This window comes from Arthrobacter antibioticus (assembly GCF_030063205.1).
In the GTDB taxonomy this organism is placed as follows: Bacteria; Actinomycetota; Actinomycetes; order Actinomycetales; family Micrococcaceae; genus Specibacter.
Genome location: NZ_JASISQ010000001.1, coordinates 57,672 through 173,014, shown reverse-complemented (window position 1 = coordinate 173,014; position 115,343 = coordinate 57,672). Strand labels below are relative to the sequence as shown.

General features: G+C 56.5%; 96 protein-coding genes and 2 pseudogenes (2 of these 98 cut by a window edge). 41 read left to right on the top strand and 57 right to left on the bottom strand.

Annotated elements, in window-relative coordinates; genetic code table 11:
* On the top strand, window positions 1–187 hold the final stretch of the coding sequence (locus QMG40_RS00760; protein ID WP_283526898.1) for an acyl-CoA dehydrogenase family protein. 1,889 nt of this gene lie to the left of the window's left edge; only the last 187 of its 2,076 coding nucleotides appear in the window; the start codon falls outside the window, past its left edge; the stop codon is at window positions 185–187.
* 108 nt (window positions 188–295) lie between these two features.
* Here QMG40_RS00760 and QMG40_RS00755 read toward each other — a convergent pair whose 3' ends face one another.
* Together QMG40_RS00755 and QMG40_RS00750 are read right to left on the bottom strand one after the other, a co-directional pair.
* Complete coding sequence (locus tag QMG40_RS00755) at window positions 296–817, bottom strand: hypothetical protein (RefSeq protein ID WP_283526897.1); 522 nt, start codon at window positions 815–817, stop codon at window positions 296–298.
* A 395-nt stretch (window positions 818–1,212) separates the two neighbouring features.
* Entirely contained in the window at window positions 1,213–1,692 is a 480-nt protein-coding gene (locus QMG40_RS00750) for a DUF6318 family protein (protein WP_283526895.1), read from the bottom strand.
* Window positions 1,693–2,230: 538 nt separating this feature from the next.
* Here QMG40_RS00750 and QMG40_RS00745 point away from each other — a divergent pair.
* Window positions 2,231–4,315, top strand: a complete 2,085-nt coding sequence (locus tag QMG40_RS00745) for an HNH endonuclease signature motif containing protein (protein ID WP_283526893.1) — start codon at window positions 2,231–2,233, stop codon at window positions 4,313–4,315.
* Window positions 4,316–4,371: 56 nt separating this feature from the next.
* On the opposite strand, the gene glgA is transcribed toward QMG40_RS00745, so the two are convergent.
* A complete protein-coding gene (gene glgA / locus QMG40_RS00740) occupies window positions 4,372–5,574 on the bottom strand; it encodes a glycogen synthase (RefSeq protein WP_283526891.1) in 1,203 nt (400 codons plus the stop codon).
* Between the two features lie 105 nt (window positions 5,575–5,679).
* Here glgA and glgC point away from each other — a divergent pair, with 105 nt between their 5' ends.
* The 4 genes from glgC to pepN are packed head-to-tail and all read left to right on the top strand — an operon-like array spanning window position 5,680 to window position 12,351.
* Complete coding sequence (glgC, locus tag QMG40_RS00735) at window positions 5,680–7,110, top strand: glucose-1-phosphate adenylyltransferase (protein ID WP_349361578.1); 1,431 nt, start codon at window positions 5,680–5,682, stop codon at window positions 7,108–7,110.
* On the top strand, window positions 7,107–8,546 hold the full coding sequence (locus QMG40_RS00730; protein WP_283526889.1) for an SDR family oxidoreductase: 1,440 nt from the start codon (window positions 7,107–7,109) through the stop codon (window positions 8,544–8,546). The genes glgC and QMG40_RS00730 overlap by 4 nt, the downstream gene beginning before the upstream one ends.
* Window positions 8,540–9,607: a YeiH family protein gene (locus QMG40_RS00725; RefSeq protein ID WP_283526887.1), complete on the top strand. Its 1,068-nt coding sequence runs from the start codon at window positions 8,540–8,542 to the stop codon at window positions 9,605–9,607. The genes QMG40_RS00730 and QMG40_RS00725 overlap by 7 nt, the downstream gene beginning before the upstream one ends.
* A 26-nt stretch (window positions 9,608–9,633) precedes the next feature.
* Window positions 9,634–12,351 (top strand): aminopeptidase N, encoded by a 2,718-nt coding sequence (gene pepN / locus QMG40_RS00720; RefSeq protein ID WP_283526885.1) that lies wholly within the window; start codon window positions 9,634–9,636, stop codon window positions 12,349–12,351.
* Here pepN and QMG40_RS00715 read toward each other — a convergent pair.
* The 7 genes from QMG40_RS00715 to QMG40_RS00685 form a co-directional block, all read right to left on the bottom strand.
* Window positions 12,348–13,430 (bottom strand): tellurite resistance/C4-dicarboxylate transporter family protein, encoded by a 1,083-nt coding sequence (locus QMG40_RS00715; protein ID WP_283526883.1) that lies wholly within the window; start codon window positions 13,428–13,430, stop codon window positions 12,348–12,350. The two genes, pepN and QMG40_RS00715, sit on opposite strands and share 4 nt — an antisense overlap.
* Window positions 13,427–14,488, bottom strand: a complete 1,062-nt coding sequence (locus QMG40_RS00710; protein WP_283526881.1) for a lipoate--protein ligase family protein — start codon at window positions 14,486–14,488, stop codon at window positions 13,427–13,429. Before QMG40_RS00710 ends, QMG40_RS00715 begins: the two co-directional genes overlap by 4 nt.
* A 187-nt stretch (window positions 14,489–14,675) precedes the next feature.
* A complete protein-coding gene (locus tag QMG40_RS00705) occupies window positions 14,676–14,930 on the bottom strand; it encodes a type B 50S ribosomal protein L31 (protein WP_283526879.1) in 255 nt (84 codons plus the stop codon).
* A gap of 135 nt (window positions 14,931–15,065) precedes the next feature.
* The gene (locus QMG40_RS00700) at window positions 15,066–15,524 is read right to left on the bottom strand and encodes a peroxiredoxin (protein ID WP_283526877.1); all 459 of its coding nucleotides are present in this window, start codon (window positions 15,522–15,524) and stop codon (window positions 15,066–15,068) included.
* Window positions 15,521–16,333, bottom strand: a complete 813-nt coding sequence (locus tag QMG40_RS00695; RefSeq protein ID WP_283526875.1) for a TrmH family RNA methyltransferase — start codon at window positions 16,331–16,333, stop codon at window positions 15,521–15,523. The genes QMG40_RS00700 and QMG40_RS00695 overlap by 4 nt, the downstream gene beginning before the upstream one ends.
* Window positions 16,330–17,109 carry a sulfite exporter TauE/SafE family protein gene (locus tag QMG40_RS00690; RefSeq protein WP_283526873.1) on the bottom strand — a complete coding sequence of 260 codons (780 nt, stop codon included), beginning with the start codon at window positions 17,107–17,109 and terminating at the stop codon, window positions 16,330–16,332. The genes QMG40_RS00695 and QMG40_RS00690 overlap by 4 nt, the downstream gene beginning before the upstream one ends.
* A gap of 113 nt (window positions 17,110–17,222) precedes the next feature.
* The gene (locus QMG40_RS00685) at window positions 17,223–18,008 is read right to left on the bottom strand and encodes an ABC transporter ATP-binding protein (protein ID WP_283526871.1); all 786 of its coding nucleotides are present in this window, start codon (window positions 18,006–18,008) and stop codon (window positions 17,223–17,225) included.
* 127 nt (window positions 18,009–18,135) lie between these two features.
* Here QMG40_RS00685 and serB point away from each other — a divergent pair, with 127 nt between their 5' ends.
* Window positions 18,136–19,065: a phosphoserine phosphatase SerB gene (gene serB, locus QMG40_RS00680; protein WP_283526869.1), complete on the top strand. Its 930-nt coding sequence runs from the start codon at window positions 18,136–18,138 to the stop codon at window positions 19,063–19,065.
* Window positions 19,066–19,268: 203 nt separating this feature from the next.
* Here serB and QMG40_RS00675 read toward each other — a convergent pair whose 3' ends face one another.
* Both QMG40_RS00675 and QMG40_RS00670 read right to left on the bottom strand, forming a co-directional pair.
* Window positions 19,269–20,009 carry an SDR family oxidoreductase gene (locus QMG40_RS00675; RefSeq protein ID WP_283526867.1) on the bottom strand — a complete coding sequence of 247 codons (741 nt, stop codon included), beginning with the start codon at window positions 20,007–20,009 and terminating at the stop codon, window positions 19,269–19,271.
* Window positions 20,010–20,219: 210 nt separating this feature from the next.
* Complete coding sequence (locus tag QMG40_RS00670; RefSeq protein WP_283526865.1) at window positions 20,220–20,954, bottom strand: beta-ketoacyl-ACP reductase; 735 nt, start codon at window positions 20,952–20,954, stop codon at window positions 20,220–20,222.
* Between the two features lie 220 nt (window positions 20,955–21,174).
* Here QMG40_RS00670 and QMG40_RS00665 point away from each other — a divergent pair, with 220 nt between their 5' ends.
* The 4 genes from QMG40_RS00665 to QMG40_RS00650 all read left to right on the top strand — a co-directional run bounded on the left by QMG40_RS00665 (window position 21,175) and on the right by QMG40_RS00650 (window position 23,375).
* Entirely contained in the window at window positions 21,175–21,651 is a 477-nt protein-coding gene (locus QMG40_RS00665; RefSeq protein WP_283526862.1) for a DUF3099 domain-containing protein, read from the top strand.
* Window positions 21,648–21,902 carry a hypothetical protein gene (locus QMG40_RS00660; protein WP_283526860.1) on the top strand — a complete coding sequence of 85 codons (255 nt, stop codon included), beginning with the start codon at window positions 21,648–21,650 and terminating at the stop codon, window positions 21,900–21,902. Before QMG40_RS00665 ends, QMG40_RS00660 begins: the two co-directional genes overlap by 4 nt.
* Before the next feature lie 3 nt (window positions 21,903–21,905).
* Window positions 21,906–22,799 (top strand): SURF1 family cytochrome oxidase biogenesis protein, encoded by an 894-nt coding sequence (locus tag QMG40_RS00655; protein WP_283526858.1) that lies wholly within the window; start codon window positions 21,906–21,908, stop codon window positions 22,797–22,799.
* A 63-nt stretch (window positions 22,800–22,862) separates the two neighbouring features.
* Window positions 22,863–23,375 (top strand): YbaK/EbsC family protein, encoded by a 513-nt coding sequence (locus tag QMG40_RS00650; protein WP_283526855.1) that lies wholly within the window; start codon window positions 22,863–22,865, stop codon window positions 23,373–23,375.
* A 37-nt stretch (window positions 23,376–23,412) separates the two neighbouring features.
* Here QMG40_RS00650 and QMG40_RS00645 read toward each other — a convergent pair whose 3' ends face one another.
* Complete coding sequence (locus QMG40_RS00645) at window positions 23,413–25,011, bottom strand: ABC-F family ATP-binding cassette domain-containing protein (RefSeq protein WP_283526853.1); 1,599 nt, start codon at window positions 25,009–25,011, stop codon at window positions 23,413–23,415.
* Between the two features lie 150 nt (window positions 25,012–25,161).
* Here QMG40_RS00645 and QMG40_RS00640 point away from each other — a divergent pair, with 150 nt between their 5' ends.
* The 3 genes from QMG40_RS00640 to QMG40_RS00630 are packed head-to-tail and all read left to right on the top strand — an operon-like array spanning window position 25,162 to window position 27,172.
* Window positions 25,162–25,812: a biotin transporter BioY gene (locus QMG40_RS00640; protein ID WP_283526850.1), complete on the top strand. Its 651-nt coding sequence runs from the start codon at window positions 25,162–25,164 to the stop codon at window positions 25,810–25,812.
* Window positions 25,809–26,528 (top strand): energy-coupling factor ABC transporter ATP-binding protein, encoded by a 720-nt coding sequence (locus tag QMG40_RS00635; protein ID WP_459252937.1) that lies wholly within the window; start codon window positions 25,809–25,811, stop codon window positions 26,526–26,528. The genes QMG40_RS00640 and QMG40_RS00635 overlap by 4 nt, the downstream gene beginning before the upstream one ends.
* Window positions 26,528–27,172: an energy-coupling factor transporter transmembrane component T family protein gene (locus QMG40_RS00630; protein WP_283526848.1), complete on the top strand. Its 645-nt coding sequence runs from the start codon at window positions 26,528–26,530 to the stop codon at window positions 27,170–27,172. The genes QMG40_RS00635 and QMG40_RS00630 overlap by 1 nt, the downstream gene beginning before the upstream one ends.
* A 154-nt stretch (window positions 27,173–27,326) precedes the next feature.
* Here the strand turns inward: QMG40_RS00630 and QMG40_RS00625 are convergent, their stop codons facing one another.
* Window positions 27,327–28,565, bottom strand: coding sequence for a thiolase family protein (locus tag QMG40_RS00625; RefSeq protein WP_283526846.1), 1,239 nt, complete (start codon window positions 28,563–28,565; stop codon window positions 27,327–27,329).
* Window positions 28,546–30,255, bottom strand: a complete 1,710-nt coding sequence (locus QMG40_RS00620) for a class I adenylate-forming enzyme family protein (protein ID WP_283526844.1) — start codon at window positions 30,253–30,255, stop codon at window positions 28,546–28,548. Before QMG40_RS00620 ends, QMG40_RS00625 begins: the two co-directional genes overlap by 20 nt.
* A 136-nt stretch (window positions 30,256–30,391) precedes the next feature.
* Between QMG40_RS00620 and ypfJ the strand changes: the two genes are divergently transcribed.
* Complete coding sequence (gene ypfJ / locus QMG40_RS00615; protein ID WP_283526842.1) at window positions 30,392–31,342, top strand: KPN_02809 family neutral zinc metallopeptidase; 951 nt, start codon at window positions 30,392–30,394, stop codon at window positions 31,340–31,342.
* A gap of 92 nt (window positions 31,343–31,434) precedes the next feature.
* Here ypfJ and QMG40_RS00610 read toward each other — a convergent pair whose 3' ends face one another.
* From QMG40_RS00610 to QMG40_RS00585, 6 genes are read right to left on the bottom strand one after another with little or no spacing between them, the layout of a single operon-like run.
* Window positions 31,435–31,785 (bottom strand): metal-sulfur cluster assembly factor, encoded by a 351-nt coding sequence (locus QMG40_RS00610; RefSeq protein WP_283526840.1) that lies wholly within the window; start codon window positions 31,783–31,785, stop codon window positions 31,435–31,437.
* Between the two features lie 35 nt (window positions 31,786–31,820).
* Window positions 31,821–32,588 carry a Fe-S cluster assembly ATPase SufC gene (gene sufC / locus QMG40_RS00605; RefSeq protein ID WP_283526838.1) on the bottom strand — a complete coding sequence of 256 codons (768 nt, stop codon included), beginning with the start codon at window positions 32,586–32,588 and terminating at the stop codon, window positions 31,821–31,823.
* A gap of 41 nt (window positions 32,589–32,629) precedes the next feature.
* Window positions 32,630–32,986: a non-heme iron oxygenase ferredoxin subunit gene (locus tag QMG40_RS00600; RefSeq protein ID WP_283526836.1), complete on the bottom strand. Its 357-nt coding sequence runs from the start codon at window positions 32,984–32,986 to the stop codon at window positions 32,630–32,632.
* Entirely contained in the window at window positions 32,983–34,299 is a 1,317-nt protein-coding gene (sufD, locus tag QMG40_RS00595) for a Fe-S cluster assembly protein SufD (protein ID WP_283526834.1), read from the bottom strand. Before sufD ends, QMG40_RS00600 begins: the two co-directional genes overlap by 4 nt.
* A complete protein-coding gene (gene sufB, locus QMG40_RS00590; RefSeq protein ID WP_283526832.1) occupies window positions 34,300–35,775 on the bottom strand; it encodes a Fe-S cluster assembly protein SufB in 1,476 nt (491 codons plus the stop codon).
* Complete coding sequence (locus QMG40_RS00585; protein WP_283526830.1) at window positions 35,775–36,668, bottom strand: helix-turn-helix transcriptional regulator; 894 nt, start codon at window positions 36,666–36,668, stop codon at window positions 35,775–35,777. The genes sufB and QMG40_RS00585 overlap by 1 nt, the downstream gene beginning before the upstream one ends.
* A gap of 146 nt (window positions 36,669–36,814) precedes the next feature.
* Between QMG40_RS00585 and QMG40_RS00580 the strand changes: the two are divergent.
* The 3 genes and pseudogenes from QMG40_RS00580 to QMG40_RS00570 all read left to right on the top strand — a co-directional run.
* Window positions 36,815–37,753: pseudogene (locus QMG40_RS00580) on the top strand (ABC transporter ATP-binding protein); the annotation flags it as partial.
* Window positions 37,754–37,920: 167 nt separating this feature from the next.
* The gene (locus tag QMG40_RS00575; protein WP_283526828.1) at window positions 37,921–38,691 is read left to right on the top strand and encodes an ABC transporter permease; all 771 of its coding nucleotides are present in this window, start codon (window positions 37,921–37,923) and stop codon (window positions 38,689–38,691) included.
* A gap of 14 nt (window positions 38,692–38,705) precedes the next feature.
* Window positions 38,706–39,677, top strand: coding sequence for a COX15/CtaA family protein (locus QMG40_RS00570; RefSeq protein ID WP_283526826.1), 972 nt, complete (start codon window positions 38,706–38,708; stop codon window positions 39,675–39,677).
* A 398-nt stretch (window positions 39,678–40,075) separates the two neighbouring features.
* Here the strand turns inward: QMG40_RS00570 and QMG40_RS00565 are convergent, their stop codons facing one another.
* Entirely contained in the window at window positions 40,076–41,035 is a 960-nt protein-coding gene (locus QMG40_RS00565; RefSeq protein ID WP_283526824.1) for a heme o synthase, read from the bottom strand.
* Window positions 41,036–41,457: 422 nt separating this feature from the next.
* Between QMG40_RS00565 and tkt the strand changes: the two genes are divergently transcribed.
* The 6 genes from tkt to pgl all read left to right on the top strand — a co-directional run bounded on the left by tkt (window position 41,458) and on the right by pgl (window position 49,890).
* Complete coding sequence (gene tkt, locus QMG40_RS00560) at window positions 41,458–43,575, top strand: transketolase (RefSeq protein WP_459252950.1); 2,118 nt, start codon at window positions 41,458–41,460, stop codon at window positions 43,573–43,575.
* A 249-nt stretch (window positions 43,576–43,824) separates the two neighbouring features.
* Window positions 43,825–44,946, top strand: a complete 1,122-nt coding sequence (gene tal, locus QMG40_RS00555) for a transaldolase (protein ID WP_283526819.1) — start codon at window positions 43,825–43,827, stop codon at window positions 44,944–44,946.
* A gap of 4 nt (window positions 44,947–44,950) precedes the next feature.
* Window positions 44,951–46,588 (top strand): glucose-6-phosphate isomerase, encoded by a 1,638-nt coding sequence (locus tag QMG40_RS00550; RefSeq protein WP_283526817.1) that lies wholly within the window; start codon window positions 44,951–44,953, stop codon window positions 46,586–46,588.
* Between the two features lie 16 nt (window positions 46,589–46,604).
* Window positions 46,605–48,149, top strand: a complete 1,545-nt coding sequence (gene zwf, locus QMG40_RS00545; RefSeq protein WP_283526814.1) for a glucose-6-phosphate dehydrogenase — start codon at window positions 46,605–46,607, stop codon at window positions 48,147–48,149.
* Window positions 48,146–49,087 (top strand): glucose-6-phosphate dehydrogenase assembly protein OpcA, encoded by a 942-nt coding sequence (locus tag QMG40_RS00540; RefSeq protein WP_283526812.1) that lies wholly within the window; start codon window positions 48,146–48,148, stop codon window positions 49,085–49,087. The genes zwf and QMG40_RS00540 overlap by 4 nt, the downstream gene beginning before the upstream one ends.
* Complete coding sequence (gene pgl, locus QMG40_RS00535) at window positions 49,084–49,890, top strand: 6-phosphogluconolactonase (RefSeq protein WP_283526810.1); 807 nt, start codon at window positions 49,084–49,086, stop codon at window positions 49,888–49,890. The genes QMG40_RS00540 and pgl overlap by 4 nt, the downstream gene beginning before the upstream one ends.
* A gap of 93 nt (window positions 49,891–49,983) precedes the next feature.
* Here the strand turns inward: pgl and secG are convergent, their stop codons facing one another.
* From secG to QMG40_RS00455, 16 genes are all read right to left on the bottom strand, one after another.
* Complete coding sequence (gene secG, locus QMG40_RS00530) at window positions 49,984–50,283, bottom strand: preprotein translocase subunit SecG (RefSeq protein ID WP_459252936.1); 300 nt, start codon at window positions 50,281–50,283, stop codon at window positions 49,984–49,986.
* A 94-nt stretch (window positions 50,284–50,377) separates the two neighbouring features.
* Window positions 50,378–51,193: a triose-phosphate isomerase gene (tpiA, locus tag QMG40_RS00525; protein WP_283526808.1), complete on the bottom strand. Its 816-nt coding sequence runs from the start codon at window positions 51,191–51,193 to the stop codon at window positions 50,378–50,380.
* A gap of 134 nt (window positions 51,194–51,327) precedes the next feature.
* On the bottom strand, window positions 51,328–52,566 hold the full coding sequence (locus tag QMG40_RS00520; protein ID WP_283526806.1) for a phosphoglycerate kinase: 1,239 nt from the start codon (window positions 52,564–52,566) through the stop codon (window positions 51,328–51,330).
* 10 nt (window positions 52,567–52,576) lie between these two features.
* Window positions 52,577–53,584 (bottom strand): type I glyceraldehyde-3-phosphate dehydrogenase, encoded by a 1,008-nt coding sequence (gene gap / locus QMG40_RS00515; protein WP_283526803.1) that lies wholly within the window; start codon window positions 53,582–53,584, stop codon window positions 52,577–52,579.
* Window positions 53,585–53,827: 243 nt separating this feature from the next.
* Entirely contained in the window at window positions 53,828–54,451 is a 624-nt protein-coding gene (locus tag QMG40_RS00510; protein ID WP_283526801.1) for a superoxide dismutase, read from the bottom strand.
* Window positions 54,452–54,559: 108 nt separating this feature from the next.
* A complete protein-coding gene (whiA, locus tag QMG40_RS00505; protein ID WP_283526799.1) occupies window positions 54,560–55,540 on the bottom strand; it encodes a DNA-binding protein WhiA in 981 nt (326 codons plus the stop codon).
* A 25-nt stretch (window positions 55,541–55,565) separates the two neighbouring features.
* Window positions 55,566–56,561 (bottom strand): gluconeogenesis factor YvcK family protein, encoded by a 996-nt coding sequence (locus QMG40_RS00500; RefSeq protein ID WP_459252935.1) that lies wholly within the window; start codon window positions 56,559–56,561, stop codon window positions 55,566–55,568.
* A 2-nt stretch (window positions 56,562–56,563) separates the two neighbouring features.
* On the bottom strand, window positions 56,564–57,487 hold the full coding sequence (gene rapZ / locus QMG40_RS00495) for an RNase adapter RapZ (RefSeq protein ID WP_283526797.1): 924 nt from the start codon (window positions 57,485–57,487) through the stop codon (window positions 56,564–56,566).
* Window positions 57,488–57,719: 232 nt separating this feature from the next.
* Window positions 57,720–59,780: an excinuclease ABC subunit UvrC gene (gene uvrC / locus QMG40_RS00490; RefSeq protein ID WP_283526795.1), complete on the bottom strand. Its 2,061-nt coding sequence runs from the start codon at window positions 59,778–59,780 to the stop codon at window positions 57,720–57,722.
* A gap of 64 nt (window positions 59,781–59,844) precedes the next feature.
* Window positions 59,845–60,513, bottom strand: a complete 669-nt coding sequence (locus QMG40_RS00485; protein ID WP_283526793.1) for a lysophospholipid acyltransferase family protein — start codon at window positions 60,511–60,513, stop codon at window positions 59,845–59,847.
* Complete coding sequence (locus tag QMG40_RS00480; RefSeq protein WP_283526791.1) at window positions 60,500–61,240, bottom strand: HAD hydrolase-like protein; 741 nt, start codon at window positions 61,238–61,240, stop codon at window positions 60,500–60,502. Before QMG40_RS00480 ends, QMG40_RS00485 begins: the two co-directional genes overlap by 14 nt.
* Window positions 61,241–61,395: 155 nt before the next feature.
* Complete coding sequence (uvrA, locus tag QMG40_RS00475; RefSeq protein WP_283526789.1) at window positions 61,396–64,284, bottom strand: excinuclease ABC subunit UvrA; 2,889 nt, start codon at window positions 64,282–64,284, stop codon at window positions 61,396–61,398.
* Between the two features lie 184 nt (window positions 64,285–64,468).
* Window positions 64,469–64,852, bottom strand: coding sequence for a GntR family transcriptional regulator (locus tag QMG40_RS00470; RefSeq protein WP_283526786.1), 384 nt, complete (start codon window positions 64,850–64,852; stop codon window positions 64,469–64,471).
* Complete coding sequence (locus QMG40_RS00465) at window positions 64,849–66,783, bottom strand: ABC transporter ATP-binding protein (RefSeq protein ID WP_283526784.1); 1,935 nt, start codon at window positions 66,781–66,783, stop codon at window positions 64,849–64,851. Before QMG40_RS00465 ends, QMG40_RS00470 begins: the two co-directional genes overlap by 4 nt.
* Window positions 66,780–68,588: an ABC transporter ATP-binding protein gene (locus QMG40_RS00460; RefSeq protein ID WP_283526782.1), complete on the bottom strand. Its 1,809-nt coding sequence runs from the start codon at window positions 68,586–68,588 to the stop codon at window positions 66,780–66,782. The genes QMG40_RS00465 and QMG40_RS00460 overlap by 4 nt, the downstream gene beginning before the upstream one ends.
* 228 nt (window positions 68,589–68,816) lie before the next feature.
* Complete coding sequence (locus QMG40_RS00455; RefSeq protein WP_283526780.1) at window positions 68,817–69,515, bottom strand: PIG-L deacetylase family protein; 699 nt, start codon at window positions 69,513–69,515, stop codon at window positions 68,817–68,819.
* Between the two features lie 357 nt (window positions 69,516–69,872).
* Between QMG40_RS00455 and QMG40_RS00450 the strand changes: the two genes are divergently transcribed.
* From QMG40_RS00450 to QMG40_RS00440, 3 genes are read left to right on the top strand one after another with little or no spacing between them, the layout of a single operon-like run.
* The gene (locus QMG40_RS00450) at window positions 69,873–72,410 is read left to right on the top strand and encodes a DEAD/DEAH box helicase (RefSeq protein ID WP_283526778.1); all 2,538 of its coding nucleotides are present in this window, start codon (window positions 69,873–69,875) and stop codon (window positions 72,408–72,410) included.
* Between the two features lie 21 nt (window positions 72,411–72,431).
* A complete protein-coding gene (locus QMG40_RS00445; protein WP_283526776.1) occupies window positions 72,432–72,938 on the top strand; it encodes a GNAT family N-acetyltransferase in 507 nt (168 codons plus the stop codon).
* A complete protein-coding gene (locus QMG40_RS00440) occupies window positions 72,935–74,236 on the top strand; it encodes an alpha/beta fold hydrolase (RefSeq protein ID WP_283526774.1) in 1,302 nt (433 codons plus the stop codon). The genes QMG40_RS00445 and QMG40_RS00440 overlap by 4 nt, the downstream gene beginning before the upstream one ends.
* 22 nt (window positions 74,237–74,258) lie before the next feature.
* Here the strand turns inward: QMG40_RS00440 and uvrB are convergent, their stop codons facing one another.
* Entirely contained in the window at window positions 74,259–76,340 is a 2,082-nt protein-coding gene (gene uvrB / locus QMG40_RS00435; RefSeq protein WP_283526772.1) for an excinuclease ABC subunit UvrB, read from the bottom strand.
* 147 nt (window positions 76,341–76,487) lie between these two features.
* Here uvrB and QMG40_RS00430 point away from each other — a divergent pair, with 147 nt between their 5' ends.
* The gene (locus QMG40_RS00430) at window positions 76,488–76,919 is read left to right on the top strand and encodes a DUF4190 domain-containing protein (protein WP_283526770.1); all 432 of its coding nucleotides are present in this window, start codon (window positions 76,488–76,490) and stop codon (window positions 76,917–76,919) included.
* A 102-nt stretch (window positions 76,920–77,021) separates the two neighbouring features.
* Here QMG40_RS00430 and coaE read toward each other — a convergent pair whose 3' ends face one another.
* A complete protein-coding gene (gene coaE, locus QMG40_RS00425; RefSeq protein ID WP_283526768.1) occupies window positions 77,022–78,224 on the bottom strand; it encodes a dephospho-CoA kinase in 1,203 nt (400 codons plus the stop codon).
* A 22-nt stretch (window positions 78,225–78,246) separates the two neighbouring features.
* Between coaE and QMG40_RS00420 the strand changes: the two genes are divergently transcribed.
* Window positions 78,247–78,981 carry an IMPACT family protein gene (locus tag QMG40_RS00420; protein ID WP_459252934.1) on the top strand — a complete coding sequence of 245 codons (735 nt, stop codon included), beginning with the start codon at window positions 78,247–78,249 and terminating at the stop codon, window positions 78,979–78,981.
* Window positions 78,982–79,143: 162 nt separating this feature from the next.
* On the opposite strand, the gene rpsA is transcribed toward QMG40_RS00420, so the two are convergent.
* The 3 genes from rpsA to polA form a co-directional block, all read right to left on the bottom strand.
* The gene (gene rpsA / locus QMG40_RS00415) at window positions 79,144–80,625 is read right to left on the bottom strand and encodes a 30S ribosomal protein S1 (RefSeq protein WP_283526763.1); all 1,482 of its coding nucleotides are present in this window, start codon (window positions 80,623–80,625) and stop codon (window positions 79,144–79,146) included.
* 334 nt (window positions 80,626–80,959) lie between these two features.
* The gene (locus QMG40_RS00410) at window positions 80,960–82,423 is read right to left on the bottom strand and encodes a GNAT family N-acetyltransferase (protein ID WP_283526761.1); all 1,464 of its coding nucleotides are present in this window, start codon (window positions 82,421–82,423) and stop codon (window positions 80,960–80,962) included.
* A 50-nt stretch (window positions 82,424–82,473) separates the two neighbouring features.
* On the bottom strand, window positions 82,474–85,233 hold the full coding sequence (polA, locus tag QMG40_RS00405) for a DNA polymerase I (protein ID WP_459252949.1): 2,760 nt from the start codon (window positions 85,231–85,233) through the stop codon (window positions 82,474–82,476).
* A 1-nt stretch (window position 85,234) separates the two neighbouring features.
* Here polA and QMG40_RS00400 point away from each other — a divergent pair, with 1 nt between their 5' ends.
* Entirely contained in the window at window positions 85,235–85,702 is a 468-nt protein-coding gene (locus QMG40_RS00400; RefSeq protein WP_283526759.1) for a hotdog fold thioesterase, read from the top strand.
* 91 nt (window positions 85,703–85,793) lie between these two features.
* On the opposite strand, the gene QMG40_RS00395 is transcribed toward QMG40_RS00400, so the two are convergent.
* The 4 genes and pseudogenes from QMG40_RS00395 to QMG40_RS00380 all read right to left on the bottom strand — a co-directional run bounded on the left by QMG40_RS00395 (window position 85,794) and on the right by QMG40_RS00380 (window position 91,070).
* On the bottom strand, window positions 85,794–86,048 hold the full coding sequence (locus QMG40_RS00395; protein WP_283526757.1) for a hypothetical protein: 255 nt from the start codon (window positions 86,046–86,048) through the stop codon (window positions 85,794–85,796).
* A 347-nt stretch (window positions 86,049–86,395) separates the two neighbouring features.
* Window positions 86,396–87,571, bottom strand: a pseudogene (locus QMG40_RS00390) (inorganic phosphate transporter); the annotation flags it as partial.
* Between the two features lie 422 nt (window positions 87,572–87,993).
* Window positions 87,994–89,229 carry a pyridoxal phosphate-dependent aminotransferase gene (locus tag QMG40_RS00385; protein WP_283526753.1) on the bottom strand — a complete coding sequence of 412 codons (1,236 nt, stop codon included), beginning with the start codon at window positions 89,227–89,229 and terminating at the stop codon, window positions 87,994–87,996.
* Between the two features lie 50 nt (window positions 89,230–89,279).
* Window positions 89,280–91,070 (bottom strand): long-chain-fatty-acid--CoA ligase, encoded by a 1,791-nt coding sequence (locus tag QMG40_RS00380; RefSeq protein WP_283526751.1) that lies wholly within the window; start codon window positions 91,068–91,070, stop codon window positions 89,280–89,282.
* A 226-nt stretch (window positions 91,071–91,296) separates the two neighbouring features.
* Between QMG40_RS00380 and QMG40_RS00375 the strand changes: the two genes are divergently transcribed.
* From QMG40_RS00375 to QMG40_RS00360, 4 genes are all read left to right on the top strand, one after another.
* A complete protein-coding gene (locus QMG40_RS00375; protein WP_283526749.1) occupies window positions 91,297–91,566 on the top strand; it encodes a GlsB/YeaQ/YmgE family stress response membrane protein in 270 nt (89 codons plus the stop codon).
* Between the two features lie 48 nt (window positions 91,567–91,614).
* On the top strand, window positions 91,615–92,805 hold the full coding sequence (locus QMG40_RS00370; protein WP_283526747.1) for a YihY/virulence factor BrkB family protein: 1,191 nt from the start codon (window positions 91,615–91,617) through the stop codon (window positions 92,803–92,805).
* 210 nt (window positions 92,806–93,015) lie between these two features.
* Window positions 93,016–93,651, top strand: coding sequence for a uracil-DNA glycosylase family protein (locus QMG40_RS00365; RefSeq protein ID WP_283526745.1), 636 nt, complete (start codon window positions 93,016–93,018; stop codon window positions 93,649–93,651).
* Between the two features lie 307 nt (window positions 93,652–93,958).
* Complete coding sequence (locus QMG40_RS00360) at window positions 93,959–94,789, top strand: FKBP-type peptidyl-prolyl cis-trans isomerase (protein ID WP_283526743.1); 831 nt, start codon at window positions 93,959–93,961, stop codon at window positions 94,787–94,789.
* Here the strand turns inward: QMG40_RS00360 and QMG40_RS00355 are convergent.
* From QMG40_RS00355 to QMG40_RS00345, 3 genes are read right to left on the bottom strand one after another with little or no spacing between them, the layout of a single operon-like run.
* A complete protein-coding gene (locus tag QMG40_RS00355; RefSeq protein ID WP_283526741.1) occupies window positions 94,779–95,699 on the bottom strand; it encodes a sugar phosphate isomerase/epimerase family protein in 921 nt (306 codons plus the stop codon). The genes QMG40_RS00360 and QMG40_RS00355 overlap by 11 nt on opposite strands.
* On the bottom strand, window positions 95,696–96,955 hold the full coding sequence (locus tag QMG40_RS00350) for a dihydrodipicolinate synthase family protein (RefSeq protein WP_283526739.1): 1,260 nt from the start codon (window positions 96,953–96,955) through the stop codon (window positions 95,696–95,698). Before QMG40_RS00350 ends, QMG40_RS00355 begins: the two co-directional genes overlap by 4 nt.
* A 2-nt stretch (window positions 96,956–96,957) precedes the next feature.
* Complete coding sequence (locus tag QMG40_RS00345; protein ID WP_283528538.1) at window positions 96,958–98,091, bottom strand: Gfo/Idh/MocA family protein; 1,134 nt, start codon at window positions 98,089–98,091, stop codon at window positions 96,958–96,960.
* 226 nt (window positions 98,092–98,317) lie between these two features.
* Between QMG40_RS00345 and QMG40_RS00340 the strand changes: the two genes are divergently transcribed.
* A complete protein-coding gene (locus QMG40_RS00340) occupies window positions 98,318–99,454 on the top strand; it encodes a LacI family DNA-binding transcriptional regulator (protein WP_283526737.1) in 1,137 nt (378 codons plus the stop codon).
* A gap of 76 nt (window positions 99,455–99,530) precedes the next feature.
* On the top strand, window positions 99,531–99,953 hold the full coding sequence (locus QMG40_RS00335; RefSeq protein ID WP_283526735.1) for a pyridoxamine 5'-phosphate oxidase family protein: 423 nt from the start codon (window positions 99,531–99,533) through the stop codon (window positions 99,951–99,953).
* A gap of 62 nt (window positions 99,954–100,015) precedes the next feature.
* On the opposite strand, the gene QMG40_RS00330 is transcribed toward QMG40_RS00335, so the two are convergent.
* Window positions 100,016–102,238 (bottom strand): HNH endonuclease signature motif containing protein, encoded by a 2,223-nt coding sequence (locus tag QMG40_RS00330; protein WP_283526733.1) that lies wholly within the window; start codon window positions 102,236–102,238, stop codon window positions 100,016–100,018.
* Between the two features lie 331 nt (window positions 102,239–102,569).
* On the opposite strand from QMG40_RS00330, the gene cyoE reads away from it, so the two are divergent.
* Both cyoE and QMG40_RS00320 read left to right on the top strand, forming a co-directional pair.
* Window positions 102,570–103,598: a heme o synthase gene (cyoE, locus tag QMG40_RS00325; RefSeq protein ID WP_283526731.1), complete on the top strand. Its 1,029-nt coding sequence runs from the start codon at window positions 102,570–102,572 to the stop codon at window positions 103,596–103,598.
* Between the two features lie 188 nt (window positions 103,599–103,786).
* Entirely contained in the window at window positions 103,787–104,473 is a 687-nt protein-coding gene (locus QMG40_RS00320) for a hypothetical protein (protein WP_283526729.1), read from the top strand.
* A 67-nt stretch (window positions 104,474–104,540) separates the two neighbouring features.
* Here the strand turns inward: QMG40_RS00320 and QMG40_RS00315 are convergent, their stop codons facing one another.
* Entirely contained in the window at window positions 104,541–104,969 is a 429-nt protein-coding gene (locus tag QMG40_RS00315; protein WP_283526724.1) for a universal stress protein, read from the bottom strand.
* Window positions 104,970–105,075: 106 nt separating this feature from the next.
* On the bottom strand, window positions 105,076–107,484 hold the full coding sequence (locus QMG40_RS00310) for a transglycosylase domain-containing protein (RefSeq protein WP_283526722.1): 2,409 nt from the start codon (window positions 107,482–107,484) through the stop codon (window positions 105,076–105,078).
* Window positions 107,485–107,695: 211 nt separating this feature from the next.
* Here QMG40_RS00310 and QMG40_RS00305 point away from each other — a divergent pair, with 211 nt between their 5' ends.
* The 3 genes from QMG40_RS00305 to QMG40_RS00295 all read left to right on the top strand — a co-directional run bounded on the left by QMG40_RS00305 (window position 107,696) and on the right by QMG40_RS00295 (window position 109,875).
* The gene (locus tag QMG40_RS00305) at window positions 107,696–108,316 is read left to right on the top strand and encodes an L-threonylcarbamoyladenylate synthase (RefSeq protein ID WP_283526720.1); all 621 of its coding nucleotides are present in this window, start codon (window positions 107,696–107,698) and stop codon (window positions 108,314–108,316) included.
* A 144-nt stretch (window positions 108,317–108,460) separates the two neighbouring features.
* Window positions 108,461–109,021 (top strand): Dps family protein, encoded by a 561-nt coding sequence (locus QMG40_RS00300; RefSeq protein ID WP_283526718.1) that lies wholly within the window; start codon window positions 108,461–108,463, stop codon window positions 109,019–109,021.
* A 5-nt stretch (window positions 109,022–109,026) separates the two neighbouring features.
* A complete protein-coding gene (locus QMG40_RS00295) occupies window positions 109,027–109,875 on the top strand; it encodes an SDR family oxidoreductase (protein WP_283526715.1) in 849 nt (282 codons plus the stop codon).
* A 41-nt stretch (window positions 109,876–109,916) separates the two neighbouring features.
* On the opposite strand, the gene hrpB is transcribed toward QMG40_RS00295, so the two are convergent.
* The 4 genes from hrpB to QMG40_RS00275 form a co-directional block, all read right to left on the bottom strand.
* On the bottom strand, window positions 109,917–112,580 hold the full coding sequence (gene hrpB / locus QMG40_RS00290; RefSeq protein ID WP_459252948.1) for an ATP-dependent helicase HrpB: 2,664 nt from the start codon (window positions 112,578–112,580) through the stop codon (window positions 109,917–109,919).
* The gene (locus QMG40_RS00285) at window positions 112,580–112,903 is read right to left on the bottom strand and encodes a putative quinol monooxygenase (protein WP_283526713.1); all 324 of its coding nucleotides are present in this window, start codon (window positions 112,901–112,903) and stop codon (window positions 112,580–112,582) included. The genes hrpB and QMG40_RS00285 overlap by 1 nt, the downstream gene beginning before the upstream one ends.
* 213 nt (window positions 112,904–113,116) lie before the next feature.
* Window positions 113,117–113,803: an MBL fold metallo-hydrolase gene (locus QMG40_RS00280; RefSeq protein WP_283526711.1), complete on the bottom strand. Its 687-nt coding sequence runs from the start codon at window positions 113,801–113,803 to the stop codon at window positions 113,117–113,119.
* A 140-nt stretch (window positions 113,804–113,943) separates the two neighbouring features.
* Window positions 113,944–115,343: the 3' portion of a flotillin family protein gene (locus tag QMG40_RS00275; RefSeq protein WP_283526708.1), read on the bottom strand. The gene runs 112 nt beyond the window's last position; only the last 1,400 of its 1,512 coding nucleotides appear in the window; its start codon lies beyond the right edge, outside the window; the stop codon is at window positions 113,944–113,946.

The following is a 115,343-nucleotide window of genomic DNA, read 5'->3' as shown; positions in this document are numbered from 1 at the left end:
CGCATTGGATCTGGTAGATGCCTTTGGTTACGGCCCCGAGCATCTGAGAGCAACGATTGCCACGGGCATTGAGCGTGAGCGCCAAGATGAGGCACATGACTACTTCCGCACGCTACGTGCCAGCTCTGATGCACCCATGGATGAGAAGGTGCTCATACAGAGGGCTAAAGCTTCTGCCAAGAAGTAGTTTTTGACGGCAGTACTGCTATTTACCCGACTGCGGGAAATACGACGGCGGTTCCCAAACAAGCTGTTTTGGGAGCCGCCGTCAGTCATTCGCCGGCTTACTGCTTTACTAGCAGCCGATCCCTTGTGGATTTTGGAAGCAATTGTCAGCATAAAGGTTGGTCTCAGCACGCCAGACTATTAGGCCTAACGGAGACGAAAGAATGTTGCCTTGACCCGGGATGGGTAAGACGGGGCCATCGTTAACTGTGTAACTGCCATCGAAATGCGTCGTGAGACCTATGCTAATTTTCCCCGACTCAGTGTAGACATGACTGGTCTGGGTCTGTTCACCGATCCGATCGACGTGCAGCGGCGCACCATGCACAGGTGTAGGACCCCAAACTTCGCCGTCGCCGTAGTCCCATGTGTAGGCAACGGGCGTGGCTGTGATGGTGACCTGCTGGCCGAGAAGTGTGATGGCAAAGGTCTGCGTTGACGCTTCGGCATACACGTTGGTCTCCTTGCCTCGGAGCGTGTGGGGCCCTGGCTGACTGCCAATAGTTGCCCCGGCCACAGGAGTGCGCTGAAACTCATGCGCGATTTGGGCAGCGATTTCCGCGAGGATATCCCGGGGCTTTTCACCGTACACACACTCTGGCCCTGAGTAGTAGTGCCATATAGCTGGACTCATATTCTTTTCGGCGAAGTACCAGTAGATCGCTGTACCCGGTTTTCCCTCAGGATTGCCACTTCCTGTAGAACACGAGGACATGACTGTGGCGCATGCAGGAAAGATACTACTGTCGCCGTCTGCGCAAGCAAGCCTGGCTTCATATGTATACGGGTCCTGGGATCCGACTCCAGGAGATTCGCCGAAAAGATTGTCAGTTCCTGGGATTGAATTCCAAACGTCTGTGTCCACACCGGTGTCATCCCAACTTAGTTCAGAGTCGTGAGAATCAGACGCAAATGCGTAAGAAGGCGTGCCGAGTAAACCGACGGTCAGGATCAAAAGGGTCTGCCACGAGCGTCGCATCGACATGCTCATGAGCCCTTGCTCCCACCAAGGTGTTCCACAGTTAGCGCTATCCACTGTCCCTCTTGATAAAGCCCAACAAGAATATCTCCTTGGGCCCTTGTTACGCCGCGATCGATTGACAGCGATTTGTCCGCGTTGAAGTATTGCACACGCTCTTGACGCGCCAGAGTCGTCGCCTGGTAATTGTCCTTAGGTGTCAGCACAAAGGAAGTGTGCGGCGGATCGATAATTATCTTTCCACCTACAATCCATTTACCCCCTGCATGACCAGCCACAACAGTCTGGCTCATTGCCGCGCAGGTCTTACAGTCCGGTCCGCTCACGGCCATCATGGGGTCCGGATCTCCCGTTTCAAAAGCGTAACCTAGCGTGCTGTACCAGTATTCAGCGAATGCGATGAGCCCGTCTTTGCTGAATTCTTTGGCCTTATCAGGTAGGACGGGGATTGGAACGTTTTGGGCTGGCCCGTCAGCAGTTGCTGGCATATAGGCAGCTTCGACGGTCGGCGGCGGGGCAGCCTTACTGGTCGTAACTCCAGCGCTGGCTTTCCCCGAATTTTCTGTCTCCGTTGGTGCAGGGATGTTGGGTGTAGATGAGCACCCACTAAGAGCTAGCAGCGTAGAAAAGATGATGGCCACGGCACGAGTCGTTAGTCGTCGATGGATACACCAAAATGCCGGATTACCATTCTTATTGTTTGTCGTTTCACTGTGGCGCGCACTCATCGTTGCCCCTACTGGTGGTGCTGAGTGGGCAGTATGTCTCAACGTCGGGACTTCCTGCTCTTGGCTTGCTACCAAAGTACACTCGATGCGGCAGACGTGCCAGAACTTATCCACAGTCTGCGCGAATGTCAGCTTTGAAGTGTTGGCAATACTTCAGCTTCCCCATTTTCTAACTTTTCTTTTCCGAAGTTCGAAGTGCGAGATTCATCCTTTCCTCCACAGGGCTACCAGGCACGTGCTTGTCCACACATCGCGGATTCCCCCTCACAGTGACCGTGCTTTCCTCTAGAATATAGATATGGGAACAACAGCAAGGACTACGATCGATTCGTTGTCCAATTCGGGTCTGAAGCAGGTTGGCGAGCATGTGCACCAACTCCTCGCACTTGCCGGAGCGTTGGTACGTGCCACCACTAATGCCACTACTAGCGAGCCTGAGAGCGCTTCAACTTCAGACCTGTCTTCTCCAGGGTCTACGGAGCCAGCTGCCGCAGAACCGTTCGGTCTGGAACTCAGTCAACTCACTGATAAGGAGTGTGTTAAGTGGGCGCAAGACTTGGAAAAGCTACTTCATTTTGGGCAGGCACTAGTCGTCCAGACCACGGCCGAACTCTCCCAGCGAGTTGACGCCGGCAGATACGCCACCACAGGCGTTCGGGGAGCTGTGGACATGTTGATGCAAACTTTGACGATCAGTGCGTTTGAAGCCCGCCGTCGAATCCGATTGGCTGAGGTCCTCCTACCAGTTATGGATACTGTGACCGCTAAGATCGCACCGACTGAACAACCAAAGCTTGGCGAAGCGTTTTTCAGAGGAGATGTCTCTCAAGAACAGGCGCTATTGATCTCAAAGTATGTCGAAGAAGCCAGCCGACTCGCAGAGAATGGACGTATCAGTCAAGAAAAGTGCGACAACGTTCAGGAGGACTTGGTTCAAACAGCTAAGAATGAGGGCCCGGACTTCCTACGACAGGTAGGCAACCACATGATGAGCCTGTTGGATCCGGACGGCCAGAAACCCAGCCACGCGGATTTAGTGGCTAAACAAGGTATCTACTTCCGTAAGCCTCGGCGTGGACTTATAGCGATTGGTGGTCACCTGACAATCGCGCAGTATGAACAGATCATGGTGATTTTGGATCGCTTTGCCAACCCGAATAAGCACTCTGATATCAACGCCACCGTTCCAGTAGGGCCGCTGAACCCAGTGCAGTTGGACCCAGTGCAGTTGAACCCAGGGCCGCTGGAGCAACTACGGCAATCTGTTCCACCTAGTCCGTCTCGATCCCAAACTTCTCATGATGCAGAGCCGGGAAGTTTCGAAAGTGACACCTTAGGCTCTGATCACGTCAGGGGCGCCTGCCATAAACCCTTTATTCCTGAGTCGGCGACCCCAACAAGCCAAGAGGCCGCGAATTTCACTCGTCTCAAGTTAGCGTGTCAGGTCGGCAAAAATACTGGCGCTCCTGTGGGTACTGACTTTGACGCTCACGCTGGCGGAGATGACGCGGAAGCTGGCGGTGGTGACGCGGAAGCTGACAGACACGAGACTGGCTGTGGCGACCCACCCTGCCAAGATGCTTATTCGGAATCCCCTGATGCATCACAGTGGCGCATGGATGCCGATGATAGTGGTCGGTTGGGTTCGGCAGCAGAGAACTTTGTCCAAAACCATACAGAGGACTCTGTCCAAAACCATTGGGTGGTTAATGGGGTTCGAATACCCTTCCCAGATTCAGGTGAAGAGCTGGAGGGAGGCGACCCAATCGATCCAGAGAGTACTGACCCTGCCGTCAAGGACGATAGAACTCGAGCACAGAAACTTCTTGACGGACTACTGGATTGTTTGAAACTAGCCGCCCGCACGGACAAACTGCCTCTGAACGGTGGGCTGAAGGCACAGTTGATTATTTCCACCCGGCAGGAAGACCTTGACCGACATGACGGAACCGGGACGGCATTCACGCAGTACAGCGGTCCTGTGCCACTGGCGTTATTCGACCAGTCGTTATGTGACCCAGAAATAATCCGTTTGGGCCGGGGAGAGGGTCAAGAGGTTCTCAATGTCGGACGGAATCAGCGCCTATTTACAGCCGCACAGCGCAAAATCCTGTTTGCGCGTGATCTCGGGTGTTGCTTCCCCGATTGCACCATCCCGGCACCTTGGGCGGAAGCGCACCACATCATTCCTTGGCACGATGGAGGCGAAACCAACATTGACAATGCGGCGCTCCTTTGCGGTTATCACCATACCCTTGTCCACCAAAGTGACTGGACTATGAAACTGCTTAACGGCATCCCGCTCTTCACAGCCCCTTACCTGCTCGACCCCATGGGAACGCAGCGCCGCAACCGCTATCACCACGGCATTGAAAGTAGATAAGAACACCACAGGAACAAGAATAGGAACCTGTAGGTAAATCCCTGCCGGTGCGATGATCAGTCTTGCGGAAGCACGCTCTTATAAACTTCCAATGTTTGCTCCACGATCGATTCCCACGAGAAATGTTCCGTTGCGCGCTGGCGACCTCTTTGACCCATTTCTCGTGCACGGTTGGGGTCATTCACCACTTCAATCATGGCTGCGGCAAAGTCGGCGACAAACTTATCCGGATCCAGCGGTGTCCCCGTCCCATCCCCTACCTGCGCCAACGGAACAAGCAGCCCGCTCTCACCATGGGCTACAACCTCAGGGATGCCCCCGGTTGCGCTAGCAACAACTGCGGCGCCGCAAGCCATGGCCTCCAGATTAACAATGCCAAGTGGCTCATAAATTGAAGGGCAGGCAAATACGGTTGCATGACTTAAGACCTGGATTAGTTCAGCGCGAGGCAGCATGCGTTCAATGACAATCACGCCATCGCGCTGTGCCCTCAAACCTGCAATGAGCTCATTCACCTCAGCGCCTAGTGCCGGAGTGTCTGCAGCCCCTGCACAGAGCACCAGCTGAACTTCTGGCGGCAGTGCAGCAGCGGCCTTTAGTAAGTACGGCAATCCCTTTTGGCGCGTAACTCTACCTACCCAAACAACGCTGGGACGTTCGGGATCAATTCCAAGGCCACGAACAAGGTCATCCTTCTCATCACGCTGCCACGCTGCAACGTCGATGCCATTGTGAATGACCCTTACTTTTGCAGGATCCACATCGGGATAACTGCGCAAGATGTCTTGGCGCATGCCATCGGATACGGCAATAATCGCTGCAGCACCCTCGTACGCCGTCTTCTCAACCCACGACGAAATGGCATAGCCGCCACCAAGCTGCTCAGCTTTCCATGGCCGCAGGGGTTCCAAGCTATGGGCGCTGAGTACGTGCGGAATCCCGTGCATCAAGGCAGAAATATGACCAGCCATATTGGCATACCAAGTGTGAGAGTGCACAAGATCGGACCCGTCAATCGCGCCAACGATTTGCAAGTCCACACCAAGTGTTTGGACGGCTGGGTTCGCATCGGCGAGTTCAGGGAGGTTGCCATAGGATGCAACTACTGCCCCATGGAAGTCCGGCTCTCGCAGATGACCAAAAGCATGAATATGCAAATCAACTTTTGCAGCGAGGACCCGGCTGAGCTCAGCAACATGTACACCGGCACCTCCATAGATCTCCGGCGGAAATTCCTTTGTCACAATGTCTATACGCACACTCTCAAGGTAGTCTGTCGGGACACTTTTGTTCTAGTGTGAAGTTGTTGTGACCCTTAACTGGCACAGCGGAGTGCACAATATCGAGCTCTCGGAGGTTGGATCATGTCAGTCAAGAAAGTTCTGGCGATCGTACTAGCAGGCGGTGAGGGTAAACGTCTGATGCCCTTGACAGCAGACCGTGCTAAACCAGCCGTACCCTTTGCGGGTTTTCGATTGGTTGATTTTGCTTTATCAAATCTTGCGAATTCAGGTTATTTCAAGATAGTGGTGTTGACGCAATATAAGTCACACAGTTTGGATCGACACGTCTCTGAAACGTGGCGTATGTCTACGCAGTTGGGCAACTATGTTGCCTCAGTACCGGCGCAACAAAGGCGTGGCAAGAGCTGGTTTCTAGGCAGCGCCAACGCCATTTACCAGTCAATGAACCTCATTGGCGACGCTGAACCCGACATCGTTGTTGTGGTGGGCGCCGATCATGTGTACCGCATGGACTTTGAACAAATGGTTGAAAGCCACATCAATTCAGGTGCCCGGGCCACTGTTGCTGCCGTACGTCAACCCCTGGATATGGCCGATCAATTTGGTGTCATCGAGGTTGATGGCGGTGAAGTTCCTGGCGCCATTGGTGCGCATAAGATTTCGGCGTTTGTGGAGAAACCGGAGTCAACTCCCGGACTTGAGGACGCACCCGATCAGTTCCTGGCTTCCATGGGAAACTACGTTTTTGACACGGACGCGCTTGTCGAAGCATTGGAGCACGACGCCGTCAAAGAAAATACGAAGAACGACATGGGCGGGGACATTATTCCGTACTTCGTAGAACGTGGCGAAGCCTTCGTTTATGACTTCTCCACTAACGACATCCCTGATGCCACGGACAGAGACCGCAACTACTGGCGGGACGTCGGCACCATTGACTCCTACTATGACGCACATATGGACCTGATCTCCCCGTTGCCAATCTTCAACTTGTACAACAGGGCCTGGCCCATCTTCACGCGCAACACGACATCGCCGCCAGCCAAGTTCGTTCGGGGCGCTCATAATTCTGTGGGCACTGCATTAGATTCCATCGTGGCTCCTGGCGTTGTAGTATCCGGCGGAGTGGTTGAGAATTCGGTACTCTCCAACGACGTTTACGTTGCCACGGGCGCCCGTGTCCAAGATTCAGTCCTCATGGACAAAGTCTCTATTGGGGCTGGTGCCGTAGTGCGCCGTGCGATCATTGACAAAAACGTCAAGATTCCTGCTGGAGCGGCTATTGGTCTGGACCATGACCTTGATAGATCCCGCGGATTCGCGGTCACTGAATCGGGGATCACAGTTCTGAGTAAAGGCCAACTTGTCCCGAATCCCGATGCGACGGAGCTCGCGTTATCACGGACTGCGGCTGCGGAACTACCCGAAGCTCTGGTCTTGGCCGTAGGGCTTGATCAGGTGGCACAGGAGACCATGGATCTGGTGGTGGAGAACCAGATATCCGCAATTGGGTCTGCGACATCCGGTGAAGAGGCTAAAATCATTGGGTGACTGCACCTGACTTGAGCCCCGAAGAGATCCAAAATTGTTTGAAAGTTTTGGAGAATATCCATGTCTATGACGAAGAACATCCGGACTATGTACTGGTTCGCCGGGCCACAGGAAAGATGTTCAAGGCAGTCAAACGATACCGCCGCACCGTGAAACGTGATGCTGTCAATGATGCAGACAAGGCAGTTATTGCTAAAACTGCCACGGCAGCACCTGACCGCATAGACGATGAAACTCGGGGCAATAAGCTCAGGCCCTCCACTACAGGAGATACGGCGGGGACACTAAAACGTCCCCGCCCGTGCTACATCTGTAAGCAGCACTACACACAGGTGGACGCGTTCTACCATCAGCTGTGCCCCGATTGTGCTGCATTCAATCATTCCAAACGTGACGCACGTACGGACCTTCGCGGCAAGAGGGCTCTTTTGACAGGCGGCCGTGCCAAAATTGGCATGTACATTGCCCTGCGGCTTCTACGCGATGGCGCCCACACCACGATCACCACACGCTTCCCCAAGGATGCAGCACGTCGTTTTGCGGCCATGGAAGACAGTGGCGAATGGCTCCACCGGCTTCGGATCGTAGGAATTGACCTGCGGGACCCCACTCAGGTGGTGGCTTTGGCGGACTCACTGAACGAGGCAGGCCCCCTAGAAATCATCATCAACAATGCTGCTCAGACAGTACGCCGTTCAGGAAACGCCTACGCTCCCCTAGTCGATGCCGAACTTGAAGACCTCCCGACGGACGCGCCCATGCCAGAACTGGTCACGTTCGGTCACGCACACGACAAACACCCCTTGGCACTGGCCACCCAGATGATGGAACAACCTAAACTTGGTGGCGATGAAATTGCGGCACTAGCACTCTCGATGGGGGCGGCGTCCTTGGAACGTATTGAGGCAGGCACAGCTATTGATGCTGGCGGACTGGTACCGGATAAGGCTGAGATCAACAGCTGGACTCAAGTGATTGACCAAGTTGACCCGCTGGAAATGCTAGAAGTTCAACTCTGTAATGTCACAGCGCCGTTTCTTCTGGTTTCCAGGCTGCGTCCGGCCATGAAAGCCTCCACCGCCCACCGAAAATATATTGTGAATGTTTCGGCGATGGAGGGACAATTCTCCCGCGCCTACAAAGGACCTGGTCACCCCCACACAAACATGGCAAAGGCTGCATTGAACATGCTCACCCGGACTAGTTCCAAGGAGATGCTAGAAGCCGACGGAATCCTCATGACAGCTGTTGATACAGGCTGGATCACCGACGAGAGGCCCCACTACACAAAGGTGCGCCTGGCTGAGGAAGGCTTCCACGCTCCTTTGGACTTGGTTGACGGGGCTGCTCGTGTTTACGACCCCATTGTGATGGGCGAGTCTGGTGAAGACCAATATGGTGTCTTCCTCAAGGATTACAAGGTCAGCCCATGGTAAATCCGGAAGGTAAAAGGAGCGGTTCAAGAGAGCAGATCCTTGTTATTGCACCAGGGCTGGCTGTGGCACTGGCAGCGGTTGCCGTATCTCTGCTGCTGCACAGCCTGGTGCCGATGCTCCCTGCCATGACCATCGCCGTCGTGCTTGGGATTGCCGCCGTGAACCTGCCCGGGACCTCGACGCTGTGCCAAGGACCGTGGCGTGCCGGATTAAACTTCGCGGGCAAGCATTTCATGCGCGCTGGCATTGTCTTCCTAGGCCTCAAGCTCAGTCTCGGAGACATCATGGACCTAGGCTGGCTGAGTGTGGGCCTGGTCGTAGCAGTTGTGTTGCTCAGCTTTGCCGGCACATTGGTCCTGGGGAAGCTGTTCAAGCTAGAAGGCGACACTCCCCTTCTAATTGCAACTGGGTTCTCCATTTGCGGGGCTTCGGCCATCGGAGCCATGGCCGCCGTCAAGGGAACAAAACATGAAGATACTGTGCTGCCAGTGGCATTAGTGACCCTATGCGGCACCCTGGCGATAGGTATTTTGCCACTTCTGATGAATCCGCTAGGACTTTCACCACTGGAATTTGGTCAGTGGGTTGGTGCCGGAGTTCACGATGTGGGTCAGGTAGTGGCCACCGCCCAAACGGCTGGAGCTGTTGCGCTGAGCGCGGCGGTGGTGGTGAAGCTGACTCGCGTTGTGCTGTTGGCACCCATCGTGGGTGTGGCCGGGGCGATCGAGCGCAAACGCCAAGCACGTGCTCTTGAACTCCAACGCGCTGGAAACATGGAGACTGTCACGAGCACCCGTTTTCCTCCGGTCATTCCAATGTTCGTGGTTGGCTTTCTAGTGATGGCAGCTCTGCGCACCACCGGGTGGCTACCTGAATCGGGTATTGAAGCCGGTGCCCTTGCCCAGGACATCGCCTTGGGGGCTGCTCTCTTTGGCCTTGGCTCCAGCGTACGGGTACGTGATCTGCTGAATACAGGAGCCCGTGCAACCGTCATGGCCTTGTGTTCCTGGCTGCTGATTGGCACCCTGGCGTTTGGGGCTGTGCACCTGATGAACATCTGACTTAGAGTCCGTGATTGAATGAAATAGTGTCCAATCATAATCTTCTGCGCAATGAAGCTGCAGACCGCAAATCACTTCTCACCGTCCACTCCTATGATGTGGACCTCGACTTAGGTTTGGCCGGTGACCTGAGTGTCGCCGGGTTCCCAAGCCGCAGCACAATACTGTTCGCTGCCGATCTATCAGCCGGCGACTCTGCCGATGCTGCCAACACCGCTGAAACATTCCTTGACTTCATCGGTTTGAGCGTTGAATCGGTAGTCCTTAACGGTGCGAACCTGAATCTGGCTGACATCGTTGTTGGCTCACGCATTCGTTTGCCGTCGCTCCAGGCTGAGAATGAAGTTGTTGTGTGTGCTACTGCCGCGTATTCGCGCAGTGGCGAAGGCCTGCACCGGTTCGTGGACCCTGCAGATGGCAGGACATACACGTACACACAGTACGAGCCAGCTGATGCGCGGCGTGTTTTTGCAAACTTTGAACAACCAGATTTGAAGGCCCCGTTTACTTTCCATGTGACTGCTCCGGCGGGTTGGGAGGTAGCATCCAACCAATCGGTAAGCCGATATGTGGGCCCGGATGGTGAGAGTGCTCCTGTAGCGGAGAGTAACTTGCTTAATCAGGGACAGGATGCGCCAGTGCTAACGGCACGCTGGGATTTTGCCGCCACCCTTCCCATCTCCACGTACATCACCACGGTGTTGGCGGGGCCGTATTTCAAAGTGGAGGAGCACTTTTCGATGGTCTTTGGTGCAGAAAGTGCACACCAAGGACAGCGGCTGGACATCCCACTTGCCGCATATTGCAGGGCATCCCTCGCGCCGCACTTTGACGCGGCGGAGATTTTCAAGGTCACTAAAGCTGGCTTGTCATACTTCAACGAACTCTTTGACCACCCATACCCGTTCGGTAAATACGATCAGGCGTTTGTGCCTGAGTACAACTTGGGCGCCATGGAAAATCCGGGCCTTGTGACGTTCACGGAAGCGTACGTGCATGAGTCCCGAGCCACCGATACGGCTTACCAACAACGTGCCAACACGATCATGCACGAGATGGCGCATATGTGGTTTGGCGATCTTGTCACGATGACGTGGTGGGCTGACCTGTGGTTGAAGGAATCCTTTGCTGATTACATGGGTCACTTGGCTGTTGCCGAGGCGACACCGTGGGGCGCCAAGTCCTGGACCATGTTTGCCAGCCGTCGTAAGGCGTGGGCCTATGTACAAGACCAGCTCCCCACAACCCACCCCATCGTTGCTGATATCACCGACCTTGAAGCCGCCAAGGCTAACTTTGACGGGATCACGTACGCCAAGGGCGCCTCAGTGCTCAAGCAGCTTGTTGCGTACGTGGGCCATGAGGCCTTCATCGCCGGTTCAAGAGAATATTTCGCTGCCCACGCGTATTCAAACACCACTTTGGCGGACCTCTTGGATCCGCTGAGTACAGCTTCCGGGAGAGATTTGGGGACGTGGGCCAGCCAGTGGCTGCAGACCTCCGGTATGTCCACGCTCACCCCCGTCATTGACACAAACAATGGCAAGGTGACTTCCGTTGGGATCCGACAAGAAGCTATTGATCCGATCACTGGTGCCCAAGCGCTGCGTCCTCACCGGTTGGCGGTTGGCTGCTTTGATTACGACGGCGGATCTCTTGTCCGCACACACTCGGTCACCTTGGATGTGGTTGGCGAGGTGACGGAGGTGCCAGAGTTTATTGGCGTGGCAACACCGGCACTGCTACTGGTCAATGACGAGGATCATAGCTATGCCAAGGTCATGCTCGACGCCGGATCCCTTGCCACCGCGCTTCGTTCAGTTGGAAAAATGATAGACCCGCTAGCTCGCAGCCTTGTGTGGTCTGCACTGTGGAATGAGACACGGGACGGGCTTCTTCCTGCGTCGGTTTACCTTCGCGCAGTGGTGGATCACGCCGGGGGTGAAAACGATGTTAGCCTGCTGCAAACCTTGGCGGACAACGCTGTTTACGCACTGCATTATTACTGTGCCCCAGCTGAGCGCGCGCTGGCTATGGACATGCTGCTCGCTGGCATTGGGCGGCACCTGAACCAGGCGCAGCCAGCAAGCGACGAGCAGTTGGTGTGGGCGCGCACCCTCGCGATTGTGGGTCGCTGCAGTGACGCGGTGGTGCAGATTAGCCGGGACTTGCTGGCAGGAACACACGTGCCGGCCGGACTGGCTGTTGATGGTGGCCTGCGTTGGCTGTTGTGGCAGCAGTTGGCTTCCCGGGGAGCAGCCACCCAAGCCGAACTGGATGAAGAACTGGCGGCAAACACTACCGCCGAACACAGGGCGAGTCATTGTGCCGCTACAGCCGCACTGCCTGAGCTGGCCCTGAAACAACGTCGCTGGAGTGAAGCCGTCGATGAAAATACGCTCAGCAATGAACTCCTCAGCGCTACTATCGCCGGATTCTCGATGGCAGGGCTAATCGCTGGTGAGAGAGAGTTAATTGAATCGTTCGTGGAACCCTATTTTGTGCAGATTGAACGTATCTGGTCTGAGCGCAGTCTGGAAATGGCTGGGCGGGTAGTCCGGGGATTGTTCCCGCTGCAGCAAGATCTTGTCTCTGGGACTTCTCCTGCTGATCACCCGGTGATGGTTCGAACCGATGCCTGGTTGGCAGACCACCCCCATGCATCCACCGGGCTGCGACGCATGGTGCGCGAACAGCGTGACCAGCTACTACGGGCCCTCAACGCCCAAGCGGTTAGCGCCTAGATAATCTGTGCGCCTTTGTCCGGTGCGTGTTTAAGCACCCATCGGGCAAAGGCAAGCAGCATGCCAGCCACAACTATTAGCCATGCTGCGACCGCCACCCACGTGGCAACGTCGCCTACGAAGGTCACAAGCTGCATTTGGTTTTCAGTGCCAAAACGGAATGTTGCTACGGCGAACATTCCTAACGGAAACACAATTGACCACAATGCGGTGCTGTATCGCAAGGGTTGACGCCGCACTATATGGTGCCAGAAGCCGAAAGCCACGAGAAGCGGAACCCACCACAGGCCAAAGGCCCACAGCAGGTAGCTCAGGCCGCCCACAGTTGGACCGGCCAAATGCACAACCGGGATATCCGCCGGCAGATGCAGGATCATTGAACCGGCCAGGACGGTGATGGCGGTGGCCCCCATAAAGATCCAGTTGGTGGGCACTATGCCACCAAGATTTTCACCACCTGTAAGGAGTCGGAGTACAACCATGGTGGTGAGCGTCAGGTACAGCATGATCCCTACGCCCCAGAATGCTACAGCAGCATCGCTGAGAAGCCGCACAGTACTTCCGCCAGTTGCTAGGGAGGCTGCGGCCATGGAGATCGACTGCGTGGAGACAACCCAGAGAAACCAGGTGCCGTCCACAGGGAGCAGCCGGGGACGTAAGCTCTCTCCCATTTCTGTTCGCAGCATCATTGACAGGGGGACTCCGTACGCCAAGAACAGCCAGAGCACAATGCTTATTGCGGCCAGAATCCATGTGGCTTGTGGTGCGACGGGATGAAATCCAATGCCAACAACGTTAATGGCTGCTACCACTGTCAGGTAACCGAAGCCTTTGTGTGGATTGCGAAAGTCAGCCGCGGCATCAGCATTGTGGGTAACAAGGCGACCAATGAGTCCAATAAAGAGCAGCAGCAAAGCAACAGCCGCTATCCATAACAAGATCGTGGCTGCAACGCTCCAGCCAGCGTCGAGAAGTGAGGCAGAAACAATTCCGGTAGCCATGACGAAGGCAAAGGAAGCAGGTGGCTGATTGGGCCACCAAGACAGCGCTCGTGGTGAATCTTGGGAAGGAGCGCTCATGGAATTCTGTGCAGCCACTCCGTAGTGCCAAATTTGCGCTCCACACGGTGTGCCGCCTCGGCAAGTTCGGTATCAGTGAGGAATGCTGCACGGGCACCATAACGATCAATGAATGTCTCTGACATGCGCTCAAGAATGTCTTGGCGGCTTAGCCCACTCTGGCGGCGCAAAGGATCTACACGCTTCTTGGCGGATCGGGTGCCCTTATCTGAGAGCTTCTCTTTCCCGATGCGCAGGACCTGAACCATTTTTTCCGCATCAATGTCATAGCTCATTGTCACGTGATGGAGCATTGCTCCGTTGCTGAGTCGCTTCTGGGCTGCGCCGCCAATTTTACCGGCGCTGGTGGCAATGTCGTTCAGCGGCACATAGAAAGCCTCGATGCCCATCGACTCAAGAGCAGCTAATACCCAGGCATCAAGAAATTTGTAGGAGTCCTCAAAAGTGAGTCCATCAACGAGAGTCTGGGGAAGGTACAACGAATAGGTGATGCAGTTACCTGCTTCCATGAACATGGCACCGCCACCACTGATCCTGCGGACAACGTGAATACCATGCTTCTCCACCCCGATGGGGTCGAGTTCATTGCGGACGGACTGGAAGCTGCCGATAACAACCGAGGGTTCTTCCCAGTCCCAAAAACGGAGGGTTGGGTTTCGTCTACCCGCTCCCACTTCCTCGGTGAGGATCTCATCCAAGGCGACATTGATGGCTGTTGGCAGGACAGTTGGCGCAATAATGTCCCACTCATGGTCAATCCAGCTTGTTGCCTTGGTCAGTGCTCTGCGCACTGCTATGGACACGGCCTGCGCTGAAAATCCAAACAGCACCGCGTCCGCAGGGAGGGCAGCCGTGATGGCGCTGGCGAATTCAATAGCGGGCAGTTCAATAGCTAAACCGTTCAGGGCAGCATTGATGTCATCCAGCGCCTCATCTGGCTCAAGGAAAAAATCACCACTGACCTGGACCTCATCAAGGAGACCATGCTTGACCGTGCAGTCAACCACGACCAATTTGCCGCCATGCACCTTATATTCACCATGAAGTTGCGTTGCCATGCCTCCATCTTCCCCGCTGTCAGCTCTTCTGTGCAAAATTCTTCTGTGCAAAATTGACTCGCTTTAGGTCTTTCGGTCTTTCGGCAGGGCACCAGAGATGACTTCTTGGTGCTGTGATGACATGAAAACAGGGCCCGCACCGTATAGTGCGAACCCTGTCTAAAACAAAAACTGTTGGAAAGAAGTACTACTTCTTGCCGAAGCCTGCGAAGCGGGCGTTGAAGCGCTCCACGCGGCCGGCGCTGTCCATGATGCGCTGCTTGCCCGTGTAGAACGGGTGTGACTCTGAAGAGATTTCCACGTCGATAACGGGGTAGGTGTTGCCATCTTCCCACTCGATGGTCTTCTTGGACGTCGCCGTGGAGCGCGTCAGGAACTTGGTATCTGAAGCCAAGTCATTGAAAACGATGGCTTCATACTTCGGGTGGGTGTTCTGCTTCACTGTAAACCTCAGAGTGTTATCGTCTGGTTTTTGCCAGACTGATGAATGGTATGGGCACTAGGCCCAGCTAGAAACTTTACCGCTTAGAGCCGAATTCACCAAGCTGGAGTCTGCAGCAGCATCCGGGTTGCTGTGTTAGCCCATTGTGGCGAGAGCAGCCAGTGCCTGATCGGCATGTAAATTCATATTTGTTTCACTGGAGACTGCGAAACGCAGAATTCTGTTTGTATCAACAATGAAGGTGGCTCTTTTGGTGGGTAGGGATTTCGCTAATAGGCGACGCCGCACTCCGAACAAGTCGGCTACCTCGCCTTTTGTGTCGCTCAGCAGTGGGTAGCTGAGGTTGTTTTTCGTGGCAAAGTTCAGCTGTTTGGTTTCAGAGTCCGTGCTGATGCCCACAATGGAGGCGCCCGCCTCCGCGAACTCGGCCTGCAAATCCCGGAAATGGCAGGCTTCCTTGGTGCATCCTCCGCTGCCAGCCAACGGGTAAAAGAAAATAACTAAAGGACCATCGGCGCTTAGTTCGGAAAGAGTCCTGACCATTCCATGTTGATCCGCCAAAGAAAAATCGGGTAATTTCTCATCTAAGTTCATGTTTCTACACTACCCGCGGTGGCGAAAAAGGCTACAGCACACGCTGCTGCCACATTGAGCGAATCAACGCCGGCGCACATGGGGATCATCACGGTGTGATCGGCTCGTGCCAGTGTCTGGGCACTGAGCCCGTCCCCCTCAGTGCCCACCACCAATGCCAGCTTTTGCTCATTGCGGGCAGCAAGTTCGTGAATGGTGAGCGAGTCCTTCACGAGGGCAAGTGCAGCCGTGGTAAATCCTGCTTCATGGAGCATGGCCAAACCTGCCGGCCATTCCGGCAGCCGTGCCCATGGGACTTGAAATACTGCACCCATACTGACCCGGATACTGCGCCGGTAAAGAGGATCCCCACAGCGGGGGCTAATGAGAACTGCATCTATTCCCAATGCGGCAGCAGATCGGAAAATCGCACCAATATTAGTGTGATCCGTAACGTCTTCCAGCACGGCAATCCGCCGGGACCCGGCCAAGAGAGCCGGGACGTTGCGCGCATCTGGACGGTGCATGGCAGCCATAGCGCCGCGGTGAAGGTTGAAGCCGGTAATTTCCGTCAGAATTGCGCTGGACCCTACGAAGGCGGGAACGTCGTGGTACTTTTCTAAAACATCAGCCATCTCCGGTAACCATTTTTCTGCCAGGAAGAAGGATCTGGGCCGGTGACCCGCCTCCAAGGCCCGGCGCAGGACTTTGGGGCTTTCGGCGATATACAGGCCTTCTGCGGGCTCTTTGGTCTTGCGTAATTGGACGTCGGTGAGGGAAACGTAATCACTGACGCGAGGATCGCCGGCATCCTGCAGGACGATGATCATGCAATCACCAATTTTTGTATCATGAAGAACAAAGCAACCAATCCGAGGACGACAATAACCGTGCGCAACACCACGGGCGGCAATCTGCGACCAATCTTTGCGCCAACAAAACCACCAATGAGCGAGCTGACTGCGATCAAACCAACCACGATCCAGATGATCTTCTCGGGGGCGAACAGCAAGTAGGAAATAGCCGCAATGACGTTCACGCTCAGTGAGAGCACGTTCTTGACGGCGTTGGCGTTTTGCAAAGTTCCACTCATAAAGATGCCAAGGATCGCTACCAACAGCACTCCCTGAGCCGCAACAAAATAGCCGCCATAGACTCCCGCCAGAAACACCAAGGCCACCATTAGCGCATCATGAGAGCGGACGGATGTGGCATTGCCGCGACGGGCCTTCACGGCAGCCTGCAGCCGGGGCTGAAAAATTACCAATGCCAGTGCAAAGACAATCAGCACGGGGGCAACAACGTGGAAAACTTCTTCAGGTAGATGCAGCAGGAGGTACGCCCCTGTTATCCCGCCCAGTACCGACGCAGGCATCAGACGGACAAGATTGGGGCCCATCCCTCGCAGCTCGAGACGATAGCCCCACGTGCCGGAAACTCCGCCAGCAATTAAACCCATTGCATTGCTGACCACTGCCATGACGGGAGCGATCCCCAAGGCGATCAAGATGGGGAAGGTAACAAGAGTCCCCGAGCCAACCACTGTGTTGATGGTGCCGGCCCACAGACCGCCTAGCAGGATGAAAAATGACTCAAGCGCGTTCACAGCTCTGGCGGGATCCTATGCGGTTTCGGTGGCCTACTAAAAAACTTATCGCGAAATACTAGTCTGGTGTTCTTACTGGTGTTCTTGCTGGTGTCCGGGTAGAACGATGACGGTTAGTGCCGTGCTGTCGCCGTGTACCTTCCGGCGTTACTTGCGACATTCAGCGGCAGGCCGAACGTAGCGCTGAGTTTCTCTTCCGTCAAGACATCGGCGATGGGCCCTTGGGCAACCACGGCACCGTCGCGCAGCAACAGTGCATGCGTGAAACCTGGTGGAATCTCTTCAAGGTGGTGTGTGACAAGGACGGTGCTGGGGGCCATTGGGTCAGCTGCCAGTTCGCTGAGGCGCTTGACCAGGCCTTCACGTCCGGCTAAATCAAGACCGGCTCCGGGCTCATCGAGCAAAAGAAGCTCCGGATCACTCATGAGTGCGCGGGCAATCTGCACCCGCTTGCGTTCGCCGTCGCTCAATGAACCAAAGGTGCGGTTGAAGAACGTTGAAACACCCCACTCCTCGAGCAGACCAAACGCACGGCGTTCATCATTACGATCGTAAGCTTCGCGCCAGCGACCTGTGACGCCGTAAGAAGCCGTCACAACTACATTGAGCACCTTCTCATGCTCCGGAATCTGGTTTGCGAGACTGGCAGAGGCCAAACCAATACGAGGGCGCAACTCGAAGACGTCAACGGCCCCCAAAACCTCATCTAGAATCCCGGCAACCCCACGCGTGGGGTGCATGCGGGCACCAGCAATTTGCAACAATGTGCTCTTGCCAGCACCGTTGGGTCCAAGAACCACCCAACGTTCGCCTTCTATGACACGCCAGTCGACGTTGTCCAACAATGTTTTAGTGCCGCGGACAACGCTGACACCGGCCAAACCTAAGACTTCACTCATAATCAATGAGCTTATGACACGAGAGGTGGACTGCGCTAACCAGCACGCCGTTCGCTAAGAAGAAGTAGGAGAGGGACCTTGGATGGGATTCGTGGAGGCACAGTCGGGTGCGGGTAGAATTCTTAGCATGCCCTCCACTTTCACAGCAGTTAGCTATGGCCAAACGCTCTCCCCCGCAGCCATGGAGAAAACCAGGACAGTATTGACCGAGCATGGTTACACCATCGCCTCGGAACGACGCGAGAACCATCCTGAATTTGAAGTGATTGTGCTGGAACTGGGATCCCTCACTCCTTCGGGAACAACTCACGCCCAAGCTGCTGCACGACTGACTCGCTTGCGTCGGGCCCTCACTGAGGCCGGTGCCGGAGAAATAAACACTGCCGTTGTTCCCGACTCGCTTCGCTGGGCAAAACGTAAATTCATCATTATGGATGTTGACTCCACACTGATCCAGCAGGAAGTGATTGAACTTTTGGCAGCCCATGCTGGATCGGAGGCCGAAGCCGAGGTCACAAAGGTCACCGAGGCGGCCATGCGCGGAGAGTTGGATTTTGCTCAAAGTCTGCATCATCGGGTGGCCACCCTAGCGGGACTTCCGGAGAGCGTACTGGCGGAGGTTGGCGCGGCGATCCAGCTTTCAGCCGGGGCCGAACGGCTCGTATCCCAGGCAAAGGAAGCAGGACACGTTGTTGCCGCTGTTTCAGGGGGCTTTTCACAGATCCTCACCCCGCTGGCCGAGAAATTGGGCTTAGATTTCGCGATGGCAAACGACCTCGAAATCATTGATGGGCACCTAAGCGGCAAAGTGGTGGGGGCGGTAGTTGATAGAGCCACTAAGGCCGTGCAGTTGCAGAACTGGAGCCAGGAAGTTGGCATCGGTGCTGAAGCCACCATGGCCATTGGTGACGGTGCCAATGACCTCGACATGATGGCTGCTGCCGCACTGGGAGTGGCATTCAACGCAAAACCGGCAGTTCGCGAAGCCGCCGACGCTCAGATCAACCTGCCAAATCTTGATATTGCCCTGGCCCTAGCTAACATCTGGACGCCGTAGCAGCCGCCCAGTAGGCCCGCTGAACTGCTGGTCTCGGGCTGAACTGCTGGTCTTGGGCGAATAAGCCGATTGTAAAAGGATGCGCACTAGGTACAAACACGATCGAGCCCGCTCCGGTCCGCACATACGGATTGGAACGGGCTCGATCAATGTGTGTTTACGCCAAGGTGCAGCCGCCAGGGTGCAGCAGCGGTCTACCTGGCCTATTTGAAGGTGCTGGCTCCGCCCACGTATTCGGTGTGACCATTGGGAACGTCTGCGGTTGCCATGTTGGCAATTTCAGCAGCAAATTCGGATACGGAGTAGAGGCGGCCGGCTTCGGCGCGGCGAGCCTCAATGGCGCCTGGATTTGCACGGTCAAGGAGCGTTGCGGTGACTGTTCCCTCGATCATGTCAGCTGAGACCACCACCAAGGAGATGTGCTCCGCTTCCAGATTCGGGATCAAGGCGCGCAAGGCATCCTCACCGGCACGTTTGCTCTTAGCTACAGGCTCGTACTCCGGCATGGTGGGCACAGTTTCAATAAAGTGCGCCTGGTGGCTTGTGACAAACACCACGCGCGAGCCAGCGGGCAGCAGCGGCATGGCCGCATTGAGTAGGTTGACCTGTGCGTCACGGTTCAACAGCAGCGCGTAGTTCTCGGCCATGCCGCTTTCCATGCCGCCAGAGGCGTTCAGAACCAAGAGATCCAGTGAACCGAAGTTCTCCAGGGCAGCACTGACAAGGCTCTGGACACCCTCCTGAGTTGTGAGGTCGGCACCAACAGCAACTGCGCGGCCGCCGGCCTCAATGATCTGCGCCACAACCTTGTTGGCGCGCGGGGCCTTCTGGCGGTAGTTAACCACTACCGCGGCACCCTCAGCGGCGAGGTACTTCGCTACATCGGCGCCAACTCCACGTGAGGATCCGGTGACAATAGCGGTCTTTCCGTCAAGCTTTCCCATAAAACATCCTTAATTTGAACTGATCAATCTGTGCCGGGCGGTTGGGGTTGCCTTGGGCTTTATATCGAATCTTATCCGTGCTCAAGCAGCCGCCACGTCATAGCTGCCACCGCAGGCCTAGTCAAAACGCCTAGGAAGCGCTTGAAAGCCCCACCAGGCACTGGATGAGGGATCGCTAGCACAAGTCGGGCTGCCCGAGTCATCTGCGTGTTAGTGGCCCATTCCCAAACCGCCGTCAACAGGAATGACGGCGCCAGAGATATAGGCAGCTTCATCGCTTGCCACCCAGCGAACAACGTTGGCAACCTCCTGCGCGGAGGCGAAACGAGCCGCCGGAATGGTGGACAGGTACTGCTTCTGTGTTTCTTCTGGCAACGCCGCTGTCATGTCGGTGCTGATGAATCCCGGAGCCACAACATTGGCTGTAATCCCGCGGGAACCCAGCTCGCGGGTCAGCGAGCGGGCTATACCAACCAGTCCTGCCTTTGACGCGGCGTAGTTGATCTGCCCGGGTGAACCATAGAGACCCACAACGGAAGAGATCAGCACCACACGCCCCTTCCGTAGGCGGATCATTCCCCTGGAGGCGCGTTTGATAACCCGGAAGGCGCCTGTCAAGTTCGTGTCAACCACTGAGGTGAAGTCATCCTCGCTCATGCGCAACAACAAGGTGTCCTTGGTGATGCCGGCATTGGCAATCAAAACCTCTACGGGGCCGTGCGCCACCTCGACCTCAGTAAAAGCTGCGTCAACGGAGGCTGTGTCCGTGACGTCAGCCTTGACACCGAGTATTCCGTCGGGCAGCTCTGAAACGCTTCTGTAGGTCACTGCAACTTTGTCGCCGTTGGCTAGGAAGGCTTGAGCAATGGCAAGTCCTATGCCACGGTTCCCGCCGGTGACCAAAACACTACGAGCCTGGCGTTCGTCGCCTGCCGGTGTACTCATGTATTCCTCCAAAGAAAACAAACATCAAAATGACGGATTGGAGCAGCAAATTGCTTTGGTTATCGAGAAGACTCCTGGACAATCCCCCAAGGTACCCGACGACTACTCTTGAAAGTTAGCTGCAGTTAATGAATCCTACGGTGAAAGGGCTGCGCCCACACACTTGGCTTTTGGTTGTGCCCCCTCTCGGTGAGAGAATAAGGGTGTCCCTGGGAGTGTGATGAAAGACCAATCAGCCATGCCGAAGCCCGGTACGGAACGGCGCAGCAAGTACCGTCACGGTGCGCCCGTTTCTAGCGTCCAAGCCATTACCAATGCGGCCATTGCGCATAGCGAAGACATGCACAGCCGTATGGTGAAATACGCTGTCACGATGGGCATTCGGATGGTCTGCCTTGCGGCAATCTTTGTTTTCGACGGATGGTTCAAGCTCATACCCGTCATCGGGGCCGTGGTTCTGCCGTGGGTTGCTGTGGTGATCGCTAATGGTGGGGCAGACATTGTTCACCAAGAGAGAGTTGAACTGCTTGATAATGCCCCAACCTATGGCATCGAGGGTGGGCAGAACAGTACTGAGGATGACGTAAGTGGTGTTTCCGATGTACTCGCCGGTGAGATTGTCCCGGATGAGATGGATAGCCCAAACATGAAAGACCCAAACATGGATGGCCCAGAAGCAGGAGAGCAAGCATCATGAACATCTTCGATATGTTGCCCGAGGATGGAAAGCCGGTGACGGAGCAACCCCAGACTCCCATCTGCTCACGGAGAGGCTGTCGTGAGAATGCCACTACCGCGCTGCTCTGGAACAATCCTAAGATTCACACAGCTGAGCGGCGCAAGATCTGGTTGGCTTGCTCCGATCACGCAGCGTGGTTGGAAGACTACCTGCAAAGCCGTTCCTTATGGAAGGAAACTCAGCCCTTGAGCCCTAAGGATTCTGTCTAGTTCATGAAGACTTATAAATTTCTGTTCTCCAGCAGGTGGATGGGCTATTTTGCCATGGCACTTGTGTTTGCCATCGCCTGCGTGGCCTTGGGAAACTGGCAAATCAACCGCCGCAATGCCGTGGTTGAGAACATCAGTAAAATTCAGGAGAACTACGCTGGCACGATTTATGACTATGCGGACGTAGCTTCTGATTTTGACGCTCTTGATCCTGCAAAAGAATGGACCCAGGTTCGTTTGAAAGGCACCTATCAGGTGGCGGATGAACGCATTGTGCGTAATCGCCCTCTCAACGGCGCTGCTGGTTATGAAGTGCTTGTCCCGTTGACGTTGGAAAACGGTGACACGGTCATTATCGACCGTGGGTGGCTGCCTATTGGCAACAAGGAAGCAGGGCATCCAGATGCCATCCCGCAGCCGGAGCCCGGTGTTGTCAGCGTCGTTGCAAGACTGAAGCCGCCTGAGCCCAAGCTTGACCGTGGAGCACCCCCGGGTCAGCTGGCCACCATTGAGCTCAATGACTACGCCGCGGAACTGAGCTACCCCATCAAAAACGGTGCTTACGGACAATTGGCCAGTGAAGCACCAGCGGCCGCCATCCGCCCCGTAGCGTTCCCCTCCCCTTCTATCGATGAAGGCTCACATCTCAGTTACGCACTACAGTGGATCGCTTTTGGGATCCTGGCATTCGTCGGATTTGGCTATGCTGCCAGAACACAACGCCGCAATGATGACTTTGACGCACAAGAGGCACAGGCGTCAGGCGTCCCGGTGGAAGAGGTCTACGGCAGAGGATCGGCATTCCATCCCCGCCAGCATCCCAAGCGTCGCCGTCCGGGAGCCAAACCCACCGCCGAGGAAGCAGAGGATGCACTTTTGGATGCGCAGGGTTTTTAGTCAGACTCACCAGCCCGGCAAACTTGCTCGGCCGCTGTGTTTTTTCTCATCTAATCTAAAGGGATGAAAGAGTCGAACACTTCACTGCCCTGTCCTTCTGAAGATGCTGGTGAAGACCCGGTTGTTGAAAATGTACGGGCAGCTTTGCTTAGTGCAGGGCTGGCGGACACAGTGGTAGTTGTGCCGGAATCGGTTGCCACGGCTGCCACCGCAGCTGCTGTGCTTGGTTGCACGGTTGGTGCCATTGCGAACAGCCTGATTTTCGAATGCGACGGTGCTCCCCTGCTGATCCTTGCCAGCGGGGCGGCAAAAGTAGACGTGAAACTCGTTGCCCGGGTACACGGCCTAGGAAAAATCAAGCGAGCGAGTCCGGAATTTGTTCTCCAGCACGCCGGGCAGCCGGTGGGAGGTGTCGCTCCACTGGGGCACCCCCGCCCCATTTACACATTTCTTGACTGCGATCTGGCCCAGTTTCCAGTGCTGTGGGCGGGCGCTGGCAGTCATCAAGCGATGCTCTCCATGAGTTATGGCCAACTCTTGGCCACCACTGGTGCAAAAGAAACTGCCGTCCGCTAAAGATAGCGAACGGCAGTTCTTGCAGAAATTCTTAGTGCTAAGCCAGTGTGATCAGGTCTAGGTAGTCCTGGCTCCAGAGGTCCTCGTCACCGTCAGGTAACAGGACCACGCGTTCAGGATCCAGTGCTGCCACTGCGCCTTCATCGTGGCTAACAAGGACAACAGCGCCCGTGTAGTTCTTCAGTGCACCCAAGATCTCTGCGCGGCTGGCAGGGTCAAGGTTGTTAGTGGGCTCATCAAGCAGCAACACGTTGGCGCTTGAGGCAACGATAGTAGCCAACGCCAAACGGGTTTTTTCACCGCCGGAGAGTACCCCGGCAGGCTTGTTCACATCATCACCGGAGAAAAGGAAGGACCCGAGGATGCCGCGAACTTCGGCGTCGTTCATATCACCAGCTGAGGAACGCATGTTTTCCAAGACGGTGCGGGTTACATCAAGAGTGTCATGCTCCTGGGCGTAGTAGCCCACTTTCAGTCCGTGGCCGGCAATCACTTCACCCGTGTCTGGTTTGGAAACACCTGCAAGCATGCGTAACAAAGTTGTTTTACCCGCACCGTTTAGGCCCAGAATAACGACTTTGGAGCCGCGGTCAATAGCAAGGCTGACATCGGTGAATATTTCCAGCGAGCCGTAGGACTTGCTGAGGCCCTCAGCGGTCAGAGGAGTCTTTCCACAAGGAGCAGGATCGGGGAAGCGCAACGCTGCAACCTTGTCCTGGGCGCGGACTTCTTCGAGCCCGGCCAGCAACCTTTCGGCGCGCTTGGCCATGTTCTGCGCGGCAACAGCCTTGGTGGCCTTGGCACGCATCTTGTTTGCCTGGTCCATGAGGACTCCGGCCTTCTTCTCAGCGTTGGCCCGCTCCCGGCGTCGTGCCCGTTCATCAGTTTCGCGCTGAGCCAAGTATTTCTTCCAGCCCAAGTTGTACTGGTCAATCGTGGCCCGGTTGGCATCCAGGTGGTAAACCTTATTGACAGTGGCTTCAAGGAGTTCGGTGTCGTGACTAATCACAATCAGACCGCCATTGTGGCTTTTGAGGAAGTCGCGCAGCCACGCGATGGAATCGGCGTCCAAGTGGTTTGTCGGCTCGTCCAAGAGCATTGTTTTGGCCCCGGAAAAGAGAATCCGAGCCAACTCCACACGTCGTCGCTGACCACCTGAAAGGGTTTTCAGGGGCTGGTTCAGGATGCGGTCAGGCAGTGCCAAGTTGGAGGAGATGGCTGCTGCTTCCGCCTCGGCGGCGTAACCACCGTTAGCAAGGAACTCCACCTCAATCCTGTCGTAGCGGCGCATTGCCTTGTCCCGAACAGAGTTGTCCTCACTGGCCATGTCGCTTTCAGCCTTGCGCAACTTGGTGATGACCTTATCAAGGTCACGGGCCGAGAGGATACGGTCCTTGGCAAGCTGCTCCATGTCAGGGGTGCGGGGATCCTGCGGTAGGTAGCCGATCTCGCCGGTACGGGTGACCTTGCCACCTGCAGGGAGTCCTTCCCCGGCCAATACACGGGTTAGGGTGGTTTTGCCGGCGCCATTACGGCCCACCAAACCAATTTTGTCACCGGAGTCGATGCGGAAGGATACTTCGTCCATGAGCAGGCGCGCTCCAGCACGTAACTCAAGGTCTTGGACCGATATCAACGTAGTAACCTTTCACGTAAGTGGGTAAGTGCCGCGAAACGTATCTCTCCGGTTCCGGATGAGAGCAGCGTTGAACAACCTACCTAGTCTAACGAGGATCTGAGTTCGTCCAACTCTTACCTTGGCAAAACTTTACCGAAAGCAGCAATAATGAGTTTTTCACGACCTGTGGATGAGACATTGAGTACATCAACTCCACTCTCCGATGCGCCCAACAATAAGGATGGGCTACGCTCCCGGAGAGTCCGATGGGGCGCTATGGACCTCTCGCTGATCGCTGTTTTTGCCGCTCTCTTGGCAGCGTCCATTGCAGTACCGGGCATCAATGTTGGCCCAGCGGGCGTAGCCATCACCTTGCAGACGCTGGTGGTAGTGCTGTGCGGTCTTGTTCTTGGTTTTGCCCGAGGGACTGCAGCCGTAGGGCTGTACGTGCTGTTGGGGCTGATCGGGCTTCCAATTTTTAGCGGTTTCCGGGCAGGCCCGGCAGTGTTGGCGAGCCCATCGGCTGGTTACATCATTGGCTTCATTTTCGGTGCCGCAACTGTGGGCCTTCTGGCCACGTGGGCAGTGCGCAGCCGCTGGCGAGCCGCTGCGCTTTTTGCTGCAGCCATGGCGGGTACAGTAGTTATTCACCTCAGTGGAATTGTGGGATTTGTCATCAAAGGCATGAGCCTGCCAACGGCCATGCTCGCGGATGTTGTTTTTTTGCCGGGCGACATTCTCAAGAATGTTCTAGCCGTGATCATTGCGTTGAGCCTGCACCGGGCGTTCCCGGATCTTTTGCTCCGTCGAAGCAAGTGAACCCTTCTGCTCAAAACACCATTGTCCTGACACAGGCCGGTGTCAGCATCCCCCCGATTGATCCTCGACGCCAGGACGCCAAAAGAATTCTGGCGCCTCTGACCTTGCGGCTGACCGAGTCTCGAATTGCTGTCATTGGCGCAAACGGATCCGGTAAATCGACCTTATTGCGGATGCTGAACGGGCTTGTGCGCCCATCGACCGGCACGGTCGTTGTCAATGGCCGCAATACCATCACTGAGTCATCGGCGGTGCGACGCAGCGTGGGCTTTGTCTTTACGGATCCCATGTCCCAGTTAGTCATGCCAACACCTCAAGAAGACGTAGAGCTGTCTTTGCGCCGGCAGAAACTGGGTAAGCGGGAGCGCAAGAACAAGGCCCTGGCCATCCTTGCGGACTACGGTCTTGAACATTTGGCGGAAAGCAGCATCTATGAACTTTCAGGTGGTGAACGTCAACTGACGGCCCTTGCCACAGTGTTGGCCGTTGTTCCCGAGATATTGGTGCTGGATGAGCCATCAACCCTGCTTGATTTGCGCAACACGAGAATGCTCATGCAACGTCTTGAAACACTTCCTCAGCAGTTGATCATGTCTACTCACGACCTCACGTTGGCCGCAACCTTCCACCGTGTTCTGGTGATTGACCACGGTGATTTAGTGTTCGACGGCGATCCGCAAGAGGCGATCGCCCGGTACCGGGAGTTGGCGCTCTAGTGCGCGGACAGGCCTTTCTAGTAGCCGGATATGTCCCGGGAACCTCGGTGATTCACCGCTTGTCGCTGGGCATTAAAGCTCTCCTGCTTTTTAGTATCGCCGTTCTGTGTTTAGCCTCCCCGTTAGTTTCAACGCGCGTTGGCGTTCGCACAACCACCCTGACCTTGGTTGTGGTTGTGGTGGGGCACTTTTTGGCCGGTCTGAGCTGGCAGCGCATGTGGCGAGCAGTGCGAATGATGCTAATCTTTTTGGTGCTGATCATGGGGTACCAGTGGTGGCAACACGGCCCATGGGTCGCCTGGAGCGTCATTGCCGCGATCCTCGCTACAGTGCTGGCTTCAAACATTTTGACGGCCTCAACACCCGTTGACGAGCTCCTGGATGGTTTGGCTGCGCTTGTGATGCCGTTAAAGCGGTTTGGTGCAGACCCCGAACGGTTCTCTCTCACAGTGGCGCTGATGCTTCGTAGCATCCCCTTTGTCATAGGGGCCTTTGCCGATGTCCGTGACGCAGCCCGCGCCCGAGGCCTTGAAAGAAACCTACTGGCCCGCTCACTGCCGGTGGTCATTGCCACAGTGGGCTATGCCCGCGCCACGGGTGATGCCTTGGCCGCCCGTGGTCTCGGTGAGCCTGAGAGTAGCTAACCCAACCAAGAGTCCGAGCCCCTGAAGAGTTTAGGTCCCTGGAAGACTCCAGAGACGATGGTGGGTAGAAAAGTGCTGAGGCTAACATGATCCCCGGCGGCACCGATGTGCAGCTGTCTATCTGGGGCTACTGAGCTTATAAGTTCTATTAGTTCTACGAGTCATGCATCTGAGTCCACTGGAATTGCGCTGTAATACCCATTCCACCTGCCATGCTGATCATGGCGAGGGCATCTGTGCCTAAATCGGCGCCGCGCCGGGCACGGGCTAGCAGCCTCGTCACAAGGACAGCCCCAGATGCCCCGTACGGATGCCCCAAGGCCAAGGCACCGCCGTCGTGGTTAAAGATGCCGGGATCTACTCCGAGAAGATCTGCAACGGCCAGAACTTGCGCGGCAAAAGCTTCATTGAACTCGACCAGGGCCGCAGCCAACCCGTTGCGGCTAAGGCCCGTGCGGGACATGAGCTTGCGGGTGGAATAAGCGGCTCCAGCTCCGAGCAAGGTAGGCTCATTGCCCAGCACGGCACTATCTATAAATTTCAATCCCCGTGCACTTTCTCCGGTGATTCTTTGCTGACTCGCAATTGCTCGTGCTCGCGTTAGAGACGTAACAAGCAGCAAAGCCGCACCATCACTGTACGGGCATGAATTCCCTGCAGTAACGGTTCCACCGGGTACAAAAGCGGCGGGAAAGCGGGCCATCAGGGATGGCGTAAGGTTCGGTCGTGGCCCCTGATCGGCGAGGAGTCCGGCGAAGGAGATAAGCTCATCTGCAAAGTGCCCTTTCTGCGCCGCCTTGATCGCCCGGTCATGGCTCTCTAAGGCGTAGGCGTCCTGGCGTTGGCGTGTAATGCCATAGTGCGCGGCTACATTCTCCGCCGCTTGACCGGCATCTGGATCACCAATGTCCTCGGGCGCAAACTGTGCCCGCGCAAAAAACTCAAGGCCGCCATCAGCCAGCCTGTGTGCCCGCGCAGGGGCGGTGCTGATACTCTCCACTCCCCCTGCCAGATAGAGGTCCCCCGCACCGGCCTGAACTAGTCTGGCGGCCAGCACCACGGCTTCCAAACCCGAACCACACTGCCTGTCTACAGTAAGTCCTGTGACAGTGTGCGGAAGTCCAGCCGTCAATGCGGCGAGCCGGGCAACGTTGCCACCTCCACCTACAGCATTACCCAGGATGACATCACTAATTTCCGACACTGGAATCCCGGATTGGGCAATCAGGTCTCTAATGACGACAGAGGCAAGTTCATGGGCCCGGTATTTCTTATAGGCACCCCCTGCTTTCGCTGTGGGAAGCCGTCTGCCCGCAATGATGACGGCTGTTGTGTCGGGATCGCTTGTTGTGGTTGGAGTTCCGGAGGTGGAGCTAGGTAATTCGCTGGGCACGGGTGTCCCCTTCGTTGATCCACTGGGAGAGGATGGCCCTGCTAATTTTGCCGCTATTAGTTAGCGGCAGTTCCAACATTTCAAAGTACCTGGTTGGGCGTTGCTGCGCTGTTAATGTTGATGCCACGTGGCGAAGTGCCGCCATGAAGGAAACCGCACCTGCCGTGGTGCTGCCTGTGGCGCTGTGATCTCCATCCAGGCGGCTTGCAGAGCTGTAAATTCCTGCAACAACGCGCTGACCCCTGACGGGATCGGCAATACCTGTGACAACAATTGTGAGCACACCGGCACAGTTATCAGCCATCGCCAGGACTTCCTCAACATGGTGCGGATAAACATTCGTGCCGGCCACGATGATCATGTCACTGGCTCGGCCGGCTACATGCAGGACACCTTGGGAATCAAGATGGCCTTGATCACGGACAGTGCACCACTGCCCGTCATCACCACTGTCCAATGGGGCAGAGGAAAATGGAGCAGGGGACAATGAAGCAGGGGAAACTGTGTGCTTGTCAGCTCTGAGAGTACCGAAGGCCAACCCATCGTCACCCCATGCGTAGCCACAGCAAACATAAGGACTTTTGACGAAAATATAGCCTGACTGCCCCGCTGGTAGGAGGTTGCCAACTTCATCCCGAATGCTGATCTCCACTCTAGGAAATGCTGTGCCAACTCCGGCAGGGGTGTCCTCTCCTGCTTTCCTAACCACCGCACCTTTAGTGACATCTACGAGAGAAGAGTTACCTTGGAGCTCTGGTGCGGACGGCAAGTTCAAATCCTGGGGCCGTGCCAGGATCGAGTTTGTGGGCGCAAATTTTAGTGTGGAAGCGGCAACGAAACCCAGTTCTGCGGCACCATAATACTGCTGTATTTGTGCATTGGGTGCCCATTGATGAGCCAATGCCACAGTGGATGCAGACAGCACAGAACCTGCGCAAAGAATGGAGGAAATTCCGTCCCCGCTTTGTTTTGTTGCTAAACCGCGGGCCGCTAGCAGGTCAAGGATAGTTGGCACCAGCACAACACGGTTAACTTTGTTGCGTGCTATTGCTAATAAAGCAGCATCGGCATTGAAGCTGGGCAGGATGACGAAAGTGGATCCTGCATAGATGGACTCGCCCAGAGCATAGAGATTCATGCTGGCAGCCAGCGGCCCGGGTGCTAGTGTCACCGTCTCAGTTCCCAGCCCGAAGTACTCCGTGCTATTTGCGAAGGAGGTTTCCCACGAGTCGGCGTTGCGAACAAACGCTTTGGGCAGACCGCTGGTCCCGGAAGAAAGACCGAGTAAGAACGGCGGCGATACGTCATTGTTCCGTTCTTCTAGCCAGGCCTCTGCTGCACCTTTCAAGTCTTGGCGCAGGGCAAGCGGCCAGCCGTTTTCCAGTACCATTGCCGTCAGGGAGTGGAAGACAGCACCACAAAATTCGACCACCAGGTCTGCCCCGGAAGCAGCGTCAATGACCACTAGCTGGCCAGCAGTTGAACTATCTGCGCTCACGGAAATCCCCGGGACCAGTCCGTGGACAGTGTCCGGGATCAAGTTCATTGCCGGGTTAGTAGCTGGGTCCTTGTGAACAGTTTGCGCAGCTTGGAGCAGCTGGGCAAAACTATAACGTTGTTCGCCTGCAACCAGCGCGCAATCGCCGCCACGACTACTAGCCCAGTCCTTGAGTTTCTCGATGAAAGGCATCCTCTTCATCGTAGAGGAGATTCGGGTTTCCATGTGGATGCAGTAGCTGTGGCTAGGCCCTGGATACCGGTGGCTGGCCTCTAGACAGTCGTGCCGGGCTAATTCAAAAATGTGCCACAGGCGCTACTCTATTCTCATGACTTTTAATGAAGGTGCTCGCCTTGACCCAACTCAGGCGGAGGATCGCCGTGGCCGTGGCGGAATGGGCCGTGGTGGAATGGGCCGTGGCGGAAAAATCGGGATTGGTTTAGGGGGCGGCATTGTGGTCCTCATTGGGGCACTCCTAGGGATTAATCCTGATCTGCTTGCCTCTGTGCTTGAGGGAACGGAGAATCAACCGGCGATTGAGCAATCCGGCAGCGAAACGCTTGAAAACTGTCAAACCGGAGAGGACGCCAACAACCTCCTCGCCTGCCGCATTCTGGGCACAGCTAACTCACTCAACGCATTCTGGCCAGGGTATCTTGCTCAACAGACTCAGAATATATCCGGCCCAAACCAATCCGGGGTGAAGTATCTCAGGCCCACAACAGTCATCTTTTCTGGAGGAGTTGATACAGCGTGCGGACAGGCGACTACTGCCGTTGGTCCGTTCTACTGCCCTGGAGACACTAAGGCTTATTTCGATCCAGATTTCTTTGTCCAACTTCAAAATCAGTTTGGTTCCTCTGGTGGCCCGCTAGCCCAGGAATATGTTGTGGCACACGAGTTCGGCCACCACATACAAAACCTTATGGGGACTCTTGACCGTGCCGGGCAAGGGGGCACTGGAGCCCAGTCCAACGCCGTGCGTACCGAACTACAAGCTGATTGTTATGCGGGGATTTGGATGCGGCATGCCTCATCAACACCAGCGCCGGGAACCAGTGAGCCGTTCATGAAGCCGCTACTACAGGACGATCTTAACGATGCCTTGTCTGCGGCGTCTTCAGTGGGCGATGACAGGATCCAGCAGGCCGCTACCGGTGGCACGAATCCTGAATCGTGGAGCCACGGTTCCAGTGAACAGCGTCAAAAATGGCTCCACGCCGGCTACCAGAGCGGAGATCTAGCCACCTGTGACACCTTCTCTGTGCCCAAGGTATAGCCCAGAGCGGGGATAGCAAAAAAACTCGCAGCAACCAATGAATTGCATGGAGAACGTGCAATTCATTGGTTGCTGCGAGTTGGTTTTGCTACTTAGATGTTGAAGCCCAAGGCCCGCATCTGATCCCGGCCGTCGTCCGTGATTTTCTCCGGACCCCACGGCGGCATCCACACCCAGTTGATCCGCCATTCATCCACAATGGGGTTCAGTGAGTTTTCAACCTGTTCTTCGATGACGTCCTGCAAGGGGCAGGCCGCTGTGGTGAGCGTCATGTCCAACAGCAAGGCGCCGTCGTCTCCATACCGCAGGCCGTACAGCAGTCCCAAGTCAACGATGTTAACCCCAAGCTCGGGGTCAATGACGTCCTTGAGTGCTTCTTCGACGTCTTCGAGGTCAGTTTGGCCAGCAACAATGGGTGCGCTTGTTTCGCTGATGTCAGTCATGATTCCTTCTTAGCGATGGTTGAGTTGTGCAGCGTTTAGGCCGTTGTTGACTCGGCAACCAAGAAACGGTCGTAGCCTTCATTTTCCAAGCGGTCTGCAAGTTCCGGGCCGCCCTGTTCTGCGATGGTGCCATCGACGAACACGTGGACAAACTGCGGCTTGATGTAACGCAGGATGCGTGTGTAGTGGGTGATGAGCACAGTGCCCAGTCCACCGGCGTCGATTGCACGGTTTACGCCCTCGGCAACAACTTTCAATGCGTCAACGTCAAGACCGGAGTCCGTCTCATCCAGAACTGCGAACTTGGGATGGAGCAGTTCAAGCTGGAGAATCTCATGACGCTTCTTCTCGCCACCGGAGAAACCTTCGTTGACGTTGCGCTCGGCGAACTCCGGCTCGATCCGCAGCTGCGCCATGGCAGCCTTGACGTCCTTGGTCCAGGTACGCAACTTGGGGGCTTCGCCGTCGATCGCGGTCTTTGCGGTACGCAAGAAGTTGGTCATGGTCACGCCGGGGATTTCTACCGGGTACTGCATGGCCAGGAACAAGCCGGCGCGGGCACGCTGATCGACAGTCATTGTCAGAACGTCTTCGCCGTCGAGAGTGATGGATCCACTGTCCACCGTGTAACGCGGGTGACCTGCAATAGTTGCCGCGAGCGTTGACTTACCGGAACCGTTGGGGCCCATGATGGCGTGGGTTTCGCCTGTGTTGATGGTTAAGCTGACACCCTTGAGGATCGACTTGGTGCCTTGCTCAGTGGTGATGCTAACGTGCAGATCCTTGATTTCCAGAGTAGACATACTCTATTTTCTCCTAAAAAGTGTGTTTGCGGGTCGCTACGCTACTGCGTGCTGACACCGTTAAGAATGTTGGTGACGTCCACATAGACGTCGCTGCCGTGAACGGCTAGGGCAAAGACGGGAACAGGTTCGAAGGCTGGCAATGTCAGCGGCTGACCTGATGAAAGATCAAAAGAGCTGCCATGTGCCCAGCATTCGATTGTGCCGTCCTCCACGTCGCCTTCGCTCAAGGAGATCTCTGCGTGTGAGCAGGTATCCCCAATTGCGTGCAGCTCCCCGTAGGAGTCCCTCACAATGGCGATGGGATAATCGTCAATCTCAACAAGCAAGGACGACTTCACCTGAACTTCGTCATCTTGGCAGACAACGACTCCGGCGGGCGTGGAGGAATCACTCATTGTGGTGTCGCCGCCAATTCGCGTTCCACGGACTCGCGCAAACGTTCTTCAAGGGCCGGAACCCGAATGCTCTGGATGACCTCGTTCAAGAAACCACGGACCACCAGACGGCGGGCAACGCTTTCCTCAATGCCGCGAGCCTGGAGATAGAACAACTGTTCGTCGTCGAAACGACCGGTTGCACTTGCGTGTCCAGCCCCTTCAATCAGACCAGTCTCAATTTCCAAGTTGGGCACGGAGTCGGCACGGGCACCCTGGGTAAGAATCAGGTTACGGTTCAGCTCGTAGGTGTCAGTGCCCTCGGCTTCCGCACGAATGAGAACATCGCCAATCCAGACAGCATGTGCACCGTCGCCCTGCAAGGCACCCTTGTACGTGACACGAGACTTGCAGTGCTTCGTGGAGTGATCCACAAAGAGGCGCTGCTCAAGGTGCTGACCAGCATCTGCAAAGTAGAGCCCGTTCATTTCAACGTCACCTCCAGTACCTGTGAAGCGAGCGGCAGGTGTGGTGCGCAGCAAATCGCCACCGAGGTTGATGACTACGTGCTTGACCTTTGCATCGCGGCCAACCTTGATGTGCTGGGCGCTGGCGTGCACAGCGTCGTCGTTCCAGTCCTGGATGCTGACAACCGTGAGGTTTGCACCATCTTCAACAAGGACCTCGACGTTTTCACTGAGAACAGCTGTTCCACGGTGGTCAAGGACAACAACGCCTGTTGCAAATTTCTTCGCCACAACCACTATGTGGGCTGCCGCTGGTGAGTCTCCCTGACCCGTCAGGGTCAAAGTGGTGAGATTATCTGCGGTGCCTGCGAATTCTGCAGGCAGAGTAACAACAGTGGCTTCCTTGAAGTTCTCCCAGGCGGCCGCGGATACGCGATCCTCGGGAATGCCGGCGCAACCGATGCGTGAATCATCGCGCCCAACAGTCTCAACTGTGACTTCGTCGGGGCCGGAGACTACTACCAGAGGGCCTGGGCCGCTAAGCTCTTGGCCCTTGATACCCACGCGGTCAAGGCCACGCAGGCGCTTGAGCGGTGTGAAGCGCCAGTCTTCTTCGCGGCCAGTGATAGCAGGGAAGTCGGCGAGCTTGTATGAGGTCTTGCGGCCTGCACGTGAGCTGTCGGGAATCCCTACCCCACCACCATGGCTGTCGCCGCCGTGGCTGTGTGCTTTGGCAGCACTGCCACCAAGGGGACCGGACTCGGGATTGATCTCGGAAAGGCTTTCGCCCTCCTCGGTCATGCCCTTAATGAAGTCCTGCGACCATACTTTTGACTCTGTTTCGTGTTCTTGCTTGAGCTCGGTCATTTAGCCGACGGCCCCTTCCATCTGCAGTTCAATCAGGCGGTTCAATTCGAGGGCGTATTCCATGGGCAGTTCCTTGGCAATCGGCTCGATGAAGCCACGAACGATCATGGCCATGGCCTCGTCTTCTGGCATACCGCGGGACTGCAGGTAGAACAGCTGCTCCTCACTGACCTTCGAGACTGTTGCCTCGTGCCCCATGGAGACATCGTCTTCACGAACGTCAACGTAGGGGTAAGTATCTGAGCGAGAAATGGTGTCAACTAACAATGCGTCGCAACGAACAGTGTTGGCCGAGTGGTTTGCACCTTCACGGATTTGCACCAAACCACGGTACGCAGAGCGTCCGCCACCTCGGGCAACAGATTTGGAGATGATCGAAGACTGCGTGTTTGGCGCAATGTGGACCATCTTGGATCCGGTGTCCTGATGCTGGCCCGGGCCCGCAAATGCAACCGAGAGGGTCTCACCCTTGGCATGCTCGCCGACCAAATAAACGGCCGGGTACTTCATGGTGACCTTCGAGCCGATATTGCCGTCAACCCACTCCATGGTGGCGCCCTCATGTGCAATGGCGCGCTTTGTCACCAAGTTATACACGTTGTTGGACCAGTTCTGGATGGTGGTGTACCGAACGCGAGCGTTCTTCTTAACCACGATCTCCACGACAGCGGAGTGCAGTGAGTCGGTTGTGTAGACCGGTGCCGTGCAACCCTCAATGTAGTGAACGTAGCTTCCCTCATCAGCGATGATGAGCGTGCGCTCAAACTGGCCCATGTTCTCGGTATTGATGCGGAAGTAGGCCTGAAGAGGTATTTCCACCTGAACGCCCGGGGGAACATACACGAATGAACCGCCAGACCATACTGCTGTATTCAGCGAAGCAAACTTGTTATCACCGATCGGAATCATGGTGGCGAAGTACTCCTGGAAGAGTTCAGGGTAATCACGCAATCCTGTATCGGTGTCAGTGAAGATAACACCCTGCTCTTCCAAATCCTCGCGGATCTGGTGGTAGACAACTTCGGACTCATATTGGGCCGTCACGCCACCGATCAGACGGTTGCGTTCAGCTTCGGGGATGCCCAACTTTTCGTAGGTGTTGCGGATATCTTCCGGCAGCTCCTCCCACGTAGTCGCCTGCTTTTCCGTGGAGCGCACGAAGTACTTGATGTTATCGAAGTCAATGCCGGAGAGGTCAGCACCCCATGTCGGCATGGGCTTACGGTCGAAGTACTTTAGCCCCTTCAACCGCATGTCCAGCATCCACTGTGGCTCGCCCTTTTTGGCCGAGATGTCGCGGACTACTTCCTCGCTGATGCCACGGCGGGCATTGTCGCTGGACTCGTTTTTATCCGACCAGCCGAAGGCGTAGTTTCCCAAGCCTTCCAGTTCCGGGTTTGCCTCGAGGATGTGGGTAATTGTGGTGTCTTCGACAGCAGTCTTCGCGCCTACATCCTGCGCTAATTGATCCGTCATCACGGCCTTTCTTGCTGATGGTTGGAAATTTGGTTCGACGGGCGTTGTTTGCCCGCCGTAACAGTAGTTGCCGGTGCACTTCTCGATTGGACACTGCTTGAACGCATTATCCGGCGTGGTGCAGGGGTGGTTTGGGTTGTGCCCTGGGGCATTGCACCCTGGGGTGCTGTGTAACTGGGCGCCGTGGCCAACTTGCGCACCACGGCTCTGCCAGTGGGAACGTGAGTTGTGCAGACGTGTCCTCCACTAGCCATGGTGGAGAGCCTTCGCACGTCTACGCCGATGAGCCTAGCAAAAACATCGGTCTCAGCATCGCAGAAGTCGGGAAAAGAAGTAGCAAGTTCTTGAATGGGGCAGTGGCCTTGGCACAGCTGCTCGGCAGCCATGGCAGTGCCGGCATTGAGTGAATTGGATGTGGCTACAAACCGGTCGTTGTTCAAGGCAGTAGCGAGCGCCTTGGACCTGGCGGCTACATCTGTTCCGGCAGCGTCAACGATAGGCTGGTATTTTGCTTCCATTTTTGCGAAGCGGCGCCGGGCGAACTCAACAACGCCTATCTCGCCATGTGTGCCAGCAATCTCTTGCAGCGCAAGCTTGGCGATTTCCAAGTAGTCATCACCAATTTCGGTTTGACCACGCCTCGAAACAACATAGCGTCGAGCGGGCCTGCCAGCGCCACTCTTGGCATTGCTGATGAGTTTTACTTCGATGAGTCCCTCACGAGTCAAGGAGTCCAGATGTCTGCGGACCGCAGCCGGGGTCAATCCCAGCAAAGCGCCCAGTTGCGCGGCGCTCACAGGTCCTTGTTCAAGGACGGCAGTTAAGACGCGGTCTCGGGTACGTTCGTCAGGTTCAACGACGGGACTAGTCCCAGGTTCAACGTGCTGACTCATTAACACCTCCACACACTCGCACTAACCGAAATTATTAGACAACACAAGTATGCCGTAATTGACTATGTGGCGCCACTAAGGTGAGCCTACCCACGCGCAGCTCCCGTGGCGGGCAAGTGCTCAAGTCCGTCGCGTACAATAGCCGCGTGAGAAAAACAGATTCCCCCGCTCTGGAAATATCCGGACTCATCAAGGACGTGGGACCCTTACCGGCGCTGGATGGTCGGATGAAACGTATTGTTTCCAACGTTAGCCTCAGAGCCCACTTCGGTTCAGTCACTGCACTTTTGGGGGCTAACGGGGCCGGTAAAACTACAACTATTGAATGCGCGCAGGGCGTGCAGTCCCGCACTGGCGGCAGCATATCTCTACTAGGCCAAGATCCGGAAAATGCCGACGCGCACCTCCGGGCTCGGGTTGGCGTGATGTTGCAGGATGGTGGATTGCCACCCTCTGCCCGGCCCATTTCGCTTCTCCGCCATGTAGCCAGCCTCTACGCGAACCCCCTCAGTGTTGATGCCTTGGTTGACAGACTCGGTATCGCCGAGTTTTCGGACACCAATATTCGGCGTCTTTCTGGTGGACAAAAGCAGCGTGTTGCCTTGGCTGCAAGCCTGTTAGGGAACCCCGAGGTTCTCTTTCTGGATGAGCCCAGCGCTGGCCTTGACCCGCAGTCACGGCTCATGGTTTTTGAACTGATTCGGGAACTGCGAGATGGCGGCAAAGCCATTGTCCTGACCACACATCTGCTAGACGACGCGCAGCGACTGGCAGATTACGTTTACATTGTGGATAAAGGTGCATCGGTGGCCCAGGGAACTGTGCCGGAACTGTTGGAGCAATCTACTGCCGCGCTGAAGCGCCGGGTCATGACTTTCGAGGCAGCTCCTGACTTGGAGCTATCCCCCTTGATGCGCGTCGGCCTTTCCTGCACCGAGACGCGTCCGGGCAGCTACGCTCTCTCCGGCAAGCTGGAACCAGCCGACGTAGGACGATTCGGGCTTTGGTGCGCTGAAAACGCTATAATGCCAACTTCGATTCATCTGGCATCCCAATCTCTGGAGGATGTTTTCTTGGCCATATCTCGGGGAGAGACAGAGGGCCTGGGCGAGATTCCAGCACCCGCAGATCAGTCAGAGCCGTTGAGCCGATCAGGGCAGGATCCGAGCAGAGAGAACCACAAGCTCGGCACCACTTCGGGCACGTATATGGGTGGATCCATGGCTACGAACACGGGAAGCAGGGAGATTTCATGAGTTCCCTCTTTCACAATGCGCCTGTTGGCCGACCTGCCTCATTGGCGAAGCGGATTTCCAGCCAGGGAAAGTACGAGGCTGGCACTATGCTCCGCAATGGGGAGCAGCTTGTGCTCATGGTTGTTATGCCATTGCTGGGGCTGTTTGCACTGGTTGTCACTCCCCTGCTTGACGGTATGGGCCATTCCCGGGTCGCCATTGCGACGCCAGGAATTCTTGCGCTATGTGCGCTTTCAACAGCCTTCACCGGCCAGGGTATTGCGACAGGCTTCGACCGTAGATATGGCGTATTGCGATTCCTCTCAACTACACCGTTGGGTAAGGGCGGGCTGATCGCGGGCAAGGTCATTGCTGTGCTGGTGGCCTTGGGCCTGCAGATAGTGCTGATCTCAACTGTTGCGGCGTTCATTGGCTGGCGTCCGCCGTTGGTCGGAGTTCTATTGGGCATCCCCTTGTTGATATTGGGAGCGGGTGCCTTCACCGCTCTGGGTCTGCTCATTGCAGGTACCGTACGTCCAGAAGCCACCCTCGCCATCACCAACTTGGGCTGGATACTGTTCGCAGCGGTGGGCGGGATAGTGTTACCCGCCGGAAAGTTCTCCAATACCCTTGACGGCTTTGTTCAGTGGCTACCATCTGGTGCGCTGGGAAACCTCATGAGGGCAGCACTGATTGAGAGCCGCTTGGATATCTGGGGGCTCATAGTTTTGATGGCATGGGCTGTGGTTGCAACCATCGCAGCGGTCAAGTGGTTCAAATGGAATTGAAAGGGGACACGCAAGTGACTCAGAGCAGCACAGCATCGCATAAGACGTTGCGGAATTTTACCGACAAGTTGCCCACCACGATCACCCCCGCTATCCAGCGGCTATCCGTGGGCTCACTCATCGGTCAAGGCGTCCTGATTGTTTCAGGCGGTGTCGTACGTGTCACAGGATCGGGACTGGGATGTCCTACATGGCCCAAGTGCACGGCTGAATCACTGACCAATACCCCTGAAATGGGGATCCACGGCATCATCGAATTCGTCAACCGCACATTAACATTTGCACTCGCTGCGGTGGCGCTGGCCCTGCTGGTCATGCTTTGGAATATGCGCAAGGAGCGCAAGGACTTGTTTTGGTTGGCCTTCGGGCTGCTGGCGGTCATTCCAGCGCAAGCGGTCATTGGAGGTGTTACGGTCCTGACGGGACTCAACCCGTATGTGGTGAGCCTGCACTTCCTTGTCTCCGCCGCGCTCGTGGTAGTTTCGATGCTTCTTGTGAATAGGACATACGGGCGGACGGGAGCCACCTCACCACGCGAGGTGTCGCGACCACGCACGATTGTTCGCCATCTCAGCGTGGTTGCCGGCGTAGCAGGTTATCTTGCCGTAGTCCTAGGGACACTAGTTACTGGTTCAGGGCCTCATTCTGGCGACTCCACTTCGCCACGTATGGAGCTAAACGGCTACGTAGTGACTCGGATACACGTAGTTCCTGTGTATGTCTTGGTTGCCGCGGCCCTAGTACTACTCATTCTGATATGGCGCAATGGCAGAGGTGACATGATGCGCAACGCAGCGATCCTCCTCTTTGCGTCAGTGCTTTTCCAGGGCGCCATCGGCTACTGGCAGTACTTCACGGGAATACCTGTCCTGCTGGTTATTGTGCATATGGTGGGTGCCTCTCTGATGCTAGCGGTGGGTACTAACATCATGGACGTTGCCTTGCGACGCGGTCACGACTCCGTCTCCGTCAGCCAGGATCGCTGAGCTGTCAACAGCCGCCTGTTATCAGCCGGGCGAGGCGGGCGCTACGCCGGACTTCCTCCGCTGCCGATGGAATGCGCAAGTTGAAGTTGGAGATCATAACGCGCCTTCTGCAGCTTGACCCCCGTTGAGGATTCGTTGAGTGTCTGGCCATGTCATTTCGGGTGTCATGATCTCCAATCTCAAGCCAAGAGTGCGGTGGAGTATAAAAGTGGACTGCAAGAGCTCAGCGCAGCGGATGCACGCTTGCTCAAACCCGCGCGGGAGCAAAGAAAAGCGACCGGTGAGCTCCAAGGAGAAGTCGCCGGCCGCCGTCGAACAGTTGCGCCTAAACAGTTGCGCCCTAGAGAGTTAGCGCTCTAGGGCATCAGGGTGCTGAAACAATAGTGGAGCAGAACCTTTTAGCCCATGAGAGCAGTGCCCACAAAGGGATCAACTGCCAGGGACAGGAACACCAGCGTCAGATACGTAATGGAAACGTGGAAGACCTGCATAGCGTTCTTCTTGGTCACAAGGTCCTTCTTGGCATTGTTGTACAGCTTGTGAGCCTCGAACAGGAACCAGGCACCAGCGGCAGCTGTTACTACGGTGTAGACAATACCGGCGCCGCCAAGCGGAATCATGAGTAGAGAGCAAACCACCATGGCCCAGGTGTAGAGGACAACCTGCACCGATACGGTGCGGGATCCTGCAATTGCGCCGAGCATGGGTACGTTGGCGGCGTTGTAATCATCGCTGTAGCGCATTGACAGCGGCCAGTAGTGCGGCGGCGTCCACAAAAAGATGATCATGAATAAAATCACGGCGGGCCATTGCACCGTGTTCGTGACAGCGGCCCAGGCAATCAGCACAGGCATGCAGCCAGCAGCGCCGCCCCACACAATGTTTTGTGACGTGCGTCGCTTGAGTATGAGTGAGTAAACCACTACGTACAGGAAGATCGCACCAATGCCGAGCATGCCTGTCAATGGGTTGATGCTCCACAGCAAAACCACGGCTAGAACAGTAAGAACCCAGGAGAAGATGAGTGCTTCACGCGGTGTGATCACGCCGGTCACTAACGGGCGCTTGGACGTGCGATTCATGACTTTGTCGATGTCGCGGTCAATGTAGCAGTTGAACGCACCCGAGGCGCCGGCGGCAAGCGCGCCACCCACCATTGTGGCGACCATCAGCCACAGGCTGGGTACCCCGGTCTTTCCAGCAAAACCATGAGCGTAAAACATGGTGGGCAATGTGGTGACGAGAAGGAGCTCCACAACCCGCGGTTTTGTCAGGGCCAAATAGCCCTTTGCTTTTTCCGAAAAGCCGATGGAAACTTTTGGCGAAGTCTCAGCAGCCGGGGTATGAGTTGCACTCACTTGTTTAAGTCACCATGTTTTCGTTGTTGATTCGGCGCAGGGTGTTCATTCCGCGCTGCCAGCCATGCCGTGGTGGGTTGGCTGTCACAGGATTGACAGGGCCCGGGCAAAGCTCTTAACAGCATACCTGTTTGTGCCGCCGCAGCGCTAAAAACCTTTAAGTCAAGGTGTGGCGTTTGGGTTCTCAACATATGAAAACTAATCACGTTTGTGGCACTAACTCGTGTAACTTTAGAAGTGCCTGACCTTGCGGGAGCATGAAGATGCTTTAACCCGTGGGATCATGCTGAATATTACTGCAGTATCACCTCGGGGCAGGGCCTGAGGAAGAGCCGTTAACGCTAGTTTTTATGTGTCGCGCTTGATTGCCCTGCACTTGCAGAACATATGCCCATAACGAGAGGGACCCGTCAGTGTCACATCTGGAATTACCAACGTTCACCTGGACCGCCAACGATCAGCGCGCAGTGGATACCGCCCGTATATTGGCCGCAGACGCCGTTGAAAAGGTGGGCAACGGTCACCCCGGAACGGCCATGTCATTGGCTCCCGCCGCATACTTGTTGTTCCAGAAAGTCATGCGCTTGGACCCCAAGAACCCTGACTGGATGGGCCGTGACCGCTTCATCCTCTCCCCCGGACACACATCGCTAACACTGTACGTGCAACTGTTCCTTTCCGGATATGGCTTGGAGTTAAAGGACCTTGAAGCGCTGCGCACATGGGGTTCACTGACCCCCGGGCACCCCGAATACAAACACACGGCAGGGGTTGAAATCACCACTGGTCCCTTGGGCCAGGGCCTTGCCTCAGCTGTTGGTTTCGCATACTCACAGCGCCGTATGCGTGGCCTGATGGACCCCGACGCCGAGGCCGGTACTAGCCCGTTCGACCACACTGTCTGGGTTATCGCCTCCGACGGGGACCTCCAGGAAGGTGTCACTAGCGAAGCTTCCAGCTTGGCCGGACATCAGGAGCTGGGCAACTTGGTGGTTATCTATGATTCCAACCACATCTCCATTGAAGATGACACCAATGTTGCCTTCTCCGAGGATGTCCTGAAGCGCTATGAAGCATACGGCTGGCATGTGCAACGGGTTGACTGGACCAAAACCGGTAAGTACGTAGAAGATGTTGCCGAGTTGCACGGTGCCCTCGATGCCGCCAAGTCCCAGACAAGCAAGCCGTCCATCATTTCCTTGCGCACCATCATTGGCTACCCGTCACCGAAGAAGCAAAACACTGGAGCGATCCACGGTTCGGCATTGGGTGGCGACGAGGTTGTTGCGCTCAAGGAAGTCCTTGGCTTCGATCCGGAAAAGCACTTTGAAGTTGAGCCGGAAGTTCTTGAACATGCTCGCCAAGTTCTTGATCGCGGTGCGGCAGCCCACGCCGAATGGAACACCGGGTTTGCGGCTTGGAAGTTGGCCAACCCGGAGAATGCGGCACTTCTTGAGCGGATTGAAAAGAAAGAACTGCCTGCTGGTTGGGAGGAGAACCTGCCGGTCTTTGACAGCGGCAAGGATGTTTCAACCCGGGCAGCCTCCGGTAAGGTCCTGAACGCTATTGGAGCGGTTCTGCCAGAGCTCTGGGGTGGCTCCTGCGACCTGGCCGGATCAAATAACACCACGATTGAGGGCTCGGGCTCATTCATTCCCGCCTCAAGGCAGACAGACACCTGGTCCGGCGGTCCGTACGGGCGTGTACTGCACTTTGGTATCCGTGAACACGCTGCGGCCGCGATTGTCAATGGAATTCATTTGGGGGGCCCCACGCGCGCCTACTCAGGGACGTTCTTGATTTTCAGCGACTACCAGCGCCCAGCGATTCGACTCTCCGCTTTGATGGGTGTGCCGTCTATTTTCGTGTGGACGCACGACTCCATCGGACTGGGTGAGGACGGACCCACCCACCAGCCCGTTGAGCAACTTGCCACTTTGCGCGCCATACCCGGTCTGGACGTAGTCCGCCCCGGGGATCCCAACGAGGTCTCGATCGCGTGGAAGAAGATTCTGGAAACAAAGGACAATCCGGCCGGGATTGTCCTGACGCGCCAGAACATTCCCACCTACGCCCGCGGGACCGGAGCAGCCACGGCTACTGAGTTTGCCTCAGCGGACCTGGTTTCTCGTGGTGGTTACGTTTTGGCGGAGGCAGTGGCCGACGGCGAGATAGTCACCCCTGCGGTGATTTTGATCGCCACGGGATCCGAAGTCCAGCTTGCGGTTGAAGCCCGCGAAGCTCTCGCCACCGAAGGAATTGCTGCACGCGTGGTTTCAATGCCATGTGTCGAGTGGTTCAACAACCAGCCCTCTGAATACCGCGAGGAGGTCCTGCCCGCAGGTGTCAAGGCGCGCGTCTCCGTTGAAGCCGGTTTGGCTTTGGGCTGGCGTGAATTTGTTGGCGATGCAGGACGTTCCATCTCGCTGGAACACTTTGGCGCATCTGCTGACTACAAGGTCCTTTTCAAGGAATTTGGTATTACCACCGAGGCTGTCACGGCCGCTGCCAAGGATTCTGTGGCTGCAGCCAGGGCATAACAGCCCAAGTCCCCGGGGCAGCGCCCTGCGCTGCTGCCCCGGGAATCCTCATACTTTTCTCCCGCTACTCTCGCTACGTGCCAAACACACCGGGCGTGGTGGCAGCAGCGGGAATAGATCACCTCACCTGCAGTGCTGAAATAAGCAGTACTTAAATTAGCGCTATCTAAATAAGCACTATCTGAATAAGCAGTGCTGATCGAGGCATTGTTCAGAGCTGCAGGGCCGCAATCCCAAGGAAGTAGCAAAATGACTAATACAACACCCACCGCCGCACTTTCCGCCGCAGGTGTCTCCATCTGGCTTGACGATCTTTCCCGCCTTCGCCTCAACAGTGGCAGCCTGGCTAAGCTCATCGAAGAAAAAAACGTTGTTGGCGTCACCACCAACCCCAGTATTTTCGAAGCAGCCATCACCAAGAGCGATGACTACAAGTCCGAGCTGAAGAAATTTTCTGCCGCCGGCATTACTGCCGAAGACGCTGTCTTTGAAATAACCACCTCAGATGTTGCCGACGGCTGCGATCTCTTCGCGCCAGTTGCCGCCGCCACCAAGGGAGTTGACGGCCGTGTCTCCATTGAAGTTGATCCCCGCAAAGCGTGGGACACGGACGGAACCATCGCTGAAGCTAAGCGCCTGTACGCGAAGGTGAACAAGAAGAACGTCTATATCAAGATTCCGGCCACGCTTGAAGGTCTTGAGGCCATCACGGCTACCCTGGCCGAGGGTATCAGCGTCAATGTCACCTTGATCTTCTCGCTTGAGCGTTACCGCGCCGTAGTCAACGCTTTCATTAGCGGACTTGAGCAGGCTAAGGCCAACGGGCACAACCTGGCTGATATCCACTCAGTTGCGTCCTTCTTCGTTTCACGCGTGGACTCAGAAATTGACAGCAGACTTGATGCCATCGGTACCGATGAGGCCGCAGCCTTGAAGGGCAAAGCCGGCTTGGCCAACGCCCGTCTGGCATACCAAATCTTTGAAGAGGTGTTCACCTCGGAGCGTTGGGCATTGCTCGCCGATGCCGGAGCGCTCCCCCAGCGTCCCTTGTGGGCCTCCACAGGTGTAAAAAACCCCGACTACCCGGACACGCTGTACGTCACTGAACTGGTTGCTGCGAACGTTGTCAACACCATGCCGGAAAAAACCCTGGATGCTACCTACGACCACGGTGTAGTCAGCGGTGACACCATCACCGGAACGTATGGAGAAGCCAACGCACTGCTGAACAAGCTTGATGGGTTGGGCATCTCCTACGCAGAGGTTGTGAACCTGCTGGAGACCGAGGGACTAGAGAAGTTTGTTGCAAGTTGGAAAGACCTACTTCACCACGTCCAGGATGCACTCGATGCAGCAGGCGCGGAAGGCTGAGACCATGACATCACTGGCATTTGCGGCCACAGGAGCCGCACAAGCTGCCGGAGCCGCTCACCTGATGACGCTTGTGGCAGATCAGGTCGCATCACGGATTTTCGAAAAGGATGCGACGTTGTGGGGGCCCGAGGCTGAAGCCGAATCAGCCATCCGCCTTGGTTGGGTAGAGGCAGCAGAAATTTCTCGACCCTTAGTGACCGAGATCATTGCCCTACGTGATGAGCTGCACGCCGAGGGCATCAACCACATTGTTTTGTGCGGCATGGGAGGCTCGTCCTTGGCGCCCGAGGTCATCACAGCGACAGCTGGTGTTGAACTGAGCGTCCTCGACAGTACAAACCCAGAACAGGTCAGGGCAGCTGTTAGTGACCGTCTGGAAACCACAGCTATTGTTGTGTCTTCGAAGTCCGGCTCCACCTTGGAAACGGACTCACAACGGCGGATCTTTGAGCAGCAGTTTAACGAGGCAGGCATTGACGCTAAGTCACGGATCATTATCGTGACAGACCCCGGCTCACCCCTCGATGAATCTGCGCGGAAAGCCGGCTACCGCAAGGTCTTCAACGCAGACCCCCATGTAGGCGGCCGATACTCGGCACTGACAGCGTTCGGACTGGTTCCCTCGGGCCTGGCAGGCGTGGATATTGCTGCGCTGCTTGACTCGGCGGAGGAAGCAGCCGAAATGCTGCGCGATGACGACGTTGACAACGTGGGGCTGCGCCTCGGGGCCGCACTGGGGGGTACCTCGCCGCTACGTAACAAAATAGTCATTGTTGATGAAAATTCGGCCCTGGTTGGATTCCCCGACTGGGCTGAGCAGCTCATCGCCGAGTCCACAGGTAAGCTCGGCACCGGTGTGTTGCCGGTAGTAGCAGAGGTGAACTCCCCTGAGGTCACCTCTGGCGCCGCTGATGTACTCGTTGTGCGTCTGGTATCCGGAGATGCGGATGTAGAGCTTCGCGAGAATGAAGTGAGCATCGCCGGCGATCTTGGTGCACAGATGATGGTGTGGGAGTTTGCCACGGTAGTGGCCGGCCGTCTGCTGGATATCAACCCTTATGATCAGCCTGATGTTGAGGCAGCCAAGACTGCTGCTCGCGGCCTACTGGATTCAACACCGGAAACAACACCGGCTCTGTTCACCGATGGTGCCATTGAGGTGCGCACGGCTAACAGCGACGCCGGCTGGCTTAGTGGGGCAACATCACTGGCAGAAGCACTTACTGCTTTGGTAGGCACACTGTCCACTGACGGATACCTCAGCGTGCAGGTCTACCTTGACAGGCTCTCGCATGCACCGTTGGCACAAGTCCGTAACGAGCTGGCAGAGCTTACCTCCCGTCCCGTCACCTTTGGCTGGGGGCCGAGATTCCTGCACTCCACCGGACAGTTCCACAAGGGTGGCCCGGCAATAGGGGTGTTCCTTCAAGTTACTGGAACTGCAGAGCCGGACCTGGCTATCCCGGAGCGGCCGTTCAGCTTTGGGGAGCTCATCAGCGCCCAGGCTGCTGGCGACGCCGCTGTGCTTGCCGATCAAGGACGCCCCGTACTGCGCCTGCATTTCACGGACACAGCTGCTGGCGTTACTCAACTCAAGGCCGTGGTGGCTACGCTTGCTGGCCGCCACTCCAACGGATAAGGCTGCCGCTCAACAGATGCCGACTTCTGACACAACACAAAATGAAAACCCGCTTCGGGACAGCCGCGATCGGCGGCTGTCCCGGGTAGCGGGCCCATCTTCGCTGGTTCTCTTCGGCGTGACGGGAGATTTGTCACGCAAAAAACTCATGCCCGCAGTGTATGACCTCGCAAACCGCGGGTTACTGCCACCGAGTTTTGCTCTTGTTGGCTTCGCCCGACGAGCATGGAGTGCAGAGGATTTTGCCGCCGAAGTCAAAGAATCGGTTCAAGCAAACTGCCGCACGCCCTTTGATGAAGTGGTTTGGAATCAGCTCAGCGAAGGAATCCGCTTTGTCGAGGGGGAATTTGATGACGACGATGCTTTTGAGCGGTTGAAGACCACCCTGGCTGAACTTGACGAAAAGCGAGGGACGCGCGGCAATCACGCATTCTATCTCTCGATTCCTCCCAAGGCCTTTGAACTTGTGTGCCGTCAGCTCTCAGAGCATGGTTTGGCACAATCAGGGGAGGGAAACTGGCGCCGGGTTGTTATTGAGAAGCCCTTTGGTCACAACTTAGAGTCAGCCAGGGCTCTGAATGACATTGTGGAGTCAGTTTTTCCACCAGACTCCGTATTCAGGATTGACCACTACCTGGGCAAGGAAACCGTTCAAAACATTTTGGCGCTGCGCTTTGCCAACCAGTTCTTTGAGCCGCTATGGAATTCCAACTACGTTGATCACGTGCAGATCACCATGGCCGAGGATATCGGCACAGGTGGACGAGCAGGTTACTACGATGGCGTTGGCGCGGCACGCGACGTCATTCAAAACCACCTCTTACAACTTTTGGCGCTAACAGCCATGGAAGAGCCCATTTCCTTCAACGCCGAGCATTTGCGGGCTGAAAAGGAAAAGGTGCTGGCTGCGGTGAAGTTGCCCCAGGATCTATCTAAGCACTCAGCTCGCGGCCAATTCTCAGGCGGTTGGCAGGGCGGGGAGGAAGTGCTTGGTTACTTGGATGAGGAAGGAATTCCTGCCGATTCCACCACTGAGACATTTGCCGCAATTCGTCTTGATATTCATACTCGCCGTTGGGCGGGGGTGCCTTTCTACTTGCGTACGGGTAAACGCCTGGGTAGGCGTGTGACCGAAATTGCGGTTGTTTTCAAGCGCGCACCCAACCTCCTCTTTACAGATCACGAAGAGGATGACTTCGGACAGAACGCAGTCGTTATCCGGGTCCAGCCTGATGAGGGTGTCACTATTCGCTTCGGCTCGAAAGTTCCTGGGACTCAAATGGAAGTTCGTGATGTCACCATGGATTTCGGTTATGGACACGCATTTACCGAGTCAAGTCCGGAAGCGTATGAACGGTTGATTCTGGATGTACTGCTGGGTGAACCCCCACTGTTTCCGCGACACCAGGAAGTGGAGCTGTCCTGGAAGATCCTTGACCCGTTCGAGGAGTATTGGGCAGCCGAAGGTATGCAACCTGAAAGTTATGAACCCGGCAGCTGGGGCCCTTCTTCAGCTGAAGAGTTGTTAAAGCAAGACGGAAGGACGTGGCGACGACCATGATTGTTGAACTGCCTAACACCACCACTTCCCAAATCACCAAAAAGATAGTTAAGATGCGCGAGCAGGGTGGCGTTGTCACGCTGGGACGTGTTCTAACCCTTGTGGTGATTACCCGAAATGGTTCCGAAGAAGAAGCAATCACAGCAGCCAACCTGGCTAGCCGGGAACACCCCTGCAGAATTATTGTGTTGGCTTCAGGTTCAGACACGGAGGAAACCCGCTTAGACGGCGAGATTCGTGTTGGCGGTGACGCTGGGGCCTCCGAGGTGATAGTGCTGCGAGGGTTCGGAGAGCTGGCTGTAGAGAGCGAATCAGTCATATCTGCGCTTCTGCTCCCCGATGCCCCGATCGTAGCCTGGTGGCCCAATGAGGCCCCCGAGTCACCCAGCACCTCTCCTATTGGCCGGATAGCTCATCGCCGGATCACCGACTCGCGTAATGCACACGATCCCAAGGAAGCACTTATCCGCATTGGCAGCACTTACGCCGCTGGTGACACGGATCTGGCATGGACGCGTTTGACCAACTGGCGTATCCAGCTGGCCGCGGCTTTGGAAGAGTACGACGGCGATGACCCCATCACCGCTCTTAGAGTTGAGGGAGCGAGCGACTCCCCCAGTACTTTGCTGCTGGCAGCATGGCTGCATCGGGCGCTGAACGTGCCCATTACGGTTGTGCACGGCCCACGGGGTACGGGTATCCGCACGGTCGTCATGGAACGAGAAAAGGGCACTGTTACGCTGACTCGCCCCGGCGCCATGGAGGCAACCCTGACTCAGCCGGATCAGCCTGAGCAGCAAATTTCTTTGCCACGACGTTCCCTGCAGGATTGTTTGGCTGAAGAACTGCGCCGACTTGATCCTGATGAAGTATTTGGTGAAGTAGTCACCGAAGGTTTGAAAAAACTGTTGGCAGAAGAAGAGGTTGTTCAGTCATGAGTCCCAATGTCCGCATCACTCCGCACCCGTCCTTTGACGTACTAGCCGCCACAACAGCTGCTCGGCTGATAACCCGCTTGCTGGATGTTCAAAGTGAACGCGGAGAGGCCACGGTTGTGTTGACCGGGGGCAGCGTTGGCATCGCGACCCTGGCCGAGGTTGCGAAATCCCCGGCTCACTTGGCGGTGGATTGGAATAAAGTTAACTTTTGGTTCGGTGATGACAGGTTCGTGGACACAGACTCACCTGATCGCAACTATGTGCAAGCTGCGGAGGCTTTGCTCAACCACATTGCCGTTGATCCGCAACGCGTTCACGTCATGGCGGCCTCAGACACAGTCGCCAGTCTTGAGGACGCCGTTGCGAATTACGCTCGCGAACTAGCGCACGCGGGCCGTACGGAATGGGAGAACGACGACGAGACGTCCGGCACAGAAGCACCGCCGGTTCCACGCTTTGATGTGCTCCTGCTGGGACTTGGCCCGGACGCCCATATCGCGTCGCTCTTCCCCGAGATGGCTGGCATCCGGACAACCGGCGTGCCTGTGGTGGGGGTATTGAACTCACCTAAGCCGCCGCCGTCGCGCGTTTCACTGACACTGGAAACCATCAATTCTGCACAAGAAATCTGGATTGTTGCTGCAGGGGCTGACAAGGCTGCGGCAGTGGGCCTGGGACTTGCAGGTGCCAGTGCGGTCCAAGTGCCGGCCTCCGGCGCGCGGGGCATCAATAAGACAATGTGGCTCCTTGACGAGGCTGCAGCCGCAAAAGTTCCTACAGAGCTCTTGCGTCGGGAACGATAACCACTTTTTACCGAGGTAGAGCCCCACTAAAGAAGTGGCCCACCAAGCGAAAGCTTGACGGGCCACTTCTTTATTCTGGAAACAACGTACTGCTTAGACGCCGATGTTGCCGTATGACATGATCAGGCCCAAGCCGATGATGACAGCACCCCAGACAATGCCTAGAACCACTGTGAATCGGTTCAGGTTCCGTTCTGCCACACCGGATGAGCCAAGGTTGGAGCTCATGCCGCCACCAAACATGTCGGAAAGACCGCCACCACGGCCCTTATGCAGCAAGATCAACAAGGTCAGCAGCAAGCTGGTGACACCCAGAAGGATCTGCAGGGCGATTTGAAGTGTTTCCACGAGTGGCCTTTCAGCATGGTAAATAAGTGTTTGCGTTCGAGACATTGCCGCAGCGTTCAGTTGCAGGCAGGTCCGCAGTCAAGTCTAGTCGGCCACGGCGGTACATGACCAATGGACACGGCCAGAGACTTCAATGAAGCTACTTGGTGACCAGGTGATTTTCGAAACGTGCGATGCTGGCGAATTCGCCCGCGTCCAAGCTAGCGCCACCGACAAGAACACCATCTACGTCGCGTTCGGCCATGATGGCCCCAACGTTGCTTGACTTTACCGAACCACCGTAGAGCAAACGGGTTTTTGCTGCTGTCTCGGTATCAAAGAGTTCAGCCAGCTCAGCCCGAATTGCCGCACACATCTCTTGAGCGTCTTCTGGCCCGGCAACTTCGCCCGTTCCAATGGCCCAGACGGGTTCGTAGGCAATGACGAGAGTGGCTGCCTGCTCGGGCGTTAACCCTGCAACGCCACCACGCACCTGTTCGAGGGTGTGCTCAACATGGGTTCCAGCCTTGCGGATTTCCAGGCCTTCACCTGCACACAGCACAGGTGTCACTTCGTTGCGGTATGCAGCTTTGACCTTGGCGTTGAGCAGCTCATCGCTCTCACCATGAATGCTGCGGCGTTCGCTGTGTCCCACTAAGACGAAAGCACAGCCGAGTTTGTTCAGGAACGCACCAGAGATATCGCCTGTGTAGGCACCTGAATCTTGATCGGAAAGATCCTGGCCACCATAGACCAGCTTGAGCTTGTCGCCCTGGACGAGTGTTTGCACACCACGCAGATCAGTGAAGGGTGGGAAGACAGCAACTTCCACCCGGCCGAAGTCGTGGCGGGCATCGGAGAGTGTCCATGCGAGTTTCTGCAGCAAGGTGATGCCCTGGACATGGTCCATGTTCATCTTCCAGTTTCCTGCAATCAGCGGTGTCCGGTCAAAACTGCCGTTGGTCGATGTTGTCATCGTTCTCTCTTTTCTTGCATCACGTGAGGCAATGCTGTTTCAAATCAAAGCTGAATATCTTTCTGCGGAGAATCCGGCACTGGAAACCCGGCAAAAAGGTGGCGGCAGGATTTCCCTGCCGCCACCTTGGGCACTTAGCGGTCTAGCGCGCTCAAGCCAGGCAGTTCCTTGCCTTCAAGGTACTCAAGACTTGCACCTCCACCGGTTGAAATATGACCAAATGCCTCATCGGCAAAGCCCAGCGATCTTACCGCCGAAGCTGAGTCACCGCCACCAACTACAGTGAAGCCACCGTTGCTGCTGTTTGCACTGAGGGCTCCGGCAACAGTCCGGGTACCTTCGGCAAAAGCGGCGAACTCAAAGACACCCATCGGGCCGTTCCAGAACACTGTTTTTGCTCCTGCTATCGCCTCGGCAAAAGCCGCACCGGAAAGCGGACCAATATCAAGGCCGAGGCCCGTTGCACCAAAACTACTATCTTCCATGACGTCTGCGGCAACAACCTCATGGGCTGCATCGCCAGAAAAACTCGCTGCTACAACAACGTCTGTGGGAAGCACAAAACGGGTACCAGCAGCCTCGGCACGAGCCAAGTAATCCTGTACAACAGGGATCTGATCGCTTTCAAGCAACGATGCGCCTACTTTGTAGCCTTGGGCGGCCAGAAAGGTGAACAACATGCCACCACCGACCAGGATGGAATCCGCCTTACCGATCAAATTATCAATGACGGCTAGTTTGTCCGAGACCTTAGACCCACCCAGAACTACAACATAGGGGCGTTCGGATTCGGTGGTGAGCTTGCGCAACACCTCCAATTCCGTGCGCACCAGGTCACCCTGGTAGGACGGCAACGCTTTGGCAATGTCATAGACGCTTGCATGTTTACGGTGCACAGCGCCAAAAGCATCATCCACGTAGGCGCCGTTCGTACCGGTCAAGGCAGCGAGCTCTGCGGCGAAAGCCGCCCGGTCGGCGTCGTCTTTGGATGTTTCGCGCGCATCAAAGCGCACGTTCTCCAACACCACCACTGAACCGTCCACCAAAGACGCCGCAGCTGCTTTCGCGGCTGGTCCGGTCGTGTCAGCGGCGAGGGTTGCATGCAGCCCGGGTGCCAACTCTGCCAGCCGTGCAACCGCCGGAGCCAGGGAGTACTTGGCTTCAGGGGCTCCCTTGGGACGCCCCAGGTGGGCGGCCACGAGGACACGGGCACCGGCGTCGGCCAGTGCAGTAATGACGGGCAGGGATGCTTTGATGCGTCCATCATCACTGACGTTAGAGCCGTCGAGCGGCACGTTCAGGTCACTTCTGACAAGAACGTACCGCCCGCGGACACCTTCATCGATGAGCTCGCTGAGGGTGTGAAGTGTCATTATTTAGTCCTTAGAGCTTCGAAGCTACGAGCTCGGTCAAGTCGACCAAACGGTTGGAGTAGCCCCACTCGTTGTCGTACCAGGAAACAACCTTGACCTGGTTGCCAATAACCTTGGTGAGGCCCGAATCGAAGATGGACGACGCCGGGTCCCCGACAATGTCAGAGGAAACGATCGGGTCTTCGGTGTAGGTCAGGTAACCAGCCAACTTGCCCTCGGCAGCTGCAGCCTTGTAAGCGGCGTTGACTTCTTCAACAGTGACCTCACGGCTCACTGTGGCGGTCAAATCTGTGGCGGAACCCGTCGGGACCGGAACGCGGATGGCGAAGCCGTCCAGCTTGCCCTTGAGCTCTGGCAGGACAAGACCAATAGCCTTAGCAGCACCGGTTGAGGTGGGGATCATGTTGATCGCTGCAGCACGGGCACGGCGGAGGTCCTTGTGCGGGCCATCTTGCAGGTTCTGATCGGCGGTGTAGGCATGGATGGTGGTCATCAGACCGCGTTCCAGACCGAAGTTATCGTTCAATACCTTAGCTAGCGGGCCCAAGCAGTTCGTGGTGCAGGATGCGTTGGAGATGATGTGGTGCGTCGCCGGGTCATATAGGTCGTCGTTGACGCCCAAAACCACTGTGATGTCCTCATCCGAGGCGGGAGCGGAGATTAGAACCTTCTTGGCGCCGGCATCAATGTGCTTCTGAGCGTCGGCAGCCTTAGTGAAGAAACCTGTGGATTCGATGACAATGTCAACACCCAACTTGCCCCAGGGCAGGTTTGCGGGATCGCGCTCTGCCAAGACAGTGATGGTCTTGCCGTCAACCACAAGGTGGCCATCTACAACTTCAACTGAAACGGACAGCCGTCCGTTCACGGAGTCATACTTGAGCAGGTGTGCCAGTGCCTCAGGGCTGGTGAGGTCGTTGACAGCCACAATCTCAATGTCAGCTCCCTGAGCCAAAGCTGCGCGGAAGTAGTTGCGGCCAATGCGGCCGAACCCGTTAATACCAATACGAGTAGTCACTTAGTTCTCTCCTTTGTGTTCTGACGAACACACGTAGTCAAGTTGAAGGTCACCTTCAACCATTGTTTCCCGCACGACGTTGGGCAGAGATTCTTGCATGGGCGCAGTTCGAGAAGAAAGCGCCGTGATCTATATTACGTTCCAAGGTGCCCGCCCCGGAAATTCCACGGGGCGGGCGTCCATATGCTGGTCAAACAAGTACTCTTGCGAGAACTCTCTTATTTGATCTGCTGGAGCTGCTGGTTAAGGCAGGATCAGCGAGGTAGCGTTTGCCTGGGCCGCGGCGAAGCGCTTGGCGACGTCAGCCCAGTTGACGATGTTCCAAAAAGCCTTGACGTAGTCAGCCTTTACGTTGACGTAGTCAAGGTAGAAAGCGTGCTCCCACATGTCGAGCATGAGCAACGGCGTGGTTGCTACAGGAATGTTGCCCTGCTGATCGAACATCTGCTCAATGATGATATTGCCGCCGAGGCCTTCAAAGGAAAGTAACGCCCAGCCGGAGCCCTGGATACCCATGGCTGCTGCCGTGAAATGTGCACGGAAAGCGTCAAAGGAACCAAAAGCATCGTCAATGGCTGCAGCCAATTCACCTTCTGGCTTGTCGCCGCCTTCGGGGGAAAGGTTGTTCCAGAAGATTGAGTGGTTTGTGTGCCCACCCAAGTTGAATGCCAAGTCCTTGGAGTACTTGGCAACGTTAGCGAAGTTGTTGCTTTCGCGTGCTTCGGCGAGCTGCTCCAGTGCGGTGTTTGCACCAGCAACATAGGCCGCGTGGTGCTTGCCGTGGTGCAATTCCATGATGCGGGCGGAAATATTGGGCTCCAGAGCAGCATAGTCATAGCTGAGTTCTGGAAGTGTGTACTTGGTCACGGTTCCTCCATTGCGATTCTTCTGTGTTGTTGCCGGCAGTGGATATCCGGCAAGGAAAAGCCACCGTTTCTGGCGGTTCTTCTTCTCTATACTTCCATACTAGGCACTTTAGCCATCGAGCATGTCGAAAGTGATACTCGACTCAGTCCCAGGTATGCCCATATCTTTGGCTTTCTTATCTGCCATGGCCAGCAGCCGGCGGATGCGCCCGGCGATAGCGTCCTTGGTGAGGGGTGGATCGGCCAACCGCCCGAGCTCATCCAGACTGGCCTGCTTATGCGCAACGCGTAACGCGCCCGCATATTTGAGGTGGTCTGGCACGTCCTCGCCAAGGATCTCAAGGGCACGCTCCACCCTTGCACCGGCGGCGACAGCCGCCTGTGCCGAACGACGCAGATTTGCGTCATCAAAATTTGCCAGTCGGTTTGCTGTTGCGCGCACTTCCTTGCGCATGCGGCGTTCTTCCCACACAAGGAAAGTGTCGTGGGCTCCCATGCGCACAAGCAGTGCGGCAATGGTGTCACCATCACGGATGACAACTCTGTCAACGCCGCGTACATCACGAGCTTTGGCGGCGATATCCAGACGCCGGGCCGCTCCCACCAGGGCTAGTGCCGCTTCGGGGCCCGGGCAGGTGACCTCCAAAGCTGAGGAACGGCCCGGTTCGGTCAATGAGCCGTGAGCTAAGAAAGCGCCACGCCATACTGCCTCGGCGTCCGCCGTCGAACCGTTGACAACGGCCGAAGGCAGTCCGCGGACAGGACGTCCACGGCCATCTAAGAGTCCACTCTGGCGGGCCAGTGCTTCACCATCGCGAACCACGCGCACAACGTACCGGCTGCCGCGTCGTAAGCCGCCCCCGGAAACAACAACGATCTCACTTTGGTGTCCGTACATTTCAGCGATTGCCGCCCGCAGACGCCTAGCTGTTGCTGCTGCATCGACCTCAGCTTCAATCACAATGCGGCCGGAAATGATGTGCAGCCCTCCGGCAAAACGGAGCAGCGCCGATACCTCAGCCTTACGCACCGAGGACTTCTTGACATCAAGTCTGGACAATTCCTCTTTTACGGCTGCTGTCAGCGCCATGTTTCAGCCTTCACTCTCACGTACGTTAGTGGTCCCCAAAAATATCCCGGTATGCCGCTGCCAGCCGCAGCGGGTCATGGACGGGGGGCCCGCCGGAAGTTCCAACCATACCGAACACCACCTCTGCACCAATCATTGCGGCCGCTTTTGTGAATTCACCAACATCGGCAATCGACTGCGGATCGGCCAACACGACGTCCACTGTGAATTCTGGAGCATAACGGGAAATTACATGTAAGTGATCTGCGGCATTCATGCCAGTCGCCTCCAGATCGTTCACATCTAGGTTCATAGTAAGCAGCCGTTTAGCTTTTGTCGTGCACAGTGCTTCTCGCATTTGTGGCAGGAGCAGGTGAGGCAGCACCGAGGTGTACCACGAGCCTGGTCCAAGGACTACCCAGTCCGCGTTGTGGATGGCTGCAACCGCCTCAGCGCACGCCGGCGCATTTTCAGGAACCAGCCGCACATTTTCAAGTTCCCCAGCCTTGGCCAGTAACGACTGGCCCCTGATCAGCAGACCCGGGGTGCCGTTATTTTTGACATTGCCTTCAATTGTCAGTGGGATGCTCGCCATCGGCAGCACTTCCCCGCGCGCACCGAGCAAAGCCCCGGCCCAGCGCAGACCAGCTACCGTATCGCCGAGTAGCTCCCACAGCGTGACAATGAGGAGATTACCCAGCGCATGATTGTCCAACGAACCTGTGACACCTTCGCGGGAGGTGAAGCGATGTTGCATGACGTCGCGCCAGGTCCTGCCCCAATCGGTGTCATCACACAGTGCTGAGAGGGCCATGCGCAGGTCCCCGGGCGGTAAGACACCCAACTCCTCGCGCAGACGGCCGGATGAGCCGCCGTCGTCCGCAACCGTGACAACGGCTGTGACATTGCCTGTGAGCAGGCGCAGGGCCGAGAGCGAAGCGGCGAGACCGTGCCCTCCACCGAGGGCGGCAACGCGGAGCTCCGCCTCAGGGCTGGTTAGTTTAGAGGCCGTCGGAACGATCGGCAGAATTCCGGTATACACGACTACTCCCGGCCCAAGTCCCGGTGCCGAATGCTGGTGGTGACCCGCGGTAACTGACTCAATCGTTTGGCCAGTTCAATGGCGACGGCAACAGAACGGTGTTTGCCGCCGGTGCAGCCAACAGCAATAGTTGCATAATGCTTGTTTTCCCGACGGTAACCGTCCAAAACCGGTTCCAGGGCATGGACATAGCGGTCAACGAAGTCGGCCGCGCCGTTGTCGTTAAGCACAAAGTTACTGACGGCTTCGTCCTGTCCCGTTAATGGTCTGAGCAGGGGGATCCAGTGCGGGTTGGGAATAAAACGAACGTCTGCCACGTAGTTTGCATCTACTGGCAACCCGTACTTGAAGCCAAAACTCATGATCGTCAGGCTGAGCACTACGGGACCGGATTCTGAGAAGAGTTCGGTTACGGCGGTGCCGAGCTGGTGGACGTTCATGGTTGAAGTGTCAAGGACCATCTCGGCTTGGCTCTTCATTTCAGCCAGCAGCAAGCGTTCGGCGGCGATGCCGTCAAGGATACGCCCGTCCTGTTGCAGCGGGTGCGGACGTCTCCCCTGCTCGAAACGGCGAACAAGAGTGTCATCACTGGCGTCAAGGAAAAGTACCCGGTAGGCCACCCCCGCGGCGGAGAGAGCATTGAGAGACTCACGGATATCGGCAAACAGTGCCTTGCCCCTGACATCAACCACTACAGCCAGCTTGGGCAGTGCAGCCGGCATGCGTGAAACCAGCTCAGCGAGAGTACCGAGCATCTGTGGTGGGAGGTTCTCAATGACATACCAGCCATGGTCTTCCAAGGCGTTAGCGGCCGTGCTGCGGCCCGCCCCAGACATACCGGTGACCACCAGCAGTTCGGCTTCGACCGGCTTGATAGGGGTCAACGCGTCGTTGCTTGAGTTGGTGGGTTCTTGCTGTTCTGTCATTGCGTTTCCCTGTCAGTTGCTGGCTTGGACTCGGGGGCGTCCTTGGCCCCCACAACGTCTACGGTCTAAGCCTAGCGGCCGTGGGGCCCCGAACGCGCGAAGCGGGTTGTGGGGAGGGTGCTGGGCGCTAGCGGCCGTGGGGCCCCGAACGCGCGAAGCGGGTTGTGGGGAGGGTGCTGGGCGCTAGCGGCCGTGGGGCCCCGAACGCGCGAAGCGGGTTGTGGGGAGGGAACTAGTCAAGAATCTCGCCCGTGGTCATATTGATGGCCGGGGCGGCCTCCGAAATGGGCGGGTCCTCGCCGTCTGGGGTCTGGGCCGGACCATGCAGGCTCTCGTAAATAGCCTGGGCCAAAACCGGACCCACACCTTTGGCCTGCTCTAGCTCTGCCACTGTCGCGGCCCGAACCTTCTTGAGAGAACCAAAATGAGCCAGAAGGGTCTTTTGTTTTGCGGCTCCCAGACCAGGGACAGTGTCAAGAACCGAGGCAATCATCGCTTTGCCTCTTTTGGCCCGATGGAAAGTAATAGCAAAACGGTGGGCTTCATCACGGATGCGTTGGAGCAGATACAGCCCTTCCGAGGATCGTGGAAGGATCACCGGGAAGTCACTTTCGGGCACCCATACCTCTTCCAACCGTTTCGCCAGGCCGACTACTGCTACGTCGTCAATGCCAAGATCCGCTAGGGCCCGCGCGGCAGCGTTAACTTGGGGTACACCGCCGTCGACCACTACCAAGTTGGGCGGGTAGGCGAACTTAGATTTCGGCAGTTCGGTGGGCTCAGCATCAACATCAGTGCCAACAACGTCAGTACCAACACCATTGCCCGCAGTGATCAAGGCGGGCCGAGCAACAATTTCACCGCTTAAGCTCACGGTTTGCGCCCGGGCCTCTTTCTCGTTCAAGTAATTCCGGAAGCGTCTAGTGATGACGTCGTACATGGACGCGGTGTCATCTATGGCAGCATCACCGGTGATGGCGAATTTGCGGTATTCGCTTTTCTTCGCCAGCCCATCCTCCACGACAACCATGGAAGCAACCACGTTGGTTCCTTGCACATGCGAAATGTCGTAGCACTCAATGCGCAGTAGCGGCATGGGCAGATCAAGAGCTTCCTGGAGTTCTTGCAGAGCCAATGACCGGGTAGTCAGGTCACCTGCGCGGCGGGACTTATGCAGGATCATGGATTGGCGCGCATTAGCTTGAACTGTATCCATCAGCGCCGCTTTCTCACCGCGTTGGGGCACCTTGATGGAAACACTGCCTTGGCGCAATCCCGCAAGCCACTGGGAGAGATATTCGTGGTTTGCAGGGAGTTCCGGTACCAGGATTTGCCGGGGAATCGCGTCTGATTGCGACTCTTCGCCACCATATACCTGCTGCATAAGGTGCTCCCACAATTCGGCGTCAGAGGCGTCCTCCACCTTCTCCACAACCCAGCCGCGCTGGCCCCGGATCCTGCCGCCACGGACGTGAAACACCTGCACGGCTGCTTCAAGATCATCCTGCTCCACGGCGAAAATGTCAGCGTTGGTGTCTTCTGTCAGTACCACGGCGTTACGCTCGAATACTTTCCGCAAAGCGATGATGTCATCCCGCACCCGGGCCGCCTGCTCATAATCAAGTTCAGCGACTGCGGCGCTCATTCTCTTTTCAAGCGTGACAATAAATCGTTTGGCCTCACCGCCCATGAAGTCGCAAAAATCCTGGGCCAGGTCCTTATGCTCCTCAATACTGATGCGCCCCACACATGGCGCCGCACATTTGTCTATGTAGCCCAGCAGACACGGCCGGCCGCTGCGCTCTGCACGGCGCAGCACACCCACACTGCAACTGCGAACAGGGAATACCCGTAGTAGCGTGTCCATGGTCTCGCGGATGGCCCCGGCGGTGTACGGGCCAAAGTACTTGGTACCTTTGCGGCGTTCCCCGCGCATGACCTGGACCCGGGGGAACTTCTCGCTCATGGACACGGCAAGGTAGGGGTAACTTTTATCGTCCCTGAATGCAAGGTTGTAGCGGGGCGTGAATTCTTTGATCCACGTGTATTCAAGCTGGAGCGCTTCAAGCTCACTGCCAACAATCGTCCATTGCACGCTTGCCGCGTGATGGACCATCGCATACGTTTTGGGCAGGAGCGAGGCAGGATTGGCAAAATAGGAGTTCAGCCGAGATCGGAGATTCTTTGCCTTGCCAACATAGATAATGCGCCCATGTTCGTCACGGAACCTGTAAACGCCGGGGTCCGTGGGAATTTCGCCCGGCTTCGGCCGGTAGCTTGCTGGATCTGCCACAGTTCCATTCTATGGTGATGCGCAACTGCACGGCACAAATGGCTGTGGCCGCTGCGACTGGGAGCTACTCGGTGCTGGGGCTTTGGTTGTATTTGGTGCTACGTTTTTGCCCTGTTAGTTCAGCAATGGCATCCATGATGGTGTCTGTGGCGTGCCGTCTGGCAGGCAGGGAGTGGCTCGGACCGGTCTTCTCGAAGTACAGCGGCTTCCCAAAGCGGAGGGTAAACGTTGCTGGGGTGACGGTTTTCTTGCCAGCAGGCTGCAGCTTCTCCGTACCGATCATGCCAACGGGAACAACCGGTGCTCCCGTTGTGAGTGCCAACCAGCCAACCCCGGTGCGGCCACGGTAAAGCGCACCATCACGGGAACGCGTGCCTTCAGGGTAGATCCCTACCGCTTCGTCGCGGCCAAGGATCTCCAGAAGGGTCTTCAACGCTTGAACGCTGGCGGCCTGTTCTCCACGTTCAACGGGGATAGAGTGCACGGACTCGAAGAACGTTTTCATTAGTTTGCCCTTGATGCCTTTGCCCGTGAAGTATTCGGCTTTGGCGAAGAAGGAGACGGGGCGTGGAGTCAATGCCTGCACAATGACAGAGTCGAAAAATGACAGGTGGTTAGGTGCCACGATGAAGGGCCCCTCTGTGGGGACGTTTTCTATTCCTTCCACAGTTGGACGGCAAAACGCGCCAATAGTACCGCGGGTCAGCACGCGGGTCACGTCATAGAACGCCATGGTTGTCCTCCCCACGTACCGGAGCTCCGGCGAGTACCAGCGCCAGTTCTTTAGCTGAATGGACGACGGCGGCTGCACCAGCCGCTGCCAGCTCACCTTCAGCGGCGAATCCCCACGCCACTCCGATGCAGGTAAGCGCATTGCTTCGCGCCCCCAGAACATCTTGGTGCCTGTCCCCCACCATGATGGCGGTTTCTGAGGTAACGGCCAGCTTCCGCACGGCGGCGGCAATAATCTCGGCCTTGCCAGCGCGGTACTCGGGGTCGCCAGGACTCAGCGTTTCGTCGGCGTGTGAGCCACAGATAGCGTGGAAAAAATCGGCAACCCCGTGGTGAGCCAAAAGAACTTTCGCCAGGGGCTCGGGCTTCTGCGTAGCAACTGCCAATAAAACGCCGTCGGACTTTAGCTGCGCCAGCAGCTCCTTGATCCCGGGATAAAGGACAGACATTGCCATACCCCGCTCCCGGTACCACTGCCTGTACTCCGCTATAACGCCATCAACTCGGTTCGGCGGAACACCGATGATACTGACAAGTCCATCGGCGAGTTTTGGCCCTACCATCCCGCTGAGCGTTTCCTCATCAGGTACTGGCAGGTCCATGACCTCTAAGGCATGTTTAATGCCCCCGGTGATGCCGCCAGCGGGGTCAACGAGAGTCCCGTCCAGATCGAAGAGGACTGCGGTTCGGGGACCGTCATGGTTTATGGCTGGAAGAGCGGTAGTCACGTCCATAGTTTCTCACGACAAGGGTCTAGTCTTCCCCATCCATACCACCATCTGCATATATCAGAGTGCCGTCAGGGGAAATCTTCTTGCCGCGAGTTGCCACATATGGTCACGCATACTCCGCTGTGGACACCATATATGGCAACTCGAGATGACTAAGGGGCTAGTACTTCGCGCAGGAAGTCAGCCGTGTAACTTTCAGTGCTTTTGGCAACCTTTTCGGGGGTGCCTGTGGCGATAACACGCCCACCTCCCGTGCCACCGTCCGGTCCAAGGTCAACAACCCAGTCGGCACTCTTAATGACATCCAGGTTATGTTCAATGACGATGACTGTATTGCCCTTGTCAACCAGTCCTTGGAGAACCAGCAGCAGCTTACGAATATCCTCAAAGTGCAGGCCGGTGGTGGGCTCATCCAGCACATAGATACTGCGCCCATTGGAACGCTTCTGGAGTTCCGCAGCAAGTTTCACGCGCTGCGCTTCGCCACCGGAAAGCGTCGTTGATGCCTGACCCAACCTGACGTAGCCTAGTCCGACATCGACCAGGGTGCGCAGGTGACGGGCAATAGGGGTGAACGCAGCGAAGAATTCAGCGCCCTCCTCGATGGGCATGTTCAACACGTCAGCGATGGATTTGCCCTTGTAGTGCACCTCAAGAGTCTCGCGGTTATAGCGAGCACCGTTGCAGACCTCGCAGGGTACGTAGACGTCTGGCAGGAAATTCATCTCAATCTTCAGTGTGCCGTCGCCGGAGCAAGCTTCGCAACGCCCACCCTTGACGTTGAAGGAGAAGCGTCCGGGCTGGTACCCCCGCATTTTGGACTCGTTGGTCTCAGCGAAGAGCTTCCGGATATTGTCAAAAACACCTGTGTATGTGGCGGGGTTCGAGCGCGGGGTGCGGCCAATGGGGCTCTGGTCCACGTGCACCACCTTGTCGAGATGCTCAAGGCCGTCAACGCGCAGATGACGCCCCGCAACCTGCTTGGCACCGTTGAGCTTGTTTGCCAAGACTTTGTAAAGAATCTCATTGACAAGGGTCGACTTACCCGAACCACTGACGCCTGTCACAGCTGTCAGTACACCGAGAGGGAATTTCACATCAATGTTAAGCAAGTTGTTTTCCCGTGCACCCACCACAGCCAACTCGCGTTTTTTGTCATATTTTCGACGCTTAGCGGGCAGAGCTATGCTTTTGCGTCCGGAGAGGTAATCACCTGTCAAGGATCGGGTATTAGCCAGCAGTCCTTCTAGAGAGCCCGAGTGGACTACTTCGCCACCGTGTTCACCCGCACCTGGACCAATGTCGACAATCCAGTCGGCTTCCTTGATGGTGTCTTCATCATGTTCCACCACAATGAGTGTGTTGCCCAGATCCCGCAATCGTGTCAGGGTACCAATGAGCCGGCGGTTGTCACGCTGATGCAGTCCGATGGATGGTTCGTCCAGGACGTACAGCACACCGACAAGTCCGGAGCCAATCTGAGTGGCAAGACGGATACGCTGAGCCTCTCCACCTGACAGTGTTGCTGAGGCACGCTCAAGGTTGAGGTACTCCAGACCAACGTCCAGAAGGAACTTCAGGCGGGCCTGAATTTCCTTTAGCACCTGGCTGGCAATCGTTGCCTCTCGCTCACTTAATTCCAAGGTTGAGAGGAACTCAAAGCAGTCACGCATTGACATGGCACACACTTGCGCAATGGACTTGCCGTTGATCAGCACCGACAGTGATGCAGGGTTCAAGCGTGCTCCGCCACAGGCAGGGCAGGGAATCTGGCGCATGTACTCTTCGTAGCGATCCCGAGCGGAGTCTGATTCCGTTTCAACATGCTTTCGCTGGATGTACTGGACAGCTCCTTCGAAGCCTGTGCTGTATTTACGTTCACGACCAAAACGGTTTTTGTACTGGACCACAACTTTATGATCTTTGCCGTACAAAATTGCCGTGCGGGAATCGGTGTCCAACTTGTTCCACGGCGTATCCATGGCGAAGTCCAACTCCGCGGAGAGTCCTTCAAGTAACCTGTTCCAGTATTCAGTGGTCGCCGTACCCAATGACCACGGTGCAATGGCGCCTTCACGCAACGACAAGAACGGATTCGGAACAACGAGTTCTTCGTCAACTTCAAGTCTTGTGCCAATGCCGCTGCACGCGGTGCAGGCACCGAAGGGATTGTTGAAGGAGAATGATCGGGGCTCGATTTCATCGATGGCCAGCGGGTGCTCATTGGGGCAGGCGAGGTTCTCCGAGAAAGAACGGATGCGTCCGGAGTCGGTCTCGTCCAAGTCCACTAAATCCGCTAGGACACGGCCATCGGCCAGCCCGAGGGCGGTTTCTACGGAGTCAGTCAAGCGCTGTTGAATGCCGTCCTTGACCACCAGACGGTCAACCACCACCTCGATGGTGTGCTTGTACGTCTTCTTAAGCTTGGGTGGATCGCTGAGCTGGATTTGCTCACCATCGACCCTTGCACGGGAGTAGCCCTTGGCCGTGAGCTCCTTGAACAGGTCAACGAACTCGCCTTTGCGGTCCCGCACCACGGGAGCCAATACCTGAAATCGGGTGCCCTCAGGCATTTCAAGCAGCTGATCAACAATTTGCTGCGGTGTCTGCTTGGCGATGGGCTCCCCGCATACGGGGCAGTGGGGGGTTCCCACCCGAGCCCACAACAAGCGCATGTAATCGTAGATCTCGGTGATAGTTCCCACAGTTGAGCGAGGGTTCTTGGAAGTCGATTTCTGGTCGATAGATACCGCCGGGGAGAGTCCCTCAATGAAATCAACATCGGGTTTATCCACCTGGCCCAGGAACTGCCGCGCATAGGCTGACAACGATTCAACGTAGCGGCGCTGGCCCTCGGCGAAGATGGTGTCGAATGCCAAGGAAGATTTGCCGGAGCCCGACAAGCCTGTGAACACAATCATTGCATCACGGGGCAAGTCTAGATCGACGTTGCGCAGATTATGTTCGCGGGCGCCCTTTACAACAAGACGCGACAAGTCTGGGCGTGGCACATCAAATTCGGGTGATACGTACTGAGCCATTGTTTCCTTCACATCACTTTTTGCTACGTCGACGCCGAGTCAGCAGAACCTGCCCCTTAGTTGACTACGACGTAGCAATTGAGCGCAGCTGGTAAGCCGCGCGCTGCGTTCATTGGTAAGTATAATCGAAAGTTCGTTCGAATATGCGTCCGCATTGCCTTCAAACGATTCCGGGTGTCCGCTGTCAGCTGTTGTCCAACGCTGCGCTGACTATCCGTAGGGCTTGAGCTTGGGGCACGCCTAAATCCCGCACGACGGCGGCGAAGGAGTCTGCGGCTGCAGCCACTTGAGCGGCAATCTTGTCTCCACCGGAAGCTATGGCGGTGCCGCTGCGTCCGGCGGTCACAACAATCCCCGCCTGCTCAAGTTCACGATACGCCCGGGCCACCGTATTTGCCGCTACGCCAAGATCGTTAGCCAACGCCCGCACGGGGGGTAGTTTACTTCCCACGCTTAACTCTCCGGAGGAGGCAAGATCCAGTATTCTCAGCCGGACCTGTTCAAAGGGTGGCACGCTGGACTCCGTATCAAGGTGCCAGCGGCGCATAAGAATTTCCATGGAGCTCATACCTGATTCACCTCTTCCACCAACGGATCGCCGAACTGGCTCATATAGAGATCGTAGTAGAAACCCTTGCTGGCCAACAGTTCTTCGTGGTTGCCTTGCTCAACGATTTCCCCGTGGTCCATGACAAGAATCATGTCTGCATCCCGGATTGTAGAGAGCCTGTGCGCTATAACGAAGCTTGTGCGGTTTGCTCGCAGCCTGTTCATGGCCTGGCGGATCATAACTTCTGTGCGTGTGTCCACGGAGCTTGTAGCCTCATCGAGGATCAATATTCCGGGATTAGAGATCCACGCCCTTGCTATTGTCATCAGCTGGCGCTGCCCCTGGCTGAGCCCACCGCCGTCGTCAGTTAACACCGTGTCATAACCATCGGGAAGGGACCGCACAAAGTGATCAACGTGGGTGGCCTCTGCCGCCTCAATGATCTGTGCCTCGGAAGCATCCAGCTTGCCGTAAGCAAGGTTGTCCCGGATAGTGCCAATAAAGAGCCACGCGTCTTGGAGCACCATCCCGAATTGGCTGCGTAAGTCATCGCGCGTTAGCTCGGCTGTGTTGACGCCATCAACTGTGATGGTGCCGGAATCAATCTCATAGAAACGCATGAGCAGGTTCACCAACGTTGTCTTGCCGGCGCCTGTTGGTCCGACAATTGCCACCGTCTCCCCCGGTTCGGCAATAAAAGTAAGATCCTTAATCAGCGGCTCATCAGCCTTGTAGCCAAAGTTCACATGCTCGAAAACGACCCGCCCCGCAGTAGTTCCCAGGACGGCCGATGGGACATGGTCGGGACGCTGCTCCCGTGCATCCAGCAGTTCAAAGACCCGCTCGGCCGACGCCACCCCGGATTGGAGCAGATTGATCATGCTGGCCAGCTGTGCCATGGGTTGGCTGAACTGCCGCGAGTACTGGATGAACGCCTGCACACTTCCAATGGTGATGACACCTTGAGCCACCTGAATGCCACCAAGGACCGCGATCACTACGTAGTTCAGGTTGGCGACAAAGTTGGTGCTTGGCATGATTATTCCCGAAATGAACTGCGCTTTGGCGCTTGATTCATACAGGTAATCGTTGGAGACTCTGAACTTTTCAATGGCGGCCTCCTGTTGGCCAAACGCCTTCACAATCTCATGGCCAGTGAACATTTCCTCAACATGACCGTTCAAGTCCCCGGTACTCTTCCACTGGGCAGCAAATTGGACCTGTGATTTCCGGGCAATAAGGAAAGTGATCACAGCAACTATGGGCAGTGTCAGCAAGGAGATCACTGCCAGCAGTGGGGAGATGGAGAACATCATGCCCAACACACCAAGGACAGTAAGCACAGCGATGAGGATCTGTGTCAGCGTCTGATTCAGGGTCTGGCCGAAGTTGTCGATGTCGTTCGTCACGCGGGAAAGGACATCGCCGCGGGATTCTTCTTGAAAGTGCGACATGGGCAATCTGTCGAGTTTTTCCTCAATTCCTTTACGCAAACGGTACATGGCACGTTGGACAATGCCTGTTGTCATGTATCCCTGTGACCAGTTGAAGAAGAAGGCTGCAACATACAAGGCAAGAACCATGAGCAAGATGGTGCCCAACGCACTTAGATCTAGGCCCTGCCCGGGCACCACATTCATGGCCGCCAACATGTCAGCTAGTTGGCCCTTGCCGCTGGCTCGCAGTGCTGCCATGGCCTGGTCTTTTGTGGTCCCTGCCGGGAACTGTTGGAGCATCTTGCCCACAACTCCGTCAAAAATGATGTCCGTGGCGTTGCCCAATATTTTTGGTGCCAGCACCGATAGGCTCACCGAAATGGCGGCCATAAGAAGGACAAATGCTATGCGCACTTTATCCGGAGCCATGAGCAGCAGAATCCGCTTAATACTGGGTCCAAAGTTCAGTGCCTTTTTCTGCGGAGGCCCACCGCGTCCCCTCATCATGCTCATGCCGGGCTCTCCTGCTCTTCTGTGGCCTGATCCCCTGTGGCCTGCTCTTCTGTGGCCTGATCCCCTGCGGCACGCGGTTCGTGACCTGTGCTGAGTTGGGAGGTGACAATCTCTTGGTAGGTGGGGCACGAAATGAGCAGTTGCTCGTGCGTGCCTTGCCCCACAAGGCGTCCTTCATCCAGCACTAGGATATTGTCAGCGTCTTGGATTGTGCCCACCCGTTGAGCTACCACCAGCACAGCGGCCTGGCGAGTGATTGGTTTCAGTGCCGCCCGCAGCTTTGCGTCGGTGGCATAGTCAAGGGCGGAAAAACTGTCGTCAAATAAATACACAGAGGGCGCTGCCATGATCGCCCGAGCAATGCAAAGTCGCTGACGCTGACCACCAGAAACGTTGGATCCCCCTTGACCTATGGGGGCGTCCAGTCCCCCCGGCATTGCGCGAACAAATCCGGCTGCCTGTGCGGTGGCCAATGCCGCCCACAATTGCTCATCTGTGGCGTCGGGATTGCCCATCCGCAGGTTGCTGGCAACTGTCCCCGTAAACAGGTATGCCTTCTGGGGTACCAGGCCGATGGATCCGCGCAGCCCAGCCAGAGTAACTTCCCTGATGTTGTACCCGCCCAACTCGATCTCACCATGGGTGGTATCCAGCAGCCTGGGGATCAGGTTCACAAGTGTTGATTTGCCGCTTCCAGTTGACCCGATGATCGCCGTGGTGGTTCCCGGAGCTGCACTAAAGGTGACTCCGGAAAGAACGGGGTCTTTAGCTCCGGGATAACGGAAAGCAGCGTCGCGGACGTGCAGTACGGCGTCGAGCTTGGCCACACTGATGGCGTTGGGTGCGTCAATCACGCTTGAGTCAGTGTCCAGGACTTCACAAATGCGTTCGGCGCTGACGGCAGCGCGGGGGATCATCATGAACATAAACATGGCCATCATTACGGCCATGAGTATTTGCATAATGTAGCTAAGGAACGCTGTCAGCGCACCAATTTGCATCTCACCGGAGTCAATACGCTGCCCACCAAACCACAGCACACCAACGCTAGTGACATTGACAACGAAAAAGATGATGGGAAACATCAATGCCATGAGCCGTCCTGCGCGCAATTGCGAGGCAGTCAGAGCCCCATTAGCCGTGGCGAAACGTGCAGCTTCATAGTCTCTGCGGCCAAAGGCCCGGATGACACTGATGCCCGTGATCTGCTCGCGCAGTACACCATTGATGTCATCGAGCTGTCGTTGGACCCTTCGGAACGTGGGGACAAGAACCCGCACAAGCAACCCTATGGCGACGATCAGCACCGGCAGGATAACAAGCAGCAGAGCCGAGAGGGGGACGTCCTGCGCCATGGCTAGGATCACGCCACCAATGCTCATAATGGGCGCTGTCACCATCAAGGTGAACGACATCAATGTGAGCATCTGGACCTGCTGGACATCGTTGGTGGTGCGAGTGATCAATGAGGGCGCGCCAATGGTGCCAACCTCTTGGGAGGAGAACGTCTCCACCTTGTTGAAGAGGTCACGGCGGATCTGCCGTCCTACTCCCATAGCAAGCCGTGCGCTGAGAAAAGTAGCTGTGATTGCACAAACAATTTGGCCAGCGGTGATCAGCAGCATCCACTGGCCCAAACTCCAGATGACATCGATATTGCCTTTGACCACCCCGTCATCAATGATGTCGGCGTTCAGCGTAGGCAGATACAACGTACCCAGAGTTGAGAGGAACTGCAGCAGCACAATGGCAATTAACGGACCCTTGTGCGGGGCCAGATTGCGGGCAATCAGTTTCAGCAGCACGCATCCTCCTGTGGCTTAGTGCAAATTATCAGTTGGCACTCTGCTCATAACTTACTCCTAGCCCCTGACATTGTCTGCGCCTACATTGTCTGCGGCTACCATTGTCTGCGGCCACGCTCAGCCGCCCTGTAGGTACGCCCTCCCTGTCGGTATTCTTTCCTCTCACAACTGGGGGGGCGTTACTGTCGCCGGAATCGAGGCGTGGAAGCGGGAATCTCCCAGGAGCCCCTAGCCGTACAGCTCAAAGTCCACCGTGCCGCCCTCCGTAACCCTCTCCACCTGTTTCCGGGCTTGATCCACCACGGGATCCGCGCTTAGAGCAACTAAATATTCCTTGTGTTCTGCCAGGGAAGCGACAGCCATCTCGATGCTCTCGGCCGAGACTGTTTGGGCGTGTGTGGGCTGCGGGGAGCTAAGTGCCACCCAACGAGTTTTATGACGGGCTAACCCCTCCTCTAATAACTCGGGGAAGATCCATTCATTGTCAGCATCAGCAACTGCGTCCAGAACGGCCCGCCCAACAGCCCGGTGGTCGGCCGTATTCCAGCGACCAGGGCCCCATTCGTCGCGGTGGTTTAGTGTCAGCACCACGTCAGGACGCACCCGACGGATCTGCCGAGCCAAATCGCGTCTTAGCGCCAGGCCCTCGAGAATTCTCCCGTCGGGATGGTCAAGGATGACCAGATCGCTCACGCCAATGACGGCGCACGCATTCTCTTGTTCACGAGTGCGCAGGGGTCCAGATTTTTCCGGTGCCAGTCCAGCGATCCCAGCTTCGCCTCGTGTGGCAAGCACATAACTAACCTCCTTGCCGGCGGCGAGCCACTGAGCCACTGCAGCTGCCATCCCGTATTCAGGGTCGTCGGGATGGGCAACGATAATCAATGCCCGCTGCCAGTCCTGCGGAAACTCCAGAAGTGCTGTCATTAGTTTCTCTCCCACCATAGAAATGTTGCGATACGAAAATACCATCTACGCATTCCCTCGCCGTATACGTCTCTGCGGGGAGGACGGAATGCTCCTGCTCAAAATCTACCCGCTTATCCGGCTCCAGGGGGCCTCGAGCGGGCCTCTGGCCTACGCCTCGAACCGGGAGAAGTACAGGGTTCTCATGTCTATACCGATCACTCCAGAGTGCCTGACCGCCAGCCCGGCAGAGAGCAATTGCCATGTTGCGGAACCTCATGCAGCGCGTGGCAGACCCGCGCAGTGTGAGGGTGGCGCTTGGAGTGTCACCCACAGCGTTCTCCTGCCGCAGTCCCGAGCGCCTAAGCTGGGAAGACCATGAATCTTCTTGAACAGCTAGCCACCCTGAATCCGCAGACTGCCACCGATGACGACGTTTTGGACGCGTTTTTGGAGTGGACCCTTGAGCGGGGGCTGGAACTGTATCCGGCCCAAGAAGAAGCCGCGCTGGAACTTGTCAGTGGAAACAACGTGATCTTGTCTACACCCACGGGTTCGGGCAAATCATTGGTGGCCATTGCGGCACATTTCAATGCCATGGCCCGTGGCGCAGCGAGCTACTATACGGCTCCTATTAAGGCGCTTGTTTCGGAGAAGTTTTTTGCGCTGTGTGAGATCTTCGGTCCCGAGAATGTTGGCATGATCACAGGCGATTCTTCCGTAAACCAGGATGCACCCATTATTTGCTGCACGGCCGAAATTTTGGCGAACATTGCCCTCCGTGAAGGTGAAAACGCGGATGCCGGTGTGGTTATCATGGATGAATTTCATTACTACTCGGACCCCCAACGAGGTTGGGCTTGGCAGCTTCCACTGTTGGAACTGCCGCAGTCCCAGTTCCTGCTTATGAGCGCCACATTGGGCGATGTCAGCCGGTTCGAGCGTGAACTGACGGAATTGACGAACCGGGTCACCACAACGGTTTCCTCGGCCGAGCGGCCCATCCCACTGCACTACTACTACGTGCAAACAGGCGTGCACGAATCCCTCGAAGAGTTGCTCGCCACCAAGCAGGTCCCTGTTTATGTGGTGCACTTTAGCCAAGCCGAAGCGATCGACCGTGCCCAGAACCTGATGAGCATCAATGTATGCACCCGTGAGGAAAAGGACAAAATTGGTGAGCTCATTGCGGGGTTCCGTTTCTCCGCGGGCTTTGGCAAAACCTTGAACCGTCTTGTTCGGCACGGCATTGGTGTACACCACGCCGGTATGCTCCCGAAGTACCGCCGCCTGGTGGAACAGCTGGCCCAGGCTGGACTGTTAAAGGTTATTTGTGGCACTGACACACTCGGTGTGGGCATCAACGTGCCCATCCGCACCGTGTTGTTGACAGCGTTGAGTAAGTACGACGGCGTTAAAACTCGGGTTTTGCAGGTGCGTGAATTCCAACAAATTGCAGGGCGTGCAGGGCGTGCAGGTTATGACACGGCAGGCACTGTCATTGTGCAGGCCCCCGATCATGTGATTGAAAACGCGAAATCAATGGCCAAGGCCGTGGCGAAGTTTGGTGACGACCAAAAGAAACTCCGCCAGGTGGTCAAGAAGAAGCCCATTTCCGGGTTTGTCAGTTGGGGGGAGCCAACATTCAAGCGGCTGGCGGAGTCAGTACCTGAGCCCCTAACATCAAGTTTCACCGTCACTCACGCGATGTTGTTGAACCTGCTGGAGCGCCCGGGTGATCCGTTTCAGGCGGCCAAGACACTGCTGACAAGAAACCATGAATCGCCCTCGAAGCAGCGAGTGTTGATGCGCAAGGCAATCGGCATGTACAGGGAGCTTCTGGGTGCTGGCGTGGTTGAACGCATCCCTGAGAATGAGTTGGAAGCTGACGGTCGTACAGTGCGGCTCACAGTTCATCTGCAAATGAACTTTGCACTGAATCAACCACTCTCCCCTTTTGCACTTGCAGCTCTTGACTTACTTGATGCTGAGTCGCCCAGTTACGCCCTCGACGTCATCTCAGTGATTGAGTCGACGTTGGAGAAACCACGCCAAATCCTCTCTGCCCAGCTCAAGCGTGAACGCACCGAGAAAGTTGCGGCCATGAAGAGCGAGGGCATTGAGTATGACGAGCGCATGGCCATTCTCGACGAGGTGACGTATCCCATGCCGCTGGCGGAAATGCTTTTCGAAGCCTTCGAGGTCTACGGCAAAGCTGCCCCGTGGATGGGCGACTTTGAGCTCAGCCCGAAATCGATCATCCGCGATATGTATGAACGGGCCATGAACTTTGGTGAGTACGTTCAATACTATTCCCTGGCCCGCTCTGAGGGCATTGTGCTGCGTTACCTCACCGACGCGTACAAGGCCCTGCGTCAGACAGTGCCGCAGGACGCGCTGCGTGAGGACCTTGAGGACATTATCTCGTGGCTCGGTGAACTTGTCCGCCAGGTGGACTCCAGCCTCTTGGATGAGTGGGAGAAAATGACAAGCGGTGACACTGCGGATGCGGTTGAACAAACTTCCCTGCCACCGGCTCCGCCCAGGCTCACCGATAACGCCCGGGCGTTTAAGGTCATGGTGCGCAATGAAATGTTCCGCCGGGTTGAGCTTGCCGCCGATGATGACTTTGATGCTTTGGGAAAGCTCGACGGCGACCACGGCTGGGATGCCGATCGTTGGGCTGATGCGTTGGATAACTACTGGGACGAGCATGAGTATCTTGAGTGCGGTCCTGCGGCACGTGGGCCAGCGCTGCTGCATATCAACCCTTCCTCCGACAGCTGGAGTGTCCGTCAGACGATCGTGGACCCGGAAGGAAATCACGATTGGCATATGCACGCCACAGTGGACCTTGAGGCCTCAAACGAGGCCGGCGCCGCCGTAGTAATATTGCAGGAATTCAGCCGAATGTAAGCGGCGCGATAGGCTTCAGGCATGAGTTTTCCCCGCACTGCCGTGCCCGCTGATGTCCCCGCCATACTTGGCATGATTCACGATCTGGCTGTTTACGAAAAGGAACCGGATGCGGTGGTCAACACCACCGAGATGCTCCACGCGAACCTTTTTGGTGACAACCCGCAGATTTACGCTCACGTGGTTGACTCCCCCGTCGCGGGCGAGCCGATTGTGGGTTTTGCGCTCTGGTTCCTGAACTATTCCACTTGGGAAGGCACCCATGGGATCCACCTTGAAGATCTGTACGTGCGCCCCGACGCTCGCGGGGGTGGATATGGGAAGGCATTGCTGCGCAGATTGGCTCAGATTGCCGTGGAGCGTGGCTATGCCCGAGTGGAATGGAGCGTTCTGGACTGGAATGAACCATCCATCAAGTTCTACCATTCCCTCGGTGCAGCCCCGATGGATGGCTGGCATGTTTTCCGGCTGGACGGTGCCGCATTGGACGGTTTCGGTGCACCCCTAAACAGCGAGGCCCGCTCATGACGCTGGCAAAGTCTGCCGTGCACCGTTCTTTGGCCCCGTTCGAGGTCCGAGGTCTGCGTGCGCAGGACCATTACTTCACTGTTCCCTTGGATCATACCCATCCAGGCGGCCCCTCAATTGAAGTCTTCGCCAGGGAACTAAGCGATCCCAAACACATAGATTTACCGTGGTTGTTGTTCCTTCAGGGAGGTCCCGGAGGGAAGGGTAACCGCCCCGCAGGCATGGCAGGATGGCTCAAAGAAGCCATCAAGAGTTTCCGCGTGCTGATGCTAGACCAGCGTGGAACCGGCCTGTCCACACCAGCCAGCCGGCAGACGCTGCCGCTGGTGGGTGACACGGCCGCGCAAGCAGATTATCTCTCACACTTCCGTGCCACTGACATCGTGGCTGATGCCGAATTGATCAGGCACGCACTTGCTTCTGAACCCTGGAGTATTTTTGGTCAGAGCTTTGGCGGTTTCTGCGCCCTCAGTTACCTCTCTTTTGCCCCCGAGGGTGTCAAGGAGGCACTCGTCACCGGTGGCCTGGGGCCCCTTTCGGGTCCGGCAGATCAGGTATACCAGGCCACTTTTAAACGCCTGCGCAGCCGGAATGCGGAATACTTCGCCAAATATCCACGGGACAGGGATACTCTCACGCGCATCATGCACCACGTTGAACAGGTGCCGGAGCAGCTTCCCACGGGTGAGCGTCTCACCCCCGAACGGTTACAGATGCTGGGTAACTTTCTTGGCGGCAACACCCGCTTCGACGCACTCCACTTCCTTCTTGAGGACGCCTTCATTGACACGGCCGACGGCGCTCGGCTCTCCGACTCGTTCTTGTCCAGCGTGGGAGCGTACGTCAGCCGGAGCGGGAATCCGCTTTATGCGCTCATGCACGAGTCAATTTATGTTCAGGGTGAGGCAACGAATTGGGCCGCTGACCGCGTGCTAGCAAATAACCCGGACTTCCACCCCTACGCCGCCGTTCCGTTGCTCACAGGCGAGGCCATTTATCCTTGGTACTTCGAACAGGACCCAGCCCTGGTGCCTCTCAAAGAACTGGCCGATGTGCTGGCCGCACGGACGGCGGGTTGGGGACCACTTTATGATCGTGAACAGTTGGGCCGGAACACCGTTCCGGCTGCCGCAGCCGTGTACACGGACGATATTTTTGTTGACAGGGACATCTCCCTGGCCACCGCGGCAGCCGTAAACGGCCTACAGGTGTGGGAAACCGCTGACTTTCACCACGACGGCATAGCTGACGATGGCGAGGGTATCTTCGCCCGACTGCTGGCCATGGTGCGCGCCTAAGCACCTGTGGTCTGTGTTCTCCTCAGGCGTGACCTGCCTCGCGCATCTGGCGCAGCTCCTTCTTCAGATCCCCTACTTCATCGCGCAAACGTGCTGCCAATTCAAAGTGCAAATCAGCTGCGGCTCCGTGCATTTGTGCCGTGAGCTCCTCAATCAAGCTAATAAGTTCAGCTGCAGGACGTGCAGCTAGACCGTCGTTTCGGATAGGCTTTTTCTTGCTAGAGCCTTCTCGCTTGCTCCGGGCCTCTTCAAGCAGTGCAGCGGTGTCGGCGTCTTCTCGTGCCAGCTGGTCGGTGATGTCGGCGATCTTCTTACGCAGCGGCTGCGGGTCTATCCCGTGTGCCAAGTTGTAATTGACCTGAATCTCACGACGCCGGTTTGTTTCGTCAATGGCAAATTCCATTGACGCCGTGATCCTGTCCGCGTACATGTGCACCTCACCGGAGACGTTACGGGCGGCACGGCCGATGGTTTGGATCAGGGATGTTGAGGAGCGTAGGAACCCCTCCTTATCGGCGTCAAGGATACTAACAAGTGAGACCTCGGGTAAGTCCAAACCCTCGCGCAGCAGATTAATGCCGACCAGGACGTCAAAAACACCCATGCGCAGCTCGCGCAGCAGCTCAACTCGTCGCAGCGTGTCAACGTCCGAGTGAAGGTACTGAACCTTAATACCGTTACCCAGCAAATAATCGGTCAGGTCTTCAGACATCCGCTTCGTCAAAGTCGTGACAAGGACACGCTCATTTTTCGCGGTCCGTTTACGGATTTCACCCAGCAAGTCATTGATCTGATCTTGGGATGGTTTCACAACAATCTGCGGGTCGATCAAACCGGTTGGCCGAATGATCTGTTGGACGTAGCCATCGGACATGCCCAGCTCGTATTTACCTGGCGTCGCCGAGAGGTAGACCGTCTGGCCAACTCGTTCTAAGAATTCATCCCACTTCAGCGGCCTGTTATCCATGGCGGAGGGTAGCCGGAAACCATGGTCCACCAAGGTTCGTTTGCGGGACATATCGCCCTCATACATTGCACCAATTTGTGGAACTGTCACATGGGATTCGTCGATGACAAGCAAGAAGTCATCCGGGAAGTAATCGATCAGACAGTGTGGGGCGCTGCCTTGGGGCCTCCCGTCGATGTGCCGGGAGTAGTTTTCGATGCCGTTGCAGAAGCCCATCTGCTCCATCATCTCCAAGTCATAGGTGGTGCGCATGCGCAACCGCTGTGCCTCGAGAAGTTTGTTTTGGCTTTCCAGCTCTTGGGTGCGGATCGCTAATTCGTCTTCGATTTGTTTGACGGCGCGCGCCATCCGTTCCGGTCCCGCTACGTAATGGGAGGCAGGGAAAACATACATTTCATTTTCTTCCCGGATGATCTCTCCGGTTAGCGGGTGCAGCGTATGGATGTTCTCAATTTCATCACCGAAGAACTCAATCCTGATGGCCTGCTCTTCGTACATGGGGATGATCTCAACTGTGTCCCCACGGACCCGGAACGTTCCACGGTGGAAGTCAATGTCGTTGCGGGCATACTGCATGCTCACAAATTTTCGCAGTAGATCATCGCGGTTCATTTGATCGCCGCGTGTCAGGGTTACCATCCCCGCCACGTACTCTTCTGGAGTGCCCAGACCGTAGATGCAGGAAACGGTGGCAACAACTATCACGTCTCGACGAGTCAGCAGAGCATTGGTGGCCGAGTGTCTGAGCCGTTCAACTTCTTCGTTGACGGAAGAGTCTTTTTCAATGAAGGTGTCAGACTGGGGCACATAAGCTTCAGGCTGGTAGTAGTCGTAATAAGACACGAAGTACTCAACCGCATTGTTGGGCAATAGTTCACGGAATTCGTTGGCAAGCTGAGCTGCCAGTGTTTTGTTTTGAACCATGACAAGGGTGGGTCGTTGAACTTGTTCGATCAGCCATGCTGTTGTTGCCGACTTACCTGTTCCAGTGGCACCCAAGAGCACCACGTCTTTTTCACCGTTGTTAATGCGCTCAGTAAGTTCTTTAATGGCAGCCGGCTGATCACCGGCAGGCTTAAAATCACTGATGACTTCAAATGGTGCAACTATACGATTGATCTCTTGCGCAAGGCTCATGAGCTTAACGCTACCCCTGGTTGCCATAGTTGGTACACAACTTTTACATCAGTGGGTAGCACTCCCCATGCAACAATGGCGCAAACACGGCCGAGGCATGGCAAACTGTTACGGATAGATCATCACAAAGAACCAACAGAGGAACACATGTCTTCGAATACACCCGAAAAACCCATTCAACCATCAGCTGCACAGCAGAGTCCTGTTGCACCTCCCGCTTACGGCCAGGCACCCTACGGTCAGCCTGCACCGTACGGTCAGGCACCCGCCCAGGACCCGGGCAAGACAATGGCCATCATCTCCATTATTCTTCCCTTTGTTGGCTTCAGCCTTGTTGGTTTGATCTTGGCAATTGTGGCCAAGGTGAAGTCCAAAAAAGCTGGTCACAAGAACACGTTGGCTTTCGTCTCCATCATTGTCAATGCCTTGATCATGGTCTTGACAATTATCGGCATCATCGTAGCCGTAACCTACTTCGCTGGTTTGGCTAACGAAATCACACAGGCCTGCCAGGATGGCGCGCAGTCTGTCACGATCAACGGGGAAACCATTCCTTGCCCAACCAACAGTTCGTACTAATTTTCTCAACACAAAATGTAGTTCGCTGTTAAACCGTGTTGGCCCGTACCAGGTGGTGCGGGCCAACACTGTTTAATGGGCAACTACTCGCTTGAGTGTCTTTTACCCGAACGTTTTATGCCTGACCAACCACGCAGCCATGTCAGGCACCACTTCAGCAAAGTAGGGCTCCTTTGCCGTAGCGTAGGCGGCACTTGAAGTATCTTCGGAGTGCTTTCTGGCAAGAGCGCGCTTGAGGGACTCATACTGGCTCGTGGCCTCGGGTGAAGCGCGGAGCCAGTCACGAAATGTCACAGCAAAGACCGCAGCCGGTGAGCCGTCAACCCGAATATGCAGGTTTACCGGGCGGCCAGGGTCGGCCGAGTTGTGGAACCGCTTCTCCCACCGCTGGCCTTTACTCCCCCCAGCAAAGTCATGGCCCGTATCCCACCATTCACCGTTCCGAGACGGATAGCCCGCCTCCGCTAGTGGTTGGGCCAAGGCGTCAGCAACATCGAGACTGCGGACCCTAATTTGTAGGTCTAGAACATCTTTGGCGGCCAGTCCGGGCACGGCCGTGGAACCAATATGGTCTATACCCACGGCATTCTCCCCCGTAGCCTTGGCCAGCCGTGCCATGATCCTTGCCCCCTGGTACGCCCAGTTCGGATCGCTCGGTACAATCATTGCCGAGCCGGGACCAGGTGCGCTGACTCCGCTAGCCAGGTTGGCGGCGAAGGGAAGCAGGCGAAGATGCCACAGTGCATCCAGTTCAGCTAAGGCCTGCTCTGGTGCGCCTTCATTGACTATCACCACATCTGCTGCGGCAGCCCGCTGATCGTCAGTGGCTTGAGCCGCGATTCTGGCCAGTGCGTCTTCGGGGGACATGCCGCGCTCACGCACCATCCGTGCCACCCGAACATCCGTGGCCGCCTGCGCCACCACCACGAGGTGAAAGTTGGCACCCTGCCCTGTCTCCACGAGCAGTGGAATGTCCTGAACCACAATGGTGCCGGCTCCCGCCGCACGCTTGAGCGACTCCGCTTCTGCTCGCACAAGAGGATGAATGATGGAGTTAAGCGATTCCCGGGCTGCTTTGTCGGAAAACACAAGAGAACCAAGTTGTGCGCGATCAAGTGAACCGTCGGCAAGGCGCAGCGAAGGCCCAAACTGATTCACCACGGCGTCAAGGCCTGGAGTCCCGGGCGCCACTACTTCGCGGGCCAATTTATCAGCATCTATGACGTGGGCGCCCAGCTCACGGAACCGGGCGCTGAGCAGTGATTTGCCGGCGGCGATGCCGCCGGTGAGACCTAAGGAGAGCATGAGTCCAGACTAGACTGAAATGGTGAGCCAGACACCCGAATCTCAGCGTGCCACGCCCGGCCGCAACACTTACACCACCTTGGCGGCCGGTCCCGATTTCCGCCACGAGCTCAGCATCAAACGTTCCCGTTTCATCACTGTCCTGCGCCGGGTGGAGGATGAGTCCGCAGCGCGTGACCTCGTAGCTGAGCTGCGGCGTGAATTTCATGATGCGAGGCATCACTGTTCAGCGTTTGTGATTGGCGCAGAGCGTGGGGTGCAACGATCAAATGACGATGGTGAGCCCTCTGGGACAGCGGGCATGCCAATGTTGGAGGCATTGCTTAAGCGCCAGACGCGTCCCGGCGGCACCCCGGCGGGAGCCGCCGCTGATCTAAGCGATGTGTGCGCCGTCGTCGTACGTTATTTTGGCGGGATCCTGTTGGGCGCAGGGGGCTTAGTGAGGGCCTACTCAGAATCTGTCAGCTCGGCAGTTAGCAAAGCCCCGCTTGTACGGCGCGAACGGCTGAGCCTGTTCCAAATTGCCCTGCCGCATGCGGAGGCTGGTCGGTTGGAGAACGAGTTGCGCAGTGCGGGTTATACGATGACTGGTAATGAGTACCATGCCGTTGCCACTCATGTGGGCCTGGCGATGCCCGACGATGCCGCAGTGATAGCTTCTGCCACCGCGCGTTTGGCATCGTTAACTGCCGGTCGCTATAATTTAGCCGCTGCTGGTACGCAGTGGGTGGATACCTCAGTTAGCCCTCACCGCTAGGTCAGCCGAGTTACACCCACAATATTCTTGGTTCCCAACACTGTGGTTTTATCAGCTGTTAACAAGTGTGGGTCCCCCACCCGAAGGTGGAGGACCCGCACAACGCCACTGCGTTAGCTAAAGCTCTAGCGCAACTAGTTTGAGCAAATTACTGTACCGAAATTAGTTTCCGGTCAGCTTTTCGCGCAGCGCAGCAAGTGCCTCATCGGATGCCAAGGTGCCGGCACCTGATTCGGTAACAACAGGCTCGGAGGAGTAGCTGGTCCCTGCGGACTCGCCACCTTCACCGGCGCCGTCAGCAGCTGCATCTTCTGCGGCGTGCTCGGCGACCTGCTTCTTGTGTGCTTCCCAGCGAGTCTGAGCGTCAGCGTACTGCTGCTCCCATACTGCGCGCTGGTCTTCGTAGCCTTCAAGCCACTCGTTGGTTTCGGAATCGAAGCCAGCCGGGTACTTGTAGTTGCCTTCTTCGTCGTACTCAGCAACCATGCCGTAGAGCGCTGGATCGAACTCGGTGGAGTCGACGTCAACACCCTCATTGGCCTGCTTGAGGGACAGCGAGATGCGGCGACGTTCCAGATCGATGTCGATGACCTTGACGAACAGTTCATCACCAACGGAGACAACCTGCTCGGCCAACTCCACGTGGCGTACTGCCAACTCGGAGATGTGGACGAGGCCTTCGATGCCGTCTTCAACGCGAACGAACGCGCCGAACGGAACCAGCTTGGTGACCTTACCCGGTACAACCTGCCCGAGGGCGTGGGTGCGGGCGAAGGTCTGCCACGGATCTTCCTGCGTAGCCTTGAGCGAGAGCGATACACGCTCGCGGTCCAGATCCACTTCGAGAACCTCGACGGTGACTTCCTGGCCAACTTCGACAACCTCGGACGGGTGGTCGATGTGCTTCCAGGACAGCTCGGAAACGTGCACGAGGCCGTCTACGCCGCCAAGGTCCACGAATGCACCGAAGTTGACGATGGAGGAGACAACGCCGGGACGAACCTGGCCCTTTTCCAGCTTGTTAAGGAACGTGGAACGTACCTCGGACTGGGTCTGCTCAAGCCAGGCACGGCGAGACAGAACCACGTTGTTGCGGTTCTTGTCCAGCTCGATGATTTTGGCTTCGATCTGCTGACCGATGTAGGGCGCGAGGTCGCGCACACGGCGCATCTCGACCAGTGATGCGGGCAGGAAGCCGCGCAAACCGATGTCGAGGATAAGTCCACCCTTGACCACTTCGATGACGGTACCGGTAACGACACCATCTTCTTCCTTGACCTTCTCGATGTCGCCCCAGGCGCGCTCGTACTGTGCGCGCTTCTTGGAGAGAATCAGGCGGCCTTCTTTATCTTCCTTCGTGAGGACCAAAGCTTCGACCTGATCGCCAACGGAGACAACGTCTCCGGGATCAACGTCATGCTTGATGGACAGCTCACGGGAGGGGATGACACCTTCGGTCTTGTAACCGATGTCGAGCAGAACTTCGTCGCGATCAACCTTGACAACTACTCCTTCGACGAGGTCTCCGTCGTTGAAGTACTTGATGGTTGCGTCTACTGCGGCGAGGAATTCTTCAGCAGTACCAATGTCGTTGATGGCAACAACGGGAGTGGTACTAGTCTTCTCGGGGGTCGTGATGGTCATGTAGTAGGGGCTCCGATGTGGATAGTTGGTTTCGCCGAACCCGGCAGCAAGGCCGCGAGGTATCGCGTTCTCACCGAAAATGGGTCCGGAATTATTATGGTTGCAGGGGTTCCTGCGGATAGTTCATGCACATAGTTCATGCAAGGTGCGTAGGTGGCCAAGCCAGCATTGCTGACCAAGTAACCCACATATTGCACGACATGCCCATTTAGTCTAGTTGCTTGTGGGTGGGAGCGCAAAAGTGCAGCAAATTGGCCGGTCATCTCCCCCGACCCAACAGTCTTACCAGTCCCAGCAGGCTTCCCCTACCCAGCAGAAGGACCCGAGGAAAGAACTAGAAGCTTGTCAGGCAATGCGGGGAGGCTGCCGGTGCGAACAAAGCGTCGAAGGTAGTTGCAGCCCCTGGAATACGTTCATGTATCCGACCTGCAGCACTGAGAGTCTGAGCTGAGACTGCCCCCAGATAGAGGCTAGATAATTCTGCCACACCCATATCCAGTGCCGGCTCTGAAACATTTGCGTGAGCGGCCTGCTGCGCACGAGTGCCAGGGGCGTGGGGTGGCTCTGTGCTCTCTGCCATTGAATGTACTTCTGCCATTGAATAGTCCTCGTTCAGACGCTTCACTGTTGCCCTGCCGTGAACCACGTCGATACGAAATATGCCCGAGGCGTGCCCCAGCGGGTCACCAACATGAATGGTGATGCTCCCGTCACGCTGGTAATCACGCGCGGCCAGGGCTGCTGGCACGTCCAGAATTCGCAGCCATAAGTGGTCCTCGGTCTTGGTTCGCTTGTAGTCACGTTTTGACTCCATGGCCCACTCCAGCGGATCAATGAGCGGGGCCTCACGCCATCTAATGACATCGATTAGGTCAAGTGAGCCTAAGAAATGCCATAAGCCCAGGTACGCGTCCTGGTTGGTGGCTAGCAGGTCAACCACCTCAACCATGGACGGGGAGCGGTCCTCCAGAGGTTTGTAAGTGACGTATCCATCAACAGTGCCTGCTGCGTTGTAGTGCAGGGCCGCCCGAATGTTCTTCGTTGACTCCATCGATTCGTAGCTGCCTTGACCGGAAACCATCAGCCGGTACATGTCATGCCGGCCGATTGAGCCATAAGTGCCGCTGTGCACTTGGGCAAAGATTTCGTTGTGTAGATCCCTGACTACGCAGGCCTCAGCGACTTCCACGTAGCCTTGTGCCGCCGCAGCAGGATTGTGGAACGCTATGCCACCCTTAACAGATACCTCCACTTCGCATTCATGCGTTGCCACACCGAAACCGAAACGTCCATAAATGGTGGCTTCTGACGCCGTCAACGCCGCAATCGGTATCCCTGCTGCTTTGGCTTGGGCCAGGTCGGAGCCCATCATGGCCCGCAGTAACCCACGACGACGATGGCTGGGCCGCACTGTCACGGCAGTTATCTGGTGGACAGGAAGTAACGTACCGGCACCAACGTTCAACGTTTTGCGGTGATATGCATAAGTAGCAACAGGGTATTCCACACCCCAGGCCCCGGCAGGAGCGGAGGAGTTACAGAGGTAGGCGCCGATTGCCATGCGTTCATCAACCTGTTCGCATGCTACATATTTCTTTTCTAATTCTGAGGTAGGCGCGTTTCCGTAGAAGCCCATGGCTACCGCCTGAATCCACGAAGAGATCTCATTTGAGACCTCCTCATCCTCGAACCGGATGGGGAATGAGCGCAGCTCGTAGGGAAACGATCGGCTCTGGCGGGTGTTGGCCGGCTCATAATTCTGCGGCTTATAATTCTGCGGCTCAAAACTCTGCGGCATTGACTTACCTTTCATAAACGTTCCAAGTATCAACTTGTGGCGCGCAAAATTTAGTGTCCGGCGTCATTCCAACTGGCGCCAAGGCCCACTTGGACTTCCAAGGGGACAGTTAGTTCCGCGGCTGCGCCCATCTGCTTGATGACGAGTGCTTTCACCGATTCAAGCTCTCCTGGCCAAACCTCAAGAATCAATTCATCATGAACCTGCAACAGCATCCGTGATTTGAGTCCCTGCGATGTGAGTTCTTTGCTGACACCCAGCATGGCGTGCTTGATGATGTCCGCAGCCGAGCCCTGGATGGGCGAGTTCAACGCAATCCGTTCAGCTAGCTCACGCAGCTGCCTGTCGGTGCTTGAGAGATCAGGCAGGTAGCGGCGCCGGCCCTCAATGGTTGAGGTGTACCCATCGACGCGTGCTTGTTCAACAACACCGCGCAAATAATCGCGTACACCACCGAACCTGTCAAAGTAGTCCTTGATTAGCGTGCGAGCCTCGTCTACCGAAATTTCAAGCTGTTTGGAAAGTCCGAAGCTGGTTAGACCATAGGCCAAACCGTAGGACATGGCCTTGACTTTGGAGCGCATGGCGGAGGTTACTTCCTCGGGTGCCACTTCAAACACGTGCGAGCCAACGTACCTGTGCAGATCCTCACCTTCGGCGTAGGCCTGAATCAGTCCGGCATCACCTGAGAGGTGCGCCATGATACGCATTTCAATTTGTGAGTAATCGGCGGCAAGCAGGCATTCGTAGCCCTCGCTGACAACAAAGATATCCCGGACCCGCCGACCTTCCTCAGTGCGGATCGGGATGTTCTGCAGGTTCGGGTTATTTGATGACAAGCGCCCGGTGGCAGCCACGTTTTGCGCGTAGGTCGTGTGAATGCGCCCGTCCTCGGCTACAGATTTTTTCAGGGTCTCAACCATCTGCTTTAGTTTCGACGCTTCACGGTGTGCCATGAGTTGGGCTAAAAATTCATGCCCAGTTTTTTCCAAGAGCGTCTTCAGCGAGGCGGCGTCGGTGGTAAACCCTGTTTTGATCTTCTTGGTTTTGGGCAAACCGAGCTCTTCAAACAGCACTTCTTGAAGCTGCTTGGGCGAGCCGAGGTTAACCTCGTGACCAATCGCGGCAAAGGCACCTTGCTGTGCTGAGTTCATGGCGGCTGTGAAGTCTGCCAGCAGCGTAGCAAGCCGTTCTTGTGAGACATCGATTCCTGTCAGCTCCATCTGAGCCAACACGGCGGCCAGCGGCAACTCCATGTCCCGCAGCAGTTTGGCAGCGCCGCGTTCTTGGAGAATCGGCGCAAAGTGCGCGCTCAGCAGCAGGGCCACGTATCCGCGTTGGACCGCGTCGACAAATTTGGTGTCCTCTTCAAGACCCAGATCAAGTTGACCTGACTCGGTGCTGTTGCCGGTGTTAAACCCGGTTTTCAAGTGGACCTGGCTCAATTCAGCCAGTTCGTAGCTGCGCCGATCAGGCTGGATCAGATACCCGGACAGCGCCGTGTCATCAACCACACCAGTTAGCCACAGGCCACGCAGGGACAGCGCCTTCAGTGCATCCTTGTATTCGTGCGCCACCTTGGGGGCATCGGAGACAAGCCATGCGGCGAGAACACACTCAAGCTCATCATCGGCCCCGCTAAGATCAACCACAACAGCTGAATCAGCTCGCACAAGGGCAACTGCTGTGGCTTCCTGAGCCAATCCTGCCTTGTGACTGAGAACTTCCACGGCAACGTTTTCTTTGGCCGGTGTTGCAGCAAGCCAAGATTCCAGGGCACTGGCCTCAGCCAGCACTTCATGAGCAGGGATTTGGTGAGCCTCGCCGGCGTCGACCGTCTCCTCCTCACCAAACGTATCGAACAGACGCTTACGCAGCTGGTTAAATTCCAGCGAGTCAAACAATTCCTCTACTGCTTCCCGATCCGGTGACTGCAGGAGCGTATCTTCGATCGCCACGGGCAAGTCCATATCACGCAGGAGATGGTTCAGCCGGCGGTTGCGCTTGACGTCATCAACGTGGGCGCGCAGGGACTCACCCACCTTGCCGCCAATGGCATCCAGGTTCTCAAAAATGCCTTCAAGTCCGCCATACAGGTTGATCCACTTGGCTGCTGTTTTGGGTCCGACGCCGGGTACGCCAGGTAAGTTGTCGGCGGTTTCACCCACCAGAGCGGCAAGGTCAGAATAGCGCTCAGGGGACACGAAATATTTGGCTTCGACGGCCGCAGCATCCATCGGCGGGATATCTGAGATGCCTTTTTTGGGGTAGAGAACCGAAACTTTTTCGGTGATGAGCTGGAACGCGTCGCGGTCCCCCGAAACAACCACAACGTCCCACCCGGCGGCTTCACCCTGGGTGGAGAGGGTGGCGATGATGTCATCCGCTTCAAACCCGTCCACCGAGATGGTGGGAATCTTCATCGCTTCCATGACCTTGATGATCAGGTCGATCTGGCCGTGGAACTCCTCGGGGGTCTTGTTGCGCCCACCCTTGTATTCGGTGTATTCAAGGGATCTGAACGTTGGAGTGTCAAGGTCAAAGGCCACCACCACGTGCGTTGGCTTTTGCTGACGGATCATTGTCAGCAACATGGCGGTAAACCCATGGACGGCGTTGGTGTATTGGCCAGATTGCGTCACAAACTTATCCACCGGCATGGCGTAGAAAGCCCGGAAAGCCATGGAATGGCCATCGAGAACCAACAAGCGCGGCGTTTGGCCTGCATCTAGTCCGGATTTGGACGTGGCAGAGGCTTTGGACAGGGGGGCCGTTTTGGCAGAATCACTCACAAGTGCCAGCCTAGTCATCATGAGCGATAAATCCACACCGCATCCACTGTCCGCCGAACTCCTCGCAGCAGGGGTCCCCGAGAAATACCATCCGATGTTGGGTGGGCATGGCGTGGGAACGCTGGTCGCCAAGATGGGCATTGTGTTCACGCAGATGAGCGTCGAGTCCATGGTTGCCACCATGCCGGTGGAGGGAAACACTCAGGTGACAGGGCTGCTGCACGGAGGTGCACATGTGGTGCTGGCCGAGACGCTGGGATCCTTCGCTGCTGCTTTTCATGCCGGAGTGGGCGGCCGCGTCGTCGGGATTGAGATCAATGCCACACATCATCGCGGGATCGAAACCGGGCTTGTCACAGGATCGGCGACCCCCATCCACCTCGGACGGACACTCACCACGCATGAAGTGGTGATGAGAGATGCACAAGGTCGCCGTCTCTCTACGTGCCGCATCACCAACATGATCTTGGATAGCAAAGGAAAGTAGCCCCTAGCTACTTCGTTAAAGTCCGACGCCGGGCACTCACCTTCCGCAGCTGCGTAACGGTGAGTGCCCGGCGTCGTTGCTTAACAAATTTCTAGAAGAGGTTGCCCAGAATCTTTTCTGCCCCCGCGCTGAATGCGGGCACGATGAGGATAATTCCGGCGGTGACCGCAAGTAAACAAAACCCGAAACACACGTAGGCACCCCACTTGGCTGCGTGGTTGACGCGCCCATGATCGTCCCCGCTGACAGCCGTGAAGCGCACACCCAACGAGTACATGGCCACCACGAATCCGGCGCCAAGCAGTGTTGTCAGTCCGACAATGACAAATCCGAACCAATCAATCATTTCTGCTCCCTAGTGCCAGTACCTGTGCCGGCGTCTTCGGTTGTGCCCAGTCCATCTCCAGGCTCATCACCCTTGGGTCCCTCGGTGTTGGCTACCTTTGCCTTGGGGACACCAGCGGCGGCTAACTTAGCCTTCACTTTAGGTACCACTGCGTTGGCGGACTTGGTTTTGCTCTTGGGCGCTCCAGCACTTGCTGCTGCCTTCGTCATGGCCTTGAGTACGGCCGTGTCCGCCCTGTCCAATGCCACCTGAGCGGCGGCCCTTACAGCATCGGTCTCAGCTGCACGTCGGGCCGCCTTCTCAGCAGCTTTCCGAGCTGCACGAGCCTTGCCAGCCAAACGGTCACGTTCTTTCTTGCTGGGGATGTGCATCGCTTCACCCACTGCGTCAACATCGCTGATCGCGTTGCTGTGATCAACCGTTTCCTGCTGAGAACGATAAAACATAAACAAAATGGAGCCGAGCCCCAGAACGGACACAATAACAATGCCGACGGTCCCCGTACGGATTAGGAGTGCGGCGAGGCCACCCACGATCGCCGCGGCGGGAAGGGTCAGCAGCCATGCGACACCAATCTTGCCGATGGCGCGCCAGCGGACTGTTGAGCCCTTGCGGCCAAGACCCGAACCAATCACGGAACCTGAAGCAACATGGGTGGTTGAGAGCGCGAATCCTAAGTGGCTGGATGCCAGAATAGCGGCGGCGGTGCTTGTCTCTGCGGCGAACCCCTGTGCGGGCTTTACATCGGTTAGTCCCGAGCCGAGGGTGCGGATAATGCGCCAACCACCAGCGTAGGTGCCACCTGCGATGGCAAGCGCACATGCTGTGATAACCCAGATGTGCGGACCGGTTCCAGCGCTCTGCAGTCCTGATGCGACCAGAACAAGTGTGATCACACCCATTGTCTTCTGGGCATCATTGGTGCCGTGAGCCAGGGCAACCAGAGAAGAGCTGAACACTTGACCGCGGCGGAAACCACCACGTTTCTGCGTGAGCTTGTCGCCAGAGTCTGGATCTGAGCGGCGGGTGATGCTGTACGCCATCTTGGTGCATAAAAAGGCCACCAGCCCGGCAATAGTGGGCGCCAACAACGCGGGCAGCAAGACCTTGGAGACGACGACCATAAAGTTCACGGCACCAAAGGACCACGTGCCAACAATGGCAGCACCGATCAGGCCACCAAAAAGTGCATGAGAGGAGCTTGACGGTAGCCCCAGCAACCAGGTGAACAGGTTCCACAGCACGGCCCCCATCAAACCGGCAAAGATCATCTCCGGAGTGATGGATACCCCGTTGGGACCACCTTCATTGATGATGCCCCCGGAGATAGTTTTTGCCACCTCGGTGGAAAGAAAAGCACCTACCAAGTTCAAGATCGCGGCGAGAGCCACGGCAGTCTTGGGCTTAATGGCACCTGTAGCAATGGGAGTTGCCATGGCATTGGCCGTGTCGTGAAAGCCATTTGTGAAGTCAAAGAAGAGGGCCAGCGCTATAACTAGCACGACCATGAAGGTGAGATCCACCCGCGATCCAATCTTGAGGGGGCAATAAGCGAGACTGCGAAAACGTCTGGTTGGCTACGCGCTGACGGCACACTCTGCACCAAAGGCATCGGTGTACCGGCGAAACCCAACCGCTACGATACTACGACGAAAAGTCACACGTTGTTTGCTCAAAGTTTGCTTTCCTGTTGCCTCATCCTCGAGAAGGCTGAACACGGCGCGGGGCGGAGAGCGTGCTAAGGACAGCAAAGACGTTTGAAACCGTCCAGCGGCGAAGCCCTCAACAGAACAAATACCTCATCAGCTCGGCATTAACGGAGCTGCCAGGTGGCATTTCCGAGCCAGCGAGCTTTCTCTTCGCTAGCACAGAAAAGTTCAGCCTAGGCGGCGTGCCGGAAATCACGCCACAGTCCAGCTCTTAACAACCAACTATTAGCGAGGGCCTACTTTGAGATGAGTGCGGATTTACGCCGATACAGCGCCAAGAAGGACGAGATGCGGCGTATGGCCTCCTCAATGTCATCGATAGAAGGCAGAATCACGAACCTAAAGTGGTCTGGAGTTGGCCAGTGAAATGCTGTGCCGTGCGAGACGAGGATCTTTTGGTCCTGTAGTAGATCAATGACAAACTTTTCATCTGATTCGATCGGGTACATCTGCGCATCAAGTTTCACAAATAAGTACATTGCTCCGGCAGCTGGGACGCAGGAAACACCCGGCAGTGCGTTGAGCAGCTCCGCGGCCCTGTCTCGTTGCTCTCGCAGCCGTCCGCCAGGTTTCGTCAGGTCATTGATGCTTTGGTAGCCACCTAGCGAGGTTTGGATGGCATGTTGGGCCGGCACATTTGAGCACAGGCGCAACGATGCAATCAGCTCAAGGGCTTCCTTGAAGCCGGCCATGGCAGCCCGCGGCCCCGTCAAGGCGACCCAACCGGCACGGTATCCGGGCATCCGGTAGGCCTTTGAGAGACCGCTAAAGGTCAGGACACAAACATCATCGGCAAGGGCTGCCATGTGGATGTGGGAACTACCGTCGTAGATTATTTTCTCGTAGATTTCATCCGAAAAAATAACCAGATCATGTTTTCGCGCCAAATCAATAAACTCATCCAAGATGGCCCGAGGGTAGACGGCCCCGGTGGGGTTGTTTGGGTTAATGATGACAATGGCCCGTGTTTGCGGCGTAATTTTTGCTTCCACATCGGCCATGTTCGGCCACCAATGATTGTCTTCATCGCACAGGTAATGGACGGGAGCACCGCCAGTGAGGGTTACCGATGCTGTCCAAAGTGGATAGTCGGGTGCCGGGATGAGGACTTCATCCCCGTTTTCCAGAAAAGCCTGAAGCGTCATGGAGATCAGTTCGCTGACACCGTTCCCGACGAAAATATCGTCCACGCCGATCGTCATCAGCCCTTTGGTCTGGTAATACTGCGAAATCGCGGTTCTGGCTGAGAAGATCCCCTTTGAATCGCTGTATCCCTGCGCGTCACGTAAGTGGTGAATCATATCTGCCACAATGGACTCCGGCGTTTCCAAACCAAACGGGGCTGTGTCGCCTAAATTCATGCGCAAAATCCGGTGGCCTGCGGCCTCCATTTTTTGGGCCGCATGCAAGATGGGTCCACGAAGTTCGTAGCGTACATTGGCTAATTTACTTGAGTGTTGCATGGGGCGCATACCTCCCATCTTCACATAATCAGCCCGCCTTGTTTCCCTTCGTGCTCAATTCAAGAAGGATTCTTGGGCTCAAAATAGGGCGCAAAGTAGGGCAAAGAGAGCTCCTTGACTTGTTTGCGGAGAATCTTGCCAAGCATCGACCGTGGCATGTCCGGGATCGCAATAATGCGGACGGGGACTTTGTATCGCGCCAAAAGTTGTTTGCAGTGGTCGCGGAGCTGGGTCTCATTCAGCAGGGCCCCTGGTTCCAGCTGAACGGCAGCAACAACCATCTCGCCGCCCCGGTCAGAAACTGTGCCAAAAACGGCTGCCTCAACAACGTCTTCGTGCTGACGCAGGACGCTCTCCACCTCTGACGGGGAGACATTGAAACCACCCGTGATGACAAGCTCCTTCACCCTGTCCACGATCGTGGTGAACCCGTCGGCACTGACTGTGACAATATCCCCCGTGTGTAGCCAGCCGTCTTCGGTGAGCGTCTTTGCGGTTTCTTCCGGGTTGTTCCAGTAGCCGCTGAACACCTGCGGGCCTTTGAGCAGCAGTTCACCGCGCTCCCCCGGTGCCACAACTGTGACGGAATTTTCCATGTCAACAACTTTCATCTGTGTTGAGGGGAAGGGCACACCTATGGTGCCGTTTTTCCGGCTCGGGTCAAAGGGATTGCCGAGGGCCACAGGCGAGGATTCAGTCATTCCGTAGCCCTCTACCAACAGTCCGCCGGCCACAGATTCCCACAGTTCAACGATGCTCTCTGGCAGGTTCATGGCCCCTGAGATACAAAACTTACAAGAGCGCAGCGAGACACCCTTTTCTTTGGCGGCAAGGGCCGTACGTTCATAAATTGGAGGTACGGCACAGTAGACAGTGGCCGGTGACTTCTTCATCGCGGTCAGGACCAGATCGACGTCGAACTTCGGGAACAACACCAGCAAGCCCTGCTTACGGATGCCGAAGGTGAGGTAAAGGGTCATGCCGAAAGCATGGAACATGGGTAGCACGGCGTACAGAATTTCCTTGCCGACTTGTGCCCCATGCATCCAGGCCTCCCCTTGGAGGGCGTTGGAGTACAAATTGAAGTGACTGAGCATTGCGCCCTTGGGGGCTCCGGTGGTGCCGGAGGTGTAACCAATGACAGCAAGGTCTTGCACATCCGGCCTTGGGTGGGTTGGGTCGATGCTTCCGGTAGACAAGAGTTCCCTCCACGGTGTGGAACCCAGGGCTGGAGCGCTGAGAGCAGCACGACTCTCGCGCATTTTTTTAACCGGAAGTCTGAGCGCAAACCCTTTGAGCATGGGGAATGCACTGAGAATATCTACTGCAATTATGTGCTCAATGGCTACGTCGGCAGGGAATTCGCGGATAGCGCCAACGGCTTTGTCCCAAGCGATCACTACCCGTGCCTGATGATCCTGGAATTGGTGCGCCAACTCCCGGGATGTATACAACGGATTGTGTTCAACCACAACCGCACCCAGCCGCAGGACCGCGTAGAACGCTACGACATGTTGCGGACAGTTGGGCAGGATCAAGGCAACACGGTCCCCGGCCCTCACGCCGCGTCGGCGCAGCCCCTCAGCCGCCCGAGAAACCTGTTCGCCCAGATCGCGATAGCTTGTTTGGCGACCAAAGAACTCCATGGCAGGTTTCTCACCTGCTTCTTTCACCGAGCGTTCGAACATGGCGACCAACGACTCCGTGGGTAGCTCGATCTCTGCTGGAACACCCGGCTGGTACTTCTTTACCCATGGCTGCTGGAGCGGCCCACCGGCTTGACCCTGCTCGCAGGCCTGAGTCGGTGCGGGTTTCTTGAAGTTATCGTTTTCGGAAACTATTTTCGACATGCCCTAATTCTGGTCCCAGGGTTGTCCGGCTGTCGAATGGCCCGCCAGCACCGTCTGGGGAGCCTCCAATGTCTGGGAAGCCTCTAAAGAGGACACGATTCGAACAAGATGCCCCGAAGTCTGGACCTGTTGATCGGATATGAGTACGGTTGATGCATCGGCTCGCACGTGCTTGCGTGGGTCGTCTACAAAAAGAACATGCCAAGTTCATTAACTAGGAGGAACCATGGGTTTCATCGGTTGGATTGTTTTGGGACTTATTGTCGGTGCGATCGTCAAGGCGGTCATGCCCGGAAGTGTGGGCGGCGGCTGGGTGACCAGTTTGATTCTTGGTGTCGTAGGAGCAGTAGTTGGCGGCTGGATCGGTGACCTGTTGTTCAACAAGGGTGAAATGAGTTTCTGGAGCCTTGGCTCTTGGATCTTAGCCATTGTTGGTGGGCTCGTTGTCGCCGGTATCTACGGGGCAATCACCGGACGCAATAAGACGGCGGCCTGATCGCTGTGAGCCGCGGCTGCCAACGGAAAGCAACGGACAGGAATATCTGTGCCTGATACGGTCCCATCCGTTCCAGCAGCGCGCGGAACTGCAGCAAACAAAGCTGGCGCGCCGGCACCAGATGACGGGCGGAAGCCCCAAAATCTGTCCGGCGTGCCGGCCATGTCCTGGAAGTATGTACTCAAGCGCGCCGTAAACAAGTTCAGCGCCGACGGTTCAACCGATTTGGCTGCATCACTGACTTATTACGGTGTGTTGTCCTTATTCCCGGCCATTCTTGCACTTGTTTCGATTTTGGGGATAGTGGGTCAGGCAGAGCAGACATCCAAACTGCTGCTGGACATGGTTGCAAACATGACGGACGCGAAGGTGGCTGAAGCCATCAGCGGCCCGGTTCAGCAGCTGACAATGTCCAGGGCAGCCGGCTGGACACTGGCGTTCGGACTTGTAACAGCGTTGTGGTCGGCATCGGGCTATGTTGGTGCTTTTAGCCGGGCGATGAACCGAATCTACGGCATCGATGAGGGGCGCCCAGTCTGGAAGTTGCGCCCGGCACTGCTGCTTGTCACGTTGGCCTCAGTGTTAATGGTTGCCACCATGTCACTGCTACTAGTCCTCTCCGGACCGGTTGCCCGGGCGGTTGGGGAAGCCGTTGGCGTTGGCGATCAAGCGATTACCATCTGGAACCTTGCCAAGTGGCCTGTTGTTGGGATCCTTGCGATAGTGTTGATTGCTGTTCTGTACTACTTCACGCCCAACGTCCGCCAACCAAAGTTTCGCTGGATCAGTGTGGGTGCGGCATTCGCCTTGATCGCCTGCATTCTCGCATCAGCGGGTTTCGGTGTGTATGTGGCCAACTTCTCCAAATATGAGAAGACTTACGGGACCATTGCCGGCGTCATAGTTCTGCTCCTCTGGATTTGGATCATGAACCTCGTGTTGCTCTTTGGTGCCCAAATCGACGCAGAGTTGGAGCGTGCCCGGCAACTGCAGGCCGGAATCAAGGCGGAAGCTCAACTGCAGCTGCCACCGCGTGAAACGGCGGCTAGCGTGAAGAAGCGTGACAAAGAGCTGGAACTGATCGCCGAGGGACGACGGCTCCGGGGGGAACTGCAGGAGGATGACGGGCATCCTGTCATGGGCTCACCCGAAGCAAAAGTGTTTTTGTGGCTTGCCGGGATCGGGGCGACTGTGGCCGCTGCTGCCGCTTTCCGCAACCGTCGCGGACCCCGGCGCTAAGGCCCGCAGCTCTCACTTCAACATCAAACTTGTGCCAATATAACTGTTGATTTCTGTTGGATTTCTCACAACAACCATCAGAGTGCTCACGTAGCACATACATGAGCGGCCCAGAGACTCGGGAAGATTGCTATGCTGGAAATTCGGACATACCCCTGCTCGGGAAGCTGCCGCATACACTCTCATCCCTCTAAGGAGATATAAACCTCAATGACATCCGTGGCCACTGAATCACCGCGTGAACAGCTTTGGAATCGCCGTTACGACGAGAACATTGCTCCCATCACCGAACTGTGCGACACCTTGGCGGAAGCCCGGCCGGAGCAACAAGTGGCCTACGTGGATCCGGCTCACGATGTTGATGAGTGCAAGATCATCAGCCTTTTCTCAAACGTTGGTGAGTTGGATGAGTCTGGCTTCATTACAGCTGGCGACGAGCAGGCAGCTACGCGTCTCCTAGGGATTCACTGGCAGATTGGTCTCCGCCCCAGCTATGTCATGCCTTGGAACGTTCACCCGTGGTTCACCCCCGGCCAGCCAAACGGTCGCCTAACGGCACCACAGATTGAGCAAGGGTTGCGCCCCCTGGTTAAGTTCCTGACCCTGGTTCCGCGCGCATCGGCCCTGATTGCCCACGGCACAGAAGCACATCGTTTGGCTGATCAGCTCCTGAAGGCGCAAGGTCCCATGTTGTACAAACGCGGTTTCGGCATCTACAAGGTCCGTTCACTGTCCGGGCGCAGCTTTGCCGGTTCCGCAGAACGCCAAGAGCAGTGGCTTCTGGAATCAGCTAATGCCTACTCCGAATCAATGACTCGCAGCGGCATCCTCGTCAAGAGCAACTAACTTCTAACATTCCGCGCCACGCGGGCCAGTTCAAAGTAGAGCCTAAACACCTGGCTGAGAACATCAGCCGCCGTTGCATCCTTTTGATAACTCGAGGTTGAAGGGTGCAACGGCGGTTTTATGTTCTCCTGTCCCGCACGTCACGGAGATGCTGCCAACTAGGGTGCATTCTTGGGAGCCTCGACAGCCCATCCTTCCTGGGTCAGGCTTGACGGACGCTTGAGAACCAGCCACAGGAAATGATTCCATGCGCCGTCTTCTAGCATTGACCGTTTGCCTGCTACTGCCTTTGAGTGGGTGCGCACAAGTGTCCAACGAGCCCAACGCTGCGAGTACTGCCTCAATCGCACCACAAAGCTCGCCCTCGGAAGCGCCCAACGAATCCACCAGCTCCGGCCCCACAGAGACGGCGAGCAGCCCGCCGTCGGACGCAGGAGTTCTTTCCACCGTTCGAGTTGTTGCAGGTCGCGAAGGTCAAGCACCCGAGGTCACTTTTGACACTCCACTAGAGATCCAGGAACAAACTATGGCACTGCTTACCCACGGTGACGGTGCACAGGTCGCCCCCGGGCAAGAGGTCTCGTTCCGTCACATAGTCATAGACGCTCTCACCGGCAAGACACTCATTCAGACATTCTCCGAGGTAGCCGGTGGAGGGTATGTCCTCAACGATACTTTCAGGCTCCGGTTCCCGAAGATCTTCGACGTTTTTACCAGTGCAAAGGTTGGCGCATACATTGCTGAAGCAAGTCCCGGCAGAGGCCGACCGGCTGCCGTCACAGTTTATGAGATCGAGTCAGTCAAGGACCTGCCGGACGTGCCCCGGCTCCTGACCACTGAAGAGGTTGCTGCCCTGGTGAATGATGGCCAACTGCCAGTAACCACTTTTGCTGCAAACGGTGCGCCCAGTATCACGATTCCACCCAATAATGCCCCGCGTGACCTTGCCGTGCAGGTCTTGAGCGAGGGCACAGGGGAAATCATCGGCCCCAATGACACGATGACTGCTTTATATACCGGCTGGACATGGGCCGGGGCCCAACAATTTGATTCGGCCTACGACCGTGGCCAGGCCGCTGACGTTGACCGCCCTGCGGGGCCCCTGGTCTACGTCATCAAAATTGTCTCTAAAGTATAGAAACATCCTCATCGTCATTGGCATAGGGTGCCACCAGTTCCCTGTATCGGTCTTTGACACACTCCACCACTTCAGCATGCGGTTGCGCCCATATCTCCTCGTTGAAGATTTCAACTTCAATAACCCCGCTGTAGCCGGCCTCAGCAACCCAGCGTCCAATCGTGGGGAAGTCGATCACGCCGTCGCCCATGAAACCGCGGGACAACAGTGAGTCAGAAGCGATGGGTAGGTTGAAATCGCACACCTGATAGGACGCGATCCGGCCTTCTTGCCCGGCCCGCGCGATCTGTTCTTGAAGGGATGGGTCCCACCACACGTGAAAAGTGTCAATCACCACGCCCACGGCCTCGGCCGGGTACGGCGCGGCCAAATCAAGTGCCTGGCCCAACGTCGAAAGCACGGCGCGGTCCGCTGCGAACATTGGGTGCAGTGGTTCAAGGGCCAACCTGACTCCGTGTTCGATGGCAAAAGGGACAAGCTCACCGAGACGTTCCCCGACACGCTCGCGCGCTGACACCACGTCTTTTCCACCAGCTATTGAACCAGTGGCACCGCCGCCATCAACGGCACCGGGAGCAACGCTGAAGTCAGGTAACCCGCCCACCACCATGATGATTTCTGGCGCCCCAAGGGCTTCCGCCTCCAATATGGCCGCCTTATTATCTGCCAACGCAGCAGCTTGGCCCTGCTCATCTGCAGCTGTCAAGAATCCGCCACGGCACAGGCTTGAGACCTGCAAACCCGACTCACGCACCATTTTTAGTGCGTGTTCTAAACCAACCTCGGCTACTTTGTCCCGCCATAGCCCAATGTGGGACAGTCCAGCGGCTGCAGTGACCTCAAGAGCTTCGGCGAGGGATGCCTTCTTCATAGTTCCTGTGTTGATTGACAGCTTTTCGAAAGTCCTCATTCGCTAACCCCTTCTGAGATCATCGGGGAGCGAGAGAGCTCCGAAGCAACACCCGCAGCGTTTAAGTAACATGCCATTCTGGCGGCGGCTAGTTCAGGTTTGAGAAGGAGGGCTGCCGTGTTGGCCAGTCGGAACAACTTCACCAAGTGGTTCAGGTTGCGTCCGGCATGTAGACCTCCCACCATCTGGAAGCCGGCCTGGTGCCCGTTGAGCCAGGCTAGAAACGCGATGCCCGTCTTGTAGTAATAGGTGGGTGCTTCAAAGATGTGCAAGCCCAAATTTCTTGTGGAATCAAGGATGGCGCGTGCTTCTTTGGGACGCCCTGCATCATATTCCTGTAGAGCGGTTGAGGCGGCAGGGGCAATAGCTGCAAAAATACCCAGCAGTGCGTCCGAGTGGCGAGTGCCATCTCCGTCGATGAGTTCCGGGTAGTTGAAATCATCACCGGTGTACAGACGCACACCCTCTGGAAGGCTCGCCCGCAACGCTACTTCGTGCCCGGCGTCGAGCAATGAAACCTTCACACCATCAACCTTTGTGCTGTGAGCATCGATGAGGGTCTGGAACGTGGCAGTCGCGGAGTCAACATCGCTGCTCCCCCAGTAGCCGGCCAAAGCCGGATCAAACATAGTCCCGAGCCAGTGCAGCACAACAGGTTCCTTCACCTCGCTCAGCAAGGTGCCGTAAAGGTCTAGGTAATCTTGCGGGCTTGCGGCTACCTTGGCCAGGGCGCGTGAGGCCATAATGATGACCTTGGCCCCTGACGCTTCAACCACTGCGATCTGCTCCCGGTAAGCAGCAAGCACGGCGGCTAACCCTTCTTCACCGGGTTCAACGGCGGCCGGATCCAGCTGATCTGTCCCGGCCCCACAGGCAAGAAGATCGCGCACTGTGCGCTCCGGCGTGGCAATGAAAGCGGCCTCAGCAGCACTGCGATTGATCAGTTCCTGCGTTGCAGCCCAGTCCAGGCCCATGCCACGCTGGGCCGTGTCCATGGCGTCGGCAATCCCCACGCCCCAGCTCCATAGCTCACGCCGGAACGCCATGGTGGCGTCCCAATCAATATCTGCGCGGGCTCCGGGAACGTTGTTTCCAAGCACCTTTGGTGTGACATGCGCAGCCGCATAAACTTTGCGGGAGCGCAGTAACTGCGTGGGCTTGCGCCACGGGCCCGGCGCTTCCAGAGTTAATGCTTCGAGCTGGCCGTTGGCCAGTGGCAACGTGATGGTGATGTTCTCACTGGATTTAGCAGCCATGACTAAAGCTCAATTTCCGGGACGTCGAAGGTGCGGCGTTCAGCGGATGACTGTAGACCAAGCTCGGCCAACTGCACACCGCGTGCGGCCGAAAGGAGCCCGAAGCGGTGTTCACGACCGGCAACAACATCACGCAGGAACTCTTCCCACTGCAGCTTGAAGCCGTTATCCAACTCTGCGTTCGCGGGAACTTCCTGCCACTGGTCGCGGAACGATTCCGTGACGGGCAGATCCGGGTTCCACACAGGTTTTGGGGTGTGGGCTCGCTGCTGGGCAACACACTTATTCAGACCGGCAACTGCTGAACCAAGGGTGCCGTCAATCTGGAACTCAACTAGTTCATCGCGGTACACGCGCACAGCCCAAGAGGAGTTGATCTGGCCAATGACGGCGTCTCCCTCTGGGGTTTCCAGCTCAAAGATGCCGTACGCTGCGTCGTCGGCTGTTGCCTTGTACTCGTTGCCGGTCTCGTCCCAACGGGCCGGGATGTGAGTGGCTGTCTTGGCATTGACGGACTTAACTTTACCGATAATGCCTTCAAGCACGTAGTTCCAGTGGCAGAACATATCTGTTGTCATGCCACCACCATCTTCCTTGCGGTAGTTCCATGAGGGACGCTGCGCACTCTGGTGGTCCCCTTCGAACACCCAGTAACCGAATTCTCCGCGAATGGAAAGGATACGGCCAAAGAACCCTTCCTCAACTAGGCGGCGCAGTTTTACCAAGCCCGGCAGGTACAACTTGTCATGGACAACCCCTGCGGTGATGCCGGCATCCTTGCCGATCTGTGCCAGTTCAATAGCTTCTTCAAGGGTTTCCGCGGTGGGCTTCTCCGTGTAAATATGTTTGCCATTGGCCATAGCCTTCTTCAGGGTGGCTGCGCGCAGACTTGTCATGGAAGCGTCGAAGACAACATCGACCGTGGGGTCGGCAATGACAGCATCCAGATCAGTTGTCCAGTGCTGAACATTGTGCAGTTCAGCTAGCTCGCGCACCTTCGCTTCGTTACGGCCCACGAGGATGGGCTCAATGGCTACCTTGGTTCCGTCTTCGAGTAGGAGACCAGAATCCCGCAGGGGCAGGATGGAGCGCAATAGGTGCTGACGGTAGCCCATACGTCCGGTTATGCCGTTCATGGCGATACGTATCACCCGCCGGGTGGCCTCGGCATGTGCGCCGGTTTGTTCCGTCGTTGCAGTGGGCTGGTCATTGGCGGTGGTAAGAGTCACTGATTTCTCCTGAATGTTGTGCTCAAGTGTTGTTCTCTGGTGTTGGCACGTACCAGTAAACCCGGCGTGGCCTGGACTTTGGAAAGCGCTTTCCAATATATGCTGAAGTTAGCTCCGGGTCAAGAGATAGCTGTTGACTCATGCATTATTCTTAGAAAAGGACGCCTCTGTGCCGGTAAAACTCACTGAAGTGGCGCGCCAAGCTGGCGTGTCACTGGCCACTGCCTCGCGGGTACTGAACGGCTCAAGTAGGACTCCTGCGCCCGATATTGCTGAGCGAGTCAAGGCTGCGGCCGAGGAACTGGGATATGTGGCCAACGCGCAGGCTCAAGCGCTGGCCAGATCAACCACAGGCTTAGTGGGGCTCGTGGTACATGACATAGCCGACCCCTATTTTTCCGCCATTGCCCACGGAGTGCAGCAGGCGGCCCTTGATACCAACCACCAAGTGTTATTGGCCGGAACTGACATAGAACGCGACGGCGACTCCCCCGGCGGTGCCGAACTAGCAGCCGTGAATGCGTTCATTTCATACCGCACTGACGCTATTATTCTAGCCGCATCCCGGCTTTTGGACGAAGATCCACGGCTGATAATGGCCCTGTCTCGATACGTTAGGAACGGCGGGCGTGTTGTGACCTTGGGAGCTTCTGCTATCCACGAAGCCCAGGTGGTGCACGTTGAAAACCACGATGGCGCCGCAGCGCTTGCAGGTGCGTTGCTTGATCAAGGAATACGACGCTTTGTCATCTTGGCCGGCCCACACGACCGCAATACTGCACGGATTCGTGTTGAAGGTCTTTCGGATCGTCTGGCACAAGCAAAGCTCCAGCCGCTCGCCGTGGTGCATGGGGCATTTACCAGCCAGGGTGGCTACGACTCCACGTTAGAGTATCTGGATTCTCTGGGTCCGCTAAGTGTTGCCCAAGAATTGAACGCTGCGGTGGAGTTCGGCGATGGCTCCCCGCTGTGCATTATGGCCGCCAACGACGTCATGGCTTTGGGTGCCATGACCGCGTTGAGGTCTAGGGGTTTACGCATTCCCGAAGATGTTCAGGTAACCGGATTTGATGACATCCCTACTTTGCGGGACCATTTTCCCGGCCTTACCACCTACCGTCTACCGCTTGAAAACATAGGGCGCCTTGCCGCGCAAATGGCGCTTGCTCCGCTGGCAAAGCAGCCTCCCAGTGTTACAGGTGCTGTTGTTCTGCGTGAGAGTGCTGGTTCTTTACCTGATTTTGGCACTCAGTCTGTTCCATCTAGTTGAGCCAGTAATCCGCCACGCGGCTTGTCCCATGCCATAGCCATAGCGGCCGCCATGAACTGTGGGGCATAATCACAGCATGACTATTGAAGAGCGTCCCGGCGTGAATATGTCCAACGACGATGCATGGCAGTTTCTTGAACACACCCGTTTCGGTCGCCTCGCACTCAGCGTTGCCAATGAGCCTGACATATTTCCCATCAACTATCTTGCGCACGACGGCAAGCTCCTCATTCGAACAAACCCCGGGACAAAACTGGCAGAACTGACTATCAATGATTCAGTGGCTTTCGAAATAGATGGTCTCACCGAGAATGAAGCGTGGAGCATCGTGGTGAAAGGGAAGGCACGCGTCCTTGAATCCCAGTCGGAGATCGATGTAGTGAGCCAGTTGCCGCTCTTCCCCTGGCTACAAACGCTCAAATACACATTCGTGGAGATCGTCCCAAACAGTGTTCGTGGAATTCGCTTTGAGCTGGGTTCTGAACCTGAACGCTACTAGGATTTCATGACCCTGAATGCTGCGATTTCATGACCCCGCATTCTGCTTAGTCGAGGCCGTGTTTAGGTTGTGTTGTGGTGGGCGAGGTAGTGGTTGAGTGTTTGTTCGTTGAGGGTTTCTTCGTCTTCGGCGCAGGGATATGTTCCTGGTGGTGGTGTTGGTAGGGGTGTGGAGTAGGGGTTTGCTTGGTCCATGTTCTGGATGCGTGCTTCTTCGTGGTCCTCTAGGGCGTTGCGGTCTTCGGTCTCGAGGTGTTTTTTCAACCATTTCGGGTAGCTCGGTGCGTGGTCCTCGTGGGTGGCGGGTGGGTAGTACCGTCCACTCGGTGAGGTCCAGGCAATACGGCCCTGTATGTTCGTGGGTGTCCAGCCGCGAAGTTTCATCGCTTTCCGTTGGGGTGATTGATCGGTGCGGCAAGCACCATTGCGGGTCCGATCGTCCTTGAAGTGTTTCAGGAGATGATGGTGATGACAGAGGGTCTCTAAGTTATTGAAGATAGATCTGCCACCGTGAGCAAATTTCTTGATGTGGTCAATCTGGCAGTTACTTGCTCTGGCTAAACAACCCGGAAATTGGCAGTATTCATCCCTGATCGCCAGCATAGTCCGCATCGTTTTACTGATTCGGTAGCGCTGCGGGGCAGCGTCTAAGGGCTCGTTACTGACCGGGTCTACCAGAACCCGTAACAGGGATTTCGATCCCTGCGTTAGTCGCCGGGCGACTTCCATACTGATAGGACCAGCCCCTTCAAGCCACGCAGGATCCTGTGTAGCGCCCAGCAACGACAACACAGGTATCAGTAACACCGGTGTCACCTGCGGCAACGGCGGCCATACCTCCTCCATAACAACCCCACCACCCACGCCGGCAGCGCCGCTGTGATGGCCCCGACGATGCCCCCGATGACGACCATCGGTAGTCTGTGATGATGAGCCAGATGATGAGCCAGATGGTGGGTCTGGTGGTGGGTCTGGTGGTGGGGTAAGGGTTGGTGGTCGGGCTGTGGGGTCCCACTGTGGATCATTGCGGATATCAGGGTCTTTGAATCCTGGATCGGTGTAGTGCGGATCATCAAAGACCGGGATTAGCTGAGGATCTACCCGCCATGTTCCTTCATCAGCTGTAAGGTCTTCCTGGTCCCTGCCTTCCTGTTCCCTGTCCTCCTGGTCCCTGTGCGGTTCGGAGTCGAGGGTTGAAAACCACGACTCACCACAGCCGGATATTTGACCACAGCCGGATATTTCATCACACCCTGGCATTGCCCCATGCTCGGGCATTTCAGCACTATCTTCACTCGCATCGGGTTGCATGGGTGGGGCGGGGCTGTGGATGTGGTTTTGGGCCATGCTTTGATTCAGTAGCAGGGACGCTGCAATATCGGCACGGAGTTGGGTCAGGGTCCGGGTTTCATGGGGGCCTTGGGCGCTTTGAGCAGTGAGGGTGCATTGACTCCAGATTCCTTCCAGAGTTGGTGCTGGGCCATACAGGCTGAGCCAGGACATTCCGTCGTGGCCACGATTGACTCGTAAATACCTATCGCTCAAGGCGCGTCTGGTGCGGGCAGTGATCGTTTCAGGATAGAGACGTTCACGTTGCCGTCTGGCTTTTTCACGGAAGCTAGAGACCGTGCAGTCTTCGGCTTTGCCGAGTAAGACCTGCTCTAGAGAGTCAACCGCAGCCGCAGGGACACCACTTTGACGGACCAAGGCTGTTTCCTGGGCAATAATGACCGCATAGTCCCAGCCTAAAGCGCCCGTAATCATGCATGAGAGAGTGCCTGGCAACTCCCGCACGAGCGTGCGCGAATGAGTCATTAACTCCCCAGCCACATCCTCAGGGATCTGTAAAACCCCGGCTACCTCAGCGCGGAGCCCGGACATGGACCCTTCACGCTGGAACGCATCAAAGGCAAGGATGCTACCTTCAAGGCCGCCAGCACAAGAAAGACGCTCCATTAAAACGGCCGCAAGAGCCGCACATTGATTTTGATGCACGCGTAGGGCTTCGATAGCCGCGGTGCACTCATCCATTAACGCCCGCACACACCCTAAACGCGAAGTCGGCAGCGCTCCACCCACCACAACACCATCAGCAACCCCAGCCTCAGAAGCAGTAATCCCGAGATCACCGTTAGGACCCGGGAAGTCTGGCAGTGACACCATCGCAGCAATATCATTAGCCAGCGGCCCGATCACGGGAAGAACTAGCCCAGCAATGAAATCCGCCACACCCATTGTGGTGGAGGAAACATCCCGACCAGCCGGGAAATTCACTGAACTACCCATACCACAATTATAGTCCCAAGTTACGGGTATTGCTAGTGATTCTTCAAACTGAAGAATATGTATTCTATATTCTCTATGAATCAGGTCTAGAAAGTTGCTTCGGCGCCACCATCAGAACCTGGATCCCAAACGGATGCCCGAGAGGGAAAAGAAGGAGAGGACGAACCAACCAATTGTTGGCATCCGCCCACACGAGATTGTTCCTTTGCCAGCTAGTCAGTTGACCACTAAAAGCTTGTCCCACTACCGTTTGATCCTGCTCTCGTTAGTCCGCTGAAGATGCCGCCGGAGGATACTCTTGAGATAGTCACTTTTCGTTTTGGAGCTCCTCATGACCACCCGTAGTTCATCAAGGCCCGCCCATCAAGGCACTCCGTCCACCAACACTGAAGCAGCTTGCAAAAAGAGCATAGTTGGAGATATTGGAGAAGCTGTTGGTCCCGGAACTGATGGCAAGGACAGCGCACTTGCAGCAAGAGCCACTGGTACCTCTTGGCGCGCCAGAGCTCTTCGTTACTACTCTCTTGCAAAACCCAGAGTCCTCTATGGCAACGTCCTAACCGCGGCGGCAGGTTTTCTTTTCGCCAGTGAGGGCCGTATCAACTGGGTAGTCTTTCTGGCAGTCTGCCTGGGTACCACCCTGGTCATTGCGTCAGCATGCGTGCTCAACAACATCCTTGACCGAGACATCGACACCCTTATGGATCGAACCAAGAAACGGGCATCCGTGACAGGTGGTGTAGGCGTGCGCAACGCCAGCATTTACGCTGCCGTACTTGGCATGCTCGGTATGGCCATCCTTATCCTCTGGACCAACCCCCTCGTCGTAGGAGTGGGACTGGCTGGCTTCCTCATCTACGTGGTCTTTTACGGTATGTTCTCCAAAAGAATGTCACTCCACGGCACGGTAGTAGGGAGCATCTCCGGTGCGGCGCCAATTCTTGGCGGCTACGTTGGTGCCAGCAATTCATTTGATATGGGCGCGGCCGTTGCCTTCCTCATGCTTTTCCTTTGGCAGTTCCCTGCGTTCTATTCGATCGCTATCTACCGCAGGGCTGAGTACGCCCGAGCCGGCGTACCTGTGATCTCAGTAGTTCGGGGTAATGCTCACACCAAAGTTCAAATTCTTTTTTACACGGTGCTCTTCGTCGCAGTTTCACTCCTCCCCCAACTTTTCGGCTATACCGGATGGATGTATACGGCCGTCATGGCGGTTCTTGGAGTTGGCTGGCTCGTTGCCGCATTGCGCGGTTTCACTGCCCCTGACGACGACGCATGGGCCCACCTAATGTTTCGCTACGCCCTGATAATGATGTGCGCTATTTCCGTCATGCTTGCCATCGGGCCACGGCTGCTCTAACGGCTCCTGTGAATACGGCTCCAGTGAATACGGCTCCTGTGAATGTGCCCCCGAAGCTAGTGTGATGACGGGTTGCTCTTGACCTTCCCCGAATTTAGGCCTGCAATGGAGTATGGCCACGAATAGTGTTGGCCCGCTCATTGTCTGCGGCCATCACCGGCCCGACCTTGTGCTAGGAGGTACTGGAAATGGTTGTTATTGTTCTTCTTTTGCTAGTCACCGTGACGGCTGCGGGCACTGTGTGGCTGATCCATACGCGCACGCAACCGGAGAACGATCCCGATTCCACCTTTTGGTATGCGTTCACCGGGCTCTGCGTGTTACTGCCGATGATTATCATTCCGGCCCTAACAAGCAATCTCACATCCATTCTGTTGCTGGTCTTCGCCATGGCAGCGGCTATTACTACTCACAAAATTCTGCAGCGTCAGCAGGCCACTGCCAACCAAGAGAAGCGGCGCACCCAGCTCAGTGTGGCTCTGCTTGCGATCACTGCCCAGCACGATGTTTTGATCGCTCAATGGAGCCGGTACGAGCTCGATCCAGGCGCCGCCATCGAATTTCCCAGCATGAGCGATGTCCGAGTTCCGGAAACCTCCGCATTGATCCGCGCCGTAGCCGCAGCTGCTCGCCTCAGACCCAGTGATTTGCTCGCGTGTGGTTTTGGCCCGGTTCGTTTGAACCGACGCGAAATACGCTCCGATGAGCCCCAGTCATCCCAGACGGACCGGTCCCAGACGGCTTTGGGGCAGATAGACAAGGACGACGGCGTTGGCCCCTACCAGCGGGCAGTTACCGATCTGGCGTGGGCTTTGCAAACGGCAGAGGACGCAGCGCGGCGAAGCCACGCTAGCTGCCTCGAAAAACCGGCTTAGTTCAGGTACCAACTAGTTAGGTAGCAACTAGTCGAGAACCATCTAGCACGGGATGCCACGGGTGGTCCTACGGAACCACCAGTACCGGAACAGTTGCTTGGTTGACTAACGCGCCACTGACCGAGCCAAGGAGCAGGCTCATCAGTCCGCCTTGGCCGCGCCTACCAATTACCAGCATGCGAGCACCCTCTGAGAATGTTGTCAGAGCACCTGCAGCTTGTCCCTTGATTAAGTGTGCAGAAATCGTTGTCGGGACCTGTTCACCAAACGCTTGAAAAAGCGCGTCGCTGAGAACCTTTTGGGCGCCTTCCTCGAAGCTACCAATACCAAGTGCGGCGTAACTTGAATGCTTTGTGGGCATTTCCCACACCGCCACAGCTTCTACAACCCCGCCCAACTCGTCAGCCAATCTGGCGCCTTCCTTGAGCGCGCTGACAGATGCAGTTGAACCATCGACGCCAACAACAATTCGGATCTCTGATGCAGCCTTGACCACGTTATGCTCCTTCGTACAGCGGGCGGTTCCCGTAGGTCTCCATTCTCGCCCAAAGCGGCGCAAAGGAGGAATAGGTGCTCCTTGAGGCTATGAAACTGCGGCAGGTCTAGGGAGCTGCAGGTGGTGCCGTTGGAATCTGCTGAGACGGCGTCGGTGCCGGAGCGGGTTCTACCGGCGCCGGCGGCTGTGGCGCCGGTTTTGGCGCAGGGGCTGGCGCTTGGGTAGGTTGCTCCTGCGGCTTTGCTGGCTCTTCTGTTGCGGGGGGTTGTGCTGGGAGTTGGGCGAAGGCAGGTCTGTCGCCCGGCTTCGGATCAGTTACCCCTGCAATCAGGGGTGCTGTTGGTGCCAACATGTCGGCTGGGGGCTGGGCAAAAGGCACGGGAGCGTAGGACGGGTTTCCGGCCGCTGCGTTCATGATGGCGGCCCATTGGCCACCAGCGAGGTCTGCGCCATCAACACCGGTGAAGTACCTGCCGTTAATGACTATGTCTTGATTTACCCATTCTGGTCCGTTGCCTTGGTAGCTGCCAAACCATGACGCAGTAGCGATGCCTGAGGTTGCTCCGATGGTCCATGTGTCAATATTTCCATCAGTTGTGCCGGTTTTAGCGAAAGCCATCGATTTATCATTCAGTGGGATGTTGTAGCCCGATCCACGAACCAGCACGCTCTGCAGTGCATAGCTCACTCCGGCTGCTACCTCGGGGGTGATGGCGCGCTGGCAGTCGGGTGCCGGCACCGGAAGTGGTGAACCTGCCGCGTCAGTGATTGATGTCAACGCTATGGGTGTGCAACGAATACCCCCACTGGCAAAGGTGGCAAAAGCCGTCGCCATATCCAGGGGAGCCACATTCTGTGTGCCGATCAAACTGGAAATTTGGGAAACATCATAGGGCTTATTTGTGCGCCCGTCCTTGACTCCGGCAGCCGTTGCAATCTTCTGTATATTACAAAAATCCAGGGTGGTGGCCGTCTGGAAAGTGATGGTATTGATAGAGCTGTAGAGGCCTTGATAAGCGCTCATCGGGTAGTAGTGGTCTGGATCGTCGTTGGGCAAGAGGAACGAGCCCGGAGCGGCTGGATCGTACTCGCCCGCGATGGGTCCACAGCTGTTCTTCCATGGGTAACCGGTTGGATATTTCCGGACCGCACCATTGATCGTTGTCATCATCGAGTGTCCGCTGTTGAGCCACTCCGCGAAAACGAAGGGCTTGAATGTTGACCCAATTTGGAATCCGCCAGCACCGTGCAGCGGCTGTCCGTTCTCATCGTTGACTGGTAAAGCAAAGTTGCCCATATAATTGCCCGGCGCGGCAGCCGGGTCAAAAACGGTGTTCTGGGCCATGGCGAGTACCTTGCCGGTTCCTGGCTGGACACTAACGATGGCGGCGCCTCGTTGGAGTGGGTCTGTGGCGCTCATCGTGGCACTGGCTTGTTCTTGAGCGACTTTTTGAAGAGCCGGATCAAGGGTTGTTTTAATCGTCAGCCCGCCTTGATACAGGACTTTGGTCCGCTCTTCGGGCGTTGCCCCGAACGCTTTGCTATTGAGGATCAACTGCTGAACGTAGTCGCAGAAGTATGGGGCGGAAGCAGCCGCGGCACAACCCTGCGCTGATTTGGTCACTTGCAGTTCAAGGGGGGTCTTTAGCGCAACGTCGTATTCCTCTTTGCTGATTTTCTTATGTGCCAGCATCTTTGCCAACACATCATCCCGACGTTGCGTAGCATGCTGCGGCTCAGTGATGGGGTCGTAGTAACTGGGCCTATTAACAACGCCGGCCAACACGGCCGCCTGCGCCAGAGTGAGATCTTTTGCGCTGGTATTGAAGTAAAGTTTTGACGCGGCTTCTATACCGTAGGCTCCATTGCCAAAGTAGATAATATTCAGGTAGCCGGCCAGGATGTCATCCTTGGACATTTTCTTTTCCAGCCCGATAGCCAGCTGGATTTCCTTGACCTTATCTACCACCGTCTTTTCCGCACCCAGTTTGGCCTCGTCGGTTTTTCCGTTGGATACCAACTGCTCGATCAGCATGTTGTTGACATACTGCTGGGTGATGGTGGACGCGCCCTGGCGGCCGCCGTTGATGGTCGCCAGCAGGGCTCGGGCAATTCCCGTGGGATCCACTCCCCCGTGTTCGTAGAATCTGGCATCCTCTATGGAGATGACGCCGTTCTTGATGAACGGGGACATGTCGGTGAGGTCAACAATTTTCCGGTCTTGGGCGTACAGGGTGGCAATTGTTGACCCGTCGGCTGCCAAAACAGTGGTGGCTTGGGAAGGTGCTTCGAAGTTTAAGGACTCTGGAACAACAGAAATGAAGTCATCGGCTCCGCCAACGGCAGCTGTGGCTAGTGCCCCTGCAGGAACAAACAATGCTGCAACTAGGACACCAACTACACCGCAAACAAGAAAAAACCGGCCAAGATTGGCCCACGTGCCATCCGCACCAAGTAAACCAGCCCAAGGGCCGGAGTTCTTTGATCCTGATTGTTTCACTGATTCATTGGCCATTGTGCCGACTTTCCTGTTTCTAGCGTGTGGTGCTGTTCCTGTGTGACCTGCTGCAGCTTTCACGTTTGCGACACAAGTATTTTCAATACTCCTCCTAAAAAATGGGAATTTACTGAAAATGGGGTAACTGAAAGGAAACAAAAGATGTTTCTCCTGCACACATCCCGCGCAAATCTAGGGATAGCGTGCGCAGTAGTCGTATGCTCAGGTCATGGCTAAATTCTTCGACATTCATCCGGACGACCCACAGGCACGCACAGTTGGCCAAGTCGTGGACATCCTCCGCTCCGGTGGCTTGATAGCGTACCCCACCGATTCTTGCTACGCACTTGGGGCTCAGCTTGGCAATCGGGAAGCGCTGGACCGTATCCGTGCCATCAGGGCGCTGGATAGCAAGCACCATTTCACACTTGTGTGCAAGGACTTTGCACAGCTGGGACAGCTTGTCATGGTAGATAATGACATCTTCCGCAGTATCAAGGCAGTCACTCCGGGTCCTTATACCTTTATTCTTCCTGCCACCAAAGAGGTTCCCAAGCGACTCTCGCATCCTAAGAAGAAGACCGTTGGAGTGCGTATTCCAGACAGCCGCCTCATTCAGGCAATCCTTGAGGAACTGGGTGAGCCAATGCTCTCCAGTACGCTACTGCTCCCCAACGAGGAGGAACCACTCACTCAAGGATGGGAGATCAAAGAAGTACTGGATCACGTGGTTGATGCCGTCATAGACTCCGGCGATGTTGGTGCCGAGCCCACAACTGTTGTGGATTTTTCCAGCGGTTACGCTGAGGTTGTCCGTCGCGGGATGGGCGATCCCACCCGTTTCGAGTAGGCGAAGAAATATCTCCCCATTCCCGTGTACGCTCTAGAACTTCTGTCTCAATATGGCTAGCGTGAGAGCACACGTGGATCTGATGCACTGTGCACAGCGTCCACACCGATAACCTGCAATCGCAGCTGACTCGAAGGGGTTCCCATGGCAGTCAAAATACCAGCACAGCCAGGATACACAGTGCCTGGATTGTCAATGAAGGACGGGCACAAAGTGGCCCATCTTTTGCAATCAAGACTCCACGCCTTAAACGATTTGCAGCTCACATTGAAACACGCTCACTGGAATGTTGTGGGCCGAGATTTCATTGGTGTGCATGAAATGCTTGATCCACAGATTGATCTGGTTCGAGCCATGGTGGATGAGACTGCGGAGCGGATGGCCACCCTCGGTGTTTCACCCAATGGTTTGCCCGGCGATCTGGTAGCGAAACGCTCTTGGAATGATTATTCCATTGGCCGCGCCCACACTTCGGCGCATCTTGCGGCCCTGGACATTGTTTATGTTGGTTTCCTCTCCAGCCACCGCAAGACCCTTGAGCAGGTGGGCCAGTTGGATCCCATCACCGAAGACATGATCATTGCTCAATGCGCGCAGCTCGAATTGTTCCAGTGGTTCATGCGCGCTCATCTGGAGCACGACGGCGGAGACCTCGCCAATGCCGGTTCAAAGACAGAGCGTTCAGCAGCTAAAAAAGCCAAGTAACGAAAATGGTTGTCAGGACAAGAGCTACAAGAAAGTATCCATCAACCGCGATCGTGACAGGAGCTGATACTGGGATCGGAAAGGCCACTGCTATTGCTTTGGCCCAGAACGGTTACGATGTTGGCTTTACCTGGCACGACGATGAGGCTGGGGCGGATGATACAACCGCCATAATCCAGAATTTGGGTCAACGGGCCTCATCGTTGTGGCTGGACACTACCGACCTGCACAGCTGCGCGCCAGCCGTGAATACGCTTGCGAAGCAACTGGGATCACTGGGTGTGTTTGTCAATAACGTGGGCGTTGGTTTGCTTAGTTCGGTGATTGATACCACCTATGCCGATTGGCAGCGTATTCTCGACACCAATCTTAACGGGGCGTTCCTGTGCCTGAAAGCCGCAGCGAAACTTTTGGTGGCCGGTGAGTCAGGGGGCCGAATAGTGGTTGTCACCAGCATCCACGCACATCAGCCACGCTTTGGCTTTGGTGCGTATTGCGCATCTAAGTTTGGCCTTGACGGACTCACCAAAACGCTGGCCGTTGAACTCTCTGAGCATGGAATTACTGTCAACGCCGTGGCTCCGGGCGAAATTGCCACCCATTTGGATGCAACCGAAACGAGGCATCCGCATGAGATTGCACGTCCCGGGATTCCCTTGGGACATGCAGGAACCGCTAAGGAAGTTGCCAGTGTCATCGCCTTCTTAGCCTCGCCTGCGGCCAGTTACGTCACAGGCGCCAGTTGGGAGGTCGACGGCGGAATGGCAGAAGTAGGTGCCCAGGCAAGTTCACATCTGACAAATAATCAGTGGCGTGAGGCAACGCGGGTCGGGACAAGCCACCCTTCGCAGTAAGCACAAGCAGTAAGCACAAGCTGTTCCGCACTAAGGTTCTCTCACATCCGGCTCTTCAGTTTTGAAGTCGCGGGCGCGCTCCACGGGTCTTCCGGCCATGGGTGTTTGGGATAGCGCCCACGCATCTCAGCGCGCACGTGAGCATAAGGTCCACTCCAAAAGGAGGCAAGGTCGCCGGTGACAGCTAATGGCCGCCTTGCCGGTGAAAGCAAATGAAAAAGTACTGGCACGCGGCCGGCCACCAGATGAGGGGTACTTACCAGGCCAAAGCACTCCTGCAGCTTCACAGCAACAACGGGAGGGCCGCCGTCGGACACGGGCGGGTAGTCAATCATAATCCGTGAACCACTGGGCACAACCAAGGATTCCGGAACCAACTCGCCAAGCTTGGCCGCTTCGGGCCACGGTAGCAGGCGTCGCAAAGGCTCTATCAGAGACAGCGAAGACAAAGACCTACCTGCCGCAACGGATTCAAGTTCGGGCCCCAACCATTCCGGCAGCCGCGCCAGCAGTGCTTCATCACCAACATCAGGCCACGGCTCCCCCAGCTCACGGCGAAGTAGGGCAAGCCTACTTCGCAAAGAACTGGCAGCACGGCTCCACGAAAGCACACATAAGCCCTGCTTAGATATGGCGGCCGCAACCGCGTTCCGTCCCTGGGCAACAGTCGCTTTGATTGGTGTGGAGGAGAGCAGCACAGCACCCAGCCGCCGTTCCCGACGCCCCGCGAGCTTACCGTTGATGAACTCCACAATGACCTCATCGGTATGCATACGAGAGGCGACTTCCACAGCATTTTTCTCACTCAAAGGACCGGCGGAACGGATAACCGCTCCCGTTCCTGCAGCGTCCCGGCCTTCCGTCCGGGAAACTTCTGCCACCGCCACCCACTCGCGCCCTGCCAGTGAGCTGCCGGCGGGTAGACCCGCACGGGTACCTGAGGAGAATAGGTACTGGTTTCCAGCAGCACCAACAACCAGCCGTGCAACCCTGTCCGGGAAGGCCAGCCCAACAACGTAGCCCACAGCGTCTGCTGCATCCACGCCAATCCGCACCGAATGCTTGAGATTGGCGCTGTCATTAGCGCTCTCACGAGTCTTGCGCACTATTCGTTGAAGGCGCCGCACTTCCTGGGCCCAGCGCTGCGCTGCGGGATCGCGTCCGGAGCGCAGCGAAGACAAAGCTGATGTGAGATCGGCTCCGGGGGCCCTAATATCACCGGATACCAGGGCCACAATTTCTGCTGCAGACTTGGAGCCCACCACCTTGGCACCGTCTAGTAGAGCCCGAGCCAAGCGGGGACTGGCGGGTATGAGGGCCAAAGTCTTACCTAGAGCGGTTGCGTGTCCGCCTGAATCCAATGCCCCAAGTTCAGCCAGGACAGTCAACGCCGCTTTCATGGATTGCGCAGGAGGAGTATCGGGCAGCAGGAGGCCCTTGCCGCCCGGCGAACCCCAGCAGGCAAGTGTCAGTGCAGCCGCACTAAGCTCGGCCACGGCTATCTCTGGGGTGGGGTGGGCAGGAGCTGCAGCAAAAGTTTTCTGGTCATAACAGCGCACTACTGTGCCCGGGCCCAATCGTGCCGCGCGTCCTGCCCGTTGGTCAGCGGAGGCACGCGAGGTGGTGACAGTGACCAAGCCTGTCATCTCACGGGTGGCGTCGCGGCGAGGTTCACGCGAGAGGCCGGAATCAATGACCAACCGTACGCCAGGAACTGTCAATGACGATTCGGCCAACGATGTTGACACGATGATGCGGGGCAAGCCGCCGCTTTCACGGGCTGAGACCGCTTTGTCCTGCTCGCGGGCTGGCACTTGCCCGTGCAGTTCAAGTACGTCTGTGCCTTTCACAATCGTGCGCAGACGCGCGGCGATATACCCCACCTCCCATGCGCCCGGGGCAAACACCAGTGCGTCCGTGTCAGCGTTCTGGGCCACGGCATTGGCGTGGGCTGTCGCTGCCGTATCGGCCACATGATTAAGGAACGCTCGGGTTATACCTCGTTGGTCAATCCGAGGTTGCGCTGACGGTGCCCAGAGTGTTTCAAGGGGGTACAGCGCAGACGGGCAGTCAACGATGGGGGCCGGCGGTCCGCCGTCGGCCGCCCCCAAAAGATAGGCAAAGCCTCGTGCGTCCAACGTTGCCGACATAGCCAGCACGGAGAGATCACCGCGTAATGCCCGAACCTCCCCCAGCATGCCCAGGAGCAGGTCAGTGTCAAGACCGCGTTCATGGACTTCATCGAGTACAACGGCGACTACACCTTCCAGCCCAGGATCGCTTAACAAGCGCCGCACGAGGATACCGGGGGTAAGGAACTCGATTAAAGTACCTGCACGGGTGTGACTTTCTCCGCGCACCGTATAGCCAACTTTGGTACCAAGCGCTGTCCCATCCAGCGCGGCCAGACGGCGTGCTGCCGCCCGCACTGTCACCCGGCGGGGCGAGGTGACAAGAATCCTCCTGTGCCCTCCGCCGCTCGCGTTGAGTATGTTAACCAGTAGCGGCGGTACGAGAGTGGTTTTACCAGTGCCCGGAGGTGCCTGGATAACGGCTGCCGTCCCCTCAGGGGGCTGCGCGCCGGACTGGGTGAATACTCTTGCCAGCTCGGGCAGTGACGTGGCGAAAACCAGTCCCTGTCCGAGCGTGGCTAGAGTAAATGGGCCGTCGGGAAGTTCCTTGGCAACGGTGTTTGGCAGGTGAATCAGCTGATCTGCAATTCGCCCATGGTGTCCCAGTCGCTGCCGTCAACTTTGCGTGAGACAATCTTCGGAGTCGCCACAAGGACTGGACGCATGGTTTCAAGACCAGCTTTGAAGTGTGCACTGGAGACGTGGCTGCTTGCCGCGTCGTCGTCGCGAAAGGCCTCAATGAGGACAAACTCGTTGGGGTCCTCGACGCTGCGGGACCAATCAAACCATAAGTTCCCCGGCTCAGCGCGCGTGGATTCCGTGTAGTCACCCACCAAACCCATGAATTGTTCGGCAGATTCGGGCAAAACCTGAAATTTCACAACAATAAAGTACATGGACTAAGCGTAGCCGCCGAGGGGCCCCAAGCGTGCGTAGCGGGTTTAGGGAGGTGGGTGCGCGGTAGCCGCCGAGGGGCCCCAAGCGTGCGTAGCGGGTTTGGGGAGGTGGGTGCGCGGTAGCCGCCGAGGGGCCCCAAGCGTGCGTAGCGGGTTTGGGGAGGTGGGTGCGCGGTAGCCGCCGAGGGGCCCCAAGCGTGTGTAGCCCACCTGCTACCAGCCGCGCTCACGCCATTGTGGCAGGGCTGCCCGCTCGTTGCCAAGGGTGGTCGCATTTCCGTGACCGGGCAAGACGATGGCGTCATCCGGGTACTTGTTGAAGAGGCGATCCTGAACATCGTCTAGCAATTGGGTGAAGCGTGCCTTGTCTTCGCCGGTGTTGCCCACACCGCCGGGAAACAGAGAGTCTCCGCTAAAAATTAGCGTGTCAGAGCGCTCCGAGCCACCGCTTTGTAGGATGAAGGCCATCGATCCTGGTGTGTGTCCACGCAGGTGCACCGTAGTCAGCTCAATACCGTCTACCGCCAGTGTTCCACCGTTGTGCAAAGAGACATCCGTTGAGACGCCCGCTTGAGTCTTGATCCCTGCAATATCGTCCGTACCAGCCGCTGTTGGGGCACTACTTTGGGCGACAAGGGACGGCAAGGCACGGAGGTGGTCCCAATGTTGGTGTGTGGTTGCAATCATCTTCAAGGACGCCTTAGCGCCGGTATTAACATCGGCGGACGCCTCTTTTAGTAAGGCGTTGATCGCTGGCAAGTCGTCAGCTGCATCAATGAGGATCTGGGCACCGCTGCTCTTAGCCGTGATTAGGTAAACGTTATTTTGCATCTGCGAGACGATTGAACGTCGGACGGTATGCATTGGAAGGTCATGGATGATAGTGGTTTCAACAGTCATACTCCCAGACTAGCCATGACGAGAGAGCAATGGCCCCCAAATCACTGAAATGGGGGCCCTTCCTCTCTAGCCATGCGGGTATAGCTCTAAGTTCCAAGCACTAGGCTATTAGCACTGTTAGCAGCACTCCACAGAGGCGCTTAGTGCGCGTCGATTTCGAATTCGCTCCCAGCTGTTTCGGCGGCGCTGTCACTGACGCCATCGGGTTCATTCGAGGAGTCCTTGCCTACAACACTCTGCAACAAGCCTATGATGTCAAGACCAGTGGAGTCCTTGATCAATTGGGTTGTCTGATGCACACCGTTGGAGACGTTCTTGCTCAACTGGCTTGCACCATCGTTGGAGACCACCGTCATGTTCTTGATAGCAGACATGGGCGCAGCAACTTCGCGAGCCATGGCAGGCAAGACTTCTAGGACCTTGCTGAGGATTGCTGCCTCATTGAACTTCTCATAAGCTTCAGCCTGAGCAGAAATACCAGCAGCCTCCGCCACTCCCTTTGCCTTGATTGATTCGGCATCTGCTTGCCCACGAGACTTGATGACGTTGGCATCGGCCCGGCCGCGTGCCTCAATCACAGCAGCATCGGCGTTACCTCGCGCCGTGTTTGCAGCAGCATCAGCTTCTGCTGCCACTCGGTCACCCTCCGCCGTGAGCTTGCGCTTGGCGAGTTCAACGGTGGCTTCGATTTCAGCGGCTTCGGAAGCTCGACGTCGTTCTTCCAATTTCGCGTCAGCTTGCTGGATGAGCCTGTACTTCTCGGCATCTGCTGGCTTACGAACCTCAGTGTCGAGTTCTTTTTCACGCAGTTCAGCACGCCGCAAGGCAACTTGCTGATCGCGGATGATGACCTGCTCATTTTGTTCAGCCGCGGCAAGTGGTCCAGCCGCGTCGGCACGGGCCTGACGGGCATCTGCCACTTCTTTGAGCTCTGCACGCTTGATGATCAGCTGCTGCTGCGCGAGGGCAACCTGCTCATCCGCAATGGCCTTAGCCTGCTCCGCTTCCTGCACGGACTGGGCTTCTGCGATCTTGGCGTTTTTCTCGGCCAAGGCAGCCTCGGGACGCCCAAGGTTACGCAAGTAGCCTGTTTCATCATCCACTGACTGAATCTGGAATGTATCGATCTCCAGGCCCTGGTTGTGCATGGAGTGCTCGGCTTCTTCCTTCACACTCTTAGCAAAGGTGGCGCGGTCCTTGATGATTGACTCCACCGTCAACGTACCCACGATTGAGCGCAAAGAACCAGACAGCGTTTCCTGCGTGTAGTGGTCGATGGCGTCCTGCTGATTCAAAAAACGCTGCGCGGCCTTCCGCACGGAATCAGCGTCTCCACCAACTTTCACCTGAGCAACACCGGTGAGGTGAAGTTTGATGCCGTTCTTTGAAATGCCTTCAATCTTCAACGACACCTGACGCGAGGCAAGCGAAAGTGGGTAGGCTCGCTGTGTAAACGGATTGATGAAAATACGTCCAAAAACAACACGCTGGCTGTTCGGATCGGGCTGGTTCTTATTGTCCTTAGAGGAGATAACCAGGG

Excerpts from the sequence above, each read along its gene's own strand:
- QMG40_RS00695 (WP_283526875.1), bottom strand. The coding sequence starts at position 16,333 with ATGATCATCGTCCTGCAGGATGCCGGCGATCCTCGCGTCAGTGATTAC.
- QMG40_RS00440 (WP_283526774.1), top strand. The coding sequence starts at position 72,935 with ATGACGCTGGCAAAGTCTGCCGTGCACCGTTCTTTGGCCCCGTTCGAG.
- QMG40_RS00295 (WP_283526715.1), top strand. The coding sequence starts at position 109,027 with ATGGTTGTCAGGACAAGAGCTACAAGAAAGTATCCATCAACCGCGATC.
- QMG40_RS00380 (WP_283526751.1), bottom strand. The coding sequence starts at position 91,070 with ATGTCGAAAATAGTTTCCGAAAACGATAACTTCAAGAAACCCGCACCG.
- zwf (WP_283526814.1), top strand. The coding sequence starts at position 46,605 with ATGCCGACTTCTGACACAACACAAAATGAAAACCCGCTTCGGGACAGC.
- QMG40_RS00485 (WP_283526793.1), bottom strand. The coding sequence starts at position 60,513 with ATGGCGTTCTATGACGTGACCCGCGTGCTGACCCGCGGTACTATTGGC.
- QMG40_RS00310 (WP_283526722.1), bottom strand. The coding sequence starts at position 107,484 with ATGGCCAATGAATCAGTGAAACAATCAGGATCAAAGAACTCCGGCCCT.
- QMG40_RS00640 (WP_283526850.1), top strand. The coding sequence starts at position 25,162 with ATGAGTTTTTCACGACCTGTGGATGAGACATTGAGTACATCAACTCCA.
- QMG40_RS00600 (WP_283526836.1), bottom strand. The coding sequence starts at position 32,986 with ATGAGTGATTCCTCCACGCCCGCCGGAGTCGTTGTCTGCCAAGATGAC.
- glgC (WP_349361578.1), top strand. The coding sequence starts at position 5,680 with ATGTCAGTCAAGAAAGTTCTGGCGATCGTACTAGCAGGCGGTGAGGGT.
- QMG40_RS00305 (WP_283526720.1), top strand. The coding sequence starts at position 107,696 with ATGGCTAAATTCTTCGACATTCATCCGGACGACCCACAGGCACGCACA.
- QMG40_RS00335 (WP_283526735.1), top strand. The coding sequence starts at position 99,531 with ATGACTATTGAAGAGCGTCCCGGCGTGAATATGTCCAACGACGATGCA.
- QMG40_RS00285 (WP_283526713.1), bottom strand. The coding sequence starts at position 112,903 with ATGTACTTTATTGTTGTGAAATTTCAGGTTTTGCCCGAATCTGCCGAA.
- QMG40_RS00725 (WP_283526887.1), top strand. The coding sequence starts at position 8,540 with ATGGTAAATCCGGAAGGTAAAAGGAGCGGTTCAAGAGAGCAGATCCTT.
- tal (WP_283526819.1), top strand. The coding sequence starts at position 43,825 with ATGACTAATACAACACCCACCGCCGCACTTTCCGCCGCAGGTGTCTCC.
- polA (WP_459252949.1), bottom strand. The coding sequence starts at position 85,233 with ATGACTAGGCTGGCACTTGTGAGTGATTCTGCCAAAACGGCCCCCCTG.
- QMG40_RS00650 (WP_283526855.1), top strand. The coding sequence starts at position 22,863 with ATGAAAGAGTCGAACACTTCACTGCCCTGTCCTTCTGAAGATGCTGGT.
- QMG40_RS00710 (WP_283526881.1), bottom strand. The coding sequence starts at position 14,488 with ATGGCAACGCAACTTCATGGTGAATATAAGGTGCATGGCGGCAAATTG.
- QMG40_RS00520 (WP_283526806.1), bottom strand. The coding sequence starts at position 52,566 with ATGACACTTCACACCCTCAGCGAGCTCATCGATGAAGGTGTCCGCGGG.
- whiA (WP_283526799.1), bottom strand. The coding sequence starts at position 55,540 with ATGGCGCTGACAGCAGCCGTAAAAGAGGAATTGTCCAGACTTGATGTC.
- cyoE (WP_283526731.1), top strand. The coding sequence starts at position 102,570 with ATGACCACCCGTAGTTCATCAAGGCCCGCCCATCAAGGCACTCCGTCC.
- sufB (WP_283526832.1), bottom strand. The coding sequence starts at position 35,775 with ATGACGGATCAATTAGCGCAGGATGTAGGCGCGAAGACTGCTGTCGAA.
- QMG40_RS00430 (WP_283526770.1), top strand. The coding sequence starts at position 76,488 with ATGTCTTCGAATACACCCGAAAAACCCATTCAACCATCAGCTGCACAG.
- sufD (WP_283526834.1), bottom strand. The coding sequence starts at position 34,299 with ATGACCGAGCTCAAGCAAGAACACGAAACAGAGTCAAAAGTATGGTCG.
- uvrB (WP_283526772.1), bottom strand. The coding sequence starts at position 76,340 with ATGAGCCTTGCGCAAGAGATCAATCGTATAGTTGCACCATTTGAAGTC.
- QMG40_RS00745 (WP_283526893.1), top strand. The coding sequence starts at position 2,231 with ATGGGAACAACAGCAAGGACTACGATCGATTCGTTGTCCAATTCGGGT.
- QMG40_RS00400 (WP_283526759.1), top strand. The coding sequence starts at position 85,235 with ATGAGCGATAAATCCACACCGCATCCACTGTCCGCCGAACTCCTCGCA.
- sufC (WP_283526838.1), bottom strand. The coding sequence starts at position 32,588 with ATGTCTACTCTGGAAATCAAGGATCTGCACGTTAGCATCACCACTGAG.
- QMG40_RS00375 (WP_283526749.1), top strand. The coding sequence starts at position 91,297 with ATGGGTTTCATCGGTTGGATTGTTTTGGGACTTATTGTCGGTGCGATC.
- QMG40_RS00655 (WP_283526858.1), top strand. The coding sequence starts at position 21,906 with ATGAAGACTTATAAATTTCTGTTCTCCAGCAGGTGGATGGGCTATTTT.
- QMG40_RS00750 (WP_283526895.1), bottom strand. The coding sequence starts at position 1,692 with ATGCCAGCAACTGCTGACGGGCCAGCCCAAAACGTTCCAATCCCCGTC.
- QMG40_RS00540 (WP_283526812.1), top strand. The coding sequence starts at position 48,146 with ATGATTGTTGAACTGCCTAACACCACCACTTCCCAAATCACCAAAAAG.
- rapZ (WP_283526797.1), bottom strand. The coding sequence starts at position 57,487 with ATGACAGAACAGCAAGAACCCACCAACTCAAGCAACGACGCGTTGACC.
- coaE (WP_283526768.1), bottom strand. The coding sequence starts at position 78,224 with ATGCTCTCCTTAGGTCTCACCGGCGGCATCGCCGCCGGCAAATCACTG.
- QMG40_RS00320 (WP_283526729.1), top strand. The coding sequence starts at position 103,787 with ATGGTTGTTATTGTTCTTCTTTTGCTAGTCACCGTGACGGCTGCGGGC.
- QMG40_RS00665 (WP_283526862.1), top strand. The coding sequence starts at position 21,175 with ATGAAAGACCAATCAGCCATGCCGAAGCCCGGTACGGAACGGCGCAGC.
- QMG40_RS00365 (WP_283526745.1), top strand. The coding sequence starts at position 93,016 with ATGACATCCGTGGCCACTGAATCACCGCGTGAACAGCTTTGGAATCGC.
- QMG40_RS00685 (WP_283526871.1), bottom strand. The coding sequence starts at position 18,008 with ATGAGTGAAGTCTTAGGTTTGGCCGGTGTCAGCGTTGTCCGCGGCACT.
- secG (WP_459252936.1), bottom strand. The coding sequence starts at position 50,283 with ATGTCTCGAACGCAAACACTTATTTACCATGCTGAAAGGCCACTCGTG.
- ypfJ (WP_283526842.1), top strand. The coding sequence starts at position 30,392 with ATGACTTTTAATGAAGGTGCTCGCCTTGACCCAACTCAGGCGGAGGAT.
- QMG40_RS00470 (WP_283526786.1), bottom strand. The coding sequence starts at position 64,852 with ATGAGCTCCATGGAAATTCTTATGCGCCGCTGGCACCTTGATACGGAG.
- QMG40_RS00675 (WP_283526867.1), bottom strand. The coding sequence starts at position 20,009 with ATGGGAAAGCTTGACGGAAAGACCGCTATTGTCACCGGATCCTCACGT.
- QMG40_RS00715 (WP_283526883.1), bottom strand. The coding sequence starts at position 13,430 with ATGAGCGCTCCTTCCCAAGATTCACCACGAGCGCTGTCTTGGTGGCCC.
- QMG40_RS00445 (WP_283526776.1), top strand. The coding sequence starts at position 72,432 with ATGAGTTTTCCCCGCACTGCCGTGCCCGCTGATGTCCCCGCCATACTT.
- QMG40_RS00345 (WP_283528538.1), bottom strand. The coding sequence starts at position 98,091 with ATGAACGGCATAACCGGACGTATGGGCTACCGTCAGCACCTATTGCGC.
- QMG40_RS00670 (WP_283526865.1), bottom strand. The coding sequence starts at position 20,954 with ATGAGTACACCGGCAGGCGACGAACGCCAGGCTCGTAGTGTTTTGGTC.
- QMG40_RS00465 (WP_283526784.1), bottom strand. The coding sequence starts at position 66,783 with ATGAGCATGATGAGGGGACGCGGTGGGCCTCCGCAGAAAAAGGCACTG.
- serB (WP_283526869.1), top strand. The coding sequence starts at position 18,136 with ATGCCCTCCACTTTCACAGCAGTTAGCTATGGCCAAACGCTCTCCCCC.
- QMG40_RS00620 (WP_283526844.1), bottom strand. The coding sequence starts at position 30,255 with ATGCCTTTCATCGAGAAACTCAAGGACTGGGCTAGTAGTCGTGGCGGC.
- QMG40_RS00300 (WP_283526718.1), top strand. The coding sequence starts at position 108,461 with ATGGCAGTCAAAATACCAGCACAGCCAGGATACACAGTGCCTGGATTG.
- tpiA (WP_283526808.1), bottom strand. The coding sequence starts at position 51,193 with ATGACAACATCGACCAACGGCAGTTTTGACCGGACACCGCTGATTGCA.
- QMG40_RS00280 (WP_283526711.1), bottom strand. The coding sequence starts at position 113,803 with ATGACTGTTGAAACCACTATCATCCATGACCTTCCAATGCATACCGTC.
- QMG40_RS00700 (WP_283526877.1), bottom strand. The coding sequence starts at position 15,524 with ATGAACTTAGATGAGAAATTACCCGATTTTTCTTTGGCGGATCAACAT.
- pgl (WP_283526810.1), top strand. The coding sequence starts at position 49,084 with ATGAGTCCCAATGTCCGCATCACTCCGCACCCGTCCTTTGACGTACTA.
- QMG40_RS00330 (WP_283526733.1), bottom strand. The coding sequence starts at position 102,238 with ATGGGTAGTTCAGTGAATTTCCCGGCTGGTCGGGATGTTTCCTCCACC.
- rpsA (WP_283526763.1), bottom strand. The coding sequence starts at position 80,625 with ATGACCATCACGACCCCCGAGAAGACTAGTACCACTCCCGTTGTTGCC.
- QMG40_RS00350 (WP_283526739.1), bottom strand. The coding sequence starts at position 96,955 with ATGGCTGCTAAATCCAGTGAGAACATCACCATCACGTTGCCACTGGCC.
- uvrA (WP_283526789.1), bottom strand. The coding sequence starts at position 64,284 with ATGGCTCAGTACGTATCACCCGAATTTGATGTGCCACGCCCAGACTTG.
- QMG40_RS00575 (WP_283526828.1), top strand. The coding sequence starts at position 37,921 with ATGAGTTCCCTCTTTCACAATGCGCCTGTTGGCCGACCTGCCTCATTG.
- QMG40_RS00585 (WP_283526830.1), bottom strand. The coding sequence starts at position 36,668 with ATGAGTCAGCACGTTGAACCTGGGACTAGTCCCGTCGTTGAACCTGAC.
- QMG40_RS00610 (WP_283526840.1), bottom strand. The coding sequence starts at position 31,785 with ATGACTGACATCAGCGAAACAAGCGCACCCATTGTTGCTGGCCAAACT.
- QMG40_RS00455 (WP_283526780.1), bottom strand. The coding sequence starts at position 69,515 with ATGACAGCACTTCTGGAGTTTCCGCAGGACTGGCAGCGGGCATTGATT.
- QMG40_RS00355 (WP_283526741.1), bottom strand. The coding sequence starts at position 95,699 with ATGAGGACTTTCGAAAAGCTGTCAATCAACACAGGAACTATGAAGAAG.
- QMG40_RS00450 (WP_283526778.1), top strand. The coding sequence starts at position 69,873 with ATGAATCTTCTTGAACAGCTAGCCACCCTGAATCCGCAGACTGCCACC.
- QMG40_RS00385 (WP_283526753.1), bottom strand. The coding sequence starts at position 89,229 with ATGCGCCCCATGCAACACTCAAGTAAATTAGCCAATGTACGCTACGAA.
- QMG40_RS00395 (WP_283526757.1), bottom strand. The coding sequence starts at position 86,048 with ATGATTGATTGGTTCGGATTTGTCATTGTCGGACTGACAACACTGCTT.
- QMG40_RS00660 (WP_283526860.1), top strand. The coding sequence starts at position 21,648 with ATGAACATCTTCGATATGTTGCCCGAGGATGGAAAGCCGGTGACGGAG.
- QMG40_RS00550 (WP_283526817.1), top strand. The coding sequence starts at position 44,951 with ATGACATCACTGGCATTTGCGGCCACAGGAGCCGCACAAGCTGCCGGA.
- QMG40_RS00410 (WP_283526761.1), bottom strand. The coding sequence starts at position 82,423 with ATGCCGCAGAGTTTTGAGCCGCAGAATTATAAGCCGCAGAATTATGAG.